General features: G+C 54.1%; 99 protein-coding genes, 3 rRNA genes and 1 pseudogene (2 of these 103 cut by a window edge). 24 read left to right on the plus strand and 79 right to left on the minus strand.

All coding sequences use genetic code 11. The features are described from left to right. The 4 genes from JR346_RS06895 to JR346_RS06910 form a co-directional block, all read right to left on the minus strand. Positions 1-1,098 carry the 5' portion of a prephenate dehydrogenase gene (locus JR346_RS06895; protein WP_205482057.1) on the minus strand. It extends 15 nt beyond the left edge of the window, so only the first 1,098 of its 1,113 coding nucleotides appear in the window; it begins with the start codon at positions 1,096-1,098; its stop codon lies off the left edge, out of view. Beyond that, a complete protein-coding gene (locus JR346_RS06900; protein ID WP_205482058.1) occupies positions 1,098-2,258 on the minus strand; it encodes a pseudouridine synthase in 1,161 nt (386 codons plus the stop codon). The genes JR346_RS06895 and JR346_RS06900 overlap by 1 nt, the downstream gene beginning before the upstream one ends. An 85-nt stretch (positions 2,259-2,343) precedes the next feature. Further along, the gene (locus JR346_RS06905) at positions 2,344-3,198 is read right to left on the minus strand and encodes an SMC-Scp complex subunit ScpB (protein ID WP_205482059.1); all 855 of its coding nucleotides are present in this window, start codon (positions 3,196-3,198) and stop codon (positions 2,344-2,346) included. After that, positions 3,195-4,046 (minus strand): ScpA family protein, encoded by an 852-nt coding sequence (locus JR346_RS06910; RefSeq protein WP_204876469.1) that lies wholly within the window; start codon positions 4,044-4,046, stop codon positions 3,195-3,197. The genes JR346_RS06905 and JR346_RS06910 overlap by 4 nt, the downstream gene beginning before the upstream one ends. A 578-nt stretch (positions 4,047-4,624) precedes the next feature. Here JR346_RS06910 and JR346_RS06915 point away from each other — a divergent pair. Beyond that, complete coding sequence (locus JR346_RS06915) at positions 4,625-4,960, plus strand: Gp19/Gp15/Gp42 family protein (protein ID WP_204876470.1); 336 nt, start codon at positions 4,625-4,627, stop codon at positions 4,958-4,960. 100 nt (positions 4,961-5,060) lie between these two features. On the opposite strand, the gene JR346_RS06920 is transcribed toward JR346_RS06915, so the two are convergent. Continuing rightward, the gene (locus JR346_RS06920; protein ID WP_204876471.1) at positions 5,061-5,939 is read right to left on the minus strand and encodes a ParA family protein; all 879 of its coding nucleotides are present in this window, start codon (positions 5,937-5,939) and stop codon (positions 5,061-5,063) included. 136 nt (positions 5,940-6,075) lie between these two features. Continuing rightward, a complete protein-coding gene (locus tag JR346_RS06925; RefSeq protein WP_205482060.1) occupies positions 6,076-7,983 on the minus strand; it encodes a propionyl-CoA synthetase in 1,908 nt (635 codons plus the stop codon). Positions 7,984-8,203: 220 nt separating this feature from the next. Here JR346_RS06925 and JR346_RS06930 point away from each other — a divergent pair, with 220 nt between their 5' ends. The 4 genes from JR346_RS06930 (at position 8,204) to JR346_RS06945 (ending at position 12,612) form a co-directional block, all read left to right on the plus strand. Beyond that, positions 8,204-8,848, plus strand: coding sequence for a GntR family transcriptional regulator (locus JR346_RS06930; protein ID WP_204876475.1), 645 nt, complete (start codon positions 8,204-8,206; stop codon positions 8,846-8,848). A 36-nt stretch (positions 8,849-8,884) separates the two neighbouring features. After that, complete coding sequence (locus tag JR346_RS06935; protein WP_205482061.1) at positions 8,885-10,402, plus strand: MmgE/PrpD family protein; 1,518 nt, start codon at positions 8,885-8,887, stop codon at positions 10,400-10,402. Next, on the plus strand, positions 10,402-11,316 hold the full coding sequence (gene prpB, locus JR346_RS06940; protein ID WP_205482062.1) for a methylisocitrate lyase: 915 nt from the start codon (positions 10,402-10,404) through the stop codon (positions 11,314-11,316). Before JR346_RS06935 ends, prpB begins: the two co-directional genes overlap by 1 nt. Positions 11,317-11,469: 153 nt before the next feature. After that, entirely contained in the window at positions 11,470-12,612 is a 1,143-nt protein-coding gene (locus tag JR346_RS06945; protein WP_205482063.1) for a bifunctional 2-methylcitrate synthase/citrate synthase, read from the plus strand. Between the two features lie 99 nt (positions 12,613-12,711). Here the strand turns inward: JR346_RS06945 and xerD are convergent, their stop codons facing one another. The 13 genes and pseudogenes from xerD to glf form a co-directional block, all read right to left on the minus strand. Next, positions 12,712-13,737 (minus strand): site-specific tyrosine recombinase XerD, encoded by a 1,026-nt coding sequence (gene xerD, locus JR346_RS06950; protein WP_205482064.1) that lies wholly within the window; start codon positions 13,735-13,737, stop codon positions 12,712-12,714. A 4-nt stretch (positions 13,738-13,741) separates the two neighbouring features. Continuing rightward, entirely contained in the window at positions 13,742-14,470 is a 729-nt protein-coding gene (locus JR346_RS06955) for an NUDIX hydrolase (RefSeq protein ID WP_205482065.1), read from the minus strand. A 103-nt stretch (positions 14,471-14,573) separates the two neighbouring features. Next, entirely contained in the window at positions 14,574-16,025 is a 1,452-nt protein-coding gene (locus JR346_RS06960) for an amidase (RefSeq protein WP_205482066.1), read from the minus strand. A gap of 25 nt (positions 16,026-16,050) precedes the next feature. Beyond that, positions 16,051-17,754, minus strand: coding sequence for a DNA repair protein RecN (gene recN / locus JR346_RS06965; protein ID WP_205482067.1), 1,704 nt, complete (start codon positions 17,752-17,754; stop codon positions 16,051-16,053). Next, positions 17,751-18,689 (minus strand): NAD kinase, encoded by a 939-nt coding sequence (locus JR346_RS06970; protein WP_205482068.1) that lies wholly within the window; start codon positions 18,687-18,689, stop codon positions 17,751-17,753. Before JR346_RS06970 ends, recN begins: the two co-directional genes overlap by 4 nt. 89 nt (positions 18,690-18,778) lie before the next feature. Beyond that, positions 18,779-19,513: a TlyA family RNA methyltransferase gene (locus JR346_RS06975; protein WP_205482069.1), complete on the minus strand. Its 735-nt coding sequence runs from the start codon at positions 19,511-19,513 to the stop codon at positions 18,779-18,781. A gap of 3 nt (positions 19,514-19,516) precedes the next feature. Then, positions 19,517-19,708 carry a hypothetical protein gene (locus JR346_RS06980; RefSeq protein ID WP_204876495.1) on the minus strand — a complete coding sequence of 64 codons (192 nt, stop codon included), beginning with the start codon at positions 19,706-19,708 and terminating at the stop codon, positions 19,517-19,519. Continuing rightward, positions 19,701-20,684: an HAD-IIA family hydrolase gene (locus tag JR346_RS06985; RefSeq protein WP_205482070.1), complete on the minus strand. Its 984-nt coding sequence runs from the start codon at positions 20,682-20,684 to the stop codon at positions 19,701-19,703. Before JR346_RS06985 ends, JR346_RS06980 begins: the two co-directional genes overlap by 8 nt. A gap of 14 nt (positions 20,685-20,698) precedes the next feature. Then, positions 20,699-22,042, minus strand: coding sequence for a hypothetical protein (locus JR346_RS06990; protein WP_205482071.1), 1,344 nt, complete (start codon positions 22,040-22,042; stop codon positions 20,699-20,701). A gap of 515 nt (positions 22,043-22,557) precedes the next feature. Next, positions 22,558-23,319 (minus strand): annotated as a pseudogene (locus JR346_RS06995) (ABC transporter ATP-binding protein); the annotation flags it as partial. Positions 23,320-23,322: 3 nt separating this feature from the next. After that, positions 23,323-24,219, minus strand: a complete 897-nt coding sequence (locus JR346_RS07000) for an ABC transporter permease (protein WP_204876506.1) — start codon at positions 24,217-24,219, stop codon at positions 23,323-23,325. Further along, on the minus strand, positions 24,216-26,234 hold the full coding sequence (locus JR346_RS07005; RefSeq protein WP_205482072.1) for a glycosyltransferase: 2,019 nt from the start codon (positions 26,232-26,234) through the stop codon (positions 24,216-24,218). Before JR346_RS07005 ends, JR346_RS07000 begins: the two co-directional genes overlap by 4 nt. A gap of 21 nt (positions 26,235-26,255) precedes the next feature. Beyond that, positions 26,256-27,446: a UDP-galactopyranose mutase gene (gene glf / locus JR346_RS07010; RefSeq protein WP_204876520.1), complete on the minus strand. Its 1,191-nt coding sequence runs from the start codon at positions 27,444-27,446 to the stop codon at positions 26,256-26,258. 343 nt (positions 27,447-27,789) lie between these two features. On the opposite strand from glf, the gene JR346_RS07015 reads away from it, so the two are divergent. Continuing rightward, positions 27,790-31,533 carry an FtsK/SpoIIIE domain-containing protein gene (locus JR346_RS07015; protein ID WP_205482073.1) on the plus strand — a complete coding sequence of 1,248 codons (3,744 nt, stop codon included), beginning with the start codon at positions 27,790-27,792 and terminating at the stop codon, positions 31,531-31,533. On the opposite strand, the gene JR346_RS07020 is transcribed toward JR346_RS07015, so the two are convergent. Next, positions 31,506-31,901, minus strand: coding sequence for a hypothetical protein (locus JR346_RS07020; protein WP_205482074.1), 396 nt, complete (start codon positions 31,899-31,901; stop codon positions 31,506-31,508). The genes JR346_RS07015 and JR346_RS07020 overlap by 28 nt on opposite strands. A gap of 347 nt (positions 31,902-32,248) precedes the next feature. Here JR346_RS07020 and JR346_RS07025 point away from each other — a divergent pair, with 347 nt between their 5' ends. Continuing rightward, on the plus strand, positions 32,249-32,497 hold the full coding sequence (locus JR346_RS07025) for a WhiB family transcriptional regulator (protein WP_204876526.1): 249 nt from the start codon (positions 32,249-32,251) through the stop codon (positions 32,495-32,497). Between the two features lie 117 nt (positions 32,498-32,614). On the opposite strand, the gene JR346_RS07030 is transcribed toward JR346_RS07025, so the two are convergent. The 3 genes from JR346_RS07030 to JR346_RS07040 all read right to left on the minus strand — a co-directional run bounded on the left by JR346_RS07030 (position 32,615) and on the right by JR346_RS07040 (position 36,255). Further along, a complete protein-coding gene (locus tag JR346_RS07030) occupies positions 32,615-34,156 on the minus strand; it encodes a sensor histidine kinase (RefSeq protein WP_239478552.1) in 1,542 nt (513 codons plus the stop codon). 71 nt (positions 34,157-34,227) lie between these two features. Continuing rightward, positions 34,228-35,589 carry a CpaE family protein gene (locus JR346_RS07035; protein WP_205482075.1) on the minus strand — a complete coding sequence of 454 codons (1,362 nt, stop codon included), beginning with the start codon at positions 35,587-35,589 and terminating at the stop codon, positions 34,228-34,230. 3 nt (positions 35,590-35,592) lie between these two features. Then, entirely contained in the window at positions 35,593-36,255 is a 663-nt protein-coding gene (locus JR346_RS07040; RefSeq protein ID WP_205482076.1) for an SAF domain-containing protein, read from the minus strand. Positions 36,256-36,542: 287 nt separating this feature from the next. Between JR346_RS07040 and JR346_RS07045 the strand changes: the two genes are divergently transcribed. Continuing rightward, positions 36,543-36,776: a helix-turn-helix domain-containing protein gene (locus JR346_RS07045; RefSeq protein WP_204876533.1), complete on the plus strand. Its 234-nt coding sequence runs from the start codon at positions 36,543-36,545 to the stop codon at positions 36,774-36,776. Between the two features lie 5 nt (positions 36,777-36,781). Here JR346_RS07045 and JR346_RS07050 read toward each other — a convergent pair whose 3' ends face one another. Beyond that, entirely contained in the window at positions 36,782-37,309 is a 528-nt protein-coding gene (locus JR346_RS07050) for a histidine kinase (protein WP_205482077.1), read from the minus strand. A gap of 153 nt (positions 37,310-37,462) precedes the next feature. Between JR346_RS07050 and JR346_RS07055 the strand changes: the two genes are divergently transcribed. Together JR346_RS07055 and JR346_RS07060 are read left to right on the plus strand one after the other, a co-directional pair. Then, a complete protein-coding gene (locus tag JR346_RS07055; RefSeq protein ID WP_205482078.1) occupies positions 37,463-38,332 on the plus strand; it encodes a LysM peptidoglycan-binding domain-containing protein in 870 nt (289 codons plus the stop codon). A gap of 29 nt (positions 38,333-38,361) precedes the next feature. After that, positions 38,362-38,865, plus strand: coding sequence for an Rv3235 family protein (locus JR346_RS07060; RefSeq protein WP_204876543.1), 504 nt, complete (start codon positions 38,362-38,364; stop codon positions 38,863-38,865). A 124-nt stretch (positions 38,866-38,989) separates the two neighbouring features. On the opposite strand, the gene secA is transcribed toward JR346_RS07060, so the two are convergent. The 10 genes from secA to JR346_RS07110 form a co-directional block, all read right to left on the minus strand. Next, complete coding sequence (gene secA / locus JR346_RS07065; protein WP_204876548.1) at positions 38,990-41,590, minus strand: preprotein translocase subunit SecA; 2,601 nt, start codon at positions 41,588-41,590, stop codon at positions 38,990-38,992. A 192-nt stretch (positions 41,591-41,782) separates the two neighbouring features. Then, entirely contained in the window at positions 41,783-42,421 is a 639-nt protein-coding gene (gene hpf, locus JR346_RS07070; RefSeq protein ID WP_204876549.1) for a ribosome hibernation-promoting factor, HPF/YfiA family, read from the minus strand. Between the two features lie 402 nt (positions 42,422-42,823). Beyond that, complete coding sequence (locus JR346_RS07075) at positions 42,824-43,591, minus strand: ComF family protein (RefSeq protein ID WP_205482079.1); 768 nt, start codon at positions 43,589-43,591, stop codon at positions 42,824-42,826. A gap of 7 nt (positions 43,592-43,598) precedes the next feature. Then, positions 43,599-45,278 carry an LpqB family beta-propeller domain-containing protein gene (locus JR346_RS07080; protein WP_205482080.1) on the minus strand — a complete coding sequence of 560 codons (1,680 nt, stop codon included), beginning with the start codon at positions 45,276-45,278 and terminating at the stop codon, positions 43,599-43,601. Continuing rightward, positions 45,260-46,981, minus strand: coding sequence for an MtrAB system histidine kinase MtrB (gene mtrB / locus JR346_RS07085; RefSeq protein WP_205482081.1), 1,722 nt, complete (start codon positions 46,979-46,981; stop codon positions 45,260-45,262). The genes JR346_RS07080 and mtrB overlap by 19 nt, the downstream gene beginning before the upstream one ends. A 5-nt stretch (positions 46,982-46,986) precedes the next feature. After that, entirely contained in the window at positions 46,987-47,673 is a 687-nt protein-coding gene (gene mtrA, locus JR346_RS07090) for an MtrAB system response regulator MtrA (RefSeq protein WP_205482082.1), read from the minus strand. Positions 47,674-47,742: 69 nt separating this feature from the next. Then, a complete protein-coding gene (locus JR346_RS07095) occupies positions 47,743-48,861 on the minus strand; it encodes a hypothetical protein (protein ID WP_204876555.1) in 1,119 nt (372 codons plus the stop codon). After that, on the minus strand, positions 48,858-49,229 hold the full coding sequence (locus tag JR346_RS07100; RefSeq protein WP_204876557.1) for a chorismate mutase: 372 nt from the start codon (positions 49,227-49,229) through the stop codon (positions 48,858-48,860). The genes JR346_RS07095 and JR346_RS07100 overlap by 4 nt, the downstream gene beginning before the upstream one ends. A gap of 47 nt (positions 49,230-49,276) precedes the next feature. Then, positions 49,277-50,461, minus strand: coding sequence for a tRNA 2-thiouridine(34) synthase MnmA (gene mnmA / locus JR346_RS07105; RefSeq protein ID WP_204876559.1), 1,185 nt, complete (start codon positions 50,459-50,461; stop codon positions 49,277-49,279). A 99-nt stretch (positions 50,462-50,560) separates the two neighbouring features. Next, positions 50,561-51,793 carry a cysteine desulfurase family protein gene (locus JR346_RS07110; RefSeq protein WP_205482083.1) on the minus strand — a complete coding sequence of 411 codons (1,233 nt, stop codon included), beginning with the start codon at positions 51,791-51,793 and terminating at the stop codon, positions 50,561-50,563. A gap of 173 nt (positions 51,794-51,966) precedes the next feature. Here JR346_RS07110 and JR346_RS07115 point away from each other — a divergent pair, with 173 nt between their 5' ends. Further along, the gene (locus JR346_RS07115; protein ID WP_204876561.1) at positions 51,967-52,434 is read left to right on the plus strand and encodes a tRNA (cytidine(34)-2'-O)-methyltransferase; all 468 of its coding nucleotides are present in this window, start codon (positions 51,967-51,969) and stop codon (positions 52,432-52,434) included. 79 nt (positions 52,435-52,513) lie between these two features. Here JR346_RS07115 and JR346_RS07120 read toward each other — a convergent pair whose 3' ends face one another. The 3 genes from JR346_RS07120 to JR346_RS07130 form a co-directional block, all read right to left on the minus strand. Continuing rightward, a complete protein-coding gene (locus JR346_RS07120) occupies positions 52,514-53,455 on the minus strand; it encodes an electron transfer flavoprotein subunit alpha/FixB family protein (protein WP_204876562.1) in 942 nt (313 codons plus the stop codon). Between the two features lie 14 nt (positions 53,456-53,469). Next, positions 53,470-54,294 carry an electron transfer flavoprotein subunit beta/FixA family protein gene (locus JR346_RS07125; RefSeq protein ID WP_239478554.1) on the minus strand — a complete coding sequence of 275 codons (825 nt, stop codon included), beginning with the start codon at positions 54,292-54,294 and terminating at the stop codon, positions 53,470-53,472. 136 nt (positions 54,295-54,430) lie between these two features. Further along, complete coding sequence (locus tag JR346_RS07130) at positions 54,431-55,741, minus strand: S1C family serine protease (RefSeq protein WP_205482084.1); 1,311 nt, start codon at positions 55,739-55,741, stop codon at positions 54,431-54,433. A gap of 214 nt (positions 55,742-55,955) precedes the next feature. On the opposite strand from JR346_RS07130, the gene JR346_RS07135 reads away from it, so the two are divergent. Together JR346_RS07135 and JR346_RS07140 are read left to right on the plus strand one after the other, a co-directional pair. Next, positions 55,956-57,989, plus strand: coding sequence for a TPM domain-containing protein (locus JR346_RS07135; RefSeq protein WP_205482085.1), 2,034 nt, complete (start codon positions 55,956-55,958; stop codon positions 57,987-57,989). A 149-nt stretch (positions 57,990-58,138) separates the two neighbouring features. Then, complete coding sequence (locus tag JR346_RS07140) at positions 58,139-58,855, plus strand: PspA/IM30 family protein (protein WP_205482086.1); 717 nt, start codon at positions 58,139-58,141, stop codon at positions 58,853-58,855. A 127-nt stretch (positions 58,856-58,982) separates the two neighbouring features. Here JR346_RS07140 and udk read toward each other — a convergent pair whose 3' ends face one another. From udk to JR346_RS07195, 11 genes are all read right to left on the minus strand, one after another. Continuing rightward, positions 58,983-59,612 (minus strand): uridine kinase, encoded by a 630-nt coding sequence (gene udk, locus JR346_RS07145; RefSeq protein ID WP_204876573.1) that lies wholly within the window; start codon positions 59,610-59,612, stop codon positions 58,983-58,985. A gap of 273 nt (positions 59,613-59,885) precedes the next feature. Further along, a 5S ribosomal RNA gene (gene rrf / locus JR346_RS07150) occupies positions 59,886-60,002 on the minus strand. Positions 60,003-60,135: 133 nt separating this feature from the next. Next, positions 60,136-63,244 (minus strand): 23S ribosomal RNA (locus tag JR346_RS07155). 369 nt (positions 63,245-63,613) lie between these two features. After that, positions 63,614-65,147 (minus strand): 16S ribosomal RNA (locus JR346_RS07160). Together the 16S, 23S and 5S rRNA genes form the textbook arrangement of a ribosomal RNA operon. A gap of 784 nt (positions 65,148-65,931) precedes the next feature. After that, complete coding sequence (gene tyrS / locus JR346_RS07165; protein WP_204877229.1) at positions 65,932-67,239, minus strand: tyrosine--tRNA ligase; 1,308 nt, start codon at positions 67,237-67,239, stop codon at positions 65,932-65,934. Positions 67,240-67,388: 149 nt separating this feature from the next. Further along, positions 67,389-69,689, minus strand: coding sequence for an AAA family ATPase (locus JR346_RS07170; RefSeq protein ID WP_205482087.1), 2,301 nt, complete (start codon positions 69,687-69,689; stop codon positions 67,389-67,391). A gap of 204 nt (positions 69,690-69,893) precedes the next feature. Further along, positions 69,894-70,838 (minus strand): neutral zinc metallopeptidase, encoded by a 945-nt coding sequence (locus tag JR346_RS07175; protein ID WP_205482088.1) that lies wholly within the window; start codon positions 70,836-70,838, stop codon positions 69,894-69,896. Positions 70,839-71,057: 219 nt separating this feature from the next. Beyond that, entirely contained in the window at positions 71,058-71,603 is a 546-nt protein-coding gene (locus JR346_RS07180) for an adenine phosphoribosyltransferase (RefSeq protein ID WP_239478800.1), read from the minus strand. 81 nt (positions 71,604-71,684) lie between these two features. Further along, positions 71,685-73,031: a DUF2254 domain-containing protein gene (locus JR346_RS07185; RefSeq protein ID WP_205482089.1), complete on the minus strand. Its 1,347-nt coding sequence runs from the start codon at positions 73,029-73,031 to the stop codon at positions 71,685-71,687. Between the two features lie 89 nt (positions 73,032-73,120). Next, positions 73,121-74,566 (minus strand): argininosuccinate lyase, encoded by a 1,446-nt coding sequence (gene argH / locus JR346_RS07190; protein WP_205482090.1) that lies wholly within the window; start codon positions 74,564-74,566, stop codon positions 73,121-73,123. Positions 74,567-74,682: 116 nt separating this feature from the next. Beyond that, the gene (locus tag JR346_RS07195) at positions 74,683-75,885 is read right to left on the minus strand and encodes an argininosuccinate synthase (RefSeq protein WP_205482091.1); all 1,203 of its coding nucleotides are present in this window, start codon (positions 75,883-75,885) and stop codon (positions 74,683-74,685) included. Positions 75,886-76,038: 153 nt separating this feature from the next. On the opposite strand from JR346_RS07195, the gene JR346_RS07200 reads away from it, so the two are divergent. From JR346_RS07200 to JR346_RS07220, 5 genes are all read left to right on the plus strand, one after another. Then, entirely contained in the window at positions 76,039-76,512 is a 474-nt protein-coding gene (locus JR346_RS07200; RefSeq protein WP_205482092.1) for a hypothetical protein, read from the plus strand. Next, positions 76,481-77,998 (plus strand): histidine kinase dimerization/phospho-acceptor domain-containing protein, encoded by a 1,518-nt coding sequence (locus tag JR346_RS07205; RefSeq protein WP_205482093.1) that lies wholly within the window; start codon positions 76,481-76,483, stop codon positions 77,996-77,998. Before JR346_RS07200 ends, JR346_RS07205 begins: the two co-directional genes overlap by 32 nt. After that, on the plus strand, positions 77,998-78,660 hold the full coding sequence (locus JR346_RS07210; protein WP_204877237.1) for a response regulator transcription factor: 663 nt from the start codon (positions 77,998-78,000) through the stop codon (positions 78,658-78,660). The genes JR346_RS07205 and JR346_RS07210 overlap by 1 nt, the downstream gene beginning before the upstream one ends. Next, complete coding sequence (locus JR346_RS07215; protein WP_204877238.1) at positions 78,657-80,192, plus strand: SLC13 family permease; 1,536 nt, start codon at positions 78,657-78,659, stop codon at positions 80,190-80,192. The genes JR346_RS07210 and JR346_RS07215 overlap by 4 nt, the downstream gene beginning before the upstream one ends. A 161-nt stretch (positions 80,193-80,353) precedes the next feature. After that, positions 80,354-81,607 (plus strand): glycerate kinase, encoded by a 1,254-nt coding sequence (locus JR346_RS07220; protein ID WP_205482094.1) that lies wholly within the window; start codon positions 80,354-80,356, stop codon positions 81,605-81,607. Between the two features lie 92 nt (positions 81,608-81,699). Here JR346_RS07220 and JR346_RS07225 read toward each other — a convergent pair whose 3' ends face one another. Then, positions 81,700-83,241: an AMP-binding protein gene (locus JR346_RS07225; RefSeq protein WP_205482095.1), complete on the minus strand. Its 1,542-nt coding sequence runs from the start codon at positions 83,239-83,241 to the stop codon at positions 81,700-81,702. Positions 83,242-83,401: 160 nt separating this feature from the next. Between JR346_RS07225 and JR346_RS07230 the strand changes: the two genes are divergently transcribed. After that, positions 83,402-83,782 carry an ankyrin repeat domain-containing protein gene (locus JR346_RS07230; protein WP_240333907.1) on the plus strand — a complete coding sequence of 127 codons (381 nt, stop codon included), beginning with the start codon at positions 83,402-83,404 and terminating at the stop codon, positions 83,780-83,782. A 102-nt stretch (positions 83,783-83,884) separates the two neighbouring features. Here JR346_RS07230 and JR346_RS07235 read toward each other — a convergent pair whose 3' ends face one another. The 6 genes from JR346_RS07235 to argC form a co-directional block, all read right to left on the minus strand. Continuing rightward, complete coding sequence (locus tag JR346_RS07235; RefSeq protein ID WP_204877242.1) at positions 83,885-84,364, minus strand: arginine repressor; 480 nt, start codon at positions 84,362-84,364, stop codon at positions 83,885-83,887. Positions 84,365-84,388: 24 nt separating this feature from the next. Next, positions 84,389-85,318 (minus strand): ornithine carbamoyltransferase, encoded by a 930-nt coding sequence (argF, locus tag JR346_RS07240; RefSeq protein ID WP_205482096.1) that lies wholly within the window; start codon positions 85,316-85,318, stop codon positions 84,389-84,391. 94 nt (positions 85,319-85,412) lie between these two features. Next, positions 85,413-86,627, minus strand: coding sequence for an acetylornithine transaminase (locus JR346_RS07245; RefSeq protein ID WP_205482097.1), 1,215 nt, complete (start codon positions 86,625-86,627; stop codon positions 85,413-85,415). A 2-nt stretch (positions 86,628-86,629) separates the two neighbouring features. Next, positions 86,630-87,652, minus strand: coding sequence for an acetylglutamate kinase (gene argB / locus JR346_RS07250; protein ID WP_205482098.1), 1,023 nt, complete (start codon positions 87,650-87,652; stop codon positions 86,630-86,632). Positions 87,653-87,690: 38 nt separating this feature from the next. Continuing rightward, complete coding sequence (gene argJ, locus JR346_RS07255; RefSeq protein ID WP_204877246.1) at positions 87,691-88,887, minus strand: bifunctional glutamate N-acetyltransferase/amino-acid acetyltransferase ArgJ; 1,197 nt, start codon at positions 88,885-88,887, stop codon at positions 87,691-87,693. Beyond that, complete coding sequence (gene argC, locus JR346_RS07260; RefSeq protein WP_205482099.1) at positions 88,884-89,930, minus strand: N-acetyl-gamma-glutamyl-phosphate reductase; 1,047 nt, start codon at positions 89,928-89,930, stop codon at positions 88,884-88,886. Before argC ends, argJ begins: the two co-directional genes overlap by 4 nt. Before the next feature lie 249 nt (positions 89,931-90,179). Here argC and deoD point away from each other — a divergent pair, with 249 nt between their 5' ends. After that, positions 90,180-90,902 (plus strand): purine-nucleoside phosphorylase, encoded by a 723-nt coding sequence (gene deoD, locus JR346_RS07265; RefSeq protein ID WP_205482100.1) that lies wholly within the window; start codon positions 90,180-90,182, stop codon positions 90,900-90,902. A gap of 93 nt (positions 90,903-90,995) precedes the next feature. On the opposite strand, the gene JR346_RS07270 is transcribed toward deoD, so the two are convergent. From JR346_RS07270 to JR346_RS07305, 8 genes are all read right to left on the minus strand, one after another. Beyond that, positions 90,996-91,607 (minus strand): hypothetical protein, encoded by a 612-nt coding sequence (locus JR346_RS07270; protein WP_205482101.1) that lies wholly within the window; start codon positions 91,605-91,607, stop codon positions 90,996-90,998. A 182-nt stretch (positions 91,608-91,789) separates the two neighbouring features. Then, positions 91,790-94,342 carry a phenylalanine--tRNA ligase subunit beta gene (gene pheT / locus JR346_RS07275; RefSeq protein ID WP_205482102.1) on the minus strand — a complete coding sequence of 851 codons (2,553 nt, stop codon included), beginning with the start codon at positions 94,340-94,342 and terminating at the stop codon, positions 91,790-91,792. A 3-nt stretch (positions 94,343-94,345) separates the two neighbouring features. Continuing rightward, the gene (pheS, locus tag JR346_RS07280; protein WP_204877251.1) at positions 94,346-95,482 is read right to left on the minus strand and encodes a phenylalanine--tRNA ligase subunit alpha; all 1,137 of its coding nucleotides are present in this window, start codon (positions 95,480-95,482) and stop codon (positions 94,346-94,348) included. Positions 95,483-95,854: 372 nt separating this feature from the next. Beyond that, the gene (locus JR346_RS07285) at positions 95,855-96,073 is read right to left on the minus strand and encodes a hypothetical protein (RefSeq protein ID WP_205482103.1); all 219 of its coding nucleotides are present in this window, start codon (positions 96,071-96,073) and stop codon (positions 95,855-95,857) included. Positions 96,074-96,177: 104 nt separating this feature from the next. After that, positions 96,178-96,375, minus strand: a complete 198-nt coding sequence (locus JR346_RS07290; protein WP_204877252.1) for a hypothetical protein — start codon at positions 96,373-96,375, stop codon at positions 96,178-96,180. Next, on the minus strand, positions 96,375-96,734 hold the full coding sequence (locus tag JR346_RS07295; protein ID WP_205482104.1) for a hypothetical protein: 360 nt from the start codon (positions 96,732-96,734) through the stop codon (positions 96,375-96,377). Before JR346_RS07295 ends, JR346_RS07290 begins: the two co-directional genes overlap by 1 nt. Before the next feature lie 36 nt (positions 96,735-96,770). Next, a complete protein-coding gene (locus JR346_RS07300; RefSeq protein ID WP_204877254.1) occupies positions 96,771-97,238 on the minus strand; it encodes a (deoxy)nucleoside triphosphate pyrophosphohydrolase in 468 nt (155 codons plus the stop codon). 2 nt (positions 97,239-97,240) lie between these two features. Next, the gene (locus JR346_RS07305; protein WP_205482105.1) at positions 97,241-98,185 is read right to left on the minus strand and encodes an RNA methyltransferase; all 945 of its coding nucleotides are present in this window, start codon (positions 98,183-98,185) and stop codon (positions 97,241-97,243) included. Positions 98,186-98,373: 188 nt separating this feature from the next. Here JR346_RS07305 and JR346_RS07310 point away from each other — a divergent pair, with 188 nt between their 5' ends. Further along, on the plus strand, positions 98,374-99,051 hold the full coding sequence (locus JR346_RS07310; RefSeq protein ID WP_240333908.1) for an NAD(P)H-dependent oxidoreductase: 678 nt from the start codon (positions 98,374-98,376) through the stop codon (positions 99,049-99,051). 83 nt (positions 99,052-99,134) lie between these two features. Here the strand turns inward: JR346_RS07310 and JR346_RS07315 are convergent, their stop codons facing one another. From JR346_RS07315 to infC, 4 genes are all read right to left on the minus strand, one after another. Beyond that, the gene (locus JR346_RS07315) at positions 99,135-99,335 is read right to left on the minus strand and encodes a hypothetical protein (RefSeq protein WP_204877256.1); all 201 of its coding nucleotides are present in this window, start codon (positions 99,333-99,335) and stop codon (positions 99,135-99,137) included. 245 nt (positions 99,336-99,580) lie between these two features. Further along, on the minus strand, positions 99,581-99,964 hold the full coding sequence (rplT, locus tag JR346_RS07320; protein WP_204877257.1) for a 50S ribosomal protein L20: 384 nt from the start codon (positions 99,962-99,964) through the stop codon (positions 99,581-99,583). Between the two features lie 122 nt (positions 99,965-100,086). Then, positions 100,087-100,281 carry a 50S ribosomal protein L35 gene (gene rpmI, locus JR346_RS07325; protein WP_204877258.1) on the minus strand — a complete coding sequence of 65 codons (195 nt, stop codon included), beginning with the start codon at positions 100,279-100,281 and terminating at the stop codon, positions 100,087-100,089. Positions 100,282-100,482: 201 nt separating this feature from the next. Further along, entirely contained in the window at positions 100,483-101,145 is a 663-nt protein-coding gene (gene infC, locus JR346_RS07330) for a translation initiation factor IF-3 (RefSeq protein ID WP_205483928.1), read from the minus strand. A 367-nt stretch (positions 101,146-101,512) separates the two neighbouring features. On the opposite strand from infC, the gene JR346_RS07335 reads away from it, so the two are divergent. Next, positions 101,513-101,941, plus strand: coding sequence for a DUF1844 domain-containing protein (locus JR346_RS07335; RefSeq protein WP_205482106.1), 429 nt, complete (start codon positions 101,513-101,515; stop codon positions 101,939-101,941). Between the two features lie 110 nt (positions 101,942-102,051). Here the strand turns inward: JR346_RS07335 and JR346_RS07340 are convergent, their stop codons facing one another. The 7 genes from JR346_RS07340 to JR346_RS07370 form a co-directional block, all read right to left on the minus strand. Continuing rightward, positions 102,052-102,942 (minus strand): SseB family protein, encoded by an 891-nt coding sequence (locus tag JR346_RS07340; RefSeq protein ID WP_205482107.1) that lies wholly within the window; start codon positions 102,940-102,942, stop codon positions 102,052-102,054. Beyond that, entirely contained in the window at positions 102,942-103,676 is a 735-nt protein-coding gene (priA, locus tag JR346_RS07345; RefSeq protein ID WP_204877261.1) for a bifunctional 1-(5-phosphoribosyl)-5-((5-phosphoribosylamino)methylideneamino)imidazole-4-carboxamide isomerase/phosphoribosylanthranilate isomerase PriA, read from the minus strand. The genes JR346_RS07340 and priA overlap by 1 nt, the downstream gene beginning before the upstream one ends. Before the next feature lie 71 nt (positions 103,677-103,747). Next, complete coding sequence (locus JR346_RS07350; protein WP_204877262.1) at positions 103,748-103,915, minus strand: hypothetical protein; 168 nt, start codon at positions 103,913-103,915, stop codon at positions 103,748-103,750. Beyond that, positions 103,916-104,590, minus strand: coding sequence for an imidazole glycerol phosphate synthase subunit HisH (hisH, locus tag JR346_RS07355; RefSeq protein ID WP_204877263.1), 675 nt, complete (start codon positions 104,588-104,590; stop codon positions 103,916-103,918). A 2-nt stretch (positions 104,591-104,592) separates the two neighbouring features. Beyond that, a complete protein-coding gene (hisB, locus tag JR346_RS07360) occupies positions 104,593-105,216 on the minus strand; it encodes an imidazoleglycerol-phosphate dehydratase HisB (protein ID WP_204877264.1) in 624 nt (207 codons plus the stop codon). A 70-nt stretch (positions 105,217-105,286) separates the two neighbouring features. Further along, positions 105,287-106,417, minus strand: a complete 1,131-nt coding sequence (locus tag JR346_RS07365) for a histidinol-phosphate transaminase (protein ID WP_204877265.1) — start codon at positions 106,415-106,417, stop codon at positions 105,287-105,289. Between the two features lie 29 nt (positions 106,418-106,446). Beyond that, on the minus strand, positions 106,447-106,938 hold the full coding sequence (locus tag JR346_RS07370) for a LysM peptidoglycan-binding domain-containing protein (RefSeq protein ID WP_205482108.1): 492 nt from the start codon (positions 106,936-106,938) through the stop codon (positions 106,447-106,449). Positions 106,939-107,160: 222 nt separating this feature from the next. On the opposite strand from JR346_RS07370, the gene lexA reads away from it, so the two are divergent. Next, complete coding sequence (gene lexA / locus JR346_RS07375; protein ID WP_205482109.1) at positions 107,161-107,871, plus strand: transcriptional repressor LexA; 711 nt, start codon at positions 107,161-107,163, stop codon at positions 107,869-107,871. Positions 107,872-108,051: 180 nt separating this feature from the next. On the opposite strand, the gene JR346_RS07380 is transcribed toward lexA, so the two are convergent. Beyond that, positions 108,052-110,103, minus strand: coding sequence for an ATP-dependent DNA helicase (locus JR346_RS07380; RefSeq protein ID WP_205482110.1), 2,052 nt, complete (start codon positions 110,101-110,103; stop codon positions 108,052-108,054). Next, positions 110,104-111,702 (minus strand): GTPase HflX, encoded by a 1,599-nt coding sequence (gene hflX, locus JR346_RS07385; protein WP_370592574.1) that lies wholly within the window; start codon positions 111,700-111,702, stop codon positions 110,104-110,106. Between the two features lie 146 nt (positions 111,703-111,848). Between hflX and JR346_RS07390 the strand changes: the two genes are divergently transcribed. Then, complete coding sequence (locus JR346_RS07390; RefSeq protein ID WP_204877269.1) at positions 111,849-112,457, plus strand: class I SAM-dependent methyltransferase; 609 nt, start codon at positions 111,849-111,851, stop codon at positions 112,455-112,457. Between the two features lie 94 nt (positions 112,458-112,551). On the opposite strand, the gene dapF is transcribed toward JR346_RS07390, so the two are convergent. The 3 genes from dapF to miaB form a co-directional block, all read right to left on the minus strand. Next, on the minus strand, positions 112,552-113,496 hold the full coding sequence (dapF, locus tag JR346_RS07395; protein ID WP_204877270.1) for a diaminopimelate epimerase: 945 nt from the start codon (positions 113,494-113,496) through the stop codon (positions 112,552-112,554). Positions 113,497-113,682: 186 nt separating this feature from the next. Beyond that, positions 113,683-114,615, minus strand: coding sequence for a tRNA (adenosine(37)-N6)-dimethylallyltransferase MiaA (miaA, locus tag JR346_RS07400; protein ID WP_204877271.1), 933 nt, complete (start codon positions 114,613-114,615; stop codon positions 113,683-113,685). Further along, positions 114,615-115,343, minus strand: partial view of a tRNA (N6-isopentenyl adenosine(37)-C2)-methylthiotransferase MiaB gene (miaB, locus tag JR346_RS07405; RefSeq protein WP_239478803.1) — the 3' end only. The gene runs 780 nt beyond the window's last position; 729 of the gene's 1,509 nt are visible here — the last part of the coding sequence; its start codon lies off the right edge, out of view; it ends in the stop codon at positions 114,615-114,617. Before miaB ends, miaA begins: the two co-directional genes overlap by 1 nt.

Raw genomic sequence — 115,343 nt, forward strand, 5'->3', positions numbered from 1 at the left:
CCAGCCGCGCTCGATGAGATCCTCAACGAGCTTTTCGTGTTCGTTAGGGTTGAACGAAAGCTCCGCTAGACCCACCGGCTGACCGGGTGAGTGTTCGAGCCTGAGATCTTCAAGGTTCACACCAAGTTCGCCGATTTCAGCAAGTAGGCGAGCGATCTGACCGGGGGTATCGTCCACCAGCACCGTCATCTGAGCAAAAGCCGCTGGAGCACTGCCATGTTTACCGGGAATGCGTTTGACACCGTTATTACCCTCGCTCATCAGCTGTGCAAGATTCAAACGAGCGCCCGCTGCCGTTGGTGCTTCAAGGGTGCTGATGAGACGTTCAAGATCTTTGCGTACCCCGTAAAGGGTCTCAACGATTGGCTGGGCGTTAGCTGCAAGAATTTGTACCCACAAACCCGGGTCGCTGCCGGCAATACGCACCGTATCGCGCAGCCCCTGCCCTGCCAACCCGAGGGCGTACAGGGGGGTATCTTGCAAACGCGATGCGAGTAAAGAGCTCATCACCTGCGGCACGTGACTAATCAATGCCACCGTTTGATCGTGTTCGTAGACATCAAGGTGGGTGACCGTCGCACCCAACCCAACGGCGAGATTGACAGCTTTTTTCACCGCGTCAGGACGCACCTGCTCATGCGAGCAAATAACCCACGGCATCGAGGTAAACAGCTCACCGCGGGCGGCAACGGGCCCTGACTTTTCGCGTCCTGCCATCGGGTGAGTACCCACGTAGCGGCTGGCATCAGCAGAGGAAGCCAGCACAGCCTCTAAGATGGGAGCCTTCACCGAAGCAATATCAACCACCAAAGCACCGGGGTAAACATTGAGCGCGTCAATGACGATTTCAGCGGTGATATCAGGCGGAGTTGCCACGACCACCAGAGCAGGCTCTGACACCGGCAGGTTGTTCAAGGATGCATCACGTACTGAAGTGCCTGCACCAATATCTTGGGCAACCGCTTCAGTGGTGGGCGAAGTATCTTGAACATAAACCTCCACCCCAAGGGCACGCAGGGCAATGCCAATGGAGCTTCCCAGCAACCCCGCACCAATAATGCGTACGGGACCTTCAATGGTTGAAAAGCCTTCGTTCATTACATTCCTACAGAGGCGAGTAGCTCACCAATTTCGACCTTGGAAAGGTTGCGAATAGTGCCCTGCTTCTGTGAGCCCAAACGTACCGGGCCCATCTGCACACGGACGAGCTTCTCGACGGGGTGACCCACAGCTTCAAACAGGCGGCGAACAATGCGGTTTTTGCCCGAGTGAATAGTCACCTCAATAAGAATATGACCGGGGGTTGAGTCAATAAGCTTGAAGGAGTCTACTCGTGAAACGCCGTCCTCAAGGCGGATGCCCTTCTTCATCGCCGCGCCGATGCCCTGTTCCATGGGCCCGGGAACCTGCACCAGATAGGTCTTGGGCACTTCATAAGAAGGGTGAGTGAGGCGGTTAGCCAGTTCGCCGTCGTTGGTTAGCAACAGCAGACCTTCGGTTTCAACGTCGAGACGGCCCACGTGGAAGACGCGCTGTGACATTGATTTGCGCAAGAAATTCGAAATATCGGGGCGGCCATCGGGATCTCCCATGGAAGAGACAACGCCGGTGGGCTTGTTCAGAACCATGTAGATCAGTTTGTCGTTAGTCTGAATACGCATGCCATCAACGTGAACCTCTACCTTATCGGCATCGACGCGGACGCCCAGCTCAGTCACAGTTTCACCGTTGACGGTGACGCGACCTTCTTCAATCATCTGCTCACACACGCGGCGTGAAGCAACACCTGCCTGCGCCATCAGCTTCTGCAAGCGCACACCATCGTGATCGTAAAACTCGTAGTGGTCAACCGGCGCATTCTTCGGACGACGCGGGCGATGGGGACCTGCGTAGTTATCGTTGCGCTGGTGTTTGTAATTGGGGCGGTACTCGCCGCGCTCTGAAGCGAACGCCGGACCCGAGCGGAAACCGCGTGAAGCCCCGCTCTTACCGGCGCCACCCTTAGCACCGGGCTTACCACCCTTAGAGCCAAAAGCTTTGCCCGCACCGGGCTTACCGGATTTACCGGGTTTGCCAGGCTTACCGCCACCGAAACCGGTGCCGCTTGAGCCGAAGCCAGCGCCACCGCGCGCGCCGCCTTTACCGCGTCCGCCCGCACCGGGCTTACCGCCGCGGAACTCGTTATTCTTGCCAAAACCACGACCAGCGCCACCGCGTCCGTGATTACCTGAACCGCTACCTGAACGTCCTTGTGCCATGAGAAATAATGTCCTTTATCTTCTAGAATGTGCTGTCATTATCAGCGCAGTAATTTTTCAAAATTGAGAGTGAATAAAAAATTATTTAGGAGCTTGCCACTTCAAGATCGGTCAAATCTGGCAGTAGCGGAGCTAACGGGGGCAGCTGCTCAAGGCTCTCGAACCCTAGCCGTTCAAGCAACGCACCAGTGGTGATGTACTGGCTTGCACCGCTACCCTCTTCGGGTACTGTTTCTTCGATGAAGCCGCGCTGTTTGAGAATCCGAAAAGCAGCATCGACGCTGGTTCCTCGCACCTGCGCCACATAGGCGCGCGTTACCGGCTGCTGATAGGCAATCACTGCCAACGTTTCAAGCTGGGCGCGGGTAAGTTTTTTCGCTTGGGAACCGGTCACAAACCGGGCAACCCAGGGTGAAAAGTCAGCGCGAGCGAACAAACGCCAGCCGCCATTGATGCGTCGCAGCTCAAACCCACGAGGTTCACAGGCGATGCCGCGGACATCTGTTCCCCCGTTGTAATCGATGTAAAGCTCATCGAGGGCTGTCTCTACAGCTCGTTCGCTAACCAAGAGCGCCGCAGCGAATTCCCGCGTGCTCACCGGAGTGGATGCAACCGCCAAAATCGCTTCAACTGCACTTTTCACACCGCCGGGCACCATCTCAACCTTCGCAGTCATATCTGCTGAGGCAGCATGTACGCTTTCTTGATGACGGGCGGATGCGTAAGCATCAGCCTGGTCAGGAGCTGCCCAAGGATTCTCGGGGGCTTCATCTACCACCGGTTCATCAGGTGTCTCTGAAACCCGCGAATGCTCATCAGCTTCTGCCTCTTGCTGAGAGGCAACCTCTGCCGTAGCATCATCGCCATCAGGTGCCCAGTACCCGAGATTCACCAAAGACTCATCATCACGGTTAAATTCTTGACCGGGATAAATACTCATCCTCGAACCTCCTCTACAGCGTCTTGGGGCATCGGCGCCCTGCGTACCAGAATCTCACCCAGCGGTTTATCTTGATCCAGCTCAACCACACGATTGCGGTAGAGCTCAAGCAGAGCAAGAAAACGCACCACTGCGATCTCTAATTCTGAGGACTCTTTCGCGAGTTCTTCAAACGGCAGACTCTGTTGGTTTTCTAAAGCTCGCACGATATTTTCTTCTTCACGAGCAATAGTGGTCAGAGGCTCCCGCAGATGCTCAGTGTCAACTACGGGCTGAGATTCAGCAAGTTCCGCTAAAGGATCATGCGAGGCTAGCGCTCGATGGGCAACGGACGCAAACTCCTGGGGTGTTATATCGAAAACAAGCTCAGGCAAAGCGCGAGCAAAACGTTCTTCTAACACCACATCACGAGCAAAACGCTCAGCTTCAGCACCCATACGCTGATCCAAAATATCGGCAACTTCTTTATACGCGCGATACTGAAGCAGACGAGCAAACAGCAAATCTCGAGCTTCTAAAGCAGCAAATTCGCTGGCAGTTTCAGGTTCTTTAGAAGGCAACAAACGCGCTACCTTGATATCAAGCAAGGTAGCAGCAGTAACAGTAAACTGGCTAGCTATATCAAGAGCTTGAGTACTAACGGTGGTGTAGAGAGGCTGAATAAAAGTCAGAAATTCATCAGTCACCTGCGATAGAGCAACATCAGTAACATCAAGTTTACGACGTGAGATAAGGTGCAACAAAAGATCAAAAGGACCCTCAAAATTGCCCAAGTGTAAGGTGAATTCCACACCCGATTCACCGGTTGCCTGCGGTGCCATCACGGCAGCGTCTAAATGTGCGCTCATGCGTAGTACGCGCGTCCTTCTATCTTCAAAATCTCACGACTTGCTGTATATGATTGTGCCCTGCAAAGTTTTCTTTTTCAAGGCATGGGGTTCATTAGCTGCGCCACGTACCCCGCGTACGCTCTCACACAGCGTGGAAAAAGAACGTTTTCACGGCATCCTAGCCCAGCAGTTTCGATTCCCAGCACCACTTGCACATGCCAGCGTCAAAAAATAAGCCTTGCTATATTCTACACAAACGTGTACAGTTGAGACTTCGTTCAAGGCATGCACTTAGCACGGCGCCATGATTCGAACCGTAAACACTTACCACTTTGTATCTACCGCTACCTGCACGGTTTATCAGCAGGTCACCAGCCTCTTGCAAAACACGATAAAAGTTCGTGTTTTTCTGGCAACCGAGTATCCAAACATTCCTTTCGCATTAACCGCGGTTTTCATTGGTGCTCATATGCGCTCGCTACTGTGAACAGTACGAGCTTCACTTGATACACGCACTGCGTAGTGCGTATCTATACATACCCCCGAGAACCTCATCGACGAAGCGTGCCTCGGGAAAATATTTGAGGAGACTTATTTTGACTACTACCACTTTTGAAACTTTAGAACACAGCGTTCAGGCGAACACCGCTAACCTGCGGCAACTGGTTAACCACGCTGAAAACATGATTCGCACCGCTGTGCCCATGCTCGATAACGTATGCGATGCTGATGCCGATTTCGCTCAGCGTGTGCTCGATGTTGAAACGTCCATGGTGTTGCGTGCCCTTGAAACCGGCAAGATCACCCTGATCGAAAACGAACGCGCTCAGTTACGTCAGAACATCTACGTGCGTCCTGCTATCTCGCAGTTCTCACCCGCTGAATTTACTCTCAGCTTCGAGAACTCACTCTCGGCACGTAGCGCCATCTAAAACAAGCACTTTTCGGCTCTCAAAGAGCAAAAACCAGCGGGGCAATCTTCTGTGTGAAGATTGCCCCGCTGGTTTTAGTGGACTGCTTGATACCTAGAAGTTAGGGCGCTCCACCACGAGAAATCAGCTCACGCGCCAACTGGCGGTAAGCCTCAGCGCCGGGATGGTTTGAAGCGTAAGAAAGAATAGGCTCAGCAGAAACAGAGGCATCGGGGAACTTCACGGTTCGCTTGATAACTGTGTCAAACACCTTATCGCCGAAAGCATCGATAATGCGCGCCAGCACCTCTTTAGAGTGCAGGGTGCGTGAATCAAACATCGTCGCCAGAACACCATCAATCTGCAGCTTGGGGTTGAGGCGGTCTTGTACCTTTTCAATGGAGTCAACCAACAGAGCCACTGCGCGCAGAGCAAAGAACTCACAAATCAAGGGGATAATAACGCCGTGGCTAGCGGTGAGCGCGTTGACGGTCAGCAGACCCAAAGAAGGCTGGCAGTCAATGAGAATAACATCGTATTCGCTCTCTACCTTGCGTAGAGCCGATGCCAGTACCTGCTCGCGAGCCACTTCATTCACGAGCTGAACTTCAGCAGCTGAGAGGTCAATATTGGCAGGTAACAGGTCAATATTCGGGGTTTCAGTAGGCTGAATGACCTCGTGAATATCAACTTTGCGGTCCATCATCACGTTGTAGACCGTCAAATCAAGTTCATGAGGGTTGGCACCAAAACCAGCTGAAAGAGCGCCCTGCGGGTCAAAATCTACCAGCAGCACCTTTCGTCCTGCCTCTGCCAGTGCCGCACCCAAGTTAATGGTGGAGGTCGTCTTACCGACGCCGCCTTTTTGGTTCACCATAGAGATGATGCGCGCAGGACCGTGCGACTGCAACGGAGCGGGATCAGGGTAAACACGCACAGGGCGACCGGTGGGACCTAGCTCTTCAGCGCTCACACTATCAGTCACAATTTTCACCTTCATTTTCAGATCGGGCAGTAATCACTGAATACCAGTTTATATGCACAAAGACTAATAGTGAGAACGTGAAGGCTCCCAGCACAAAAAGCGCCAGAACGTTTTGCGTTGAGAGCCCTCACAACCACTGCGCCAAAAAGGCTTATCGCGAGCGCATGGTCGCAAGCAGTCCCTCCAGCACAGAAGAATCTTCGATGGTCGAGGGTATCTTGTAATCGAGTCCGTCTGCCATTTCGCGCATGGTTTTGCGTAGAATCTTCCCCGAACGTGTTTTGGGTAGAGCCTCAACGATGCAGACTTCCTTGAAATCTGCGACGGCGCCCAGTTCGTGGCGCACCTTGGCAATGAGCTCCCGGGTGAGGGTCTCTGCATCAATGCTCGCCCCTGTTTTCAGTACCACGTACCCGCTAGGACGTTGCCCCTTGAGGGAATCGGCAACACCAATCACAGCGCATTCAGCGATAGCAGGATGCGACGCGAGGATTTGCTCCATCTGACCAGTTGATAAACGGTGCCCCGAAACATTGATTACGTCGTCGGTTCTACCCATCACGTAAACGTAACCGTCATCGTCAATATAGCCTGAGTCTCCCGTTGCGTAGTAACCGTCGAATGTCTCCAAGTAAGAAGAACGGTAGCGTTCATCGTTCCTCCATAAAGTGGGCAGGGTACCCGGCGGCAGAGGTAGCTTCAGGGCGAGATTGCCTTCTTCATTGCTTCCCACTGGTTCACCCAAAGGATCAAGTACCTGCAGGTTATAGCCGGGCACCGCAACAGAGGGAGATCCCGCTTTGACGTCCATGGGTTCAAGACCGCGAAGATTAGCGCAAATTGCCCAACCAGTCTCGGTCTGCCACCAGTGATCAATCACGGGCTTGTTGAGCTTTTCGTGAGCCCAATGATAGGTTTCGGGATCCAGACGTTCGCCTGCAACAAAGAGTGTTTCTAAAGTATCAAGGTCGTACTTCTTGAGCAGCTCAGCCTCAGGATCAGCCTTACGAATAGCGCGCAAAGCGGTGGGAGCGGTGAAGAGAGCCTTGACCCCGGCTTCCTGAGCAACCCTCCAAAAAGCACCTGCGTCCGGAGTACCCACGGGTTTACCTTCATACATCACAGAGGTAACCCCCGCTAACAGAGGCCCGTACACAATATAGGAGTGACCCACTACCCAGCCAATGTCAGAGGCTGTCCACATCACGTCCCCGGCATCGAGGTTGTAAATGTTCTTCATCGACCAGTGCAGGGCAACGGCGTGGCCACCGTTATCACGAACAACGCCTTTGGGTGTCCCTGTAGTACCTGAGGTGTACAGAATGTAAAGCGGATCAGTGGCCTTAACAGTGACAGGCTCTACCGCAGATGCGTTCTGTATTTCCTGTTCCCATGAAAGCCACGCGGTTCCGTTTGTTTGAGCGCGGGCGTTCTCAATCGTATATTCAAAACCTGCGCGCTCGTAAACCACCACGGTAGAGGGTTTTACGCTGCTACTTTCAATCGCGCTTTGCACTGCGGGAATATACTCGATTGAGCGCTTGGGCTCAAGACCACCCGATGTGGTTACCACTACCTTCGGTTGGCAGTCGTCAATGCGCACCGCCAGCTCATTAGGGGCAAAGCCACCAAAAACAACAGAATGCACCGCGCCCAATCGCGCCACTGCCAGCATGGCGGTGTACGCCTGAGGAATCATGGGCATGTAAATCAGTACCCGATCACCTTTTTCAACCCCTTGGGCACGCAGTACACCTGCAAAACGTGAAACCTGATCCAGAAGTTCTGCGTAGGTAATTTCCTGGCGCAGCTTCTGCATTGCGGAGTCATAAATAATTGCGGTCTGCTCACCACGACCATTCAGCACGTGCCTATCGACCGCATTGAAACACGTGTTGAGTTCTCCGTCGGGGAACCAACGGTACAGCGGTGCAGTACTCTCATCCAGAGCCTGCTTGGGTTCTTTCACCCAGCTAATTCCCTGGGCAGCTTCCAACCAAAATTCCTCGGGTTGTGCAATGCTACGCTCATGCTCCTGAGCGTACCGTGTAGCGACCATCTTCAATCTCCTTTGAACGAAGGTAGGGGGTGAAACCAAAAGTAGTGCTACAGGTCACCATACGCAAGAGTTTTGTATACAATTTTTCTAAAAATACCGAAAATTACAGTTAGAAGTGCCTAACCGCACCAATTTTTCAATTTTTTGTATACAAAAGCGATAGATGTGGTTACAGTAGTCACAGTTAGTCTCACATCTATAGTTTTGGCAAGGAGGTGCTATGAACGCCAGCGAAAAAGCGTATACAACCCTCAAAGAAGACATACTCAGCACAGCTCTCGAACCAGGCACTGTGATTGGAGAGGTTGAACAATCTGAGCGCCTTGGCGTCTCACGCACTCCCCTCCGCGCAGCACTAGAACGTCTCAAAGCAGAAGGACTCGTTGTTTCTGGTGAAACCAGAGGAAACGTAGTTGCCCCCGTCTCTTGGGAAAAAGTCGACCAGCTCTACGAGTTACGGTCAGCTTTAGACCCCTTAGCGGCATCACTGGCTGCCCTACGAGGCGATTCATCCCACTTCATGGATCTTCACGAGAGGTTCCTGCTGGCCGCGCAGACAGTGGGTTCAGATTCAACAGACCTCACCTCCTACTACACACTTGTCGAAGAGTTAGATCGCTCCATCGACGAAGCAGCCAACAACGACTATCTCACCCAAGCACAAGCGTCCTTACGGGTTCAGCTCATCAGAGTCCGCAAACTTTCCAAAACAAATAGAGAAAGACTCGAACAAGCAGCCCACGAACACGCTTTGATTGCCAGAAGCATTGCCCATAAAGATTCACAGCTTGCCCAAGCAATCACAACAGTTCACCTCAAAAATTCACTCGAAAACATTAAACAAACGATTGCACCTCACCGTTGAGTCAGAGCAATCAAATACTAAGAAAGAGGCACGCCCATGACAGTTAACCACTCAGTACGGGTTTACCGCAGTGAAGAGAACCTGCCCCGTGAAGAACAGCTCGCCCACAAAATTGCCACGGTGGCAACAGACCCCGTAGAGGTTCTGCCCGAGGTTGAAGAGATGGTGATTAACCGTATTATCGATAACGCATCGGTTGCCCTTGCATCTTTGAACCGCGACCCCATCATCTCAGCTCGCGACCAGGCACTCACTCACTCCCCCAGCTCAAACGGACGCGGTGCCACCCTCTTTGGTGTGGACGCGGCAACCAAGGTTTCCCCCGAATGGGCAGCTTGGGCAAACGGAGTAGCTGTCCGAGAACTCGACTATCACGACACTTTCCTCGCCGCTGAATACTCGCACCCCGGCGACAACATTCCACCCATTCTCGCGGTAGCTCAGCACACCGGCAGAAGCGGACTCGACCTCATTCGAGGTCTAGCAACCGGCTACGAGATTCAGGTTGATTTGGTCAAAGCGATCTGCCTGCACAAACACAAGATTGACCACGTTGCTCACCTCGCTCCCTCAGCCGCTGCCGGCATCGGTACGCTTTTGAATCTAGAGACAGAAACCATCTTCCAAGCTGTCGGTCAGGCCTTGCACACCACCACCGCTACCCGCCAATCACGTAAGGGAGAAATCTCTACTTGGAAGGCACACGCACCCGCTTTTGCCGGCAAAATGGCTGTCGAAGCTGTCGATAGGGCAATGCGCGGTCAGACATCACCTGTTCCCATTTACGAAGGCGAAGACGGTGTTATCGCTTGGCTCCTTGATGGTCCCGGCGCCCGCTACGAAGTGCCCTTGCCCGCAGCAGGTGAAGCAAAACGGGGCATCCTTGATACATACACCAAGGAACATTCCGCGGAGTACCAGGCACAGGCATGGATCGATCTAGCGCGCAAGCTCAACCACGAACGTCCTGAACTTGCGAACCCCGAAAACATCCAGTCGATTGTTCTACACACCTCCCACCACACCCACTACGTTATTGGGTCAGGCGCCAACGACCCCCAGAAATACGATCCCACCGCAACACGCGAGACGCTGGATCACTCCATTCCCTATATCTTCACCGTCATGCTGCAAGACGGTGTATGGGATCACGTTGGACCCTACGCGCCCGAACGTGCCCAGCGCCCCGACACCGTAGCTTTGTGGAACAAGGTCACAACGGCTGAAGATCCCGAGTGGACCCGCCGTTACCACTCCACTGACATCAGCGAAAAAGCTTTCGGTGGCAGGGCTGAAATTACCTTGGCTGACGGAACCGTTATCAGCGAGGAAATCGCTGTTGCCGATGCCCACCCGCTCGGTGCGCGTCCCTTCGGACGCGCCGAATACATCGATAAGCTCCGTACCCTTGCCGAGGGCATCGTGGCAGAAGATGAACTCAACCGCTTTATCGATGCTGCAGAGAACCTCTCTTCCCTTGGTGCAGGCGAGCTTGATGCTCTCAACATCACCGCAGCACGCACACTTTCAACCGGTCAAGGAGGTATCTTCTAATGCTGTATGCTCACAAAACTCCGGCAGAAAAGCGACTTGATTTACGTCAAAAGCTATCAAGCTCCACCATTCAAAGGTTCCCCGGCACCTTCACACCTCTTTCGTCTAGGCTGATTGAAGAAAAGGGATTTGAAGGCATTTACATCTCGGGTGCGGTACTTGCCAATGAACTAGGGTTCCCTGATGTTGGGCTGACGGCTCTCTCAGAGGTAGCCCAACGCGCAGGTCAGATTTCCCGCATCACGAACCTTCCTGCAATCGTCGATGCTGATACCGGATTTGGCGAGCCGATGAACGTTGCCAGAACTATTCAAGAATTCGAAGAGTACGGTCTGGCAGGGTGCCATATTGAGGATCAATTCAACCCCAAACGGTGCGGTCACCTCGATAACAAGAATATGGTTGACCTTGAAACAGCCACCAAACGCATCAAAGCTGCCGCTGAAGCTAGACGCGATCCTAACTTCTTAATTATGGCGCGTACCGACCTACGCGGTGTTGAATCCTTAGAAGCAACCGTTGACCGTATTCAGGCGCTTGTCGATGCAGGGGCAGACGCTATTTTCCCCGAGGCTCTCAAAGACCTCAGCGAATTTGAGACAGTATGCTCCGCCGTTGATGTGCCGGTCTTGGCGAACATGACCGAATTCGGTAAAAGCAAGCTGTATACCCTTAAAGAACTCGAAAATGCAGGAGTCAGCCTGGTTATTTACCCTGTCACCCTGCTGCGTTCATCCTTTGGGGCTATGGAGCGCGTTCTTGAAACCATCGAACGAGATGGCACCCAGGAGGCAGCCGTTGATGAGATGTTCACCAGGGCAAGACTCTACGACCTGGTGGATTACGAAGCTTACAACCGCTTCGATACCGGCATTTTCAACTTTGAAGTACCCGGTAAATTCACTAAAGCTTAGCTCCTGTATCTGGTGTGCCTGCTTCTGCTTCACGGCAGCGCAGACACACCTCATCTGCCGGTTCGCCCACACTGTAAAGCGATTCCAGCGCACCACGCTCTTCTTAAGGAGCTACCACTATCATTCTTAGACCCGATTCAAAGGAGAATCATCATGGTCGCTGATACCGATATCAAAAAGGGGCTGGCGGGAGTAGTTGCAGATTACACCGCAGTCTCAAAAGTAAATGCAGAAACAAACTCACTGCTCTACCGCGGGTACCCCGTTCAAGAATTGGCTTCAACCTGTAAGTTTGAAGAAGTTGCTTTGTTGCTGTGGGACGGTGAACTACCTACTGCTGAACGCAAAGCTGAACATATAGCTTACGGTCGTGCCCACCGCAGTCTAGGTGCTGAGTTGAAGGCAGTCATTGATGCTTTACCGTTGGATTGCCATCCCATGGATGTTTGCCGTACAGCAGTTTCCTTTCTCGGTGCGTGCGACCCTAAAAGCGAGGATTCTTCGGCTGAAACAGAGTTGAAGAAAGCCTGGGAGCTCTTTGCGGTACTGCCTTCTATCGTGTGTTACGACCAGCGTAGACGCCACGGTCTTGAGCTCATTGAGCCACGAGATGACCTTGACTATAGCCAGAATTTTCTGTGGATGGCGTTTGGGAAGGTTCCTTCAGACGAGGTACGAGACGCTTTCAATACCTCCATGGTGCTCTACGCCGAGCATTCTTTCAACGCATCAACTTTCACAGCGAGGGCGATTACTTCTACCCTTTCTGATCTTCATTCAGCGGTAGCAGGCGCTATTGGCGCTCTCAAAGGCTCATTGCACGGTGGTGCGAACGAAGCTGTTATGCACACTTTCAATGAGATTGGCATTCGTTCTGGAGAGTCTGAAGAAGATGCTAAAGCTCGCGCTAAGGAGTGGATGGATCAAGCCCTAGCTGAAAAGAAGAAGATAATGGGCTTTGGACATCGCGTTTACAAGAACGGTGATTCCCGAGTACCTACCATGCAGGACGCGTTCTTCCGCATGGTTGAGCACTACAATCGAAACGACATGATTGGTTTGTATAAGGGTCTTGCACAGTCAATGGACGAGGCCAAGGGCATTAAGCCTAATCTGGATTATCCGGCTGGTCCTACCTATCACCTCATGGGATTTGACACCCCCACTTTCACTCCCATTTTTGTGTGTGCCCGTATCGCTGGGTGGACCGCACACATTTTGGAGCAGCGCGCGAGTAATTCTCTCATTCGCCCGCTCTCTGCTTATAACGGTCATAACGAACGTCATGTCAGCTAGCTAAAACCCATATGAGACTGTGCAGTGGGGCTGAGTGTTTAGAGCTATCTGTTAATGGGAAAAGCTCTAGGCGGGTAGCCCTGCTAATAGTTTGGTGCGCTACCGCGCTCTAGGGTGGGCTGCTGCGAAGACCTCGCGCAGGGTATGGGCGGTGACTTTGGTGTAAATCTGGGTGGTGTTCACCGAAGCATGCCCTAATAATTCTTGGACCACGCGTATATCTGCGCCGCCCTCTAATAAGTGGGTGGCGTAGGAATGGCGCAGGGTGTGAGGTGATATTTCCTCGGCAAGCTGTGCCCTATCGCAGGCTTTTTTGAGAATCAGCCAAGCTCCCTGGCGGGTGAGCCTGCTCCCACGAGCGTTCACGAAGAGGGCGGGGGTTCCCTTCCCTTTAGCTGCTAGTTCTGGGCGGGCACGTACGAGATAGTCATCGATTGCTTTCAGCGCGTAAGAGCCAACAGGCACAATGCGTTCTTTATTTCCTTTACCGAACAAACGAACTACAGCGGGTACCTGGGTAGCCAGAGGTTCGGTGGCTTCCGCATCTTGCGAGCTATTGGCGGTAGCGCGAGTGCGCGAGAGGTCGTCAAGGTCGACGTTAGTGACCTCACTAATACGTGCGCCTGTGGAATAGAGAAACTCTAAAATCGCTCGATCACGCAGACCAGTAGCGGTCGAGGAATCAGGAGCTTCTAAAAGTTTTTGGACGCGCTCAAGAGAGATCGCTTTGGGCAGACGTTGGGCGGGGGTTGGGGGTGCAACGGTAGCAGCCGCGTCCGTTGTCGTTATGCCCTCGATCAACCAAAATTTGTGAGCACCGCGAACCGCCACCAAAACACGGGCGATACTGCGGGTGCTCAGGGGTTTAACCTCAACGTTCCCGGTTGCCAGGGAGACCGCAAAATCGCGAATATGTTTGGTGGTGATACGGTGGGCATCAATGACACCCTGCTCAGCCAGGTAGTGCTCATAACGGTTCAAATCGCGGGTGTAGGAATCAACGGTATTGGTTGCCAGACCCCGCTCAATCACTAGGTGGCTGAGATACTTCTGCACACTTCGCCCCAGTGGGGTCAGTGGTTTTTCCTCTGCTTGGGTCAGGGCGGACGCGGTGGGGCGGCTCATGGGGTTAGCTCAATGAGCCGCGGTAGTTGCCATCTCGCAGGTAGGGGTGAGCGGGCCAGGGCGCGTCCACAGGTTTTGCACCAACAATCCCGCCTTGTAGGGCGGCGTAGGTAGCGAGGATTGCCTGGTTGGCGCTGGGGCTGTGCAAACGAGCGTTGAGTACAGCGCCCACGGCTTCTTCAAGGTCGAACCAGCGCATGATGATTTCAGCTTCTTCGCCTTCACGCTGGGTTTTTTCGGTAGCTGAGATTTCGCTGATTCCACGCGCTAAGTACATTCGGTTTGCTTCAGCAGAACAACCTGGGCTGTTGTGATATTCCATGAGAAGATCCCACTGTTCAGCCTGTAAATCCGTTTCTTCGGCGAGCTCCCGCTTGGCTGCGGTGAGAGGGTCTTCGCCCTCAACATCGAGCATTCCAGCAGGAATCTCCCACAGGTTCATGCCCACCGGCTGACGGTACTGGTTGATGAGCAGAATCTGGTTTTTATCATTGAGCACGGAGATACAGACCGCACCGGGGTGAGTAATGAAGTCGCGTCCTAGTGCTTCACCGTCTTCGGTGAGGGAAAAATCCTCTCGCACCACGTCCCAGATGTATCCTTCAAACTTTGTTTCGTGCGAGCGCACAAACCGCGGGTTCACAACATCAGCGAGCTGGGTTTGGTTTATCACCTCTGCACGGGCGTCGATGCGCGGGGCGGTGCCTGTATCGGCGTGGAGCTTTTGTTGCATGGGAGATTTTCCTTGTGTGGAGCTAGTCGATTAGTAGCTTAACCCTACCGCTTAGTGGGCATTTGATTTCAAATATAGGTAGCAGCTTGTTACGGGAAAAGACTCAGCTGGTGGAGATAAGGCGCTCTAGCTGACCGGCGATGTTCATTGCTAACACATCCGCGTCCGGTTGGGTGAGGACGGTGAGCCCTACGGGTAACCCGTTGACTTTCCCGATGGGCACGGTGATACTCGGTGAGCCGCCGTGGGAACTTAACCCGGCGGCGGCTGTGCCAGCCCAATCGTGTGAGGCAGTTTCAGGACTGGTAGCGTAGATGATCGCGTCAAGGCTGTTGGCTCGCATATATTCCAGCCATGCTCGCCGTTGCTCTGCCCCGCGCATCAGCGATTCAGCCAAGGCTTCCGGGTGGGTGCGAGCATACTTTAGCCAACGTTCGATCGTTGCAGAATCGATCAGGGCAGTTTTTAGCGCATGCGCTACCAGTTCGTGGGTAGAGTCTACATCATCTGAGCACGCGCCTGAGGCAACGAACTCCTCAAGAGCAAGGGCAATCTCAGTGTATTGGCTACCCGGTAATAGCTGGTGGGCTTCTTGGGCAGAAAGCGTACACTCAACTTCCTGCATTCCCTCACGTTGCATCAAGAGGGAGGCACTCGATCGCACCTTCTCAGCTACTGCAGAGCGAATCTTTTGACGCTGGCTCCCGGTAAGACTCGGTGCCCCCGGTGCCTGAAGCGGCCACTCAAGGTAACTAATGCGAAGATGACGCGCCACTCCCCTGGCGGTTTCCCCAGAAGAAACTTCTGCCTGGGTCAGGTTCAAGGTCCCTGCAACCAGTTGTATATCAGCAACGCTGCGGGCAATAATGCCGGGCGTATCTTGTGCCGGTGCCAGCGGAACGATACCCTCGGTTGGTAGCGTTCCAAAGGTCGGACGCCAACCCACCAAACCCGCGTGAGCTGCCGGACCCACCACAGACCCGCAGGTATCAGTGCCCACAGCTATCGGGGTGATTCCCAGCGCTACCGCAACAGCGCTAGCCCCGCTAGAACCGGATGCGCTCAAGGACTCATCATAGGCGTTAGTCGTAGTGCCACCTAGGCTAGAAGCGGTGATGGTACCGTGCCAAGCGAATTCAGAGGTGTTCACCGTCGCTAGCACAATCGCACCGGCGTTCCTCAAGGTGGCAACCGCCGGAGCGTCCTGCTCAGCAACGAACTGACCAAAGACAGGGTTACCGGCGCTCAGTGCCAAGCCCCGTACCGCGATGTTGCCTTTCACCACCACGGGGATTCCCGCTAGCGCGCCCTCTGCTCGCTGAGCGATGTCCCCTTCAGCGTGACAAAAAGCGATAGCCTCATCAACCTGCTGCGCTTCGTGTTCAGCCTGCCGGTTAAGTTCAAGGACAATACGGTGAGCGGCATTGTAAGTGTTCAAACGCTTCAGTGATTCTCGTACCAGCTGAGCTGCACTTCGTTCACCGCTTATTACCTGATCCCGCAGTTCGGCAAGACTTATGCCCCACCAGCTAGGGTGATCGGTATGAGCGTTCACTGAGGCGTCCTTTCTTGACTACGTTTTAGAGTTGACCGGCATCTTTAAGCAGCTCGCGCGCGTGTTCTTGGGCGGATGCTGATTGGTCATGGCCCGAGAGCATGCGGGCAAGTTCTACCACGCGCTGCTCGGTATCAAGCACCTCAACCTTAGACTGGGAGGCGTCATCGTTTTTGAGCACCAAAACGTGATGATCTGCAAAGGCTGCTACCTGGGGCAGGTGGGTAACCACCAGTACCTGCACGTGTTGAGCAAGCATCGCGAGGCGTCGCCCAATCTCAATAGCTGCCTTACCGCCCACCCCTGAATCAACTTCATCGAAAATAAAGGTGGGTACGGGGTCAACCTCAGCGAGTACCACTTCAAGTGCCAGCATCACGCGCGAAAGCTCACCGCCTGATGCGCCTTTACCCAGGGGCCTAGGCACAGCATTTTTATGGGGTGCCAGCATAAAAGTCACGGTGTCTTTGCCGTGAGCACCGAATTTCTCGGTCTGTTCAACGCTGACTACCAAGGATGCGTTGGGCATAGCAAGAGCCGTCAGTTCCTCTGAAACAGCAGCGGCAAGTTTCTTAGCTGCCTTAGTGCGTGCTTCAAAAAGGCTCTGGGCAAGAGTGCTGAGGGTATCGCGCAACTCGCGCAACTCGCTCTCCAGCTCATCGTTGCGTGCCGGGTCGTCGCTGAGTTGAGATAGACGGGTACGAGACTGGTCTGCCCACTCCAACACTTCAGCGATATCAGCACCGTATTTGCGGGTCAGGGTTTTGAGCTGGGCGCGGCGGGTTTCCACCTCAGCAAGGCGCTCTGGTCCCTCACTATCTAGGGTCGCGCTGTAACCCGAAATATCATCAACGATATCGGTGATATTGATGAGTGCCTCGTTGAGCCGCTGGGCGATGGCGCGCAGATCTTCATCGGCATCTGCCTCGTTCAGCACAGCCGCACGAGCGGTATCGAGCAGCCCCAGCGCGTTGGCTTCAGTACCGTCCCCGTAATCACTACCGGCGAGAGCCGCCGATGCTGTTGTTGCAGCTATGCGCAGCGCCTCAACGTTGGCAAGTTTTTGGCTTTCTGTCCGCAACGCTTCGTCTTCGCCCTCTTGCGGGTTGATACCGTCAATCTCAGCCAGAGCCCCCTGCAAGGTTTGCGCTTCAAGAGCACGGGCGCGCGAATTTTCCCTCACCTCTTTAAGCTCAGCGGCAGCTTCACGGTAGCGGTCGTAGGCTGTTTTGTATTTCTTATGCAAACGCTCAACAGAACTACCTGCGTAGGAGTCAAGTGCGTGACGCTGTTCAGCTGATGATTTCAGGCGCAATTGGTCAGACTGACCGTGAACAGCAACGAGGGTGTGCCCTATCTCAGCCAGGGTACCAATAGGTGCGGACGCGCCGCCCACGTGGGCACGCGAACGTCCGGTGGAGTTTACGGTACGAGCTAGTAGTAGCTCTGCCCCGTCGTCGTACTCCTCAACCAATCCGCCTGCGTCCTCGGCAAGTTGCACGGCACGGTGGTTTTTGGGCAGCCGCACCACGGCTTCTGCGAGAGCAGATTTGGCACCGTTGCGCACGCTTGAGGCATCAGAGCGAGCACCCAGGAGCATACCTAGTGCGGTCACCACCATGGTTTTACCCGCACCGGTTTCACCGGTGAGCACCGAAAAACCCGGTTCTAGGGGTAGACGGGCGTCATTGATAACGCCCAAATCTCGCAGGTGAATTTCTTCAATCACTTGTTGACGACCTCAATCATTCCGGTTGCCGGGGCGGTGCTGGGACCTCGCCAGCCAGCAATGGGCAGTTCAAATTTTCTAACCAGACGCTCGGAGAACGGTGCTGGTTTCATGCGAGCTAGACGCACCGGTTTACGCGAGCGTACAACCTCGATGCGGGTGCCGGGGTTAAGATCGCGGGTTCGTCGCCCGTCGCACCAGAGTACTCCTCCGCCGCGGTTTTGGGGCAGAATCTCTACCGCCATCATGGAGCTGGGGGCGGTAACCAGCGGGCGCGAGAAAAGAGCGTGGGCGCTCAGCGGCACCAGGAGCATGGCGTCCACGGTGGGCCACACGACGGGACCACCGCCAGAGAATGCGTAGGCGGTTGAACCGGTGGGGGTCGCTAACACTACCCCATCACAGCCGAAGGTTGAGAGGGGACGCTTATCGACCTCAATCACAACCTCCAACATTTTTTCACGGTTGCCTTTTTCAACGCTGGCTTCGTTCAGCGCCCAATCGGTCAGGATTTTTCGACCACCCTCCCACACATGCACATCAATAGCCATACGTTCTTCAACGGTGTAGCGGTTGTGCACGATGTTATCAACGGTCTCGTGCAGATCGTACTCTTCAGCTTCAGCCAAGAAACCTACGTGCCCCAGGTTCACTCCCACTAGCGGAATGGTGGTGTGTCGAATACGTTCAGCGGCGCGAAGGATTGACCCGTCGCCGCCCAGCACCATGCCCAGCTCAATGTCAACGAGAGCCACAGTTTCGCTCACCACCTCAACCGGCACTGATTCCTGCCAGCCGTGGGTCAGAATATCGAGGTCCTCGCGTTCCATCACAGGGGTAAGACCGGCTTCAAAGAGCTGACGGCAGGCAGCGCGAGCTGCATCGCGCGCGTCCTCACGGCCGGTATGAGCAAAAACAAGAATTTTTCGGGTCACGGTAGCTCCTGTTACCCCTTGAAACTGTCGATGGGTGAGCGTCAAAGATGCTCGCACCCCACTGTACGCCGGTGGGCGGCGTCAAGCATTTATGACGCGGGTTGAGATAGCCATAGAAAGTATTCGAGGTTGCCGTCTTGACCTGGCAATTTAGATTCGCTGATACCACGCACGGTCAGCCCGCACTCTTCAGCACAGCGTTTGACGTTCTCTACAGCCTCTAAGCGTGCGGCGGGGTCAGTTACTACCCCACCTCGTCCTATCAAGTGAGGTTTGACCTCAAACTGGGGTTTGACCATGAGTACCAAATCTCCCCCGGGGGCGGTTGCTGCCGCCAAAGATTCCATGACTAGGGTGAGAGAGATAAAGGAAAGATCAGAAACGGTCAGTTCCACCTGCCCACCGATATCATCGGGCTTCATGTAGCGAGCATTCATGCCCTCGAAGACCGAGACGCTCGCGGTGTGGCGCAGACTCTCGTCCAACTGGTCATGACCAACGTCCACCGCCATCACGCTCTTGGCACCGAGCTCCAACAGAACCTGGGTAAATCCCCCGGTTGAGGCACCAGCATCCAAACAGCGCTTGCCCGCAACCGAGATGTCAGTGAAGGTATCGAGGGCACCGGCTAGTTTGTGCCCGGCACGCGAGACATAGTGGGTCAGGGCGCTCTCGCGCACCGTCACAGAATCCTGGGGCTGAATCTTGTAGGACTTGTTCGCTGCAACCCCGTTCACTAGCACACTGCCCTCTTCGATCAGCTTAACCGCGATGGTACGTGAGCGCGCAAGACCAGTATCAGCCAAGTACTTATCAAGACGCACGCGTTACTCTCTTTCGGTTACTTCAGCACCGGTAGCAACCGGAGTGTCGGAGTTCATCGAGGCGCGCAGGTCTTCGGCGGTTTGCTCAAGACGAGAAAGACGCTCCACAGGGTCAAGAGCTAAAACAGCCTCAAGCTGACGTTCGAACGATGCCAGTTCAGTGTCAGATTGCTGATGGTGAGCAGGCTTAGACATAGTCAATGTTCTCCGGGGCAAGGGGCGCGTCAGTTGCCGGATGCGCCGCCCACCAAGCAGCGCAGGCAGCGCGTTGGGCGTCGATGTCGCATCCGCTCATGCGCACAGTGTTACCCTCGACTTCGGCAAAAGATGAACCTGCAGATGCACGCACGCCGTCAGCAGTTTGGCTAACGTCAACGCTGGGGTATTCCTCAAAGAAACCATTCAGGGTTTCAATCAGGTAGGTGGGGCGCTCCTCGGGTACAGCAGCAAGCACCGATTCAAAAGTTTCGACGCCGGTAAATACCAGTGCTGTTGCCATCTGAGCACGGTTACCACCCAAAATATCGGTATCTAAGCGGTCACCCACCACTACCGGGGCACTACTGTTCAGAGCCTTAGCCGCCGTGTAAAAAATAGGTGATTCGGGTTTACCAGCCACTAACGGGGTACGTCGGGTAGCGGTAGCAACCGCGTTTACCAGCGTCCCATTACCCGGTGCGATGCCCCGCTCCTTGGGAATCGTAAAGTCAGTGTTTGAAGCTACCCACAGCACTGACTCGTCAGCTAAAGTGTAGGCAGCCTCAGCTAAATCCTCCCACACAATCTTGGGGTTGAACCCCTGCGCTACCGCCACGGGGTGCTCACTCTGCGAGCGCACGGGGGTTAGCCCCGCCGCGCTCACACAGTCAGCTAATGCCTGCGCACCGGTAATGAGGACGCGAGAGCCCACTTCCAAACGCTGCGCCAGAAGCTCCGCCGCAGCCTGAGCTGAACTAACCACGTGTTCGGCATCAGTGTTAACGCCCAACTCCACTAAGTGCTCAGCGACCTGCTCAACACTGCGCGAAGCGTTATTGGTGACGAAAGCTACGGGCACGCCCAGCTTCTGCGCCTTATTCAGTGCCTCGGGGGCACCATCAATAGCGAAAGGGCCGGCGTACACCACACCGTCAAGGTCAGACAAAATAGCATCGTGGGCGTTCAGCAGCATACGGGTTCTCTTTCTTAGTTCTCGTCAGAAGTTTCTGAGTCTTCAACATTCTGCTCAGTATCAACCACGCTCAGGTGATCCTCGGCAGCATTTTCATCATTGTAGGTTGCAGACTCTTCTTCGACGGTAGCTACTTCTTCAGGAGCAAGCTGCTCGGATGATTCTGTTGCAGACGCCTCGGTCAAGTTTTCTTCGTTCTCTTCGGTAATCTCTGATTCTTCTTCAGCATCGTCTGTTGCCTCAGCGGTCAAATCAACGGAAGGCTCTTCAGGTTCTAGCAAATCCTGCTCTGAGAAAATATCAAAGATCTCGGGTTCAACGAATGCGCCCTGCCCCAAAGCTGCCTCAGTCATTACTGCCAGGCGCATCCATCCCTTAGCCTCTTTGGTGCGACCTGCCTCAGACAACAACTCAGAGTAAGCACTAAAGAGACGGGGGCTGTACTCAAAACCGCGCTTCTTATTCAGCTCGGGAATCTCAAGCGCCTTGAGAGCACCCCCCAGGTCACCTGCATCGTGCTTAATACCAGAAACCACCAGAGCAACCTCAACGCGGGTTACTGGGGCGAGGTCCTCATTCATGACCTCAGCAGCTAGCTCCAGTGCTTTCTCGGTCTTACCCAACGCACGCTCGTTATCAACAAGCAACGCAACGTGCTCGTTAGAACCGGTAATACGGCGGTGGGTACGCAACTCGCGCAAGGACAGTTCAAAATCCTCAGCAACGTAGGCTGCAATACCAGTTGCCTCTCGCACCACAGCGATACGACCAGCACGGCGGGTAGCGTACTTAGCATGCTCAAGAGCAAACGCGGGGTCAATCTCAAGGTAACGACCAGCCATCACCAAGTGCTGGGCTACAGTCTCAGCATTCTGAGCTTCAAGAGCGCGCAACTGACGCAGGGTGCTACCATCTAGCTCTTTACCGGTAACGTCAGTATCGATCTCGGGTCCGGCTACCTTCGCCGGAGGGGTGTAACCGCCCTCGTCATTACTACGGCGGGCGTTATTACCTTCGCCACCGCGACGGCGTCCGCCAAAACGCTTATCTTCATTGTGATTAGTGCGTTCATTATTAAAACGGCGTCCCTTGACACCATCATTGCCGAAAGAACGCTCGCCACCGCGACGGTCATCATCGCGACGGTTGCCGCCAAAGGAGCGACCACCCTCACGGCGGTTGTCTCCGAACTTACGGTCATTACCACGACGTTCACCGCCAAAAGAGCGACCACCCTCACGGCGGTTATCAGAGGAGCTGCGATCGCCTGAGAAGTTACGGTCGCCGCGGTTCTTGAAGCCATCGCGGCGGTTATCTGATCGGCGGTCATTTGAGTCTCGGCGTGAGAATTCAGACAAAGGAGCTCCTCTATTGGGCGTGCCCCTATCGTTCAAGGGCACAAAAAATTTTTAGGTAGTTAGACCCATTCTATACAGTCGACCAAGCTGGCTAACACCCCAACTGCCTGAATAAGGGTGCGGTTTTAGGCACATAAAAGCCGGTGGATGAGTCCGTGCTGTGTAACGCGCGGACGCTCCCACCGGCTCAGGGGCTACTAGGGCTAGCTCTGTGCGGCAGCTAGTGGCTACTGCATGTACTTAGCGAGTTCTCCTTGCAACCGTGCCCTCTTTTTGGTCAGGCGGTCGATTTCAGAATTGACGATATCAAGTTTTTGGTGGTTGCCCAGAGCATCGAGCTCAGCCTGGGTCTCCTCGGCGATACCGATGAGAGCTACCAGCACAGGTTCTTGAGAGCCTGAGGCAATAGTCTGCTCAAGATCGCGTTTATTGTGTACCAGGGTCTCCAGCTTTTGCTGCGCCACCAGAATATCGCCCTCGTAGCGGTGCTTCTTGGTGGTGCCCAGGGGCTGGTCGCGCATGACGTCCACTGCCTCCATCGCGTCCCCATCAAAACGTACGTTACCCTTTTCAAGCACAATGCCGCGGTCGCAAATCTGCGAAACCAGATCAAGGTCGTGGCTAACAACCACCAAGGTTTTACCGGTAGCGCACAGCTCTTTAATCTTTTGCAGACACTTCTTTTGGAAGGGTTCATCGCCCACCGCCAGAATCTCGTCCACCAAGAAAATCTCGGGATCGGTATGAATCGCTACTGCAAAGGCAAGACGCAGGTACATACCTGAAGAATAGAACTTGACCTCGGTATCAATAAAGTCACCGATTTCAGAAAAAGCGACAATTTCATCGAAGAGAGCATCAGTTTGTTCTTTGCTCATGCCCAAAATGGCGGCATTCAGGTAGACGTTGTCGCGTCCGGTCAGATCGGGGTGAAAGCCTGCGCCCACCTCAATCAAACCGGCGATACGACCGCGGGTGAGGACGCTACCCTGGTCGGGTTGCATGACGCCCGAGATGAGCTTGAGCATGGTTGATTTGCCGGAGCCGTTATAGCCCAGCAATGCAACACGCTCACCCTCGCGGATCTTCATGGACACTCCGTTGAGAGCGCTGAAACGTTCGCTCAAATCGCCCTTGCGACCCTTAATCAGCCAAATAAAGGCTTCTTTCATGGAGCGGGTATGGCGCAGTACGAATCGCTTCACCAGTCCGTCCACACGAATCACATCGGGCGCATCGGGAGCCACCGGAGGCAAATCAAAAATATCGAGTTTCATCTTTTACAGCTCCTGCGCGAAGTTGCCCTCGAAGGTACGGAACAGCCAGTTACCCAGCAAGAGCAACACCAGGGAAATACCGAAAGCGATAGGTACCCATACGGTCAGCAAGTTCGGGAACATGTACCAGTTACCGGCAGCCAGCAGTAACTGCTGTTGCTCACCGCTGAGAGTTGGCTGCCAGAAAGCATAGTGGAAGAGTTCCACCGCCACCGTCAGCGGGTTCGACATATAAAGATACTCGATGTTAGGAACCTGTACCTCACGCGCCACCATGGTCCAGGAGTACATGACCGGCGATAGCCAGGTTGCCATCATCAGGAACATATCTACCAGGTTCTCTGAGTCTCTGAAGAACACATTTGCCACGCCAAAGACCATACCGGCAGCCAGCCCAAAGACCATCACCAGCAGAACACCCACGATAATGGCACCAATTTGCTTAAGATCAGGCGTCCACCCCACAAACAAACAGGCGACAATAAGCACCAAAATCTGCGGAAGGAAGTGAATCACACCCACCCAGATGGTAGACAGCGAAAAGAGCTGGCGAGGCAGGTAAATCTTTTTAATCAAAGCACCGTTCACCACGAAAGCGCGGGCGCCGTTGCTAAAACATTCCGAGAAGAAGTTAATAACGATAATGCCCGAGAACAGATACACCGAGTAGTTCTGCAAGCCCTTTTCAAGACCCAAGAAAATACCCAGTGCCAGATAGAACACGAGGAACTGAATAGCCGGCTTGATGTAAGACCAGACGATACCGAGAACTGACCCTCGGTAACGTACCTGAATCTCTTTATCAACGAGCAGCTTCAGTAGATACTTGTTGTGGAGAGCGTCTTTCAACCCCCGGCCTTTGCCGGGGGCTGAAAACTCTCGAGTTGCTAGATCACTCATCGAGTAAGTTCTGACTCCGTATGCTTATCGAAGGTCTTCTTCCATGCCTCGTAAGAGGCTACGTCAGCTGCCGCATCGCGGTATTGCTGACGCAAAGAAGCCCAGTTCTTGAAGAGCTTGGCGTGCAAGGACGCTGCTTTAGCGAGCTTGGAACGTAGTTGCTCGGGGTCGCGCTTGTACCAGAAAACACCCGTACCTTCAGCGTTAGTGACCAGCAGCGAATCAAAGCGAGAGACGGTCCACCAACGGTTCTCCTGGTAAGAGAGCTGAATCTGGGGGTTTTCCTGAGCCATCTTGTCTACGGGAACAAAAGCCTGACGTCCCACAGCCTTTACTGCCCAGGGCAGCAGATTCTTGTAGGTGGGCGGCGCGAAGTTGCGGCGGCCTTTGAAAGGAGGCTTTTTAGTCTTAGGCTGCGGGTATGCATCAATGTCGCTCTTAAGCTGAGCGTCGATGTAGTTGGCAGCTTTACCGCGAATAACCGGCAGTCGTTCGCTCAGCGAGTCGTGCAGGTGCTCGGGGCCTGAAAGCAAATCTTCAAGTGCCATCAAGCGTCCTTCTTCGGTGTAGTACTGCATGCTCAAGGCATGCTTAACATCGAGGAAGAGTGATTCGCGCATCACTGCACCCCCCTTTTCGAAGGGTGAGTGAATCAATGCGGTAATGAGGCGGTTACGTTCGTGGAAGTAAGCCTGCCACCCCACGGAATCGTCTTTATCGACCCACGAAACGTGCCACAAACCTGCGCCGGGGAACGAAACGGTAGCGATACCGGCTTCTTTCGCGCGCAGACCGTACTCAGCATCATCCCATTTAAGGAAGAGCGGTAGTGAAAGACCGATTTCTTTAATGACTTCAGTAGGAATGAGGCACATCCACCAGCCGTTGTAGTCAACATCCACGCGGCGGTGTAGCCAGTGGGTGTTACGCAGGTTGTGACGGCCCAAGTCATGGCCCAAGGTCATGTCTTTATGCGGACGGTCGTAGAAGGTGCGCCAGGGGTTCACGACTTCGCCAAAAGCGTGCAGAACGGTGCGGTCATACATATCGAACATGTGACCGCCCACGATGGTGGGGTTCTTGCAGTAGTCAGCGAAGGTGACCAATCGAAGGATCGATTCGGGTTCAACCACCACGTCATCATCAAGCAGCAGGACGTAGTCGCTACCGTTGTTCACTGATTCGTACATGCCGCGGGCAAAACCGCCTGAGCCGCCCAGGTTGGACTGGTTGATGATGCGGAACTTACCGGCTAACGGCGCCACGACCTTTTCAAAATCAGGATGATCCTGCACCTTATCGGTGCCCTGATCAACAATCAGCAGTTCCTTGATGGAATCAAAAATATCGATGTTCTCACCCAGTGAACGGATGTTGTTGATGCAGTATTCAACCTTGTTCATGGTGGTAATCTGCACGGTTGCTTGACCGCCGTTTTCACCGGTGCGAGGGGTCGCATCGCCCAGCCAGTTAGCTTCTACCAGGGTGAAACCCTGTTGCTGGGCATCGAGGTCAAACCAGTACCAGCCACCGTCACTAAAGGGGTTCAGTGACAGCTTAAAAACTGCCTCGTTCTCACCGGAGACAACAGCAGCGTCCACACGCTGAATAACACCGCGCGCATTGGACTTGTAGACAATAATCATGCCCTCACCTTGGGTCTTGACGCTCAGGGTCACGAAGCGCAAGCTCGTCCATCGACGCCAGTAAGAGGCAGGGAAAGCATTGAAGTAGGTACCAAAGGACAGGGACTTACCCTTAGCAATCTGGGTGGAACGGCGTCCGAGCAGATCGCTAGCATCAGCGCGTGAGCTATCGGCGGTTTTCTCCTGATCGGAGGTTGCCTGCACAAAAGTTCTATGCGCGTCCCCGTCTTCGCGGGTGGGTAGCTGCACACCCGATGCCATGCCAGCATCAACGTAGAGAGGAATAACGTCGGTCTGTACCGCTTCGGGCAAAATGACGCGCTGCAGGGTACGCAGTGATGACGTATCGATGGTGGTAGTAGATGACATAAAAGGTATAGCTCCTAGTACTTAGGCTTCGTCAATGCCGCCGGAAACGATTTTCTCGCCACCGGTGAAGTGAGGCTTAATTTTGTTATCAAACATCGAAAGTGCAGCACCGATAGCCATGTGCATATCGAAGTACTTGTAGTTGCCCAGACGTCCGCCGAAGAGGACCTGGGGTTCAGCAGCAGCCAGCTCGCGGTACTTGAGAACCTTTTCGCGGTCAGCGGCGGTGTTGATGGGGTAGTAGGGCTCATCGCCGTGCTCGGCAAAACGTGAGTACTCACGGTGAATAACGGTTGCATCCTTGGTGTAAGTACGCTCGGGGTGGAAGTGACGGAACTCGTGAATACGGGTGTAGGGTACGTTCTCATCCGCGTAGTTCATCACTGAGGTGCCCTGGAAGTCTTCAATGGGCAGAATCTCTTCTTCGAGATCGATGGTGCGCCATGACAGGTCACCTTCGGCGTAATCGAAGTAGCGGTCGATGGGACCGGTGTAGATGATCGGCACCTGACCGCGTACCTTGGAGCGGGAGAATTCGTGACCGTCTTCAAAGAAATCGGTGTTGAGGTGAACCTCAATGTTGGGATGTACTGCCATGCGCTCTAGCCATGCTGCGTAACCGTCAACGGGCAGACCTTCGTACTTGTCGTTGAAGTAGCGGTTGTCGTAGGTGTAGCGAACAGGTAGACGCGAAATGATGGACGCGGGCAGTTCCGAGGGGTCGGTCTGCCACTGTTTTGCGGTGTAGTGCTTGATGAAAGCCTCGTAGAGGGGGCGGCCGATAAGCGAGATGCCCTTGTCATTGAGGTTCTTGGGGTTGGTGCCTGCCAGCTCGCCAGCCTGTTCCTGGATCAGGGCTTTAGCTTCCTGCGGTGAGTAAGCTGCGTTGAAGAACTGGTTGATAGTGCCCAGGTTGATGGGCATGGGGTACACGATGTCGTTATGACGGGTGTAGACACGGTGTACATAGTTAGTGAATTCAGTGAACTGATTGACGTACTCCCACACACGCTCGTTGGAGGTGTGGAAGAGGTGCGCACCGTACTGGTGAACCTCTATGCCGGTGTTCTCTTCGAACTTGCTGTAAGCGTTGCCACCGACGTGGTCGCGACGGTCAATGATGGCTACTTTAAGGCCCAGTTCGTTAGCTGCTCGTTCAGCGATGGTAAGACCAAACAGTCCCGAACCAACAATGACTAAATCTGCGTTCACAAGATACTCCTGCACTTTAGGTAGGGGACGCTCTTTGCCCCTTTAACCGGTTTACCGCGATAGCTACTCACCGCGGTGCTGTTTTGTGCGCCCCGGTATAGGGTGAGCGCAAAACATAGTTATACGTACATATAACCTACCGGAATTTTACCTCTCTACCGCATCGCTGAGTAAGTTTTAGCTGTTATTCTTGGGGAATTCACCAACTCGATGTGTTAGGTGTCACCTTCTTTTGTATGACATGATTGTGACGCTCAGAGGTACTGCACACGGACTCATTGTGGACACAGCTACCGGTTATTAGTCTCACAGAGGAGGTTATCCACAGGTGGCGGGCGCTGCGGTGGCTACAGGAAATTTTTCTGCCCACAATAGGGTCATGGAGCTTCTACTACTGCTTGAAATTGATACGCACCGCCCGCTGCGTCCGGTGCGTGTAGAGACCACCGGTGGGCAAATCGGTGCAGATACACTCAGCCAGTATTTGCGCGGGTTCTTGGGGTTTGACTGCCAATGGTGGGTGGGTCAGCAGAGTCTAGAATCGTGTGTTCTGGGTGTGCAGCCTCTGGTTACGGGGGCGATCTTACGCCGCTCTCCTCAGGCGATAAGCCAGCAAAAGATGCTTAGTTTTGTAACGGTTCATGGTCCCGAGAGCGGACGCTTCTGGCAGCTACAGCGGGGCTCATACAGCCTTGGTAAGTTCAACACTGATATCTGCATCAGCGATCCCGCCTTAGAGCCGGTTCACGGTGTACTAACAGTCGCCGAAGAAGGCATCAGTTTGCACGCCGATAACGCAGTCTTTGACTTAGCAGTGGGTGAAACTTTCATACTGGGTAGCTCACGCTGCCTGATGGTTGATTCTCCGCTGCCATTGCCATCACAACCGGCGGCTCTTGGCTCTCAAACTGTGGAGCTTGATCCACCCCGCAGCGTCGTACAGCTCATTTTAATGACGATTTTACCTATAGTCTTGGGAGTAGTCATTGCTCTGGTCACCGGCATGTGGCTGTTCTTGCTCATGTCGATGGCATCAAGCCTGGTGATGGGTTCTCATCTGTTTCTGCATCAAGGCTCAAGCGCAGCAACCCGGCGAAAACTGCGGGAGGCTGCTGAGCGCGATATGGCGAGCGCGTCCGTCTACCCTCATGTCGCTCACCTCGTGGAATCTGGCAGTCTTCTGCCAGCGGCGGCGCTTGTATCACCGGGTATTTTTGGGCGCTCAGCGTCTCTTAGCGGGCGGTACATCGAGAAGTATCGCGTTCCTTTTGTGGATGAGGTGCCGCTGTTGCTTCCGGTGGAACCGGGGGTGAGTATTCGGTGTGAGGTCGAGCCCCGGCTCCTGAATCTCCTGGTGCTTCAGCTTCTGAGGGTGGCGCAGGTTTCCGTGGTGCTGACGCAGGGCGTCCTCCGGTTAAACCCGCAGTGGAGGTTGCTGACGGTCTTGCCAACGGTGGTTGTGGTGGATTCATCAGAGGGTGGCGAACAGTATTTTTCTTCTCACGCGGCTGTAGTGGCTACAGAACCCGAGATAGTTGGGTGCGACCTGACGGGCGTTACAACTTTTATTGTGGGCAGCTGTGAAGCTGATGCGGATGTCGTATTACAAACCTGCGGACGCTCGGGTCAGCTCTTAGCGTCGGTATCGTCTTCGTCGTGTCTGCAGGTGCCGGGGCTCAGTACACTCCCCTGCACCGTTGCTGCAGATGGTGTGGATGATTCCACTTTCATTCAGGCGGTAGGTAACCTCTTACAGCAGATGCACTCCCCCACATCTGTAGCGAGTCAAAGTGCAGATGCAGTTCATCAATTCAGCGGGCGGTTTTCGGAGCTTACTGAGTTCGGGGTAGAAGATGTGCCCCTGCGCTGGTCCCAACACCTGTATGCACCTGATCTGATGATTATGGTGGGTAAGGGTCTGCCAAGGCTCTCCGTCACAGAGCATGGCCCTCATTTTTTGGTGGGAGGCACCACCGGTTCTGGTAAATCTCAGTTTTTACGGTCAATGGTGCTGAGTTTGGCGGCGGTTTATTCTCCTGCGCGTTGTAGCTTTCTTTTTATCGATTTCAAGGGTGGGGCAGGGCTTGGTCCGCTCCATCAGCTGCCCCATTCTTTGGGGTTGCTCAGCGATTTAGATACTGCTTCGGTGCGCAGGGCGCTTGCTTTCTTGAAGGCTGATTTGAGTGCGCGCGAACGGCTCTTTCAGCAGCTAGAAGTCAATTCCTACAGGGACTATTTGCGGGTGTGCGAAAAAGCTAGTGAGCAGCCGGGTTTTAGCGAGATTTTTATTGTGGTGGACGAGTTCAAAATGCTGGTTGAGTCAATGCCAGAGGCTATGAACGATTTGATGAAGGTGGCAACTATTGGCAGGTCCTTGGGCGTTCATCTTATTCTTGCTACCCAGCGTCCTCAAGGCGCTGTGTCTGCTGATATCAAAGCTAATATATCTACCGTATTTGCCCTGAGGGTGGCATCTTCGCAGGATTCTCACAATCTGCTGGGTAGTGATGACGCAGCAGATATTTCGCCTTCCTGCCCTGGAGCAGGCTGGGCGCGGCTTTCTGACGGACAACTGGCACCTTTCAGAGCGCCACGTTTGGATGCAGCCCCATACACTTATTCTCTCAAATTGAGAGTACATGATCTTTACAGTGGCTTGCAGTACCCGCAGAGAGGGGAATCAGCTGATACTGAGGATGCCCTCTTTGCCGCCATCGTCGGTGCCTACACCCCGGCGTTAGAACCGGCGGCTTATGTTCCTATTGCTCCCGCCTTGACTTGCGGTACACCCACCCCACACAAAGATGCCTACTACTTAGGACGTCACGAAAACGCTGTCTGCGGTAAGCAGGATGAGCTGTTGTGGTCGTCCGCTTCGCAGGGTTCTCTTGCGTTAGTGGGTTCCGCTGCAGAACGCCACCGGGTCATTTTTTCGTTGCTGAGTCAGGCAGCTCAACGAGGAATCCCCCGCATTGTTTTTACCGCTGAACCTACCCTTTACCGGACGCTATCGCACGATGATTTCAGGGGCGCCGCAGACTGCGTTTTAGGCATTCAGGATATAGCCTTTCTGCAGGCGGTGTGCGAAGAAATCACGCAGGTACCCCGCCCCGTCTTACTAGTGGTCGACGGTATTGATATCTTGCTCGAGCATACGCTACGCAAGCCCCAGCTTGAACTCACCCTTTTACAGCTAGTCCAAGACGGTCACCGTACCGGAATCGAGGTCATCGTGAGCGCTTCCACAAAAATTCGGGGCAAGTTTTCAACGGCAGCGCACTCCACTGTGGTCACCGCAGAAACGATGCGCAATGATCTCGCCACCACCGTTCTACGCTCCGAAATACCCCCTGGCACCGGGCAGTGGCGCTGCGAAGGTACACTCACCCACAGCATAAGCGCAGAAACGGCGACCGTTGCCGCCTTACTCGGCAGTAGTCAGCCACTGTGCATGCCCCTTACCGATGACTTCCGTCAGCTACCGGAACAGATAGATGCCGCCCAGTTGCCCCAGCAGGTATCAGAAGCCCCCAAACAGGGCTTGCTTGTAGGTTTCTCTCGGCGCCAACGCCCCGTTACCCTAACCTCCGGCAACCGCAAGATTCTTTGCATTGCCGGCACCAAAGGCAGCGGTAAAACAACCCTGCTTCAGCAGCTACCGGGACTGAACCCCAACGAGTCTTTTACTCTAATTGAAGGCAGGCAAGTACCCGGAGTTTCTGCTCTAACCTCTTACCTCGATGCTCTGAGCGACCCTGCCCAGCGCATCCTTCTCATCGACGATTTACACAGTCTAGATGCCGCGTCCCAGGAGGCTCTACGCGCCCGTTGCTCCCACTACCGTCTAGTCGTTCTCGCTTTCACACCGTGGAAGAGATGGCATGCATCCCCGCTACTCTCACAGCTTGCCGGCACCACCTACGGTATTGTTCTACAACCTCGTACTGCCGTTGACGGTGAATTTTTTGGACTGGAATCCTTACCGCTTGACACCCTCACCCGAGGTGTATGCCCACCCGGCAGGGCGTTGCTCATTGACGGGCTCGAAGCCACCGCTTTTCAAGTACCGGGTAGCTCACGCTCATAGTGCTTACGCAGGTATTTGATAACACGAGGCGAGAACATCAAAATCATCACAACCCCGCAGACGAGAGCCGTCACGCTCCCCGGTACAAACTGACCAGAAACAGCGATCTGTGTGCCGATAATAACGCCCATAATCTGCCACACCACGATAAGGGCACGAGCATACAATCGCCCCTCATACAAACCTTTAGCGCCCCACGCCAAAGCACCGGCAATTAATACAAAAGCGAAAACTAATACAGCGGTTGCCGATGAGATACCCTCACCCGGAGCGTAAATCACCGACAACACCGCTAATGCCATAACGGCAATAATTTCAATTCCGACCAGTCCCACAATCACAAGAACAGCGGGCGGACGTACAGGCAATACACCCCTCGCACTTTCAGGCTTCACTGTGATCCCCTTCTCTCTGCCCCACTCGATATCTTCTCTCGCTTTTAGTCTATACACCCTGCACCACCGGTGCCCCTACAGCAACCAGTACCCCACCCAGTGTGGTGCTTTTAACACCACAACAATAGCTGTGATTGATAACTCACGCCCAGCAGAGTTTTTATTCAAGAAACCTCTTGTTTACTTTCAACCGACATGCGAAAGTTATGTAGGTCGACTTGGCTCCTAGCTTATTCAGGGGCCCGGTTTTTTGTTAGGCTGAGTTTTTTATTTTTTATCAAGCGCAGCCTCAGTGTACATATTTGAAGGAGAGCGTGCCCATGGATTGGCGTAGCCGTGCTGCTTGCCTAGAAAAAGACCCAGAATTATTTTTCCCTGTGGGAAACACTGGTCCGGCGCTACTTCAAATTGAAGAGGCAAAAGCCGTATGCCGCAACTGCACCGTCATGGATACATGCTTGCAGTGGGCAATTGAGACCGGTCAAGATTCCGGTGTCTGGGGCGGAATGAGCGAAGAAGAACGCCGAGCGATGAAACGCCGTGCTGCTCGCGCTCGCCGCGCGTCCTAAGACTCTTTTCAAAAGGCGGTGGACAGAATCTTTACGATTCTGTCCACCGCCTTTTGTTGTGCTCGCGTCTTTACAGCGGGTTGTCAGAAAAATGCCGATTGACCGGTTGGTGAAAGACTATCGGGACTCACCTAACACCGCTTCGATTTCAACAGTTGTTCCCCGAGGCGACCGATTCTTCCATGTAATGGATCCGTTGAGTTCACTAGCCACCAGGGTTTTCACAATTTGGGTTCCCAACCCATCTCGGGTTTTGGGTTCAGTTGCAGTCTCGTTCATACCTCGACCGTCATCGCTAATACTCACGGTTAGAGTATGCTGTGCCCTTTCATCGTACGCGCGCTGTGCATCCATTGTGACTGTTCCCGTCTCACCGGCAAGACCGTGTTCCACCGCATTGGCAACGATTTCGTTGATAACAAGGGCAAGAGGAGTTGCAAATTTACTCGGCAAAGACCCAAACGATCCCGTAAGTTCGGTGCGGACGTCCTGCCCCGGCGAAGCGAGTTCGGCAGCCAGATGAAACTGACGCCCAATCAAATCATCAAAATCAACGTTCTGGGCTAGTCCCTGTGATAGCGCCTCATGCACGGTAGCAATGGTCGCCACCCGTCGCATCGCTTGTTCTAATCCCTGCCGCGCTTCATCACTTTCCATTCGACGAGCTTGCAAGCGCAAAAGCGCAGAGACGGTCTGCAAGTTATTCTTCACTCGGTGGTGAATCTCCCGAATGGTTGCATCTTTGGTCATCAACTCAAGCTCGCGCCGGCGCAATTCGGTCACGTCACGGCACAGAATAATGGCGCCAAAGCGTTCTTCCCCCAAGGGGGTAAAACGGCGCAGAGGTATGGCACGGTAAGTGATGCTGGCAAAGTGCGCTTTAATTTCAGCGCGCCAGGGCATTTTCCCCGCTAAGACCAGTGGCAGGGTCTCATCTACTTGCTCTCCCTGAGGTAACAGAGCTCGGGTGATATGAGCAAGAGACTGTCCCTCTAGTTCAGCAGAGAATCCCAGCTTCTTATAAATAGAGGTCGCGTTGGGCGAGGTAAAGGTAATCACGCCCTCGGCGTCCAACACCATCAAGCCATCGCTCACTCGTGGGGCGCCGCGAGTTGTCCCCACAGGAGCAGAAAACTCAGGCCAGATTCCTCGGCTCGTCATTTTCAATAGTTCCTCGGATAGCTCTCTGTAGACCAGTTCAACGTGGGTTCGCTGACGCGGAGTGTAAGTCTCAGAGTGGACGCTAAGTAGCCCTAAGGTCCTGCCGTTTCTGGTGAGCGGAACAAGGGTAGTTTGAATATCTAGCCCAGCTACCGTTTCTGAATCCACGTACTTTTCACTGCACTGGTTTTTCCACACGCCCAGGGCTTTTAACCGCATCTCTTTTTTCATGCGGTGATCGATAAGGTCTGTATAAAAAAGTGTGTGTACGGTTGACGGACGCATATGAGCGCAGGCAATAAAACCGCTCTCTTGACCGGGCTCTGTGGGATAGCGTCCGCCCGCCAAAATATCGGAATTGAAATCGGTGGGTAACCACAGCACCAAATCACCGTGAGCGGTGTCAGCGATAATTTGCCAGTCACCAATGAGCAGGTGCAGCCATTCCATATCGCCCGGTCCGTACTCTGCGTTCTGGAGGAAAGGGTCAATGTGCATGGTTACCACACCTATCATTTTTCATGTTCTGCTGGCCTACTCTACGGCAATTTTAGACCCTGACTGAGGGGTTATCCACGGCGGGCCCCCCGAGAGGGTTGCAAACGGTGACGAACCCTAGCTAACACGGACTTCTTAGTCACAACGGTGGCATTGGAGTGCCCGGCTGCAATAGCGCCCATGAGCGAGCGTGCCAGTTCAGTGAAAGTATCGGTGAGACTCTGCGCGTCTTTGATCTCTACGATGGTTTTACCGGTGAGCAAGGCTTTATCGAGAATACTCGGTTCATGGGGTATAAACCCGGTAATGGGAGTTGCCGGGCCGAACCTACTCCACGCGCGCTCCACCTCACCTCGACCGCGTGATCCGGTAGTTTCCGAGCGCATTTTATTAATCCATACATGTTTTCGGTGATCAGTTGCTAACTGCAGATGACTCTGGTTGAGTTCCTCGAATGCTCGTACCAGGCGGGGGAAGCCCACCACATCTGCTGAACCAACCACTACAATGTCGCTTGCCTGTTCTACTGCGGTGATTGCGGCAGCATTGCGTCTGGGTGCTAAACCGTCGAAGGTAATTTCTTCGTCGGCTTCAAGGCTAAAAGCAGTATCAATAACAACTGCCTGATAGCGCGAGCGCAGGTAGTCAAGGACGCTGGTGAAAGACTTTTCTCTGACCTCTGGCCATCTGTCGGCGCGGGTGATACCCGTGATGATGTCGAGGGTTTTACCCGCAAGGTCAATGGAACTCACGTACTCTCGGTATTTTTCGTCGGTGAGCATATTGCGGTCGGCGTAGTGGCAGATTTGTGAGATTCCGGAGTACTCATCGAGTAGCCCGAGTGTGATGCCGAGAGCGGGGCCGTAGGTGTCGGCATCAACGAGCACAGTGGAGTAGCCTTGAGCGGTTAAGGTTGCGGCGAGATGGGTGGCTACCGTGGTACGTCCGGGGGCGCCGGTAGAGCCCCACACGGTGATGACGCGTCCTTTCTCAGATGAAGTCAGTGAAAGAGCTTCAGCAGCTTCGACAGTGACAGTAGTTGATAAGGCAGCAGTATCTGCCGCAGGTGCCCGGTCGAAGGTCAGCGTGTGCAAGTTGGCTACCGCTGTTTCGATGCTTTCAATAACCGTCGGGGTATCGGCAAGCGCGTCAATGACGGCAACCCCGTGAATCTCAAGGTCGATACCGGGGTCAGTAACTGCGACCACTGCGACCCCCACCTCATGTAGCTGGGCTACCATCGACTGCGTGAGGTAGTCAGTGTAGTCGGCTACAAGCAGGGCAGCGCGCACAATGCCGGTTTGACCCAGACCAAAGACCTCCGACATGTCGTGAACGTGACGGGCAACAGTGACGTTTCCTCGCTGAGCTTCGATACCCGCGATGAAACGTCCGGAGTGATCAGAAAAAACGACGATGGGAATGCTAGCCATAATCTACCCCTGTTTTTTGTAGTCAGAGGGCACGAGGTTGATTTTGTCCTCGTTGTTGATAGCTTTGAGGATCGCGCTGAGTGATTCTTCGGCTACCAGAAGCTGCACGGCTGACTTACCGGTGCCACCGATGAGGCTTTCTTCGTTGCTAATAGTGGAGACCTCTGCGGCTTCCATCACCACCTCGGGATCGTTGTAAGTGGTCGTTGTTCCCTGAGCTTTTGTGGCAATCCAGATATCAACGTGCTTACCCGGGGTCAGAGTTGAGGCATAGGCAGAGTCGATAGTGATGCTAGCAGTACGTCGACCGTCGGTGAGTTCTTGAGCAAGAGCTGTTGCGGGCACCAATTGACCGCTGGTGATACGCGAAGTCACGACGCTACCCTCCGCGATAGTTTTTTCTTGAGGAATATAGTGCTGCCCAGCTTCAGCTAAGCGCACATCAGCTAGAGCAAAGTCGCTGGCTTTCACCTCTTCGCCCACCGCCATATCACGGGTAGCTACGTAGAAGGGTTCGGTTTTATTACCGAGACTTACAACACTCACCACCGCCACGATGGAGAGGGCGATGAGGAGCAGTCCCATGAGAAGACGGGGGTCTTTGAGACCGGGGCGCTGAAATCGAGGGGAAAGCCCCTCGCTGCTTTCGGGTACGGCTGTGGGCACGGTGTTGTCTTTCGGTTCTGTGCGGTTATTGGTTCTTATGTGGTTCGTTCAGTGGTTGTGAACAGCGGTTCTTGTGGTTGACATACGGAGCCTGCGGTGTGACTCGTCATCCTATATTGTGTTCCAAGTGTTTGTTCTCTTCAACTTCATCGCTGGGTCCACTGCCAGTTGTCACCATAAGTGGAGTGCTTCTGGACCCCCCTAAGATAATCAAACGATATCAAATGAAATCAAAAAATATTAGTTTACAATTGAAATAACATAAACTTATGAGACGAGGAGACCCAGTGGCAGAGCAACGCTTTTACACCCTGACCGAAGTATCAGAAATTCTGAACATTAGCCTCTCCCAGACCAGGATTCTTGTAACCTCTGGGCAGCTCGAAGGGATTCAGATTGGCGGACGGGGTCAGTGGCGCGTCGAAAACTCCAAACTTGAGGAATACATTAGCCGCGCTTACGCTCAGACTAAAGAGGCACTCGCAAAAGGCACAGCCGAAAGTCTCACCAGCGCATCCTAACAACGTTAGGCGGTACCTACTGCAACAATGGAGTGCAATGGCACCACCCTGGTTTTATGAATTGAGCTTCCTCTGGTGGAAAGCTCGACAAAGTCAGCCCCCACCCGTTCTAAAACGCCCTCACTCGTCAATCGTCCAGCATGGTAGAGGCGAACAGTTTCACGCGCCTTCACCAGAGCCCTCAGGGCAAAAGCAAACGACAGCTTACGCTGCACTGCCTGAGCATCAACTGTTGAAAACGGCGTCCCGCCTTCCCAGAACACGATGCGGGCGGTCGGCATGACGAGGCTTTCAGCTGATGTACGTAGCTGAAGCCAGCCTAACCCCACGTTTTCAAGTACACCATCCCATTTCTGGGCGTCATCAGTAAAGGCCTGCACCTGAAAACCTATTTGTGCTGCTAACCGATCCCCCATCATCACCTTGGCAAACTCTGCCCTACGCACTTCTTGCGCATCCAGCTCAATGGTTCTGGTACGGGCGGTGCTCAGCTGCACTTCGTAGTCTCTAAAAATTCGATCCAGATTCGTCATGTCCTCAACCCTATCGGTCGGCAATGTCTACCACCCTGCACGCTAACCAAAATCGAAAACATTTAAGTTTTTTTGCACACAGGGCTTTACAAACGCCACGCAAGCTAAGATACTCTAAGTGTTATCAAATAGCATCAAATGATAGGTTTAGAGATGAAGATGAACCACCAAGCACCTTCTGCCTCCTCGGCAGACAAGGTGCTCTGTTTAGCTATACCGCTCATCTCCCTAGTGGTCGCCGGATGCTGCTTCTGGACCATCGGCGCCAGTGAGCTCAAGACAGCAGAGATGCTACTTATGGGCGCTAGTGCCCTGATCGCCTTCGGTGTTGGTCTGTGGTATATTTTCGCTGCCCTTTACCTACTGCTGACACGCTCCACCCGAAGCGCAGCACAGTCTTTGCCCCGATGGGTGCCGAGGATGATGCGTAACGTAGCTATCGGAACTCTAGGTATTAGCGTGTATGCGGCTCCCGCCACGGCTGCTCCCTTGACCAGCGCATCTTCGCCCTCGATCGCCACCGTACACGAAACCCACCCATCCTCTCTTGAGCAGTTCTACGGTCACGCAGATGACCTATCAGACTCTCAAAAAGATTCCCTCTCCAGTTTTTTCACCAGTCATCACGCAACTGCTGACCACGGTTCTGCCACACCGGCAACAACACGCTGGCAGGGTCAATCCGATCAGCAGTTCGAGAACCTCAATACTCCGCCCCAGCAGTGGCTTGAAGTTGACCCGCAGACCTTCAAACACGCATCCGCCCACCAAACGCCCAGCATCAATCCTTTCTTCACCGCATCATCGCGTGAAGATCTCAGCGAACGTTCAGTAGGGATGCTTCACACCGTGCGCAGCGGTGAAACTCTGTGGAGTATTGCCACGAACTACCTACCATCAGGAAGCCCGGATGCAGAAATTATGGAATACGTATCGGCTATCTACGCAGCTAACTCGCACCAGCTACCGGTAGACGCCAACCTTATTTACGCAGGACAACAACTCATCCTCCCCTTTCAGTAAAGATTTTCAGCATAGAAAAGAGACGAACCATGAACCAGCAATCAGCTCGCAAAGAAACCTTCGCTGTCTCTGAGGCAGAATACAAGGCAATGCTCGAAATCATCAAGGAAACAGAACGCCCCATCGTAGCGCGAAAGCAGGGAATTCCCTTGAAAACCTCCTCAGAACTCTGCCAGTCAGTAGAAACGATGTGCAGCGGTCTCTCCATTGCCGTCCTCGAAATTTTCGCGGGACGCCGCGCCTGCAGCCAGGTTGCCAAATGGTTTACCGCTGAATGCCTCACTAAGATCAAACGTCGTGCCGATCTGACCCGACGCATCCTTGCCAGCAAACAGGGCGAAGACCACCTGCGCAGTCCTTTCGCTCTTAGCGCTCCCCTACCCACTGTGCGCCGTGCCCACGCCCAACAAATCAATGAAACAACCGTTGAAGCGTGCGTCATTGTTGAAGACAGCCAGCGCGTACGAGCGTTAGCTTTCAAGGTGCAAAGAATCCACCGGGTCTGGAAGGTCGTAGAAATAGAAATCGCGTAAAAACGCCACTATAAAATATGCGCGGGCGCTTCACCTGTTTGAAGTGAAGTGCCCGCGCATTCTTATCTCTTGACTGAGCCTCTATTCTAGGACTCAGAAAAAACAAAAGCCGTGTAGAAAAAACCTAGTTCTTTTTAACCTGGACTTCGGCGCTGCCGTCCTCACTCGGAGCCGAGTACTTGAGGAACTTAGGCTGCGGTGGCAGGTTCATCTTGATAGAAGATGAAGTCGTACGCTGCTTGGAAAGATCCAGGTTGTAGAGGAACCCCACGGTCTCTTCACGGATCGCGCCGAGCATGGACTGGTACATGGCGTAGCCTTCGCGCTGGTACTCAATCAGCGGATCGCGCTGTGCCATTGCGCGCAGACCAATACCTTCTTTGAGATAGTCCATCTCATACAGGTGTTCGGGCCAGCGACGTCCAATCACAGACAGCAACACACGGCGTTCAATCTCACGCATTGCTTCTGAGCCGACCTTTTCTTCGCGCTCTTGATAGATGAATTTCGCATCCGTCAGGATCTCGGTAATCAGCATTTCCTGGGTAATCTTGGTGCGTCCGCCCGCCTGCTCTTCCAGATCCTCAATAGTTACGGAGATGGGGAAGATCGGCTTGAGCAGGTCCCACAGTTTTTCAAGATCCCAGTCTTCAGCGTGACCCGATGTATGGGTCACGATGGTTGATGAGATCACTTCATCAATGAACTTCTGAATCTGTTCCTCAATGTCTGCGCCTTCGAGGATTTCAGCACGATCTGCGTACATTGATTCGCGCTGACGGTTGAGCACATCATCGTACTTGAGGATGTTCTTACGTTGTTCGGCGTTACGCGATTCAACTTGCCCCTGGGCGGACGCGATGACGCGAGAAACGAGCTTGTTTTCAAGAGCGGTGTCATCGGGTGCGCCTGCCATGAGTCGGGCGGCTGCCTGACCGTTGAATAAACGCATGAGGTCATCGGCGAGTGAAAGGTAGAAGCGGGATTCGCCGGGATCACCCTGACGGCCGGAGCGTCCACGTAGCTGGTTGTCGATGCGTCGTGATTCGTGACGTTCGGTACCCAGTACGTAGAGACCGCCCAGTTCAATGACTTCCTCATGTTCAGCTTTCACAGCTTCTTCGCATTCAGCGAGGACGCCGGGCCATTGCTGCTCGTATTGTTCGGGGGTACGGTTGGGGTCAAGACCCAGCTGTTCCATTTTTTCGACAGCGTTGAACTCGGCGTTACCACCGAGCATGATATCGGTGCCTCGACCTGCCATGTTGGTTGCAACGGTGACAGCGCCCTTGCGTCCTGCCTGGGCAACGATGGCAGCCTCACGCTCATTGTTTTTAGCGTTTAGCACCTCATGGCGAATGCCCTCTTTGACGAGGAGCTTAGACAGGTACTCGCTCTTTTCAACGCTGGTTGTACCCACCAGAACAGGCTGCCCCTTAGCGTGGCGTTCTTTAATGTCTTCAACGACTGCCTGGAACTTGGCAATTTCGTTTTTGTAGACCTTATCTGCCTGGTCTTTACGGTGGATGCCCTTGTTAGTGGGAATAGGCACGACGCCCAGTTCGTAGGTGTTCATGAACTCGGCAGCTTCGGTTTCTGCTGTACCAGTCATTCCCGAGAGCTTGTCGTACATGCGGAAGTAGTTCTGCAACGTCACAGACGCCATGGTCTGGTTCTCGGGCTTAACTTCAACGCCTTCTTTAGCTTCAATAGCCTGGTGAATGCCCTCGTTGTAGCGGCGGCCGGGCAAAATACGACCGGTGTGCTCGTCAACGATGTGTACTTCACCATTGACTACCACGTAGTCTTTATTGTTTTTGAATAGCTCTTTTGCCTTGATGGAGTTGTTCAAAAAGCCAATGAGTGGGGTGTTGACAGATTCGTAGAGGTTGCGAATACCCAAGTGGTCTTCAACCTTGTCAATACCCGTTTCGAGTACGCCGACGGTGCGTTTCTTTTCATCGATTTCGTAGTCAATATCGACTTTGAGGTCGCGAGCGATACGCGCGAATTCTGTGTACCAGCGGTTGGCTTCGCCCGAGGCTGGGCCGGAAATAATTAGGGGGGTTCGCGCTTCATCGATCAGAATAGAATCGACCTCATCGACAATTGCAAAGTTGTGACCGCGCTGGACCTTCTCATCGAGCGTCCACGCCATGTTATCGCGCAAGTAGTCAAAACCGAACTCGTTGTTCGTGCCGTAGGTAATGTCAGCTTCGTACTGTTTACGGCGCACGTCAGGGCTCTGGTTACCCAAGATGACGCCTGATTCCAGACCCAAAAAGCGGTAAACACGACCCATGAGGTTAGCCTGATATTCAGCTAGGTAATCATTCACGGTGACCACGTGTACGCCCTGACCCGAGAGCGCATTGAGGTAGGCGGGAGCTGTTGCAACCAGTGTCTTACCCTCACCGGTTTTCATTTCCGCGATATTGCCCAGGTGCAGAGCTGCACCGCCCATGAGCTGCACGTCGTAGTGACGCTTACCCAAGGTTCGTTTAGACGCCTCACGCACTACCGCGAACGCTTCGGGCAACAGAACATCGAGGGATTCCCCCTCATCGATGCGTGTACGGAACTTATCAGTCTCAGCTCGAAGTTCAGCATCGGTTAAAGCAACAATGCTTTCTTCAAGAGAGTTAATCGCGTCTGCATAGGCACGAAGCTGTTTGAGGACTTTCTTGTCTCCGGCGCGGAGTAGTTTTTCCAAGAAAGATGCCACGAGTGTGCTCCTTGAGGTTTCGATGATAATGAAATGTCCAACCGATATTTGTAAAGGCTAACAACCCATTGTAAAACACCATCAAACGTTTTACTGCGGTGGCGTTCACCGCCGAGCAATGAATTATGCCAAAGACGCAAAACTGCCCCTGCAAAGTGCGGGGGCAGCTGTTGGTTGTATTAGCGGATTCTCTTACTGATCGCTCAGTGAAATCACACCGTAGCTCCAGCCTTTACGGCGGTAGACCGCGCTGGGGGTGTTAGTATCTGCATCCACGAAGAGGTAAAAATCGTGCCCTACCAGCTCCATGCGATCAACTGCTTCTTCGGCGGTCAGCTTCTCTGCGGGGAAGCTCTTACGGCGGATTTCGAGAGGTGATTGCACATCATCAGTCAGTGCGTACTCGTTATCGAATGCCGCTTCTTCAACAGGAATGTCTTCAGCGTGGATTTCAGTGACTGCGGTCTGATCGGTAACGATGGGCAGTGAACCGGTTGCCTCAGAAACCGAGAGCGGTGAGCGTCCACCGTGCTTCTGCGCCTTACGGCGGTCGCGGGCTCGACGCAAACGTTCCAGGAGTTTGCCATAAGTGTCATCAAAAACCGCGAACTTATCTGAGCCCGATGCCTCAGCACGCAGGATGGGACCGCGTCCCACCACGGTTATTTCAACACGAATGGTGTTGGGACCAATATGCCCGTCCTTGCTGAACTTAACTTCGATGTCGGTAACGTGATCGCCAAGCTGCTCAAACTTTTTAGCTTTGCTCTCTACATGCTCCTGCAGTCGTTCAGTCACTTTGACGTTGCGTCCGTAGACCTTAAGCTCCACGATTGCCTCCAAAATATTTAGGCGAGAAGTCGCTTATTTTCTCTCGTACAAGAAACCTTCGAGAAGGTATATTTCTTGTTGCTTCCAGCCTAGTTCCAGTTCTCTAGAAATTCATGTGTTACGTTATATCATTCGATGTTGGAAGGCTCTACTGGTCTGATTCAGTGGTGGTGCAGTCTTGTTTCTTGCTCGCTGAGACTGAGATTTTTTACCGTACATCGCCCTCTTTCAGTCGCTGACTCCCCGATTATTTTCGCTATGGCTGAAAACCTACTCCCCCTCAAAATAAATTATGAGCGAGATGTGTGTGACGGGGCATTGTTCACGCACAAAAAACTAACTTGACCGCCCCCTGCACGCAGGTGCATACTGATACTGTGTGCTTGGTTACCTGATGAAAGGTCAGTCGCTCTCCGCGCTCTTCCGACGGGCAACCGCGGCTACGCTGGCAAAGCCCAGCACCCGAGCGCCTTCATCCTCCAGCACTCTAGCAGTTTCAAGCATCGATGCGCCGGTAGTCACCACATCATCGCAAATGATGCACTCGGCACCTTCAAGAGTGGTTTCGAATCCTAGCAGCTCCCCCGGATTCCAACGTTTTCTCATCGCCCCGTGCAACCGCGCATACCGTTGGTGTACTCCCAACTCTTTTTGACCGCTAGACCCCGAACGGGTGCGACTCACCTCTAGAACATCAGCACACACAGTCTCGATTCCCTCCAGCGCGAGCTGCCGACGAGCCGCGGACGCCAGTTCAAGGGCAGGCGAGAAACCGCGACGCCTCGTGTTACGGGCAGAAGAAGGTACAGGTACCAGCATTGCCTGCTGCTTACCGTAGCTATCAACAATCGCCTGGATAGCACGGGCAAGACCCGTTGCTAACAAAGTTCTCTGATCGTAACGCCCCTCATTTTTGAATGCCAAAATACAACGAGCAAGCTCATGCTCATAAACGCCGGCAGCCACAGCGTTCTCTAGCTCATAGCGCAGAAACGGCAGGTGCAGGTTAAGCAGGCTTTGCCGCACCAAAAAATCACAGCGCTGGCATCGCCCCTCATAGCGAGCATCCGGTTTCTGGCAACTTGCACACGGGGTCGGCAACACAACATCGCGTAGCCGGTAGGCACTTTCGCGGGCAGTTGCGATGAGAGGGTCAAACCGATGGTTCACCGTGCACTTACCCCGAGAAGTTCAAATCGTGCAGGGTGTTCTCCAAACGAACCCACCCCGATGAGCTCAAGCGGTAGAGAGTAGAATCCTGGGTCTGAGCAATGACGTTTTCCTCCCCCGTGCCCACAGAAATCTTCGCTAAACCGGTGAGGATTTCGGGCGAACGGCGTACACCCGAAATAGAAATAATTTCAGTGGCGCCAGTGTTGTAATCAGCAATAATAACTTCGTTATCAGAGAGAAAGTCAGCGAAGGTCGGGGAAATACCCGTGCCCAAACGCACGGGGGTCTGCAGGCGTTGCGGAGCACCCTCACCATCGCGAATAACCCCCGCCACCCAGGTATAGGAGTAGGTGTCATCGTGGGCAGCTATAACCGCGCGGGTTCCGTCGCGCGAGATGTTCAGTGAAGTGACGGTATAGCCCTCCAACCAATCTGCCGCGACCTCTTGTGGCTGATTACCATCAGAAGTCGAAAGACTTACCATCACTTGCGAGCCATTTTGCACAGCCCAGACCCAGTGCAGGTAGTCAAAACTAGGCACAGTAATGTCAGAGGCGGCAAGCAGCTGCCGCGCTTCTCCGTTGCGTACCAACCACAGCTCTTTTTCGTTGTTTGCCAGGTAAGCGTAGACGCCTCGCGAAATTGCCATAGCGGGCGAGGTAACTGTTTGCTGCTGAGGTGCCAGCACGGTGTTCTGGCTAGCAGCATCGCTCAAAGAGCTTCGGGTAATCAGGGTATTTTCTTCAACGCCAACAACGCCCCCCGATACCGGCGGGTTAATCAGGGGTAGAGAGTTAGCCCGCGCGTCATCCTCTTGAATAGTTTGCCCTGCCACTTTAAGCTCCACGGAACTTACGGTTGATAGGGTCGAGAGGGTTTGGGTGAGCTGAGTTTTAATGCGCTGAGATTCAAGCTGGGTCAGTTCCTTTTGCACCCCTGCCCCCGAGAGGTCTACCGAGGCGACGCTTGATTCAACAGGAACGGAGCTGCGCGTCAGCGTAGTACCTGTGGGAATGGCTGTCTGCACCGCCCCCTGCAAATAGGGTGCTGGTCCCTCCAATAGAACGCGCACTACAGAGGTTGCCACAGTGTCACGATCTGCAAACCACCGCACATCGGGCACCGCGTATGAAAAGGTGGGGTCGTAGAAGTAGAGGGTGAAAGGGTTGTATGCAATATTGAACTGACGCTGATCCAGAATAATAGAGTTGGGTGCGCTGGTGATACGCCACTGCCCGCCGATGTTTTCAAGCTGAAAAGAGAGATTCTCCCCATCGGCGGTATCGGATGAGGTGGCGATACCTCGCGCATCGATCTTGGCGGTGAGCTCAACAGCTAGGGTGTAGTCACCCTTGTCAGTTGCGCTGATGCTGGGGGTGTTGGTGTAGACCAGGGTTTGTTCCTGCGGTGACCACTGCTGCGCATAATCGGGGGCCAGGAACTGGCGGGCCACCGCGTAATTATCGTTAACGCCCACCCCCGCACTGATGAATCCCCTAATGATTTCATCAGGGGTAGCGTTGGTGGCTGGTCCTTCAATCTCTGAGCTTTGTCTGGAGGCGGACGCGGTCGATCGGGGGTCAGCGTAATGGTTGACCGCACCGCTGGTGGGGATTCCACCGCATGCGGTGAGCGTCAGAATACCGGTGGCGGCTAGGCATCCTGTTAATCGGTACGCTGCCATGATGCGTTCTCCTTCGATGCTTGTTCAGTACTTTCTTTTTCAGCTATTTCTGCGGGTTGTTGGGGAATAGAGCCGGTGAAGGCGGTCAGCTCAAGCAGCTCGGATTCCCCGCTTAAGAGCACCGGTGAGTTACCCATCTCTACGCCCTGTTTGAGGGGTATAGTGATACGGAAGCAGGCGCCCTCCCCCGGTTTGCCCCAGACTTCTAGCGCACCTCCGTGCAAACGCACGTCCTCGGCAGAAATAGCCAGACCTAAACCTGTACCGCCAAGGGTACGTTTGCGGGAAGGGTCTGCGCGCCAGAAACGGTTGAATACCTGCGACAGTTGCTCTTCGGTAAGTCCCACTCCGTGATCTCGCACTGCAATGCCCAGCGCGGTACTAGAGGCGGCAATGTAAATATCAATCGGTTTGCCTTCGCTGTACTCGATAGCGTTGAAGATGAGGTTACGCAGGACGCGCTCGATGCGGCGGTGATCCATCTCTACCGTTTGTTCTGTCAAATCTGTGTGAACGGTCAGCTCTACCCCCACCCTCGCAAGGTGGGGTTGGGCGACCTCAACGGTTTCGCGTACTACTGTGAGCGCGTCCACGGGTACCAGATCGAGGGTGGCTGAACCAGCGTCGAAGCGAGAGATTTCTAGCAAGTCTGCGAGTAGGTTATCAAAACGATCCACCTGGTTGTACAGTAGCTCTGAGGAACGCCGTTGCAGGGGGTCAAGCCCCTCTCTGGCGTTGTAAAGCATTTCTGCGGCCATGCGCACGGTCGTTAGGGGGGTGCGCAATTCATGAGAAACGTCAGAGACAAACCGCTGCTGCATCGTCGAGAGAGTCTCCAGACGAGAAATCTGATCTTGTAGGCTGTCTGCCATTTTGTTGAAGGAGTGGCCCAGACGAGCAGCCTCGTTTTTACCCGTGACCTGCATACGCTGATCGAGGTTACCAGCTGCTAGCTTCTCAGCCGAAATCGCGGTAGAACTAATCGGTTTGATAGCTGCGCGCGTCACTGCCCACACAATCGATACCACCACAATCAACATGATGCCGAAGCCCAGCCCCATGACCATGTTGATATAGGTCGCTGTTTCTTGGGAGTTCGAGAAATCGTAGATGAGATACAGCCCGTACTCTGGACTCTGCGGAATAGAAATGCGTGTTCCCACCACCACAACCGGCACCGGCTGCTGGTTTTCCATCACCTGCATCTGCGCTGACTGCCAGTAGATACCGTCGGCGGTAGTCACCATCTGCTGCAAATCAGCGGGTATATTCGCCGGATCCATCCAGATATTCTGGGCTTGGGCGGGAATAAAATTCTGCGTCGAATCGCTCTGGGTGGGTAGCAACACCCACTCCCGCTGAGCATCGCTACTACCGGTTTCTAGCACCGTCAGAAAGCGTCTAACCTCCGCCTCAATCTCATTGCGGTCAACGGCGTCCGACGAATCCAACACGCTCTGCACATTGGCAAAACCTGCTGACGATTCCTCAAGGGCTTGGTCTAGGCGTCCGCGAAAAAGCGAGTTGGCGATCTGATTCGCCAAAAAGGCGCCGACCACCAAAAAGGTAATCATCAGCAAAATAATGGCTATGGAGACAGCGCGAAACTGCAAGGACTGCTGCCACCGACGACTGAAGTCAAAGAGGGGGTTAGAAAACCTGCGGGAGGGTGCGAGACGGTCGTCGATGACAGAAGCAGACATGGGTACTATCGAACTTTCTGGGCTGAGGCTTTGTAGCCAACGCCGCGTACAGTCACGATGATTTCGGGGGTTTCTGGATCCTGTTCAATTTTGGCGCGCAGACGCTGCACGTGAACGTTCACCAGGCGGGAGTCAACGGTTTTACCGTAGCCCCAGATGCTATCGAGTAAGGCTTCGCGGGAGAACACCTGACCGGGCTGGCGCGCCATAGTCACCAGCAAGTCGTATTCGAGGGGGGTGAGCGATAGGGTCTCATCATCGCGAGTAACGCTGTGACCCGAGAGGTCTATGGTGAGCCCGCCAATGGAGATTATTTCGCTGTTGTTTTCTTCGCGCGGACGCAGGCGGGCACGAATACGCGCCAGTAGCTCTGCGGGTTTGAAAGGTTTGGCGATGTAGTCATCGGCTCCGGCTTCAAGCCCCTTCACCACGTCTTCAGTGTCTGATTTAGCGGTGAGCATGATGATGGGTACATCGGTGTGCTGACGCAGCTGAGCGCAGACTTCAATACCGTCCATACCGGGCAGCATAAAATCAAGAAGTACCAGGTCGGGGCGGTGGGTGAGATAGGCATCTAGTGCCTGGTCACCCGTGGCACACACCTCTGTTTCGTACCCTTCCTGAGCAAGCACGATGCCTACCATTTCTGCCAGGGCCTCATCATCATCTACCACCAGAATACGAGAGTTCATACGCGCTCCTTCGATACACTTTTTTGATTCGATGTTTTATTTTACGCGGTTTATAGGCGTAGCGCGGTGTTAGTCTGCGTCTTGGGCAAATTCGGCGAGCGCGGTGGCGGTTTCTGTCAGGTGCGCCAGGAGGTCTGTGGCGGTGCCTGGGCTAAGTGCAGTGAGGTCGCCATTTTCGGTGAGGACGAGTTGGTTGAGGCGCTGGGCAGGCAGCCCAATGCTGCGCCAGGGTCGGTAAATGCTCTCAAGGGTAGGAATGATGGAGGGTTTGTTCAGGGTGCTGATAGCCGCTAGCCAGATCTCTTGGTTGTGTTCAATTCTGGGTGCTAGGTGCTCCCAAGCGCGCGCGTCCGCGGCGGGTTGAACGCTGGCTACGGCGTCGAAGAAGGTCAGGTAGCGTTCTTCGATAGTTTGAGCATCAAGGTTCAGGGCAGTTTTGACTCCGTACGCGCTGAGCTGCTGGGTTACGATGGAAAAGGTTTCCATGACTTCGTGGGAATCTAATGGCTGGTAGGTTCGGTAGCCGCTTGAGGTGGGGATGCTGCCGCGCAGAATGTCGGTGAGTGAGGGTTCGTCGAGCTGAACGTATAGCTGGGCTGCGGGTATCGCCTGTTTGATCTGGTGCAGCCGGTGTTCCATGCCCGCTAACCAGGAGTCACGGATGTCTCTGCGGGCGCCCCTGTCGGCGAGGCTGCGTTCACCGTTGTGAAGGTGCAGAGCAGCTGTGAGACTGAGCGGACCGGTGAATTGCAGTTTGAAGGTGTCCTGAGGTTTTGTAGCTCCGGCGATAACATCAGCGAGGGCATTAATGTCTGAATCGAGGGTAGCCCGTGCGGTGTCTTGCTCGGCAGAGTACCCATCATGCAAACGCCAGCCGAAGGATGCCCCATCTACCCCGAGTTCTTCAAAGGTGGCAATGGTGCGTGCTAGGGTGCTTGCGGCGTATCCTCGGTCTTCGAGGGCTGGTAGGTAGCTGTAGTGGGGAGCGCCCAGTTCTCCGCGGACGCGGTGAATAGCGTCCACGTTCTGAGTTCCGGGCCAGGGGCCCAGCCCGGTAGCACGAACCGCGTACTTCTGTTCAAACGAAGGCTCTGAGACAGCCCTCTGGGCGCGTTCGTCTAGTAGACGTGCGCGCTCATCAACGGTGTGCTCTCGATAACCAACGAGAGACTTTTTCCCCTGTTTCATACGTCGCTATCTCGGGTAGCTTCAGCGATGCGCTCGTGGTGGCGAATGACCTCAGAAATAATGAAGTTGAGAATTTTTTCGGCGAACTCAGGGTCAAGGTGGGCTATCTCTGCCAAAGACCTGAGACGCTCGATTTGAGCCGCTTCGCGGTCAGGGTCCCCCGAGGGCAGGTTGTATTCTGCCTTGAGGTAGCCAACGCGCTTGGTTACCCTGAATCGTTCGGCAAGAATGTGAACCAGTGAAGCATCGAGGTTATCAATGGTTTGACGAATCTCAAATAGTTCTTCGAGCACAGCGGGGTCTACGCTACCGTGTAGAGCGCTGGCGCGCGCATCGAAGCTGCTGTGAGGTTCGTGCAGATTACTCATGAGAGGAGCTCTCTTTCAGTGTCGAGTGTGTCTGGTATAAGGGAGGGCTAAATATCTGCGCGGTCCAGAGAGTAGGCGCGGTTAATAGTTGCCTGTCCCAGAACCCGAGTGCCCTGGTACATAACAAGGGTTTGACCGGGAGCGACCCCGCGCAGCCCTTCTTTCAGTCGCACAACAACTTCCAAGCGCAGGGCGTTCTCTTGTGCAGATTCGTCGTCGTTCACCCATTCGAGATAAGCCTCAGAAAGTACCGGATCGGCGTGGGCACGCACCTGTGCGGTGATATCGATCGACGTGCTGGCGGCCCCGATCTGAGCTGGCTGCGCCAAGAACTGGGCGAAAGCGTCCACCGGCTCGCCAGCCCAGGTGCATCTAATACCGCGGATTTCCTCCACCGCAAGAAGTTCTTTAGAACCAACGATAACTTCGTTGGTCTTGGGGCGAATTTCGAGCACGAAACGGGGCTTGCCGTCGGGGGCAGGACGCCCAATCTTAAGCCCCTTACGTTGCCCCACAGTAAATGCCTGGGAACCATCGTGCTGACCCAAAACAGTGCCCTCGGTATCTTTGATATCGCCTGCGGTCATCTCAATATGGTCAGCGAGCCAGTCGCGAGTATCGCCCTCAGGAATAAAGCAAATATCGTAGGAGTCAGGCTTCTTCGCTACTGAGAAACCCCGACGCTCCGCTTCAGCACGCACCTCAGCCTTAGAGGGGGTTTCAGCCAGCGGAAACCAGGCATGCTTGAGCTGCTCGTGGGTGAGCACGCCCAGCACGTATGACTGGTCTTTTGCCCAGTCAGCAGCACGGTGAAGCTCGCGGTTGCCCTCTTCGTTGGTAATGACCTTGGCGTAGTGACCGGTTACTACCGCATCAAAGCCAAGAGCAACGGCCTTCTCAAGCAGAGCCGCGAACTTAATCTTTTCGTTGCACCGCATGCAGGGATTGGGGGTGCGACCGTGCTCGTATTCAGAGATGAAATCATCAACAACGTCTTCTTTGAAACGCTCCGAAAAGTCCCACACGTAGAAAGGAATCCCCAGCTGGTCGCAGACACGACGCGCGTCCATCGAATCCTCGATGGTGCAGCATCCGCGGCTACCGGTACGCAAGGTGCCGGGCATGCGGGAGAGGGCAAGGTGTACACCCACCACGTCGTGGCCGGCCTCTACAGCGCGGGCAGCGGCCACAGCCGAGTCAACACCGCCACTCATTGCAGCTAGAATCTTCATCTTTTAATCCTTATATTTCAACGTTTGAAAAATTGTACAGAGCTACAACCGCAATTCCGCGGTCTTTATTTCGTACTCGGTGTGTAGTTCATCCAGTAGTTAGTGCCAGAGCGAAGCGTCCGGGGTGTGCGCTGCTAATCCAGCTTTTTGAGCTTGGGCGAAGGCGGCAGGTAGCGCAGCAAGCAAACCGTCAACATCAGCATCTGTACTGCTATGCCCCAGGGTAAACCGCTGGGCACCACGAGCCGTCACTTCATCAAGGCCCATAGCCAAAAGCACGTGTGAGGGACGCGGTACTCCGGCGTTGCAGGCAGAGCCGGTGGAGCTTTCGATACCCGCCATATCAAGCAAGAAGAGGAGGGAGTCACCCTCACACCCGGCAAAGGTGAAGTGAGCGTTACCGGGTAGACGACGCCATACCCCGGCGGTCATCTCATCGGCGGTTTCGGGGGTCGCGCCGCGAAGGGTCGCATCGGGCACCAGTTCTTGAACGCCCTCAATCAACCGATTGCGCAGAGTGGCAAGACGGTTCGCTTCTTCATGAAGGTTCTCCCCCGCGGCACGGGCCGCTGCCGCGAATCCCGCAATGGACGCAGCGTCAATAGTGCCCGATCGAACCGACCGTTCCTGACCGCCGCCGTGAAGTACGGGTTCCAAAGCAGCAGCACGAGTAGCGATCAGCGCACCGACGCCCATCGGAGCTCCAATTTTATGCCCAGAAATTGCCATAGTGGTAGCATCCGATGCCCGAAAGTCTACCGGCACAGTACCAAAAGCCTGCACCGCATCCGTATGCATCGGGACTCCATACTCGCTGGCAATAGCGGCAATCTCAGCGACCGGCTGAATCGTACCGACCTCGTTGTTCGCCCACATCACTGTCACTAGGGCAACAGCCTCGGGGTCTTGGGCAATCTCAGCTCGCACGGTGTCCGGGTCAACGCGCCCGGTAGCGTCAACGGATAGCCAAATGGCCACCGCGTCCTCGTTCTTCTCCAGCCATTCCACCGCTTCGCTCACCGCGTGGTGCTCCACCGAAGAAACCAGAATCTTACGGGCACGAGGGTTAGATGCCTGACGCTTCCAAAACAGTCCTTTGACTGCTAGATTATCTGCCTCTGTGCCCCCGGAGGTAAAAATGACTTCTGCGCTATCGCAGTGGGCAAGACGCGCGATATCTTCGCGTGCCGCTTCAACCGTCGCGCGAGCGCGGCGTCCGGCAGAGTGGAGGGAGGAAGGATTGCCTCCCACCCGCATTTGTTCCATGACAGCGTCCATTGCAACGGGGAGGGTGCTGGTGGTGGCGGCGTGATCAAGGTAAATGCGTTCCATGAAATCATTTCTGTGTCGGCAGGTAGGCAAGGTGCAAAAGACCATTCTACGCCGGTCGCAGGATGCGATACACATGAGATGTAACACCGCGCAACTGGGCGATAAAGCCCGTGTCTTGCAGAGTGCGCAAGGGCAAGCTCACCCAGGATTTTACGGCGCGGTAGACTAGGGACGTGTTCAAAATTCTTTTCTATACTCCTGAGATTCCGGGCAACACGGGTAACGCAATTCGCCTGGCAGCTATTACCGGCGTGGAGCTTCATCTGGTTGAGCCTCTTGGCTTCAATTTTGAGTCAGCGCATCTGCGCCGGGCTGGTCTTGACTACCACGATTTGGCGGTAATGACCGTCCATAAGACCCTTGAGGACGCGTGGGAAGTCTTAGACCCCCGGCGCGTTTTTGCCTTCACCACAACGGCAACTACCAACTTCGCTGATGTTTCCTATCAGGAAGGGGACGTACTCATGTTCGGTCCTGAATCTGTGGGGCTACCTCTTGAGGTTCAGAGTGACCCGCATATCACTGAACGTGTCAAAATCCCCATGATTGAAGGCAGACGGTCTCTCAACCTTGCGAACTGCGCTTCGATTGCTGTTTTTGAGGCGTGGCGTCAGCACGGTTTCGCTGGCGGAACTCTGTAACGTTGACAAAAAATAATCTCACCCCAGTGACTTGCAGAAAGTCTCTAGGGTGAGATTTTTTTATGCACTGTTTTAGTGCCTAGGCGCGGCGCTTCTCGATTTCTTCGATGGCCTGCGGAATAACGGTGAAGAGGTCGCCCACGATACCGAAGTCAGCAATTTCAAAGACAGGTGCGTCTGCATCCTTATTGATTGCAACGATGGTCTTTGAGGCGTGCATACCTGTCTTTTGCTGCAGAGCACCCGAGATACCCACTGAGACATAGAGCTGGGGAGCTACAGTTTTACCGGTCTGCCCAACCTGAGTCTCATGGGGCAGCCAACCGGCATCGGTAACCGCGCGGGTTGAGCCGATAGCTGCATTGAGTGTGTCAGCCAGCGCCTCGATGGGGGTGATGTCGCCGTTGATTCCTCGACCGGCTGCTACAACGATAGCTGCTTCTTCCAGGCGCGGACGCTCGGTGCGTGCCCCGTGAGCCGTGGCGGTCATGCTCACGTCCTGGACGGTAGGAGCTTCCAGTTCAACGATTTCAGCTGCTCCTGGCTGGGCAGCAGTGATTTCAACCGAGTTGGGCTTAAGGGAGACCAGCGCGCGGTCGGTGCTCACGCGCACGGTGGTGTTGTAGGCACCGCCTAAAACATTCTTTGTAGCTACGGGGCCGGGTGCTACTGCAATTGCGTCGGTAATAACACCGGCTTCAAGACGAATACCTAACCGAGCCAGAACTTCGGTGCTTTCAATATCATTACTGGAGAGCACAATGTCAGCTGAGAAATCCTCTACCGCTGCCTGCGCTAGAGCAAGCCGTGATGAAGCGTCACGGCAAGGATCGCCAGAGCCTACATAAACTTTTTCAGCGCCTTCGGGGCGGTACGTGTCAGCGGCATTTTCTGCAGTCTGGTTGAAAGCCAGTACTGCAAAGTCGCCCAGAGAACGTGCCGCGGCAAACAGTTCGCGTTCGCTGGAGCTCAAACTGTCATTATTTGCTTCGTGAGTGCTAAGCACCAAAACATTAGTCATGTGAGTCAAAATCCTTAGATCAGGTTGCGAGAAGCCAGGAAGTCAGCAAGCTGAACACCGGCATCGCCATCGTCAGTAATAATTTCTCCTGCAGTGCGTTCTGCGCGTTCTTTAGCATCTTCTACGAGCACCCATGAACCCGCGCGACCGATGGTTGAGGGGTCAAGGTCGAGATCATCTAGAGTGAAGGTGATGATGGGCTTTTTCTTTGCCGCCATAATCGCCTTGAAATTCGGGTAACGAGGAGTATTAATCTGGTCAGTCACCGAAGCGATGAAGGGAACTGGGGCGTGTAGCTCCTGCGAGATATCATCAAGGTCGCGGCGTGCGCTGACTTCTTGCTCACTCAGCTCAAGGCTGGCAACGTTGGTTAGCAGGGGCAGTTCTAACAACTCTGCAAGCTGCGCGGGCACCAGCGATGTCTCACCGTCAGTGGATGCCATGCCGGTCAGTACCATATCGAAAGTGGCAGCATTAGTTTTTTGCCAGTGTTTGACGCCAGCTGCCAGCGCACGCGCGGTAGCTGCCGCGTCCGAACCCGCTAAAGCTTCATCTGATAGCAGCACCCCCTCGTCGGCTCCCAGCTGTAGTGCGCGGCGCAAGCCTTTGGATGCACTTGCAGGTCCCATAGCAAAAGCGACAACCTTGTGCTCCCCTTGGTGCTTTTCGGTGATCTGCAAGGCAGCTTCTACAGCGTACTCATCGAGTTCGCTCATGACCGATTCTTCGCGGTTGACAGTCAGTTCTTCAGCGTCAATGGTCTGATCAAATTGGGTGTCGGGTACGTACTTCACCAGTACCGCGATGGTGAGGTGATCCAGCGAAAGCTCAGCGCTCAATGGGGGTGTCCTTTTATCGTCAAGAGGTGATGGCCGCGGGTGTTAGTGCGCGGCTAGTAAGAAGCGTACAGGTATGCCCGGTGCGGGCATACCTGTACATTCTATCGTGCTATATCGACTTTAGGCAGGTTGGGTTTTACGATGCATCGGCTGAATTGCCGAGTGTTATTTCAACTTTTTCAACCGTATTACCGCGCAAAATACCGGCGGTTACGGTCTGCCCCGCGGCGGCTTGGCGGACGCTTGCTGTCAGCTCGGTTGCTTCGGTGATGGGTCGCCCGTCAAAGCTGACGATAATATCGCCTTCACGCAAACCCGACTTTTCGGCGGCTTGCCCCGGTACGACAGCCTGAATGTAGGCACCGTCACCGAAGTTCTCGCTGGAGTCATTGTTGGCGGGTGAGGTTGATACTGAAGCTCCCAGGTAACCGTGGGTGGCTGCGCCGTTATCGATGATTTCTTGGGCTACGCGCTTGGCGTAGTTGATGGGTATGGCAAAGCCCACCCCGATATTGCCCGATGTAACGGTAGAGCTCTTATCGGCCGAGGCAATGGCAACGTTTACACCGATGACTTCACCGTTAGAGTTCACCAGAGCGCCACCGGAGTTGCCGGGGTTAACGGCAGCATCGGTTTGTAGCACGTTGAGCGAGATGATGCTGGTGGGGCGCTGCGACTGGGATTGTCCAGGCAGTTCGAATTGGAAAGGTGAAGCTTGGTTGGGCAGGGAGTTGCTAGTATCGCCCTCCGGTGCTTCGCTCGATGCTACTTCGATAGTGCGAGTGAGGGTCGAGATGATGCCGTCCGTTACCGTGTTTTCCAGACCCAGCGGAGCGCCAATAGCTACCGAGGTGTCACCAACGTTCAGTTCATCAGAGTTACCGATGGACGCCGGTGTGAGGTTTACCCCTGCCGGATCAATTTTAATAACGGCAAGGTCGCTGGTGGGGTCTGTTCCCACAATGGTTGCGCTTTTGACGGTTCCATCAGACAGCTTGACTTCAATGGTGGGTTTGGCGGCTTTACCGCCGAGGGTGACGACGTGGGTGTTAGTGAGAATATGGCCCCGGTCATCGAGTATGATTCCTGAACCTGAACCTGACTCGCTGGGGGTGGTGACACCCAGGGTCACCACTGAGGGCGTCGCTTTTTCAGCGGCTGCGGTCACGGTCGTGACGGAGTCCGTATTGTTGACAATTCGGGTGCTGCCTGAGGTTAAGGACGCTACGGGTGAGGTTTCCGAGGTGGCAAAAGTTGCGACTCCCCCGCCCACTCCGGCCCCGATCAAAGCCGCCAGGGCAGCGGTGCCAAGCACCACAGGGAGGTTGCTCTTGCGGCGCGCTGGCTCAGGCTGAAAACTTGCAGGTTGCTGGTGAGCTGGTTGTCCGTAGTGGGGGTTCCCCTGGTTCTGAGGGGTGGGACTCTGGTTCCAGTGATTGTCAGTCATAGCGTTCTTCCGCCTTCTTCTTCAAAAAATTTTCACCTTTTACTATCCTGCACTCTGCTGAAGCTACCATGAAATCTTTCTGAATATTAGCTGTGTACTGCGTACCGGTTCATTGTGCCCAATGCGAACTGTGTGTTGCTAAGGTTCTACATCGACGTGAGCACGCATACAATGGGGAACCAACAGCGTACTTTCTAGCACAAGCGAGGAACCTATGACACACACACCGGCTAACCGTAAGCTTTGGGCTGCATTGGGCACCTTGGGCCTAGTCATGATTCCTACCCCGGCTTTTGCTGAAGCCCCCATGAACCTCGACGCCGGTGTGCGCGTCCTTGATACTACTCAGGCGCTCGGTAACACCACCTCACTGGATGCTGATATTGAGCAGCTCGCTACCGAGCACAAGGTCAATCTGTTTGTGGTGACTATTGATGCTTTTGAAAGTCCGTCTAATTCTCAGAGCTGGGTTCAGCAGTTTGGGCAGCTTAATAACTTGGGCACTAACGACGCGGTGCTGGTCGTAGCTACTAAAGACCGCCAAGCCTACTTCACGGCCGGTAGCACTTCGGTCTTGTCTAAGGCCCAGCAGGAGCGTATCTACTCTGACTATATTTTCCCGCGTCTCAAGCAGTCAGATTATGCGGGTGCGGCTCAGGCTGCTGCCGCCGGTATTGATGAGACTCTTTCTGGCGGTGGTGCCGCTAGCTCTTCGTCAGAGGGTTCTTCGTCGGATGGTTTATTGTTGCCCCTGCTGGGTTTGGGTGCTGCAGCTGTGGGCGGTGCGGCGTTGATGAGCCGTTCGTATCGCGCGCAGAAGGGGTCGTCTCAGCCCGATGGGGCTACCGCTCAACAACCGCACCCCGGTGGCGCGCCGCTACCCCCTATCGAGCAACTACGTCAGCAAGCCGGCGCTCTCCTGATTCAGACGGACGACGCAATTGCTCACTCCAAGCAGGAAATCGAATTCGCTCGTGCCCAGTACGGAGAGCAGCAGGTAGCACTCTTCGTTGCTGCTATTGCTGATGCTAAAGCCCATATGCAGCGTTCCTTCCAGTTGCAGAAACAACTCGACGACGATATTCCTGATACTGAGCAGGAACAGCGCGCATGGTTAGGCGAAATCATCACGCGCTCCCAGGACGCCCAGAAGGTTCTTAATGAGCAGATCGAGAGCTTCTCGGCGCTACGCAAGCTCGAAGACAATGCTCCCGCCGCTATCGAGCATGCCCGTAAGACCATCGAGCAGGTCGAAGCGTCCTTCCCCGAGGCTGAGCAGACACTGGCGCAGTTGCGGGCAGATTACGCCCCCAGCGCCAGTGAAAAAGTCTCAGATAATATCTCCGAGGCACGCCACCGTCTTGACTTCGCCCGCAATTCACTGAGTGAAGCTAGCGCCCAGGTTGATACCAATCGCTCTGAGGCAATCGTTAAACTGCGAGCAGCTGAGGAAGCCGAGGACCAGGCGCAGGGTTTGCTCAGCGCTATCCGTCATCTGCGGGTAGAGCTTTCCCAAGCGCAGGAGTCTTTGAACCAGGCTCTGCTGATTGCTGCCCGAGATGTTGCCCAGGCTCAGGAGTACTCCCGTCACGGCGGTAACTCCGCTGAACTAGCGTCAGCTGCTGCCGGCGTTAACGCCGTACTCGATGAAATCCGCGCGGCCAGCGCTAACGGTAAGTCAGATCCTCTGGCTTTAAGTGAGCGTTTGCAGGCTGTACGCAGCGATCTTGATAAGGCGCTGAACTCCGTACGTGCGGTCAATGATCAGCAGCGCGCTGCTCGAGAAAATCTGCACCATGCTCTCGTTTCTGCCCAGGCTCAGGTATCTACCGCCAGCGAGTATGTGTGGGCACGTCGAGGTGGTGTCCGTCAGGACGCACGCACCCGTCTTCGCGAGGCAGAACGCCACTTGCAAAGTGCTCAGGCTCTTCAGCAGTCAGACCCTATAGCTGCTCTCGCTCATGCTAATGATGCCATCCGTCTTGCAGGTGAAGCCCAGCGTATTGCCCAGCACGATGTTGATGACTTCAATTCCCGCGGTGGTTACGGTCGTGGACGCAACTCAGACTTCAATTCTGCGGTGCTCGGTGGTATCCTTCTCGGTTCGCTCTTCGGCAACGGAGGCGGCGGTGGCTTCGGTGGTGGAGGGTCCTTTGGGGGTGGCACCTTTGGTGGTGGCTTCGGTGGAGGTGGTTCCTTCGGCGGAGGCGGCTGGGGTTCTGGTGGCGGTGCCGGCGGTAATTTCTAATACTCACTCCACCTAATGATTCCGCGCAGAGCGCACACGAAATCTAAGTTTTAGGCTTTCTATTCAGAGACTACGACCACAAATAATGAGAAAATAAGTAAGACCCCAGTGAGAAGCACCAGCTCCTCACCTTTCCCCTAAGGAGAAAAATGGTTAAGCAGTCAATCTTCGGTCGTATCGCGCAGCTGACCCGCGCGAACATCAATGCTTTGTTGGACTCGGCAGAGGATCCTCAGAAGATGCTGGATCAGATGATACGCGATTACACCAACAACATTGCTGAAGCTGAGCAGGCTGTTGCTCAGACCATTGGTAACCTTCGTATGCTTGAAGATGATCACGCTGAGGATTTGCGTGAGGCTCAGGAGTGGGGCTCAAAGGCACTGGCTGCATCCAACAAGGCAGATGAATTCCGTTCTTCAGGCGACACCGCTAACGCTGACAAGTTTGATAACCTTGCTAAGATTGCGCTGGGTCGTCAGATGCAGGCTGAGAATGAGGCGAAGGCTGTAGAGCCACAGATTGCCTCTCAAACTGAGGTCGTTGAGAAACTCAAGGACGGTCTCAACAAGATGCGTAGCAAGTTGGACGAGCTTTCCTCAAAGCGCGACGAGCTCAATGCTCGCCAGAAGTCAGCCTCAGCACAGCTGAAGGTCAATGACGCACTCAAGGCGTTCGATGTTATGGATCCCACCAGCGAAGTTTCACGTTTCGAGGAGAAGGTTCGCCGCGAAGAGGCACGTGTACGCGGTCAGCAGGAGCTGGCAGCATCCTCACTCGATGCCCAGTTCAATGACCTTGAAGAGCTCGGTAAACAGTCAGAGCTGGACGCACGTTTGGCAGCTCTCAAGGCAAAGAAAGCCTAGTACAAGTACCTCAGAGGTAAACCCGCAACACTTACAATACGCGAATATAAAAGAAGGGGCGTTCACCGTGTGAACGCCCCTTTTGTATGCTGTTTACAGCTTATGAGTAAGAGAGCTTCCCAGTTTTCTAACCGGTGGGCTGTTGCCCTAACTCCAACTGACGATGGATGCGATGAATCAGCATGTCGAGCGCCACCATGTTTTTGCCTTCAGGAATGATAATATCTGCGAGCCGTTTAGAGGGTTCGACGTGAAGCTCATGCATAGGCTTGACGGTTGTCAGGTACTGGCTCTGCACTGACTCAATAGTGCGTTCACGTTCAAGAACGTCACGACGCATACGGCGCAAAATGCGGACGTCCGCATCAGTATCAACAAAAATCTTGATGTCGCAGCGCTCCCGGATTTCAGGCTCAGCAAAAATAAGAATTCCCTCAACGATGATGATGGGCCGCGGTTCAACGGTGATCGTCTCATCTGAGCGGTTATGTACCGTGTAATCGTAGACGGGTGTTTCGATGGCAGCCCCTGCGATGAGAGCATCTAATTGCTCGGTCATGAGCTCATTATCGAAGGCCTCGGGCGCATCGTAGTTGAGCAGTTCTCGTTCTTCGTAGGTAAGCCCGTCATTTCGTTTGTAGTAGTTATCGTGGTAGACAACAGCTACGTGCCCTTCAAATGATTCTACGATTGCTTGGGTGAGCGTGGTCTTTCCTGACCCCGTTCCACCAGCGATTCCCATGACAAGCGGCTTCATAGCCCCTACCCTTCGCGGATTCCATTATTGCAAGATTCTATTGTGCCACGGGCTGCGACGCCTCTGCACCTCTATAGGAAGCTCACACCAAACAACCCCCTAACTATTCAAGCCCCATAAAAAGAAACCCACACACCCAAAAACCCTTAAACAAGAAAAGCCCCACCACCCAAACAACGAAACATAATTATCCAGTTTACCGGGAAACTTACAACCCAACATTAAACGAAAAAGGAGCCCGAGCCACAGCCCAAACTCCTCCATCAAACAAAAAACCCGCGGTGACCTACTCTCCCACACCCTAACAAGTGCAGTACCATCAGCGCAAAAAGCCTTAACTACTGGGTTCGGAATGGAACCAGGTATTTTACTCTCGCCAAAACCACGGAAAACCAAACAACACACACCCCACCAACAAACAAGAGGCGGGGCACACGCCGGGGTTATTACCCAAAAACCATACAGTGGACACGTCAACAACAAAAACAATACTCACATACTCATGCCACCACAAAAAGTGATAAACAGTAAGCCTTCGACCTATTAGTACCAGTCAACTCCACACCTCTTCAGTCGGCGCTTCCATACCTGGCCTATCAACCCCATCATCTATAGGGAGTCTCACACACAAAAAGTGCAAGGAAATCTCATCTCAAAACAGGCTTCCCACTTAGATGCTTTCAGCGGTTATCCCTCCCGAACGTAGCCAATCAGCCATGCACCTGGCGGTACAACTGACATACCAGAGGTTCGTCCGTCCCGGTCCTCTCGTACTAAGGACAGCCTTTCTCAAATTTCCAACGCACGCAGCGGATAGGGACCGAACTGTCTCACGACGTTCTGAACCCAGCTCGCGTACCGCTTTAATGGGCGAACAGCCCAACCCTTGGGACCAACTCCAGCCCCAGGATGCGACGAGCCGACATCGAGGTGCCAAACCATGCCGTCGATATGGACTCTTGGGCAAGATCAGCCTGTTATCCCCGAGGTACCTTTTATCCGTTGAGCGACGGCCATTCCACAATGAACCGCCGGATCACTAGTCCCGACTTTCGTCCCTGCTCGACCTGCCAGTCTCACAGTCAAGCTCCCTTGTGCACTTACACTCAACACCTGATTGCCAACCAGGCTGAGGGAACCTTTGGGCGCCTCCGTTACTCTTTAGGAGGCAACCGCCCCAGTTAAACTACCCATCAGGCACTGTCCCTGAACCAGATCATGGCCCGAAGTTAGATATCCAGAATGACCAGAGTGGTATTTCAACAACGACTCCACACAAACTAGCGTCCATGCTTCACAGTCTCCCACCTATCCTACACAAGCCACACCAAACACCAATACCAAACTATAGTAAAGGTCACGGGGTCTTTCCGTCCTGCTGCGCGTAACGAGCATCTTTACTCGTACTGCAATTTCGCCGAGTTCATGGTTGAGACAGTAGGGAAGTCGTTACTCCATTCGTGCAGGTCGGAACTTACCCGACAAGGAATTTCGCTACCTTAGGATGGTTATAGTTACCACCGCCGTTTACTGGGGCTTAAATTCTCAGCTTCGACCACAAAGATCTAACCAATCCTCTTAACCTTCCAGCACCGGGCAGGAGTCAGTCCGTATACATCGTCTTACGACTTCGCACGGACCTGTGTTTTTGATAAACAGTCGCTTCCCCCTGGTCTCTGCGACCCATACACGCTCCCCACCGCAAGGGCAGTTCACGCTCAAGGTCCCCCTTCTCCCGAAGTTACGGGGGCATTTTGCCGAGTTCCTTAACCATGATTCTCTCGATCGCCTTAGTATTCTCTACCTGATCACCTGTGTCGGTTTAGGGTACGGGCAACTAGAACCTCACGCCGATGCTTTTCTCGACAGCATAGGATCACCAAATCCCCCACAAACGGGGTCCCATCACACCTCAGGCAAACACGGCCGCATTTAACAAACCGATACCCTACATGCTTAGACCACGACAACCATCGCGTGGCTTGGCTACCTTCCTGCGTCACACCTGTTAATACGCTTACCGCCACTGCTCGGATCCTACAACCCGCAGTAAGCTCCACACCAATCATAAAACCAGTGCAGTTACAAACCACATCGCATAGTTAGCATCACAGTCTTAGTATGGACGGTCCTTCGTCGGTACGGGAATATCAACCCGTTATCCATCGACTACGCCTGTCGGCCTCGCCTTAGGCCCCGACTAACCCAGGGCAGATTAGCTTGACCCTGGAACCCTTGATCATCCGGCGCACGGGTTTCCCACCCGTGATTCGCTACTCATGCCTGCATTCTCACTCGCATACCCTCCACCACTAGTTCACACCGCAGCTTCACTGGATACACGACGCTCCCCTACCCAACACACTCCACAAATGAAGCACATTGCCATAACTTCGGTGGTGTACTTGAGCCCCGCTACATTATCGGCGCGGAATCACTTGACCAGTGAGCTATTACGCACTCTTTCAAGGATGGCTGCTTCTAAGCCAACCTCCTGGTTGTCTAAGCAACTCCACATCCTTTCCCACTTAGCACACGCTTAGGGACCTTAGTTGATGGTCTGGGCTGTTTCCCTCTCGACAATGAAGCTTATCCCCCACTGTCTCACTGCTACACTCTCACTTACCGGCATTCGGAGTTTGGCTGACGTCAGTAACCCTGTGGGGCCCATCGGCCATCCAGTAGCTCTACCTCCGGCAAGAAACATGTAACGCTGCACCTAAATGCATTTCGGGGAGAACCAGCTATCACAGAGTTTGATTGGCCTTTCACCCCTATCCACAGCTCATCCCCTCCATTTTCAACTGAAGTGGGTTCGGTCCTCCACCACGTCTTACCGTAGCTTCAACCTGGCCATGGATAGATCACTCCGCTTCGGGTCTAGATCCTGCCACTCAAACGCCCTATTCAGACTCGCTTTCGCTACGGCTACCCCACACGGGTTAACCTCGCGACAGAACACTAACTCGCAGGCTCATTCTTCAAAAGGCACGCTGTCACCCCAAAAGGCTCCAACGGCTTGTAAGCACACGGTTTCAGGTACTATTTCACTCCCCTCCCGGGGTACTTTTCACCATTCCCTCACGGTACTTATCCGCTATCGGTCATCAGGAAGTATTTAGACTTACCAGGTGGTCCTGGCAGATTCACACGAGATTCCACGAGCCCCGTGCTACTCGGGTGGTCACACAAGCGGCGTGTCACATTTCAGGTACAGGACTCTCACCCTCTCCGGCCGTCCATTCCAAGACGTTCCCCTACACAACACAACATCACTACACTAGCCAGTTAGAACTAGAACGGTAACTCCCACAACCCCCATGATGCAACGCCTAACCGCTATCACACACCACAGGTTTAGTCTCATCCGCTTTCGCTCGCCACTACTCACAGAATCATTAGTTATTTTCTCTTCCAGCAGGTACTGAGATGTTTCACTTCCCCGCGTTCCCCCCAACCAGCCTATACATTCAACTGGCGGTAACTCACATCACTGCAAGCCGGGTTTCCCCATTCGGAAATCCTGGAATCAACGCCCTGTTATCGGCTCCCCCAGGCTTATCGCAGATTCACACGTCCTTCATCGGCTCCTGATGCCAAGGCATCCACCGTGTGCCCTTAATAACTTACAAAACACACAAATAATCAAAGAATAAAATCTAAGTTGTTACAAAATCATGAAAACAATAACAGAACAAACAAACACCCAAAAGCGCCCATTCGCTCACAGTTTCCAGAAGATGCTCGCGTCCACTATACAGTTCTCAAACAACAACCCACACACACAACAAACACACCAAAACAGCATATCCACCATGCGCCAGGCACAACAACAGAGACAACAAACCAAAGCTTGCTACCTCAAAACCCAACAGTATACCTTGAAAACACCACAACCAAGCAATGCCAAAAACAATGACGATATTCCACCCATGAGCAAACCCAGTGTCCAACACTCGCGGACAAACCAGGCTCAACCAATAAATGTTGAAGCTCCTTAGAAAGGAGGTGATCCAGCCGCACCTTCCGGTACGGCTACCTTGTTACGACTTAGTCCCAATCGCCAGTCCCACCTTCGACGACTCCCCCCACAAAAAGCGGTTAGGCCATCGGCTTCGGGTGTTACCAACTTTCGTGACTTGACGGGCGGTGTGTACAAGGCCCGGGAACGTATTCACCGCAGCGTTGCTGATCTGCGATTACTAGCGACTCCGACTTCATGGGGTCGAGTTGCAGACCCCAATCCGAACTGAGACCGGCTTTTTGGGATTAGCTCAACCTCACAGTATCGCAACCCATTGTACCGGCCATTGTAGCATGCGTGAAGCCCAAGACATAAGGGGCATGATGATTTGACGTCATCCCCACCTTCCTCCGAGTTGACCCCGGCAGTCTCCTATGAGTCCCCACCATCACGTGCTGGCAACATAGAACGAGGGTTGCGCTCGTTGCGGGACTTAACCCAACATCTCACGACACGAGCTGACGACAACCATGCACCACCTGTACACCAGCCCAAAAAGGGAAACCCTATCTCTAGAGCGATCCAGCGTATGTCAAGCCTTGGTAAGGTTCTTCGCGTTGCATCGAATTAATCCGCATGCTCCGCCGCTTGTGCGGGCCCCCGTCAATTTCTTTGAGTTTTAGCCTTGCGACCGTACTCCCCAGGCGGGGCACTTAATGCGTTAGCTACGGCGCGGAAAACGTGGAATGTCCCCCACACCTAGTGCCCAACGTTTACGGCATGGACTACCAGGGTATCTAATCCTGTTCGCTCCCCATGCTTTCGCTTCTCAGCGTCAGTTACAGCCCAGAGACCTGCCTTCGCCATCGGTGTTCCTCCTGATATCTGCGCATTCCACCGCTACACCAGGAATTCCAGTCTCCCCTACTGCACTCTAGTTAGCCCGTACCCACTGCACACCCGGAGTTAAGCCCCGGGCTTTCACAGCAGACGCGACAAACCGCCTACAAGCTCTTTACGCCCAATAATTCCGGACAACGCTCGCGCCCTACGTATTACCGCGGCTGCTGGCACGTAGTTAGCCGGCGCTTCTTCTGCAGGTACCGTCACTTTCGCTTCTCCCCTGCTGAAAGAGGTTTACAACCCGAAGGCCGTCATCCCTCACGCGGCGTCGCTGCATCAGGCTTGCGCCCATTGTGCAATATTCCCCACTGCTGCCTCCCGTAGGAGTCTGGGCCGTGTCTCAGTCCCAGTGTGGCCGGTCACCCTCTCAGGCCGGCTACCCGTCGTCGCCTTGGTGAGCCATTACCCCACCAACAAGCTGATAGGCCGTGAGCCCATCTAAAACCAGTACAAACCCTTTCCACCAAAAACCATGCGGTTCCCAGTCATATCCGGTATTAGACCCAGTTTCCCAGGCTTATCCCAGAGTCAAAGGCAGGTTACTCACGTATTACTCACCCGTTCGCCACTAATCAACCCGGTGCAAGCACCAAGCATCATCGTTCGACTTGCATGTGTTAAGCACGCCGCCAGCGTTCGTCCTGAGCCAGAATCAAACTCTCCGTTAAAAAACAAAAAAGAATGATAACTGTTATAGCTCAAAAATAAACAAAACCATCCCATACTCCACAAAACGGAAGCACCCGCCGTGCTTAATGACGGAACAAACACCACAAACATAGTGCTCGAGAGATGATCATAACTGTCATATTGAAAACCAAAAGTTATCAAAATAATAAATAAATTGGTATCAATCAAAGTTTTTATAAATCAAAGCACACTATTGAGTTCTCAAGCAACAAACCACCCCAACACTCACCCCACACCAACCGGCGCAAGAAGCTCGCATTGAGCAGTCAATTCTCTTATTTCAGCCACCCACCGCAGCAGGCAACCATTCAAGCTTACCAGAAGCATTTCCACGCCGCAACACGAAACAACATGTTCCACATCACAACCACGCATGAGCACATCCCAGCAACCACCACAACAGGCAACCACACAAAACCAAGCACACACGCACCAGAAACACCCTATAAAACTCTCAAAACCACCGCCCGACTAGGCACTTCATACAGCACCCCGCCACGACGACTCAAACAACTATACGCACCCAAAACACACCCCCGCAAGCCAAAACCTGTAGACTTGCATCACTTTTTTATCATTTTTTAGTATTTAGCCTAGTCAGAGCAGTATTATCTGTTCATAAATTCTTCATTTTTACTTGTCTAGGCTTTAATCCTCACCTCTAGATCCTCTCAAGCTCCTCAGATCTATCTCTCCCGTAGATAAAAATGAGGGTACGATTCTTGAAAAGAACCGCGCCCTCAGTAGGTCGCAGATAATGGGCTAGTTGGCTAGTTCAACGACAGCCATATTTTTCTTGCCGCGACGAACAACCGCATACTTACCCAGCAAAAGCTGATTAGAAGAAATAGCGGCGTCCTCACCCTGTACCTTCACGTTGTTGATAGCCGCACCGCCCTCTTTCAGAGTGCGACGGGCTTCAGACTTGGAGGCAGAGAGTCCTGTTTCAGTCAGAACCGAAATCATATCGAGCTGGTCAGTAGACAGGACAGCGTGAGGAAGTTCAGCAGTTGCTGCTTTCAACGTTGCCTCATCCAGTGCGTCAAAATCGCCCTTACCGAATAGAGCCTCAGAAGCGGCAATAACCTTCTCGGTTGCGTCCTTGCCGTGAACCAAAGTGGTTACCTCGTAGGCAAGAGTTTTCTGAGCAAGGCGCTTAAAGGGTTCTTCCTCAACGCTCTTTTGCAGCTGCTCGATTTCTTCACGTGTTTTGAAGGTAAAGACCTTCAAACGATCAGCAACATCAGCATCAGCTGTATTCAACCAGAACTGGTAGAAAGCATACGGCGAGCACATCTCAGGATTCAGCCAAATAGCGTTACCCTCGGACTTACCAAACTTGGTGCCATCTGAGTTAGTAATCAAGGGGGTACCGATAGCGTGGACGCTCTTGCCCTCAGTCTTACGGATAAACTCGGTGCCTGAAGTGAGGTTACCCCACTGATCCGAACCACCGGTTTGCAGGGTGCAACCGTAACGACGGTTCAGCTCCCGGAAATCCATCGCCTGCAGGATCTGATAGGAGAACTCCGTGTACGAAATACCTTCGTCAGAATTCAGACGCTTAGCCACAATCTCTTTTTTAATCATGGTGCCCACACGGAAGTTCTTACCGACTTCGCGCAAGAACTCAATAGCGCTCATCTGCCCCGCCCAGTCAAGGTTGTTTACCATGCGGGCTGCGTTCTCACCCTCAAATTCGAGGAAACATTCAATCTGCTCACGCAACTTCTCAACCCAACCTGAGACAACCTCAGGTGAGTTCAGCACGCGCTCTGAGGTTTGACGGGGATCACCAATCTGACCGGTAAAACCACCCACCAACCCTAAAGGCTTGTGACCTGCAAGCTGCAAACGACGCATCAACAACAGCTGTACCAGATGCCCCAGATGCAAAGAAGCAGCCGTGGGATCATACCCGGTGTAGAACGTAATGGACTCTTCAGCCAGTGCCTTTTCGAGGGCAGCCTCATCGGTTGAGACGTGGATCAGACCACGCCATTGCAGTTCTTGCCAGATGTTCTCGAAAGAATCATCATTGTGCTGAAGCGCCAGGTGCGATGCAGTCACGGATTACTCCATTTCATCTAAACGTTCGGTTTTACACCGAGATTACAAGTAAAACTATCAGAAAAAGCTGGTGCCTGCCCCGATTCTGCTCCCCTCAGGCAGGTGTTACCTCTTCAATCGGGATGCGGTTATCAGGGCAAGCGCAGGATTTAGGCTTCAATCCCCGCGGGGATTTCACCTGCAGCAACGATGTGCAGACGTTGAGTGGGGCGCGTCATGGAGACATAGAGATCGCCTACTGATCCGTTCGCAGCCTTAACGATGTCTGCAGGCTCCACAATCACTACAACATCGAACTCTAGACCCTTGGCGTCCCAGGGGGTGAGCACCAGAATCTGATGTTCGAGAGCGCTTTTGCTGGTACCGGTCTTGCCTCGGTGAGCTTGAGCTACTGCCCTGGTGGTCTCAGCTAAACGTTCGGGGGCAACGATGACGCCAATAAGACCGCCACCGCTACGCTTGACCTCGTCCGTGACGATATCAACAGCGCGAGCAGACAAATTCTCCTCGACGGTCTTCACGATGATCGGACCAGATTCTCCCTCGCGTACAGCACGCGGTGCCGAAACTTCCAAGCCGGCAGCGCGAGCCACGGCAACAGCCGCGTCCGAAATCTGTGCAGGGGTACGGTAATTGACGGTCAGCTCATCCAGGTGGAAACGCTCGCCCACAAAGGGTTCTAGCGCCTGCGCCCACGACTTCGCTGCCGCAGCAGATGAAGCCTGAGCAATATCGCCCACGATTGTAAAAGATTTCATGGGGCAACGACGCATCAGCAAACGCCACTGCATGGGAGAAAGTTCCTGCGCCTCATCAACAACAACATGCCCGTAGGCCCAAGTGCGATCAGCGTGCGCAGCAGTAGCAGCGGTCATGCGCGAGGCATGCTCTTCGTTGAGGTTAGTAATCTGCTCGGCAGTAATGATGCCATCAACGCCCACATCCTCAAGGGCATAGTGCATATTCTCCAGTGCCTTGGTAGCGTTCTCTAGGTTCGCTTTGTGCTCAGCAGCAGCTCGAGCCGCCACAGCTACACCAGTGACCTTTGAGAAATCGCCCAAGAGCTCAGCAGCCTCATCAAGTAGCGGCACATCAGACTCCGTAAAAGGAGCGCTAGCAGCACGCAGCAGTTTAGCGCGGGCAGCATCACTCAGATGAGGAGTAGCCGATTTGAGGTAGTGCTGCTTTGAAAAAAGCGAGCGCACCAAGGTCTCTGCTGACAGCGGCATCCACAGCAGGTTAAGGGCTCGGCGCACATCGAGGGATTCACGTACATCGTCCTGCAGGTAGGGGCGATCGACAGCGCGACCGGCTGACTCATCGAGTTTTTCGTTCAGCTGCTGGGTCAGTTCTTTGAGCAAAACTTTTACGAAAGTTTCGCGTGCCTCATTGTGCGGCTTACCCGTTGAACGGGCAGTTGACCGTGCCGCTTTAACCATCTTGGGAGTGAGCTGAAGATCCATTGAATCTACATAAAGTTTCTGGGTTTTCTCGGGCAGCTTCTGACGGTCTGCAACAGCGCGCTTGATGACTTCAGCCATCTGCAGGCTGCCTTTGAGACGGGCAACTTCGGGGTCGCTTTCTGGCACCGCGCGCAGCCCAGGGTAAAGGGTTGCCAACGATGACATAACAACACCGGTTTCGCCCAGTGACGGGAGCACTCGCTCGATATACCACATGAAGGACGCGCTGGGACCGACCACCAGAACACCCGCATTGTTCAGGCGTTCGCGGTAGGAATAGAGGAGGTAGGCAGCGCGGTGGAGAGCAACAGCAGTTTTACCGGTACCCGGCCCGCCTTGAACTACACGCACCCCCTGCAAATCGGCACGGATAATTTTGTCCTGCTCTGCCTGAATGGTTGCTACGATATCGCCCATACGACCGGTACGCTTGCGATTCAAAGCAGCTAAGAGAGCGCCCTCACCGTGCAGGGCATCGGTATCGTTGAGAGCTGATGAATCCAATACATCGTCTTCAATACCCACCACCGTGCGCTTCTCAAGCATGAGATGGCGACGGCGACGCACGCCCTGACGGTCGAACACTGTTGCTTGATAGAAAGTGCCCGCTTCTGGAGCACGCCAGTCAATCATGAGCCGTTCATGCTCTGGGGTTGCCAAACCGATACGCCCGATATAACGGGTCGAAGAATCGTCCATATCGAGCTTACCGAACGCCAAACGGTGGTCCACAGCATTCAGCTGTGCTAGACGATCCTCATAGTGCTGGGCATAAGCATCGCGCTCTGAACGGTTCTGGTGACCGCCCACCGACTGGTTAGCGCGGGTGCGTTTGAGCTTGCCCTCGGTCTCCTCGCGCATCTCGTCCAAACGATCATAGAGCTTACCCACATAAGCGCGCTCGGTCTCAAGAGCCTGCGCGTAGGCACGATCAGAAGCATCCGGGCTAGAAGAATCAAGGTGGTTACTAGAGAGATTATCGGTCATCTGCTGTGCCCTTCCGTGGGTGAAAATAGAAGACGTTCAATTCTACGTGATGAACAGGGCAAAAACGAGTTCCACCGCCTGACTCACCAGCTACCGCTACCCACCGGTAGCGGGTAAAGAAAACACCCCGCTCTCCTCTCTCACGAAAGTTCACAAGAACCGGTGACATCAAGAAAACGGGGTGTAGGTAAAACCTATAAAAATTTAGGAATTGAACGGTTGAGCGCATGCTTCTAGAGTGCCCTGTTCGTAACCCTTGGTAAACCAAGAAACACGCTGTTCAGAAGAACCGTGGGTCCACGCGTCCGGGTTGACCTCTTGACCAGCCGAGCGCTGAATCGCGTCATCGCCAATAGCGCGAGCGGTATCAATAGCCTGCTGGATCTGCTCTTCGCTCAGAGGATCCAGCAAAGCGTTCTCCCCCTTATCGGCGTGAGCCGCCCACACACCGGCGTAGCAGTCAGCTTGAACCTCAACCTGCACTGCGCCCGAGTCAGCACCGGGATCATTGTAATCCGAGTATTTCAAAGTACCCATAGTATGCTGCAGGTGATGCGCGAACTCGTGGGCGGTTACGTACATCATGGCGAAGTTACCGTCAGAACCGCCCATTTCCTTGAGTCGGTCAAAGAAAGGCACCGACATGTACACAGTCTCATCGCCCGGGCAGTAGAAGGGACCGGTCTGGGAGATGTTAGCCCGACCGCACCCGGTTGATACCTGCCCTTCAGCAACCACAAGATCGGGTGCTCGGTAGGCAACTCCTGCCTCAGCCGGCAGTTTGTCTTCCCACACCGAATCAAGGCTCACCGCTGTTGCAAGAATATTACAGTCATCGTAACGATTGGCATCTTCATAGGTCTGGCAATGGTCGAAGTTACCTTGACTGCTCACCTGTGCCTGTTGTTCCTGGCTGCCGTAGACCGATGAGGAAGGGTCGCCGGTTAGATTACCCAGACCTCCCGAGGCAAAGAAGAAGATACCCGATACGATAATGACACCCGGAATACCAAAGCGACGCCCGATAGTACCCAAAAGCATAGCAAAGAGTGGGTTCACACCACCAGAACCACCGCGACCGGAGCCGCCGCTACCCTGGGACGAACCGCGCGAAGAATAATTTGAGTTAAGGTTTTCGTTAAAGCTCACTTTAGAAGCATACTTGCCAAGCAACCGTGTGGCGTTACCGCCAAGCCGCAAGAGCTAAAACAAGAGCAAAAATAGCACCAGAGCAATCGCTCTTTTAGCGCCTCACGGGCAGGACGCCGCGACCCGAATAGGCAGCGTCCACAATAAAAATACCCCCTGACTTGCTGTTGTACCGTTACTCGCACGGCGCACAGCAGGTCAGGGGTGCAGGTCGAAAACTTACTCAGAGACTAAAGCCAAAGCCTCAACGCGGTGGCCCCCCATCTTCGCGCGTCCGCCCAAACCATCAAGTTCCAGCAAGAAACCAATGCCAGTGACATCAAGAGAGGCCTGTTCCATCAAAGAAACCGCTGCTTCAACGGTACCTCCGGTTGCCAAAATATCATCAAGAATAAGTACGCGGGTGCCAGCAGGAACATCTTCTTTATGAATCTCAATAGCGGCAGTACCGTACTCTAGAGTGTACTCCGCCTGAAAGGTATCACGAGGTAACTTACCTGCCTTACGCACGGTCATCACGCCCGTTCCCGTCTTATAGGCAAGAGCAGCCGCCATCAAAAAACCGCGCGCCTCAACACCGGCAACGATGTCAAACGTTCCTTCAAAGCACTCCGCCAGCGCATCAATACTACGAGCAAAAACAACAGGATTCGCAAACAAGGTGGTGACGTCATAAAAAAGAATGCCCTCATGCGGAAAGTCCTGAATCTGCGCGCAGGCAGCAGGAACCATCTCTTCGATGGGCAATGAAGCAAAATCAGGCATCAACAAATCCTTGGAGTAAGCGGTAAATAAAACACAAACGAGTAGAAATTATACTCTTTGGGTAGCAAGTTGAGAGGCTGCCTAGCCTTCAAAACGAGTGCTTGCTACCTCATCATCTGCAAAGTAACGCTGATAGAGCTCACGCACGCGCTGCTCATCATAGCGTTCAGGAGTATTGTTCAGATATGCCTCCAGCACAATAGCTGCGTGCCACCGCGCTCTGGCCACAGCATGAGGTTCACCGCCAAGAGCTACGAGTCGACCAGCCATTTCGATGAGATCCATAATGGCAGAAGTTTCTAAAACAGCATAAGGACGAATACCGTCAAAGGCGGCGTCAATTAATTGGGCGGCGGTCACAGGTTGCCACTGGATACGGGGTTCTCCACCCACAAAAAGAGTGTTCGCAGGTTCTTTACCCTGCAAGGCTCGCGCCAACACAACGGTCAGCTCGTGCACCGCGTTGGTCAAGGTATAAGGATCATTCGAGCCAGAGGACAATGAACGCACGCCCAGCTCAACAATTTGTTCTTGAGCATAAAGTACATCGTTATAGTCAGTGCGGACGCGACCCCACGAACACGCCGACAGCACAGCTTTTTCGGTCTTAAGGCGCGCGTCCTCAGACCACTGCCCGATGCTACTCACCACTGCCAGCGGTTCGCCCTCCACCACATGATTGCCAATAGCGGGCAAAAAACTCACAGAAATGCTGTCATCAATAGTTTTAGCGACATCGCGATATTCAATGTCAATAATGTACCCGCTGGTTTCGGCGACAATGGTGAAACTGTTATCTGCCACGATTTCAGCGTCGTAGGGTGCTTCAAAGATCTCTCCAGTAGCCCTTTCGCTGTGGTAGAGCGACTCGACCATCTTGGCATAACGCGATTGGACGTTAGTAGCAAGCGTCGATACTTGAATGCCATTGGCAATGTGGTTAATAAAGTAAATCAGCACACCCACGCACGCTACCGCCAAAGCAACGGCAACGTTGACCGCTAGGTGGGGAATAAAAGCCTCCCCCGACGTAGCAAATTCGGCACCCTGCACCTTGCGCAACACCAAAATGCAGTACAAGAAGGTTGACGTGAAAACGCCCAGCACAATTTGGTTGCCGCGATCAGACATAAAGTTACGTACCAAGCGCGGGCCATAGGCGCTAGAGGCACTGCTCATCACCGAAATGGTAATTGAAAAAGCCATCGTGGCAACAGAAAGCACCGTTGAGGCAATCGCAGAAAGAATACCGCGAGCGCCCTCTGTTCCCACCGCGAAAAAGAGTGACGACCCTGAGACGGGAAGCCCGCCGAAATACTGATCGGTGGCGACCATGACCTCAGCCAGCACGATTCCGCCGGCGATGAAGAGGGCAGGAACCATCACAAAAGAGTCTCTAAAATCGCGGAGACGGTCAATAAGATGCACAGATTTTCCTTAGGACGCAGTCTTTTATGCAAAAGGGTGTAGCGGTACCGGTGAAGGTACCGCTACACCCATTGTAAGAGATGAAGTTTTTAGCTGATGACGGTAGCGCGCGCCGCGAAGGTGCGCTGCGATTCAAGTTCAGTTTTCAGCTGGGTGAGCTGGGCAGCCACAGCATCGGGTGCTGTACCGCCCTGAGCACTGCGGGAGTTCAAAGAACCTTCTACGGTGAGAACCTCACGCACAGCGGGCGTAAGTTCCGGTGAGATAGCCGCGAAATCCTCATCGGCGAGATCCCAGAGTTCTACACCCTTTTCTTCGCACACTCGCACAGCGTCTCCAGCAACCTCGTGGGCAACACGGAAGGGAACGCCCTGACGCACCAACCACTCGGCAACATCGGTAGCAAGCGCGAATCCCTGGGGAGCCAGTTCTGCCAGGCGCTCGGTATTGAAAGTGAGGGTTTCTACCATGCCTGAGACAGCGGGCAGCAAAACTTCCAGCTGGTCAATAGCATCGAAAACAGGCTCTTTGTCTTCCTGCAAGTCTCGGTTGTAGGCAAGCGGCAGCGCCTTGAGCGTTGCCAGCAGACCGGTCAAATCACCAATCAGACGCCCCGCCTTACCGCGCGCCAACTCAGCGATATCGGGATTCTTCTTCTGCGGCATAATCGATGAACCGGTAGAGAAAGAATCGTGCAGGGTGACAAAAGAGAATTCCTTGGTTGCCCACAGAATGACCTCTTCGCTCAATCGCGAAAGATCTACAGAAATCATCGCGGCAATCCACGCGAATTCGGCGTACACATCGCGGCTCGCGGTACCATCAATGGAGTTCCAGGTGGCTGAGTTGAAGCCCAAATCAGCTGCCACAGCCTCAGGGTCAAGCCCCAAGGACGAACCGGCAAGAGCACCCGAACCATAGGGGGAAACCGCAGCACGCGCGTCCCAATCCACCAAACGATCCAGGTCACGACTCAACGCCCAGCCATGTGCCAGCAAGTGATGCGAGAGCAAAACCGGCTGAGCATGCTGAAGGTGGGTGCGCCCGGGCATGGGCGCATAAGGGTGTTGCTCGGACTGCGCAATCAGCGCATCAATAACCGCCAGAACACCGCTAGCAATGATTGAGGCGTGGTCGCGCAGGTACATGCGACCTAAGGTTGCAATCTGATCATTACGCGAACGTCCCGCACGCAGCTTGCCCCCTAGCTCGACTCCGGCACGTTCAATCAGACCCTTTTCCAAAGAACCGTGAACGTCCTCATCTGACTCTGCAGGCAGGTAGACGCCAGAACGGACATCCGCCTCTAGCAGGTCAAGAGCGGCAACCATACTGGTGAGTTCTTCTTCGGTCAGCAAACCGGCTTTGTTCAGGACGCGTGCGTGAGCGCGTGAACCTGCGATATCGTAAGGAGCCAAACGCCAGTCGAACTGGGTGGACTTAGACAGCGCCGCTAGAGCCTGTGACGGACCGCCAGAAAACCTACCACCCCACAAAGCGCCATCATTGGTGCCGTGCTTTTCGTGTGAAGACATGAAATCAAAACCTTAGCTAAAAATAAAGTATGTGAATAATATACGCAGGGCACTTCAGCCACCGTATGAAATAAGTGTATGAAGTGCCCCGAGAGATATACCAGTCAGTACCTGGTTTACAGACCCAGACGCTGATCGCGAGCTGATGCTACCTTCGATGACATGCCGAAGAGCTCAATAAAGCCGCGAGCCTGTGACTGGTCGAAAGTATCGCCCTCGTCGTAGGTTGCCAGGTTGAAGTCGTACAGTGAGGTTTCTGAACGGCGACCGGTCACAGTAGCGCGACCACCGTGCATTTCAAGGCGAATTTCGCCGTTAACCATCTTCTGAGTGTCAAGAATGAAAGCGTCCAGTGATTTCTTCAGCGGCGAGAACCACTGGCCGTCGTACACCAGCTCGGTCCAGCGCTGACCAACGGTCTTCTTGAAACGAGCCTGCTCACGCTCAATGGTGACATTTTCGAGTTCCTGGTGAGCGATGATGAGAGCCATCGCGCCGGGAGCCTCGTAGATTTCACGGGACTTGATACCAACCAGACGGTCCTCAACAATATCGATACGACCAACGCCCTGGGAGCCAGCACGACGATTCATAATCTGAATTGCCTCAAGCGGGGTCACAGCCTGACCATCAATAGCTACCGGGATACCCTCTTTGAAGGTTATGATTGCGGTGTCGGGTGCCGGTGAGAAGGTCGGATCATCAGTATAGTCGTAAACGTCCTTAGTTGGGGCATTCCAAATATCTTCCAGGTAACCGGTCTCCACCGCGCGACCCCACACGTTCTGGTCAATGGAGTAGGGGTTCTTCTTGGTGGTAGCAATCGGCAAATTATTCTTCTCTGCATAGTCAATTGCCTTTTCGCGGGTAAGCGCCAGGTCGCGAACGGGGGCGATGCACTTGAGATCAGGTCCCAGAGTCTGAATGCCAACTTCAAAGCGAACCTGGTCATTGCCCTTACCAGTACAACCGTGAGCCACTGTGGTTGCGCCAAACTTTTTAGCAGCGGTTACCAGGTGCTTGGTAATGACAGGACGCGAGACAGCAGACACCAGCGGGTAGGCGTTCATGTACAGCGCGTTTGCCTGAAGCGCGGGCATGCAGTACTCAGCAGCGAACTCATCACGCGCGTCCGCAACATAGGCTTCAACCGCACCGCAGTCGAGGGCACGCTGGCGGATGGTCTCTAGATCCTCACCGCCCTGCCCCACGTCTACGGCAACAGCAATCACTTCTGCACCGGTTGCCTCACCGATCCAGCCAATGGCAACGGAGGTGTCAAGACCACCGGAGTATGCAAGTACTACGCGCTCAGTCATCGTAGGTTCCTTTCAAGAATTCAACGTTATCAACAACTACACATAATTATGCACCACTATACATATTCATGCAAGTAGGGTGTGACGCAAAAATGAAGAAACCTTAATGCGCGACTCATCTTTCCTTCAAAGACATACTCCACAATGGAATACATGCTGAAGAAATATCTGTTTACCGTACTTGTCATCACAGCACTCACCTGCCTCGGAATTTTGACCTACAGCCTCACAGCACGCACTCAAGCTCCCGATGTAGATGGGCCCCCGATCGTGATCGACCAGTCATCAACAGAAGATCCCACTTCAGTCTCGCCCAGCAGCCCTCCTAGCTCAGCAGACGAGGACACAGACGCTGATAAGGACTCTCCGGGAAAAGATGAGAACACCCAGAAAGAGACATCTAAAGAACCAGCACCTCCCGTTGTTCAAGAAATTCCCGCAGAAGAGCCCCCCACAGCACCCGCTCCCGAGCAGCAGGCTCCTGCGGCACCGGCACCTGCCCCCGTACCAGCAGCACCTGCTCCCGTCCAACAAGTGCCCATAGCACCAGCACCTGCTGCACCAGCCCCAGTCGATAACGATGACTGGGACGATAATGACTTCGACAACGACGGTGATGATGATTAAGAACCGCCTGAACCGACTACGGTTCATCTCATCATCGCGATGGCGCATCATCGCGTGGATGATGCTTGCCACCAGCTTCGCAATTCTTGGTCTCATCTTCAGCGTCCGAGAAATCCTACTCTCCGACCTAGACCGCGAAGCAAATGACCAAATAATCCGTGAAATTAGTGAGTTCCGAGAGTTTTCGCAAGAAAGCACAGACCCAACTGCTCCCCTTCCCTACAACAACCTGGAGGACATGATGCAGACCTACATTTCACGTCAGTTCTTCGGCACCTCAGGACAGCTAATCGGCGTCACCGACTCTCAGGTTCTCTACCTGAAAGAACAAGACAATCAGGCATCCGCTACCGGTTACCGTGTTCATCAAGATACGGATTTGCTGGATACAATCACACGTTCTGAATCAGCATCGGGGGTTGAAAATACTCCCGATGGGCCAGTGCATTGGGGCAAGACCTCTATCAGCATTACCACTAATGATGGCAAGGACGAGGGGCAGCTCATCGTTGTTCAGTACATTCAGCCACAGCTTGATGACATCCGTTTCATTATCAACACTATGGTGGGTGTAGGTTTTGCGGGGTTGCTACTGACCTCAGTGTTCTCATGGTTTATTGCGGGTCAGATTCTCAAACCAATCAGAACCCTGCGCACCGTCGCAGAGGATATTACCGACAAAAACATTTCAGCCAGGGTGCCGGTACAGGGTGACGACGACATCTCGGCGATGTCTATGACCTTCAACCAGATGCTCGATAGGCTTGAGGCATCTTCGACCATGCAACGGCAGTTTCTCGACGACGTCAGCCACGAACTGCGCACCCCCATTACCATTGTGCGCGGTCACTTAGAGCTGATGGAACGTACCACCCAAGACCAGCAGGCAACCCTTGACTTGGTGGATGACGAGCTAGAACGTATGGGTCGCATCGTGGGAGATCTGCTCCTGCTGGCAAAATCAGAACGCCCAGACTTCGTGCGTCCGCAACGCACTGATGTTGCTGATTTGATTATCTCGTTGGAGTCAAAGGTTCAGGCAGTGGGCAAGCACCGCTGGGTTATCAGCGATATCGCTGAGGGTGAGGTTAATCTGGACGCGCAGCGAGTGACGCAAGCGATGATTCAGCTAGCTGCCAACGCTGCTCAGTACTCCCCCGAAAACAGCGTCATTAGCTTAGGCACCGCCTACGTTGATCGCGAGGGCAGAAAGCATCTGAACCTCTGGGTGCAAGACCAAGGCCCCGGCGTTGATCCCAACGATGCGCCCCATCTCTTTGACCGTTATCGACGAGAGAGTTCGCGCAACCCCAACGCCATTGAAAAACACGCCCTGGGAGCTGGCATCGGCCTGGCTATTGTTCAAGCAATTGCAGAATCCCACGACGGCAGCGTATGGGTTGCCACCCCCGATTCAGAGATTGGGTCAGTCTTTGGCCTCTCGATCCCCACAGACCTGAGTTTAGATATGAAAGTGAGCGCCTGATGAGCCACATTCTGATTGTTGAAGACGATGCCCGCATCTCTTCATTCATTATTAAGGGCCTCAAATCCTCCGGTTACACCGCAACCCTCGTAGAGGACGGCAAAATCGCCTACGGCATGGCGAAAGTCGCTGAATTCGACCTCATCATTCTCGATGTTGGACTACCGGGCATGGATGGCTTCAGCCTCATGAAAGCCCTGCGTGCTGAGGGCATTCGTACCCCGATTATCATGCTGACCGCCCGCGATTCGATTACCGACACAGTGCAGGGACTAGAAAACGGCGCAAACGACTACATGACCAAGCCCTTCCAGTTCGCTGAGCTGCTAGCACGCGTCCGCCTACGCCTACTCGATGTAAACCGCGAGGAGACAACCGCGTCAATGCTCACCCACCGCGATCTTGTACTTGATATGCGTTCGCGTCAGGTAACCGTTGATGGATGCAGCGCTGATCTCACCAGCAGAGAATTCGCCCTGCTGGAGAACTTCATGCGCAACAAGAACCAGGTGCTCTCACGTGAGCAGCTACTGGGCATGGTCTGGGGCATGGACTTCGACCCGAGCTCCAACATTGTTGATGTGTATGTACGAGCGCTACGCAAAAAAATTGGTGAGTCTTATGTCAGTACTGTTCGTGGAGTGGGGTATCGATTCGAATGAAAAATATTGTTTATACTTCTTCTCACGAGGTGCAGCATTCTCGCCCGATTACGGCTGAACTTCCGCTGACCTTGGATCGCACGAAGGCTTCATCGATCAGTACCAAGATGCTTGTATCTTTTGCTGCCGCGGTTGCTTTAATGCTGTATGTGAGCTTTAGCGGATTGACAGGGGCATCAACCCTAGACAAAGATTCGGCGCTGACACTCAGCATCTTCATCATTGCCATCTGGGCATGGGTGTTCTCACCCATGTCAGATACCTTTGTATCGCTAGCAGCGGTCTTGATTCTAGTACTCACAGGCATCCTTTCCTCAGAGGAAATGACTGATTCACTGGGCACCTCCAGCGTGTGGTTGCTGGTGGCTGCCTTTGTGATGGCGCAGGCCATTACGGCATCGGGTTTGACCCAGCGTTTTGCCGCGACCCTGGTAGTTCGGGCGAAAGCACCGCGCTCGCTGATGCACCTGATTAATATCAGCTTGTACGCAACAGCGTTTCTGGTGCCCGCTACGAGCGGACGTGCTGCCTTGGCTCTACCGATTTTTGTAGCGATTTCTACGAGCTTGCGCAATCGCAAGAAACTCATTAAGGCTCTTTCGCTGTTGATGCCAGCGACCGTGCTGCTCTCGGCAGTTTCGTCCTACATCGGCGCCGGGGCTCACCTGATTACCGATGAAATTTTGATCGCTACCGGCTTTGAACCCTTCGGGTTTCTGCGCTGGTTGCTACTGGGCGCCGCTCTCGGCTTTGTCTCATCGGTGATCTGTACCGAGTTGGTCTACTGGCTCTTTGTACCGCGTGCTGAGCGCAAGACCAGCATCAACCTCACACTGGATGACTTACAGGAGGCATCGGACACCCCGGTTAGCGGTTCTTTAACGGCTGTAGAGAAGCGGGTTCTGGCGATTATGGTGGCAGTGGTTGCCCTGTGGTCTACCGAGTCACTGCATGGACTGGATGCGGTTACAGTCGCTTTACTGGGTGCCTTGGCGGTTACGGCCCCCAAAATTGGCAACATCAAACTAGCAGACGGTATCAAGAAAGCGCCCTGGCCCCTGCTCATGTTTATGGCAGCAACCCTGGCGATGGGTACGGCGCTGACCAAAACCGAAACCGCCTCGTGGCTCGCCGAGAGTATGTTCGCCCCCGCGTCCGCCCTGGGTGAGAGCGCTGGAGTTGGCTTTGTCGTTCTGGTGGTCGTGATTTCAACGGCAGCTCACTTGGTCATTCAATCGAGAAGCGCACGCAGCGCGATCTTGATTCCTCTGGTAGTTACCGCCGCGGTACCGCTGGGGGTCAATCCCGCTGCCGTAGCTTTTATGTCAACCGCAGCGGCAGGTTTCTGCCACACCATGACATCCAGTGCGAAGCCAGTTGCCCTGTTCTCAGATGTCAAGGGCATTGAAACCTACAAGCCTAAGGACCTTCTCAAGCTCTCCTGCTGGTTAGCGCCTGTACACGTAGCACTGATTCTACTCTTTGCTTTCATCGTATGGCCGGCGCAGGGAATGCCCCTCTTCACCCTGTAAACCCCTCTTAGATTTTCATTTCACAACTTCATCGTTTCTTTGCCCGCAGTTTTGCTGGCGGGTACAGCTACCGGTGTCTCAAAATTACAACCCTATCGCTGAAGACAGCCTCCCACCCGATTTTAGGGAGCTACTTCACCTTGTTTAGAAAAGAGAAAATAATGAACATGATCGTACCCCAGCGCATTCTGATTGCCCCCTCAGGTTTCAAAGGCTCACTCGAAGCAGATGCAGTAGCTGACGCTATCGCAGCAGGCATCCGCCGCGTCATTCCCGGCGTTTCAACCGTTACCATTCCCATTCCCGACGGCGGCGAAGGCACCGCTAAACTGCTGGCGCAGGCAACCGACGGTTCACTGGTCAAGGCAAAGGTTAAGGGCCCCGTGGGTAAGAAGGTTCGCTCCCACTACGCCCTGCTCGGAGGCAAACAGAAGGGCGTCGCTGTTGTTGAAATGGCAGCAGCAGCCGGTCTTTCGCTGGTTCCCTCAGACTTGCGCAACCCCGGTCAAACAACCACCTACGGCGTCGGTGAACTTATCAAGCACGCCCTAGACAATGAGGACGTCCACACCATTCTGATAGGCTGCGGCGATTCCGGCACCTCAGACGGTGGCGCAGGCGCCCTCTCTGCCCTGGGCGCGAAGATTCTCGATGCATCAGGCAAAGAAATCAAGCTCGGCGGCGAAAACCTCACCCAGGCTGCGAAAATCGATACTGACGGTCTGCATCCCCGCCTCGCTCAGGTTCGCCTGGTGCTAGCACTTAACCAGCACAACGTACTGACCGGTAAGCGCGGTGTAGCTCGCGTGTTCGGTCCGCAAAAGGGCGCTACCGAAGAGCAGGTAGAACACTTGGATGCAGCGCTGACCCACTGGGCTGATCTGTTGGAAGAAACCCACAACAAGATTCACGGCGGTCAGTCAACCGTTGACTTCCACACCGGCAACGGCACCGGCGCGTCCGGCGGTTTGGGTGCAGGCATGGCGCTGCTCGATGCAGAGCTCACCCCCCGCTTTGAGGCTCTCATTGATTCCGGTCTAGCAGGTATCAACATCGAAGACGAGGTTATTCACTCCGATTTGGTAGTCACCGCTGAAGGCGCTATTGACTTCCAGACCCCGCGAGGTAAGGTACCCGCCGAAATCGCTGCACGCGCCCAGAACGCAGGCATCCCGGTGCTCTGCCTAGCTGGCTCCATTGGGCGCAAGGCTTACCGCGTCCACGACGCCGGTATTGATGCATTCGCTTCCATCATTCCCCTGCCCATGGATCTTGAGGAGGCGCTGGAGAACGGTGAAGAACTGCTTACTGACTCAGCTGAGCGCGCCTTCCGCATGATTCTGCTGGGTGCGGCCATGAGCTCATCCATGGCAAAGCGCCGTTCAGCTGGTAGAAGCGATGTAACAGCCGCATAATCCTTACCGGCTGTTACATATAAAGCCGGTGGCTAGATGGTTTTATTTACCACTAGCCACTGGCTTTGCTATACCCAGATTCTCTTGAACGTTTAGAAACGCTCCACCATCACTTTGCGCAACTCAGTCTTGAGAATTTTTCCGGTGGGCCCTAGAGGGAATTCACGGATAATCTCGTACGCCTTGGGGTACTTGTAGGACGCGAGTTCCTCCCGGCATAAATCTTCAACTTCACGCAATAACTCGGCTTCAGCGGTGTCGTCCATATCTTCAACCGGCTTAATAAAGACCTGGATTTCTTCATCGACCTTAGGGTGAGGGTAACCAACTACAGCGCACTGCTGGACGCCAGGATGCGTGTAGATAACATCTTCGATATCGCGGGGGTAAATGCTGTACCCGTTACGCAGTACCATGTCTTTGATGCGGTCGACAATGTAAATATTGCCCTTATCGTCAAGACGCACCACATCACCGGTTGCAAACCATTCGCCATCCATAACGGCGTCGGTAGCTTCAGGGTTGTTCCAGTAGCCAACCATCACGTTGTCGCCGCGAACCCACAGCTCACCGGTATCACCAAGGGCTACAGGCTGACGGTTATCATCACGTACCTCAACCTCAACGCCGGGGATCACAGGACCCACTGAGCCGATGAGCACACCGGTATTCGGGCGGTTAAAAGAAACCACCGGCGAGGTCTCGCTCAAACCGTAGCCCTCATAAATTGGCACATCCAGCAGACGCCTAAACTGTTCGTGAACCGGCGCAGGCAGAGCCGAACCGCCCGAGATTGTTGAGTGCAAAGTACCCCGGTAAGCTGAGACGTCCATCTTCTCCAAAGCTGCGCCCATAGCTGCAAGCATGCTCGGCACCGCCGCCATGTTGGTAATCCCGCGTTCTCGGATCAGTTCAAGGGCTCCCTTCGGGGTGAATCTCGGCAGCATTGCTACCGACGCACCAGCAGCGAAAACAGCGTTCATTGCTACCGTCTGACCGAAAGCGTGGAAAAGAGGCAACCCACCAAAAATGACATCTTTTTCTTGGTAACCAAACAGCTCTGAGGTGACCACCGCATTCGACACCATGTTTTTGTGAGTCAGGGTTGCGCCCTTGGGGTTGCCGGTAGTACCCGAGGTGTAGAGAATAACGGCAGCACTCTCTTCAGCCACAGCCAGCGGCTCCCACTTGGGGTTGCTAACAGCGGGCAGGGTGTAGGACGCATCCAGCTCCTCCACGCTCACGCCCAGCTCGGCGGGCAGTTCGTGGGCGCTGTGCGCCACACGCGTACCGTCCCAGCTCACCAAGGCAACCGCATCCGACTGCTCCAACTGAAACTGCAACTCGTGGGCGCTCAGTAGAGGGTTCAGGGGCACGCACACTGCTCCCAAAGAAAGAGCTGCGTAGTAGTAAACGGGCATCCACGGTACATTGGGCAGAGACACAGCAACGCGGTCACCGGGCTGAACTCCCTGCTCAACCAGAACAAAACGGGCAGCACCCACCATCGCGTACACCTGACGGTACGAAAGGGAACGGTCAGCCCAGCTCACCGCAACTGCATCGCTCTCACGGTGGGTATACAACAAATTCGCCAAGTTGTACTGGGCTGAAACAGAAGATAGGGTGTGCACAGGTTATTCCTTACAACGCTTTAAACTAAAAGTTGTTCAGTTATCGGAACTAACCTACCAGTATTTTGGGTAGCTCATTACTGTGAAACGTTAGAATCGAACAGATGGTTCACGCCAACGGTAGTGAACGTGCAGTAAAATCCGTGGCGAAAGGAAAACCGTGTCTTTATCTGAGCAAGAAATTGAGTTCCTCAACTCAGTCTTCGACCTTGCCCGCGGCAATAAGCCCGTAGCACTTAAGTCTCTCTTGGAGCAGGGAGTGCCTGTTGATCTCACCAATGCAAAAGGCGATACCCTCCTCATTTTGGCTGCCTACCACGAAAATATTGAGACGGTTCAGCTTCTCATTGAAGAAGGAGCCGACTTGGATCGTATGAATGATCGCGGGCAAACTGCTCTGGTCTGCGCGGTATTCCGTAATAATCTGCCACTAGCGAAGCTACTGATGGATAACGGTGCTAATACCGGTTTGGGTTCGCAAACTCCAGCGCAGGTCGCTGAGTTCTTCGAGCTTGAACAAATGAAGGAACTCTTCGCCTAGCTCACCCTTTCTCTAACACGACGCTGGGGCACTTTTTGTTTCTTTGAGGTTTTCTCTCAGAAACAAAAATGCCCCATTTCGTTTAAACGCTGAAAGGTGTCTTTACTCAGACCAGGCGAGGAACTGCTCAGCGAGCGCATTGCCGCCAGCCGAATCGCGAGAAATCACCATGACGGTGTCATCGCCTGCGATGGTGCCCAGAATATCTTTGAGCCCCGACTGATCGATCGATGATGCAAGGAATTGGGCTGCTCCCGGCGGGGTTCGCAGAATCACAATGTTGGCTGATGCTTCTGCCGTCACCAGTAGTTCTTTGAATAGACCGACCATGCGAGTATCGGGTGCATCTTCTGCGCTGCGACGTACCGGGTGGTTGGGCACAGCATAAATGAGACCGGCTTTGAGATCGCGCACCCGCTCCGCACCAATCTCAACGAGGTCACGAGAAAGTGTCGCCTGAGTGACTTTGACGCCGTCGTCAGTGAGTAGCTGGGCAAGTTCAGCCTGCGAGCGCACGCGGTTGGTTTGCAGAATATTGATGATGCGCGCCTGTCGGGCTGTTTTGGTGGCTGGAATTGCCATCGGAAGTTTTCCTTTCTACACAGGCTATGCTGTTGATTCGGTAAGCAAGAAGTTCATCAGTGCTTTTTGGGCGTGTAGGCGGTTTTCTGCCTCGTCCCAAACGTAGGATTGGTCACCGTCGATGATGTCCGCGGTGACTTCGTAGCCGCGGTAGGCAGGCAGGCAGTGCAAGAAGATGGCGTGATTTGCTGCTAGCTTCATTGCCTCGGCATTGACTTGGTAGGGGGTGAAGATTTTTTGGCGGGCTTCTTTTTCATCTTCTTGCCCCATCGACACCCAGGTGTCGGTAATAACGACGTCAGCATCTTCTAGGGCAGCGCACGCGTCCGTGGTGATGGTGATAGTGCCACCTGTTTCGTTCGCGCGGACGCGGGCTTCTTCGACAATATCTGGGCGCGGCAGGTAGCCCTCTGGTCCTGAAATGCGAATGTGCATACCTGCAGTTGCTCCACCGAGAAGGTAGGAGTGCGCCATGTTGTTGGCGGCGTCTCCCAGATACACCAGGGTTTTACCGGTAAGCTCGCCCAACTGTTCGCGGGCGGTTTGCAGGTCGGCAAGAATCTGGCAGGGGTGGTAGTCGTCGGAGAGCGCGTTAATTACCGGAACGGTGGAGTTCTGTGCCATCTCTTCTAGACCTGCGTGGTCGAAGGTGCGCCATACGATTGCAGAGACCATGCGCGAGAGTACCTTGGCGGTGTCTGTAACGCTTTCTTTGTGCCCCAGCTGCGATTCACCTGCTCCAATGATGAGAGGGCTACCGCCGAGATCAGCAATTCCGGTAGCAAAAGATACCCTGGTGCGAGTTGAGGTCTTATCAAAGAAGACGGCAACAGTTTGCGGACCTGCCAGCGGTTTGTGGGCGTAAGGGTCTTCTTTCATACGCTGCGCCGCGTCGAGCACGCGGGTTTGTTCTTCGGGGGTAAGATCAGTGTCTTTGAGAAAATGACGCACCATGTGGGTTTCTCTTTTCTTTGGGTAAAGTGCACTGGCTTAGCAAGTATAGTGCATACATTAATTATAAATATACAAAGATTATTCGAGGCTGTCTCTAAGCGTGAGCATCAGCGACAAGCTGCGGTAATGCGTCAATGAAAGTATTTAGCTCTGCCTCGGTAATGATTAGCGGAGGTGCTAGCCGCAGGGTACTCGCGCCGGTGGCATTGATAATGAACCCTTGTTCTCTGGCGGTATTCACTACGGCTGGCCCCAGTGGCTGCCCCTGACCGGTCTGGCCTTGCGCCAATTCAATACCGATCAGCAAGCCTTGACCTCGCGTAGAGGCAACGCAGTCCAGAGTGTCTAGCCGGGCGCGGACGCGCTCCCCCAGCTCGGCAGCGTGTTCCATGAGGTTCTCTGCGTCGATGGTCTCTACGGTGGCAAGGGCAGCAGCCGTTGCCAGTGGGTTGCCGCCGTAGGTAGTACCGTGCATACCCGGTTGTAGCAGGGTACTGGTGTATTCGCCGACCATAATCACTGCGCCGATGGGGAAACCACCGCCTAAGCCTTTGGCGAGGGTGATGACATCGGGTAGCTTGTCATCGGTGAGTTCTCGGGAACTTTCAAACCAGCGTCCGGTGCGTCCCATGCCTGTTTGTACCTCGTCAACCAGCAGTAGAGCACCGTGAGCGCGGGTTAGTGCGCGGGCTTTTGTCAGATAGCCGACGGGTAGAGGTTTGACCCCAGCTTCGCCTTGGATAGGTTCAAGGATGAGAGCCGCGACAGAATCATCCAGGTGCTCCTCCAATGCTTCAGGGGTTGCCGGTATGTGTTTGATACCGCTGAGCAGCGGTTCAAAAGGCTCACGGTAGGCAGGTTTGTGAGTCATCGCAAGAGCACCGGCTGTACGCCCGTGAAAAGCATGTTCTAAAGCCAGAATAGTTTTCTTGCCCGTTTCGTTACCGTGGCGGCGGGCAATTTTGAAGGCAGCCTCGTTGGCTTCTGTGCCCGAGTTGCAGAAGAAGATGCGCGCGTCGTGAGTTCCCAACCGCGTGAGTAGGGCATCTGCCAGCGCTAACTGCTGCGGTGAGGTGAAAAAGTTCGATATATGCGCGAGTTGCCCTGCTTGCTGCCGCACCGCCTTCACCCAAGCGGGGTGAGAGTGCCCCAAAGAATTGACAGCAATACCCGCTAACAAATCAAGGTAGGTTTTACCGTTGGCATCGGTTACCGCGCACCCTTTGCCCTCGACCAAGGACAGTGAGGGAGTTCCAAAGACGCCCAGCATCTGCTGACCGTACTGCGCGAGCTGACCTTTATTGTTCATCTCTACAGACCGCCTTTCGAGGCGCTTGCGGGGCTAACCACCTGAAAATCAGGCGGGGGCACCTTCCAGCCCTCGTAATCGTCAGGGGTGACCTGAGTTCCAATACCGGTATCGGTAAAGATTTCGAGCAGCGGCGAATGAGCCAGACGACCATCAACGATCGAAGCGGTCGGTACGCCCTGTTCCACAGCCATAAGACACGCCTGCATTTTGGGAATCATGCCAGACGCTAAGGTGGGTAGTATCTGGCGCAGCTCACCCACCGAGAGAGAAGAAATGAGTGAGGACGCATCGGGCCAGTTACTGTAGAGCCCCTCAACGTCCGTGAGCATCACCAGTTTTTCAGCGCCAAGAGCAGCGGCAACGGCGCTAGCTGCGGTATCAGCATTGACGTTAAGAATCTCACCGGTGAGACCTGCGGTACCGTGGTCGTGATCGGGGTATTTTTCGGGGTCGCTCATCTCGGGAGCTATGGATGAGATAACCGGGATTTTACCGGCATCAATCATCGAGGTGATGGCGGTGGTATTTACGCCCACTACCTCACCGACCAGACCGAGGTCTATTTCTTTACCGTCGACTACGGTGGTGATGCGGCGGGCGCGCAGTAAACCGCCGTCCTCACCGCTCATTGCAACGGCGTAGGGACCGTGCTGGTTGATATGGCTGACTAGTTCGCGGGCAACCTGTCCGGTCAGCACCATGCGCACCACTTCTATAGCCTCGGGAGTAGTGTAGCGCAGCCCACCGCGGAATTCGCTGGGAATCTGCAGTTTTTCAAGCATGGCTGAAATCTGTGGGCCGCCGCCGTGAACGACCACTGGCTTGATGCCCACAGAACGCAGGAAAACCATGTCTTGGGCAAAAGCCGCACGAAGCTCTTCAGAGATCATGGCGTTGCCACCGTATTTGAAGACCATGACTTTGCCTGCAAAACGCTGAATCCAGGGCAGGGCTTCAACGAGGGTTCCGGCTTTTTCTTGGGCGACGCCAAAGTGACTCATCGCATCGTTTGTTGCTATCATTGCGCGTTTTCTCTCTGGTGAGGTGGTTCTATCAACCGTTAGCTGGAGTAGGCGGAGTTCTCATGAACGTAGTCGTGGGTGAGATCGTTGGTGATGATGGTTGCCTCATGATTTCCTGCGCCCAAATCGATATCGACGGTTACCAAACGGGTACCTTCCATAGTGACTTTTTCGCGAGGTTCGCCGATGCCACCGCCAGTACATACCTGCACCTTGTTGATACTCACGTTCACGTTTTCGGGTTCGAAGGTGGCGCTGGTGGTGCCCACTTCAGAAAGGACGCGCCCCCAGTTGGGGTCATTGCCGAACATAGCGGTTTTAAAGAGGTTAGAACGGGCAACAGCGCGTGAGACTTCTTCTGCTTGTTCTTCAGTTTCAGCGTTGAAGGTTCGCACGTGAATATCGTGGCTGGCTCCTTCTGCATCGCCAATAAGCTGTTGGGCGAGGTCCTGACAGACAAGGGTCAGGGCTCGAGCGAACTCTTCAGTATCGGGGGTGGTCTGCGAAGCGCCCGATGCCATGAGTAGCACCGTATCGTTAGTTGACATACAGCCATCGGAATCAGCGCGGTTGAAGCTCAAACGCACAGCTTCGCGCAGGGCGCTATCGAGGGCGGATGAATCCAGCTCGGCATCGGTAGTAATTATCACGAGCATAGTGGCAAGACCGGGAGCGAGCATGCCCGCCCCCTTCGCCATACCACCAATGGTTACCCCGTTCGCCAAGGTAATGCCCGCCTGTTTAGAGACGGTATCGGTGGTCATAATTGCCCCAGCGGCATCAGCATCGGTTGATTTTCCGGTAGCCAACTGCTGGTGGACGGTGTGAATACCCTCCGCCACGCGATCCATGGGTAGGCGCTCACCGATCAGACCGGTAGAGCATACTGCCACATCCCCGGCTGAAATACCTAACAGCTCAGCTACCAGTTCAGCGCTGACGTGGGTATCTTGGAAACCCTGATGCCCGGTGCAGGCGTTGGCGCCACCGGAGTTCAGCAGAACTGCGTCCACGTGTCCGTCAGTTAGTACCTGCTGGCTCCACAGCACGGGTGCCGCCGCAAAGCGATTGGTGGTGAATACCGCGGCAGCAGCTTTTGACGGTCCTTCATTGACCACCAGAGCAAGGTCTTTCTTACCGGGTTTGACGCTGATGCCCGCCGCGGTTCCCGCAGCTTTAAAGCCGGCAGGTGAGGTAACACCGAGGGTTTCAACAGATGATACGTAGTGGCTCACGGTGCCAGACCTTCCTGTAACAGCCCCAAGTTCTCGGGCAGGTTAAGTGCGATATTCATGGATTGGATTGCCCCACCTGCTGTTCCCTTGGTGAGGTTATCAATCACACAGGTAACGATGACTCGATGGGCGTGGGCATCGTAAGCAAGCTGCATCACTGCGTGATTAGAGCCCTGCACCATCTTGGTGCTGGGCCACTGACCGGCAGGGAGTAGATGCACAAAATCTTCTGCGCTATAGGCTTTTTCCCAGATGGTGCGCAGCTCTTCTTCACTTACTGGCGCGGTCACCTTGGCGGTCGCTGTTACCAGAATGCCCCTAGGCATGGGTGCCAGAGTCGGGGTAAAAGAAATCTGCACAGGCTTCCCCGCTGCCAGCGAGTAGCCCTGTTCAATTTCGGGGGTGTGACGGTGCATACCACCCACGCCGTAGGGGCTCATACCGCCCATAACCTCCGCACCAATCAGGTGGGTTTTAGCTGATTTACCTGCCCCGGAAGTGCCCGATGCAGCAACAATCACCACGTCGCGAGAGTCCAAAACTCCCGCTTGAAAACCGGGGGTCAGCGCCAGCAGGGACGCCGTGGGGTAACACCCCGGAACAGCGACACGCTTGGTACCCCCCAGTTTCTCGCGCTGCTTCTTTCCTGTCTGATCGATCAACTCGGGCAGCCCGTAGGGCCAGGTGCCAGCGTGCTCACTCTGGTAAAACTTCTCCCAGTCCTCAGCGCTGTTCAAGCGGTGGTCAGCGCCTGCATCAATGACGAGGGTGTTTACAGGTAGCTGGGCGGCGATCTGGGCGGACGCGCCGTGCGGCAGCATCATAAAAACAACATCGTGACCGCTCAGGGTTTCGGGGCTAGTCTCAGAAATCATCATCTCTGCATATTTACGCAGGTGGGGCGCCACATCTCCCAGACGTTGCCCCGCATTTGAATGCGCGGTGACAGTTTTAACCTCAACCTCGGGGTGGGTGGCAAGCAGGCGTAAGACCTCTCCGCCAGCATAGCCGGTGGCTCCCGTGACAGCTACTGAAATACTCATAGGACAACAATACGATAATTTATGCACTCTATGCAATATTTATACATTATAACTAAACGTCGAGAGGTCACTGCTACCCACGAGGTAGACTTAACCTATAACTACCGTCGCAGCACTGCCACAGCGCAACATCCGCTATCAGCCCCCAAACTTTCAGCCTAAGTCGCGCGTCAGCCATCTATAGCCCAGTATGTGGCACCAGCTATTATTTCGTATAGATACCTACCCCTGATAGAAAGGTTTACTACCGTGTCATCTGCCCCCTTAACCCCGCACATTGACCCCAAAGGCGCTCCCATCGCCCAGACCGTCCTCCTACCCGGCGATCCCCTACGTGCCCAGTTCATCGCAGAAAACTACCTCACCAACGTCGTTCAGATTAACTCCGTCCGCAATATGTTCGGTTACACCGGCGACTTCAACGGCAAGCAGATCACCGTCATGGGCTCAGGCATGGGTGTACCCTCAGCCAGCCTCTACACCTGGGAACTCATCAACGTTTTCGGCGTCAAACGCATTATCCGCATCGGCTCCTGCGGCGGCATGGACGACGCCCTCGATACCTACGACATCGTAGTAGCAGCCTCATCCTCCACCGACTCCAACTTCATGAGCCAGTACAAGCTACCCGGCACCTTCGCACCCACAGCCTCCTGGTCACTTCTGAGCGCGATTGCCGAAGAAGCCAAAAAACAGAATGTACCCCTCCACGTCGGCAACGTTCTCACCTCAGACGTCTTCTACCGCCACGACCCCAGCGACACCAAAAAGTGGGCTGACATGGGCGTCCTCGCCGTCGAAATGGAATCAGCAGGCATCTACGCCACAGCTGCAGCCGCCGGTGCCGAAGCGCTCGCAGTCTTCACCGTCTCAGACCACATCTTCAAGGGCACCGAAACAACCGCCAAAGAACGCCAGAACGCCTTCACCACCATGATGGAACTCGTTCTACCCGTAGCCGCAGAAGCCTAAGCCCGCGCGTCCGCCCAAAAACAAAAGCCGGTGGCGGTTCTTTCTCTTCAAGAGAAAGAACCGCCACCGGCTTTTACTGATAAAAACTAAGACTTAGGCAGCTTTGCGGAAGAAGAAAATACTACCCAGCACCCCAGCAATCATCACCAACAGAGCTCCGGCAACCATCACCCAGCCCATGATCCGCTGCGTAGTAACCGTCGATGAAGTCACCTCCTGCAAAGAACCGGGTTTACCCGTGCGAACCACCTGCAAGGTGCCGTTCTCGTGTTCAGCCAAAAGCGCATCCACCTTCTCGAGAAAATCAGCGCGCACACTACCCGCCTGAGAACCGCGGAATTCAATACGCTCGCCGACCGCCTGAACCTGGGTATCATCGCCCAAGTCTGACTTGTAGGTCATGCCCACCAAGCGAGTATCAGCAGGAAGATTACCGGCGTAGGTTGCCACATTAGATTTGGTCTGCAAGTCCGGGGTCAGATCAAGATATTCACCGCTAATCACCCAGGTGCGGTCTTCATACCCCTCATTGGCGTCCGCTTCGTTCACCGAACGAACCCCAAAGAGGGCAAGCCCCAAGGTGATGATAACCGCTAAAAGCATCGTGCCGACGGCAACCCATCGGTATTTGTTATCGTGAGGCTCCTCATCATATGAGTCATCATCGAACTCAAAAAAGTCTGTTTCTTGGTAATCCTGACTCACGCTTGTGCTCCCGACGTTATCGCCCGTTATCGAGCGAGTGCAAAGGCCTGTTATAAAAATCTAACTCTACCGCAGATTAGAGGGGATGCTTCACTGTTATAAACGCCGAGAGCACACTTTAAGACCGTTTTTAAGCTAAAACATGTCTTAAAGTACACTCTCGGCGATCTATGAGCGAGTACTTATGCTCGCTGAGTAGCCCCGTGACGCTCGGTGACCAGAGCAACCGCTGCTTCGCGGGCAGCAGTTGCCTCATCAGCGGTCAGGGTGCGATCGGTAGCACGGAAGCGCAAGGTGAAGGCAACAGACTTCTTGCCCTCTTCAATACCGGTACCGCGGTAGTCGTCAAAGACTCGGATGTCTTCGAGCAGCTCTCCGGCGCCCTCAGCAAGGGTTGCTTTGAGGTCGGCAGCGGGAATCTGCGCATCCACAATCAACGCAACATCTTGGTTGGTTGCTGGGTAGCCGAAGATACCGGTTGCTTCTACAACACCGGTTTTCGCCGCAACAAGTGCAGTGAAATCCAGTTCGTAGGCAGCAGAGCGTTCGGGCATGTCCAGGCTTGCCAGCAGCTTGGGATGCAGTTCGCCTGCGTACCCCAAGTGAGTACCATCTGCCAGTGAGAGGGCAGCGGTGCGACCGGGATGGAATGCCTGGTGGGCACCCTGAGAAATCACAATCTCAACACCTGCAACGGCAGAGATGAGGCGGACGGCGTCCACCGCGTCCTGCCAATCGTAGGCGCGCGGTGTCACACCGGGGGTAGCCTCAGCGTCAGCGCCAGCAAACACGCCAGCAATGAAACGGGGCTGGTGAGGCAGACCGTCATTGATAGATGTCAAAACATCATCAGAGGGCTTTTCGCCCAAACCGGGAATAGTGTCTGCGCCCATCTGGCCCTTGGGAATAAAGACGTGCCCGGTTTCAAAGATCGCCAAGTTGCGGAAGCCACGGGAGACATTGCGCTTGAGCACCGTGGTCAGACCGGGTAGCAAAGAACGACGCAGCCAACCGGTGTTCTCAGCAATCGGGTTTGCCAGCTTAATTGAGTCTACGGTCTCTGCGGCAGAAGCTGATGCCCAACGGTTATTATCGTCTGCTGAGACGAAGGGATAGGCAAAGACCTCGGTGCCACCTGCTGCTGCCAGTGCGTTGAGGACGCGACGGCGCACGGTCTGTTCAAGGCTGTAACCGCGGCCGGGAGGGGCAACGGGCAGGGTAGATGGAATCTGGTCGTAACCCACCAGACGCGCAACCTCTTCGGTCAGGTCTTCTTTGTCGGTGATATCAGGACGCCATGAGGGTACAGTCACAGTGTAGGAACTGGTGCCGGTTTCAACCTGGGCACCGATTTCGGTCAGCGCACCGGTGATCTGCTCGGGGGTGAAGTTAATACCGACGCGCGATGAGGTGTAGGCGTTGGGCAGTTCAACCACGGTGGGTTCAAAAGTATCGCCGTAGTCGGTAACGCCCTCTTCGATTTGAGCACCACCGAGTTCAACCAGCAGTTCCACGGCACGCTGAGCTGCGGCAGCCTGAATCTGCGGATCCACACCGCGTTCGAAACGCTTGGACGCCTCTGAGGTAAGCTTGTGACGGCGGGCAGTGCGAGCAACAGAAACCTCGTCAAAACGGGCAGATTCCACCAGAATTGAAGTGGTCGATTCGCTCACTTCGGTAGAAGCTCCACCCATGACACCGGCAAGACCAATGGGGCCCGACTCATCGGTAATCAGCAGATCTTCTGCGTGAAGCTGGCGCTTTTTCTCGTCCAGGGTAGTGAGTGTTTCACCAGCGGACGCGCGACGCACGGTGATGCTACCGCTGAGTTTTTCAGCGTCGTAGAAATGCAGGGGCTGACCGGTCTCAAGCATGACGTAGTTAGAGATATCGACAGCCAGTGAGATGGAACGTACACCGGCGAGGCGCAGGCGTGATGACATCCAGGTGGGTACCGGGGCGGATGCATCAAAGCCGGTGACCTTGCGGGTCACGAAGCGGGTGCAACCGGGCTTACCGTGGATGGGTGCTGCGTCCTCAACAGCAACGGGGAACCCAGCAACGTTAGCTGCCGGCGCTTTCGCTGCCAGTTCCAGCACGAAATCGTCAAAGGTGTTACCGGTAGCGTGGCAGTACTCGCGGGCGATACCGCGAATGGAGAAACCGTAGCCACGGTCGGGGGTGACGTTCACTTCTGCTGCCTGATCGTACAGACCCAGCAGCTCCATCGCGTCCGTACCTACCTCGGGGTCAAGACCGAGGGTTGAGAGCACCAAAATACCACCATGATCGTCACCAATACCGAGCTCTTTGACAGAAGCAATCATGCCAGCCGACTTGTGACCGTAGGTCTTACGAGCGGTGATGGCGAAGCCACCGGGCAGAACAGCACCGGGAAGGGTCACAACCACCTTGTCGCCGGGTACGAAGTTGTGGGCGCCGCAGATAATGCCCTGCACACCTGAATCTTCGATGCCCTTACCGGTCAAGGTTTGGGTCTGTCCCTCAGGCACCACACGCACCTGGCACCAGTTCACGGTTTTGCCGTTGGAGTGGGTTTCAGGCTCCATAGAGAGCACCTGACCTACCACGATGGGGCCGCTCAACTCGTCAGTGGGGCGATGCACATCTTCTTCTTCAAGACCGACCTTCACCAGGTCAGCCATTACATCTTCTGCAGTAGCATCTGCAGGAACAGGCGCGTATTCACGCAGCCATGACAAAGGAATTCGCATTATTTAGATCTCCATCCCAAACTGCTGTGAAAAACGAATATCGCCTTCAATCATGTCGTGCATATCGGCTACGCCGTTGCGGAACATAAGAGTGCGCTCAATCCCCATACCGAAAGCAAAACCTGAGTAAACTTCGGGGTCGATGCCAGCAGCGCGCAGAACGTTAGGGTGTACCATACCGCAGCCACCCCACTCGATCCAGGCGGGCCCGCCTTTGGCGTCCGGGTGCCAGATATCAAGCTCAGCAGAGGGCTCAGTAAAGGGGAAGTAGTTGGGACGCAGACGAATCTTCGCCTCCGAACCGAACATGGCGCGTGCCATGTGCTCCAGGGTGCCCTTGAGATCTGCCATGGTCAGACCCTTATCAACTGCCAAGCCCTCGATCTGGTGGAAGACCGGGGTGTGGGTGGCATCCAGCTCATCGGTGCGGTAGACCTGACCGGGGCAGACAATGTACAGCGGGCGCTCCTGACTCACACCGCGTGAAAGCAGCGAGCGCATCTGAACCGGTGAGGTGTGGGTGCGTAGCATCAGGTGCTTCTCAACGGGGTCAACGAAGAAGGTGTCCTGCAGCTCGCGGGCGGGGTGGTCAGGTTTGAAGTTCAGGGAGTCAAAGTTGTACCACTCTGATTCTAATTCAGGGCCGTCTGCGACTTCCCAGCCCATGCCGACGAAGATATCGGTTAGGTTTTCCTGCAAAACGTTAATGGGGTGGCGAGCGCCTGCGTGACGGCGACCAGAGGTAGCGGTAACGTCCACTGCTTCTTCAACCAGGATGCGTGCTTCGCGTTCCTCTTCAAGCTGGGAAGTACGGGCGTCTAAAACCTTAGCCAGGCGTCCGCGGGCTTGCCCCATCAGTTTGCCGACTTCAGCTTTGTGCTCTTTGGAGAGGTTGCGCATCTGCTTATTAGCAAGAGTAAAAGCGCCCTTATCGCCGGTGAAGGCAAGTCGGATTCGTTTGAGTTCATCAAAGTCAGTAGCGTTTTCGGTGATCTCGTGGGCAGCGCGTTCGTATTCGGCGGTGAAAGCCTCGCGCACTGTTTCAAGACCGTTGGGGTCGTTCTCAAGAACCTGGGTGAGGTTAGCTAGAACCTCATAGGAACGAGGGTTCTGAGTTTCCTCAGGCAAAGAATCAGTCATCAAACTCATCTTCTTATTGGCGAATAGGTACCTTACCCTTTTGCAAAGGGCATTTGGTTAACAGTTTAGTACAGGTGATGAAGATGGTCTTGTTCTTGGCTATCGCGCAAGGTCAACCTTAGTCAGCCTCGGGGGGGGCAAAGCATTGTTTTATATCCCTTCGGCTGTCAAAAAAAGAACCAGGCAGATCCGAGCGCCAGGTTAAAGATAGCAGAGGCGACAGTCCAGGTATTGCCCCAGTTGACAACCAATCCGATACCTCCGACGATGACGAACATGATGGCAATCAGAAAACCTATCATGCGAGCTGTACCGTTACGCCGCCCCAAACCTCGCACTACCCAATAGGTTAGGAATGCATAGATGACGAGGCTAAAGAGAGCAGGTATCCACCCTTGCTGCCCCCGGTAGCACGAAGTTGCTGATAACGGTATAGACGGCTCCAATCACCGCTACGGTTTGCAAACCCCGCACGGCTAAAGGAGTGGCGCTCAGGTCTTTGTCGATAAAGTACTGCGTGGTCTTTTCGCCGAAGGACGTGCGTCCTGCCCTTGTTTGAGTATTCTGTTCGTGCTTTCGTGATGACTTCATGCCAGCCAGCTCCTTATGAACCAGATTACTATTTCTTAGAACGTGATGATACGCAAAAAGCAAGAACCCCTTATGGGGTCTCTCGCCTTTTGTATATAGAGAGTTTAGCGCAGTGCCGCGCTAACCTCTCGTGATGAAACCAGAACAATCCAGATGATCGCGCAAACAATCCATCCCAGCAAGAAAATCAGGTTGAGCGGCTCAATGAGCAAAGCTCCAAAACTCTGCATCAGTGCGCTGGCAAAGCTCAACCCTGCAAAGATGTAACCGATAGACCGACCAGATTTTTTGCGTTTAGCCATCAGCCCAAACACCTGACCAAAAAGCTAAGACCAATGACAACGCTGACCAAGGCACCTACCAAAGTCGGAACATAACTACCGCCTTCACCGCGAACAAACGTCCATCCGTTATACAGGTCGTACAGCTTGGCTACAGTAAAAAATGCTGCGGTTGCTAGCAGAACAATCTGCGAACGCTTAATTTTTTCTGTTACCTGCGGAGTCTCGAAAACCTGCGGCATAGGCTGACCGTACTGATTATACTGTTGCGGCATCTGACCGTAGCCGGGGTAATTGTAGGCTGAGGCGTTCTGCGCGCTGCCAGGATTCTGGTAAGCGTCGTTGTAGGGGTTGTTGTTATGATTCGGTGGGTAAACCATGGGCTATTTTCCTCGTGTAGGTATTACTCAGTGCTACTATCCACCGTAGCTAAGGCTACAGGTAATGCTGATGCGGGACGCTGAAAGCTGAGCCAACAGCTGCTCTACGATGGGAAAATCAGCCGGAATCCACTCGATATTCAGCAGAGACTGATCGAGCGAGCACCAGCGTAATTCGTGGTGGTCTTGCAGGGGCTGGGGTTCACCGCTTGAAATTTCAGCAAACCATACACGCATGGCATGGCGGTCAGTGAGTTGCCATCCCTGAGCGTGAGGCCCGGCAATTTCGCGTCCTAAAGTAGCTGTAACACCGAGTTCTTCTGTCAGCTCGCGCAGTAATGCCTGTTGGCAGCTCTCACCGGCATCGACCTTTCCACCGGGAAACTCCCACAACCCCGCTACTTTCTCAGGAGCGCTACGCTGACCAACCAGAATTTTAGTGGGGTGCTCCAGCGAATCAACGATTGCTGCGCCCACTACCTGAACTTCGAACGTTTCTACCAAGATTAGCTCGCTACCGTTCCGGTGGCGTTCTGAGCACGAGCCGAAGCGTACAGACACACAGCAGAAGCAATACCAACGTTCAGGGATTCTGCCTGACCGTGTACGGGAACCGCTACGCGAAGGGTCGCAGCGCGTTTCTCTTCAGCGTTCAGCCCCTGGGCTTCGTTGCCAAAGAGCCACATGGTTTTCTGCGATAGGTCATACTTAGTTTTCTTCTCTAGTTCAACGCCGAAACGCTGAGCAGCAGCGGCATCTTCGAGATCATAGATATTGACACGACCGTAGCCATCGGCTGCCAGTACGCCGATGCCCTGAGCCTTCGCGTCCTCAGCAAACTCTTCAAGATCCACACCGGAGATCACCGGCACGTGAAAGATTGAGCCCGCAGTAGAACGCACCGCCTTGGGGTTATACAAATCGACGGTGCCCTTGGTACACACAATCAAATCAGCACCGGCAGCATCGGCTGCGCGGAAGATGGTGCCCGCATTACCAGGGTCTTGTACACGTGCCAGCACAGCAACCAGTCGGGGGTTGATACCCTCAGCACCCCAAATGTCAGCAGGAGTCACATCGAACATGAAGCTCACAGCAATGATGCCCTGCGGTGAAACGGATTCAGCCATCGCATCCAGCACCTCGTCGGTCACCATACGCATGAAGACCTTACGCCCCTGCTCGGGGGTGGGTGTGCCATGTACTTCTTCCATCAGCTCAACAATGTCATCGTGACGGTCAAAGGCTGATTCAGTAATGTACACTGCGTCAAGCACCGGACGCTGCTGGTGAGCTTTGAGAGCCTCCCGCACCGCCTGTGGTCCCTCCACCAAAAACTGGTTCTTTTTATTGCGCCCCGTACGGGTAGCAAGTTTCGCGATATCTTTCACGCGATCAGCGTGAGGGTTTTCCATAATAACGGGAGTGCAAAGGCGTTCTCTAAAATCCATAGTTTCTATTCTCTCACGCCTCAGCTCACCATTGAGGGGGTATGTGGGCAAGGACGCTCTCGTAAATTCAACCCCGAAACTGTGGCGGCGCTGACCCGCGAGAGGGAATATTCACTCCCTGTACAGTGTTATGCGAAACTACCTATGACAATTACGGGCAGCGTAGAAATAATACAAGGAGCTACTCCGTGCAGAACAAAGAGATCAAAAACCTAGTTCTTGAAGCCAGCGAACGTCGAAGCGCCATCAAATTTTTTGACCCCGAGAAAAAAATCACCCGCGAAGACATGGATTACATCCTGGAAGTCGCCCGTCTCTCCCCCAGCTCTGTGGGCGGACAAGGCTGGCGTTTCGTAGTCTTGGAAAACCCCGAGGTCAAAGAAGCGCTCAAGCCCTTTAGCTGGGGCGCAGCCCGACAGCTGGATAGCGCCAGCCACTTTGTTCTTCTACTCGCAAAGCGCAATATGCACTACAATGGTCCGCACATGCAAGCTTCCCTAGAAAGCCGCAACCTCTCACCTGAAGATTACGCCAAGGCTATTGAGACCTACAAAAACTTTCAGGTCGATGACATGCAACTAGACACTGATCGCGCGCTCTTTGACTGGGCAGCGAAACAGACCTACATTGCCTTAGGCAATATGATGACCGCAGCAGCTCTAATCAATATTGACTCCTGCCCCATTGAAGGCTTCAACGTACAAAAAGCTAACAACCTGCTAGCTGAACACAAAATTCTAGACCCCGAAGAAGAAGGCATCGTCACCATGCTCGCGCTGGGCTACCGCCAGCAAGATCTGCCCTGGCCCAAAAACCGTAAGCCAGCCGAGGAAGTCATTACCTGGGCACAATCGTTAACCCCGTAGCCTACCGATGTAAACCGTAAAGAAAGATGCGGTATCCACCCCGTGCTGGAGCGGAGACCGCATCTTTTTTCGCAAAAACAACTCTAACTATTTCTGTCACAATCTTCTCGGTACTGACGAATAGCAACAACAGTCAGCACGAGGGTCACCGCAAAATAGGGCACTACCAAAGTCAAAATAGACCCCAGCGGCCAACCCCATATGGTGTACAAGAAACCAAAGAGGGGTAAAAATACCCACAAAGCACTTACATAGCCCGGATTGATTTTCTTCTGCTGACGCATTATCTCTACTCCTTAAAAAGATGAGGTTTTGTCATTGAGATATACCGTCACAAGGTCGGTGTACACACGTCCATCCGTTATGTCTCTCTACAACAGTCATTACCCTATCCACCGTCCAGTGGACCACGGACGCTTAGAGCGGATCACACAACCCAGAAAACAAAAAGAACGCTGCGTCTTTCCTGTAACAGGAAAGACGCTGCGTCCCCTTTTTTTCAGCTTATTCAAGCTGTGAAATCAAATGCTTAGGCAACCTTGGGTGCTGAAGTGTCTTCAGGCAGGTTGTCCTTAGCGATCTGAACCAGAGCTGAGAAAGCCTCTGCATCGTTTACAGCCAGCTCAGCCAGCATACGACGGTCAACCTCAACCTCAGCAGCTTTCAGACCTTGGATGAAACGGTTGTAAGTCAGACCTTCAGCGCGAGCTGCAGCGTTGATACGCTGAATCCACAGGCGACGGAAGTCACCCTTCTTTTTACGACGGTGGTCGTAGCTGTACACCAGCGAGTGAATGACCTGCTCTTTTGCCTTACGGTAAAGGCGTGATCGCTGACCACGGTAACCTGATGCGCGTTCCAGAATGACGCGACGCTTCTTATGCGCGTTAACCGCGCGCTTCACACGTGCCACGTGTGTTCTCCTTCGTCTTATGTCCCCTACCGGCTAGAGAAAAATGCCAGTAGCAGGAGCGAGTTTGAAAAATGTTAGGTGCGAAAAAACTTTACTTTCGCAACAACGAGATGCAAAAGGGTTTACTTACCCAGCATCTTCTTGATGACTTTAGCCTGACCACCGGTTACAATCTGGTCTGATGCCAGACGACGGGTCACGCGTGATGACTTGTGCTCCAGGTAGTGGCGACGGTTTGCCTGCTGGCGCTTTACCTTGCCAGTACCGGTGAGCTTGAAGCGCTTTTTAGCACCAGAGTGGGTCTTCTGCTTCGGCATATCTGCCGTTCTCCTTACGTATAGCCTGCATCTTCATTTCAAAGCGCAGGAAACTTGGTTTGTGACGCTTTCACCCGCAAGGGGCAAAAGTGCCACCTCGAAAGGTTGGCTTATCGATCGCTTCTTCATTAGAAGTATCTAGCAGCCAAGCACTCAACCGGGCATGGGTAAACGCCCGATTATTGAAGTGCGTACCGACTGTCAGTTCTGTTTCTCTGCTGACGCCTGAGCCTTCAACTCTTCGGGCATTGCATCTGCCAGAGAGTTAGACACGGGAGTAGCAGTGGTGGTGTCAATGCGTTCGCGACCCTTGCGCCCGCCTGATGCCTTGGCTACATTCTGGCGTGATTCTGCCTTGCCGCGAAGCGGGGCAAGAACCATCACCATGTTGCGACCATCGACGCGGGGGTTAGACTCAACGGTGCTAACCCCTGCCAGGTCGGTAGCCATACGCCTAAGCAGGCGCACACCCATCTCGGGGCGTTGCTGTTCACGACCACGGAACTGAATCATAGCCTTGACTTTGTCACCACCGGTGAGAAAACGACGTGCGTGACCCACCTTGGTTTCATAGTCATGGGTGTCAATCTTAAGACGGAAACGGATTTCCTTCAAAGCAGAATTGACCTGCTTCTTGCGGGATTCACGCGCCTTGACAGCAGCCTCGTACTTGAACTTGCCGAAGTCCATCAGCTTGCACACCGGAGGCTTAGCGTTCGGCGCGACTTCAACCAAGTCAAGATCAGATTCGCGCGCCAGACGCAGAGCATCTTCAACGCGAACGATGCCTACCTGCTCGCCGCCCGGACCGACAAGACGGACCTCGGGAACGCGGATTCTTTCATTGATACGTGGATCGCTAATGGCACAGCTCCTGTACTAGGGTGGGGCGCGAACCCCTTTTAACATTTCATTCTTGAACTGCCACACGAAAAAAGCCTTCCCTGCGACAGCGCAAGCGAAGGCTCAAAACTTAAGCAAAACCCGGTCTTACAGTTAGGTACGAGGCTCTACTGTAAGCGGCATGTTTTACCACTGTACCCGTCAACCGTGAGGTTGAAGCAGGTGGAAAGCTCTAGTCTTTCGCTTGCAAACTTCTCAATATTTTACACAGGTTAAAGGGATTTCACAAGGTCTGCTACCCCACACCATGATTTAAGTTACGCACCCCACTTTTATACGGTGTGACCTTAATTTTTGAGCCACCCGCGCTCTGTGAGATTCTTAGAGCATGACTAACGAAAATCAGAATGCTTTCCGCTTCGAGGATTCAGCCCCCGAAACTAAGCAAACCTCAAGCTACGAACCCACTGCCGAAGAAATCGACGCTGTGAACGCGCAGATGCGCGATATCGCCGAAGTTCCCGCAGTCGAAATCATTACCACCGCAGCTGTTCACCTCATGAGCGCCGCAGCCGTCAAGTGCGGTTTGGCTGCTGATGAAAACGCAGAAGAACTCAAAGACCTGGACGAAGCCCGCAAGCTCATTACCGCTCTTGCAGGGTTCCTCACCGCAGCGTCCCCTGAGATTGGCTCCCAGCACGCAGCTCCCCTGCGCGATGGTCTGCGCACTCTACAGCTGGCTTTCAAAGAAGCATCCACTATTCCCGATGCTCCCGGAGCCGGCCCCGGCGAAAAGTTCACCGGACCCGTTTTCTAAACATGCTTAGATAGGCACCAACCTACGCAAACAGTAATGACACCGCACTTACTCATACTGCCGGGGCTACTTGATATATCAAGTAGCCCCGGCAGTTTTACTGTATGCGCTCAATGCTCCTGCGCAGAGATAAGAGCCATCTGCACAGAATCGACCTTGTCAGAAATAACCTGAGAGGTCGCCAACTTTTGCTGGTAGGCTCCAACCACAGTGTTCAAGCCTTCACGGTCTAAGCCGGGAGCAAGCACCAGCGTAATCTTCAGCTCAGGGCCAGAGCCGCCACCGTCAAGAACTTTCCCCGAGCGGTGAGCCGTGTTGGATCCCTCGCCCCTCGATACACGCACCTGCACAATGCTGCCGATACCCTGCGCCAAGGCGGTCAGCTCACGGCTAATCTCCGGGTCACAATAGGAAGGAACCCATGACTCGTCCTTAGCCAGCGCCCACAGAGCCGGGCGTCTCACCACGAACGTCACATCATCACCAGGGTTAATCACCAATAATTGATTGCCATCGTCCACAGCACTCAACGCGGTCTTTCGAATATCCGCAGCAACAGGACGCGCCTGCTCATGCCAGCTCGTCAGCCCCTCAGTGCTGGTGAACAGGGGTAACGCCTTACGACCGTCCGGAGCCTGAATGCTCACCAGTGCCATATCTGACTCTTTATCAGAGACCAGCCCCTCATCAGTCACATGCGCCTGAGTCAGCTGAGCCACCACAGCAGCAAACACACGAGTATCACGAAGGGCAGCAACCACCTCAGCCTCACCCGCGCGTCCATCAGCAAAAGCCTCAAGAACTAACTGCAAACGAGCATCCGCAGCACCTGAATCATCGGGAAACTGATGAGTATGCGATGTACCCTCACCCAGATTACGCCCAGCCCACGGCTGACCACCGGTATCGGTTTCACGACCAGCACTAGCAAGCTGAGCAGCAATATGAGCAGGTAGCTGGCGCGGGGATGAAGAACGCTGAGTTGCAAACTCTTCAGCCATTACTCGGGGTGCCCCGCAACATCAAGGGCTTCTTCCAAAGTGAACTTACCGGCGTACAACGCCTTACCCATAATGGCACCTTCTACCCCGTATTCTACGAGCTCACGCAAAGCGCGAATATCCTCAAGGTTAGAGATACCGCCGGAGGCAACAACCGGCTTATCCGTACGTTCAGCAACCTGCTTCAGAAGCTCAAGGTTGGGCCCCTGCAAGGTACCGTCCTTGGTCACGTCCGTCACCACATAGCGAGCACAGCCATCAGCTTCAAGGCGATCAAGCACGTCCCACAAATCGCCGCCCTCCTTCGTCCAACCACGGGCAGCAAGGGTGGTTCCACGAACATCCAGGCCCACAGCAATCACATCACCATGTTCAGCAATGACGCGACGGGTCCACTCAGGATTCTCAAGGGCTGCAGTACCCAAGTTAATACGGGCAGGCTTGAGGCTCAGCGCACGTTCCAAAGACTCATCATCACGAATACCACCTGACATCTCAATCTTAATATCAAGGGCAGCTGCAACTCGCTGGAGAACATCGAGATTATCTCCCCTACCAAATGCCGCATCAAGATCAACGAGGTGAAGCCACTCAGCACCAGCATTCTGCCATGCCAGAGCCGCTTCAACAGGATCGCCATAACCTGTTTCTGAGCCAGCTTCACCCTGAACCAGGCGCACAGCCTGACCATCAGCTACATCCACTGCCGGCAGCAGTTCGAGTCTTTTATTCATGTTTAACTCCTTAGCGAGAAAACTATTCATAGATACCCACCCCACTCGCGGGAGCACTGGGTACCCATCTACTAATAATTAAAAAGAACGTACCCGCCGTAGACGAGAACAACCAAACCTAAGAGGGCAACAACAGCAGTAGCTACGATAGGTAGCTTCTGCTGATAAAAAGAAAAAGCTCCGCCCAAAAGGAAAAAACCAAAAACCATCAAAACCAGTGCTGAAACTGTGGGACTCACCTAGATGCCCTCCTTCAATCTGCCGGTACGCGGAAGGGAGCCAACCCAATTACGCAAAAGGGCGATACCTGCATCCCCCGATTTTTCGGGGTGAAACTGGGTTGCGCTCAGCGGCCCGTTCTCAACAGCAGCGATGAAAGGAGCACCGTGGTGTGACCAGGTCACTTGAGGGGGCACCATCGACTCATTGTTCTGGTCAAACTCCCACCGTTGCACACCGTACGAATGCACAAAATAGAAACGCTCACTCTCAATGCCCCTGAACAGGGTTGAGCCTTCAGGCACCTCAACGGTGTTCCACCCCATGTGAGGTACAACCTCAGCCTTGAGTTTCTCGACAGTGCCGGGCCACTCACCCATACCCTCAGACTCAATACCGTGCTCAACACCGCGCTCAAAAAGCACCTGCAAACCCACGCATATACCAAGCACCGGACGTCCGCCCGCCACCCTGCGACCAATCATACGCAGGGCATCAGCCTGTTTGAGACCTGTCATAACAGCGTCGAAAGCACCAACACCGGGCACCACTAGACCATCAGCACCCAAAACATCAGCCTCAGCGCGTGAAAGACGAACAATAGCCCCGGCTTCTTCTAAGGCGCGAACGGCGGAGCGAATATTACCGGCACCGTAATCAAGCACGGTTACCGTTGGCTTATCATCAACAGTCATCGTTAGAGAGCGCCCTTCGTAGAAGGAATGTCCTTATGACGCGGGTCAGGCTCAACAGCCTGGCGCAGTGCTCGCGCTAGCGCTTTAAACTCAGCCTCGGCAATATGGTGGGGGTCGCGTCCACCCAAAACATTGATGTGCAGGCAAATGCCGGCGTGGTAAGCGAAAGCCTCGAAGAGGTGGCGCACCATAGAACCGGTAAAGTGACCGCCAATCAGATGAAATTCAAAACCATCTGGCTCGCCGCTATGCACGAGATAAGGTCTACCCGAAATGTCCACGACCGCCGAGGCGATAGCTTCATCAAGGGGAACTATTGCCTGACCAAAACGGCGGATTCCCGCCTTATCTCCCAACGCTTGTTTGAGCACCTCGCCCAGCACAATAGCGGTATCCTCCACCGTATGATGCACATCGATATGAGTATCACCGGTTGCTTTGATATTCATATCAATCAATGAGTGCTTCGAGAGGGCGGTGAGCATGTGATCGTAGAAAGGCACCGAAGTATCGATGGTAGAAACGCCGGTACCATCGAGGTTAATCTCAACACTAATAGAAGACTCGCTGGTAGTGCGCTGCATCGATGCGGTGCGTGGGCCAATGCCTGTGGAGGTCTGAGCCATGATTAGTCCTTCTTTCGATTTTAAGCGGTTCTATAACACGCTCAAGAATCCATCAATAGTGGTCGGCGGGTTAGTGATCTGATGCGCGCGTGTAAGCACCCGTTTCAACCAGGTAATCTTCAAGCGCCTGCAAAAATTGAGTAGTTTCTTCTTGCGTTCCAGCGGTGACCCGCAGGTGACCGGGAATACCGTTATCTCGCACCAGGATCCCTCTGTCTAGCAGATACTGCCAGGCGGCTTTTTCATCCTGTAAGCCCGAGAAAAAGACGAAGTTAGAATCAGATGCTGCAGGTGACAGTCCCAACTCAGTGAGTCTTTGGACGATGCGATCGCGGGCGACCTTAATATCTTCAACGTTGGCAAGTAGTTGAGTGCGATGACGCAAAGCGGCAATAGCAGTTGCCTGAGTGACGCTTGAGAGATGGTAGGGTAGCCGTACCAAACGGACGGCGTCCGCGATGGCAGGATCAGCGGCAAAATAGCCCAAACGCACCCCCGCAAAGGCAAATGCCTTGCTCATGGTTCGGGTAACAACAAGGTTAGGGCGGGATGGCAGCAGAGTAAGGGCAGTCTGCTCGGGGTCTTGGGCGAACTCAGCGTAGGCTTCATCGACAATCAATATGCCGTTATACTCGCTCAGTGACTCATACACCTTTTTGATAACCTCAAGCCCCAGACCGGTGCCGGTGGGGTTGTTAGGGGAACACAGCACAACGATGGTTGGCTGATGCTCTCGCACCTGCTCAACGGCAGAAATCGCAGAAAGTGAAAAATCCTCGGCACGAGATCCGGCGATGAAGCTAGTATTGGTGCCATCAGCAAGCAAGGGATACATGGAGTAAGTGGGCACGAAGCTCATGACGCTTCTGCCCGGTCCGCCAAATACCTGAAACAACTGCTGCAAAATTTCATTAGAGCCATTGGCAGCCCAAACTTGTTCGGGGCTGATGCCGTGACCTAAGAATGAGGCAAGCTCCTCGCGCAGGGTCACGAACTCACGGTCAGGGTAACGGTTAAGCGCAGAGGCTACTTGAGTAACCTCTCGACCAATAGCATCAATGACCTCTTGCGGCATGGGATGCGTATTTTCATTGACGTTGAGGGTAACCGGAACGTCAATCATGGGGGCGCCGTAGGGTGAACGACCCCGCAGGTCTTCACGAATCGGCAACTTATTCATAGCGTCTAATGCATCACTCACGCTGATAGTCTACCGGTGTATCAAAGCAATTAATGATTTGTGACAGGGATTTCCAAATCTTGGCCAGCTGAGAGAGCGGTGTCTGTCAGCCCGTTGATTTTCATAATCTCTGACATCACATCGCGAGTATCGCGCTCGGGCTCCACCTGCTGAGCAATTTCCCATAGAGACTGCCCGTGCTTCACAGTGAGGGTGTATGAAACCTCAGATACCCGAAGACTCTCCCCCGCCTGGGCATCACGAGGGACAATGAATGCTAAAGCACCCAAAGCCACCAGTGCCGCCAGAGTCATCAGCGCAAGACGGCGCATACCAAAACGCGGACGGGGTCGTTCCACGTGGGGCATTATAGGCTGCTCAGCTCGTGGAGTCCTCTGAGCAGGCAGGGCACGCGCGGGCTTGATGACCTTAAGCTGAACCGGGCTCTGCGGCGCGGACGCGCGGGGGCGTTCGAAAACTGCATGGGCACGAGAAAATGCGGTACCTGGGCGCACCGGACGCTGAATCACTACGCTGCTCATGATCTACTCCTCAACACTTAATATTCGAACTTTTGTTCGAAGTTCGCATATATGTTCTATCAGAAAATTCGAATATAGTCGAGGAAAATTAGAACAAATGTTTGGTTTTCGAATAAAAGTAGCATAGGCTAAGACCAAGGTACATAGCACCTGATTCCTGTCAGAACAGGGTAAAGACAGCAACCTCTATGCCAGATAAGACCAACAGAAACGAGGTAGACCGTGAGCAACACTGCAGATTTTCCGCACGGCCAGCCCGCCGACCGCAGACGCCCGCTGACCACCCGTCAACACCGAATCTTGACGGCAATCACCACCTCGATTAATGAGCAGGGCTACCCGCCGTCCATGCGTGAAATTGGCGATATCGTTGGTCTAGCTTCTCTTTCATCTGTTACTCATCAGCTGGCACGACTTGAAAAGATGGGCTACATCAGGCGTGACCCCAAGCGTCCGCGCGCTATCGAGGTCTTAGACTATGAGCCAGGTACAACTACCGAACAGACCGCAGAAGTTATTACTCTGCCCCAGCTCCCCACTTTTGAATCAGCTGATGAATCCCTCGCGCGAGTGCCACTGATGGGTCGCATTGCAGCGGGTGCCCCTATCACCGCTGAACAAAATGTTGAAGATGTGCTTTCCCTCCCCCGCCAGTTGGTCGGCAATGGCGAGCTCTTCATGCTTAAAGTACGAGGCGACTCAATGATTGACGCCGCTATTATGGATGGTGACTGGGTGGTAGTGCGTTCACAGAGCACCGCCAATAACGGTGATATCGTAGCCGCGCTCCTCGATGATGAGGCAACCGTGAAAACCTTCCGCCAGCGCGACGGTCATACCTGGCTTCTTCCCCAAAACACCCAGTACGAGCCTATTCTCGGCGACCAAGCAACTATTATGGGCAAAGTCGTTTCGGTACTGCGTAGCCTGTAAAAACATTTCACGCAACAAACCCCGCTCTGGCTCATCTGCAACATCAGATAAGCCTGAGCGGGGTTTTGTTGTGTGAACCTATCGGCGTTGTAAGGAGCACCCGTACCTGCGGGTAGGTTCAAGCGGTAACGCCTCTTATTTATGAGGGAACACCAGAGTTACTCTGGCGTAGGGTACCGCCTAAGAGGGTTCAATGGTCGCCGCTAACCGCTGCAAAGCACCCACCGTTTGGTCCTTGTTTTGGGTCGTCCAAAAAGGTGGTAGCGCTTTGACTAAGTAGGAACCATAACGTTGAGTAGCAATACGCGAGTCGAGCACCGCCACAACCCCACGGTCATTCACCGAGCGCACTAAACGTCCAGCTCCCTGCGCCATACGAATCGCTGCGTGATAGGCAGAGACTGCCATGAACCCATTACCGCCAGCCTGCGCCACAGACCGTGAACGCGCCGCTGATAGGGGGTCATCGGGGCGTGGAAACGGAATACGATCCATCATGACCAAACGGCACGCATCACCCGGAACATCAACGCCCTGCCACAAACTCATGGTGCCGAACAGACACGAGTCTGTGTCCTCAGCGAACTCTTTAACAAGGGCACGCAAAGAAGATTCACCCTGTACCAGAATATTGAGGTCAGTTCTCTTTCGAACGTATTCGGCAGCTAACTCAGCTCCTCGCTTCGAGGAGAAAAGCCCGAGCGCGCCACCGCGCGAAGCTTGAATCAGTTCAAGGACGCGTTCAAGCTGCTCCTCCGATACACCGCGCCCAGGTTTAGGCAGGTCAGAAGCCAGGTAAAGAACACCCTGCTTGGGGTAGTCAAAAGGAGAGCCAACGTCCACGGCCTCCCAACGAGGCGCACCAGCGCCCTGCAGTCCCAGAGCACCGGCAACAGAATCAAAAGACTCACCAACCGTCAGCGTTGCCGAAGTAAGTACCACCGTGCGGTCTTCGAACAGACCTTCTCTCAGGCGTCCGGCGACAGACAACGGCGCTACGTGAAGTGTTGCAGGGTCAGTATCTGAAGCAGCGACGTAACCGCGCCCAGGTTCCCAGGACCCCACACGAGATACCCAAATAACTTCGTATTTCTCGTCAGCGTTGAGCATCCGCTCAGAGAGCTCCATGACTTCGGTGAGACGCGCTCTGGCAAGCTGACGACCAGCATCAGAATCTTTTGCATCGCTCTTAGTCTCTGACAAAGCGGTGCGCGCAGCATCCATCACCTGGCTCATTGCATGAGCGATACGTTCGGGTAACCCTCGGGGCAGTAGTTCTGCGGGCACGCCCAATAACGCTGTTTCGAGGTTACGAGCTGCCGTTTCAAGGGGCGCAGATTCTGCTTTGGTGTTCTTCTTAAGGCTGCGGGCGGCAGCTTGCACCATAACCGGCGAGAGAAGACCAGTCACTGCCCCGGTCACGCGGTCGGCAAGCTCGTGTGCCTCATCGATGATGACGGTGTCATGCTCGGGTAAAACCCCAATACCCTCAAAGGAATTAATCGCTAAGAGGGCATGGTTGGTAATGACAATATCAGACTCATTAGCGCGCGTCTTCGCCATCTCAGCAAAACACGATTCAAACAAGGGGCATTTGCGCCCCAAGCATTCAGCTGAACTAACTGAAACCTGACGCCAAGCTTTATCGCTCACACCGGGAATCAGCTCATCACGGTCACCGGTATCAGTGGTTTCAGCCCAGGCGCGCAAGCGCATGACTTCTTCGCCCAGTCTGCCGGTGGTTCCGCCAGGATCGACGCTAAAGAGTGCGTCCTGCTCGTCCTCTGGGTAACCGCCCTCAAGTTTATTGACACAGACATAGTTATTGCGCCCTTTGAGAATGGCAACCTGAGTTTCAGCCTCGGGAGTGTCACCAAAGGACTCCAACAAGCGAGGAATATCTCGGTTAACAATCTGCGATTGTAGAGCCAAGGTCGCCGTGGCAACAATAATGGGCTTATCACTCTGCTGGGCAAAGTGAACAGCGGGCACCAGGTACGCTAAAGACTTACCCGTGCCGGTACCAGCCTGAACCAACAAATGCCGGTCAAGTTCTAGAGACTGGGCAACATGAGCCGCCATGAGGCGCTGCCCGTCACGACGCTGACCGCCTGATGCCTCTACTACCGTATCGAGAAGATCCAGAACGTCAGCGGCACCGGGCAGAGTTTCAATTTCATTACCCGTGAGTGGGGTACGCACGGGGCTATCGGCATCTCTCAGACCTGACATTTAGCGCACCGTTTCGGTTGCGCCGGTGACCTCTGCCTCTTCAATTTCGGGTTGCAGAACTTCCAGCAGGTCATCATCAAGCACGTATTCAGCCAAGTCGGACGCGACTTCTTCGCGGACGAGTGCCTGAACGTAAGTGCCATCTGAGACAAAGGCGGTACGCAGAATTTCAGCGTCCCACTCATGCAAACGTGAGACGATTTCTCCGTGGTTGTAGGGCACCAGCAGATGCACCTCAATTGAGGGGCGGGGAATCATATCGGCAATCAGCTGCTTGAGCTCTTCAATACCTTCACCGGTGCGTGCCGAAACCACCACGGTGTTTTCTTCACGCTGACGCAAACGCTCAATCACAAAGGGGTCAGCGGCATCCGCCTTATTGAGTACAACAATCTCGGGGATATTTTGTGCCTCAACCTCGGTGAAAACCTCACGCACCGCGTGAATCTGCCCCTCGGGGTCAGGGTGCGAAACGTCTACCACATGCACAATCAAATCAGCGTCAGCTACCTCTTCAAGGGTGGAGCGGAAAGCCTCCACCAGCTGGGTAGGCAAGGAACGTACAAAGCCCACAGTATCGGAGAGAGTGTAACCTACTCCGTCAGGGGTCTGAGCCTTACGGACGGTGGGGTCTAGGGTTGCGAACAGAGCGTTTTCAACCAACACACCGGCATCGGTCAGGCGGTTGAGCAACGAAGACTTACCCGCGTTCGTGTACCCTGCGATAGCAACAGAGGGCACACGGTTACGTTTGCGGTTAAGACGCTTAGTCTCGCGTGCAGGAGCCATCTGAGCAATTTCGCGGCGCAATTTCGCCATGCGCGAGCGCAGACGGCGGCGGTCAAGTTCAATTTTGGTTTCACCGGGACCACGCGAGCCAATACCTTCACCACTGGCGGCGCGTCCACCTGCCTGACGAGAGAGGGATTCACCCCAACCGCGCAGACGAGGAAGCATGTATTCCAGCTGGGCGAGCTCCACCTGAGCTTTACCTTCGCGTGATTTCGCGTGCTGGGCGAAGATATCAAGAATCAGGGCGGTGCGGTCAATGACTTTTACCTTCACCACGTCTTCAAGGGCGCGGCGCTGGGAGGGGGCGAGTTCGGCATCAACAATCACGGTATCGGCACCGTGCATCTCCACAATTTCTTGGAGCTCTAGGGCTTTGCCTGAGCCCAAGAAGGTACCGGGATCTGGTTTGAGGCGACGCTGCACCAAACCGTCCAGCACTTCAGAACCCGCGGTTTCAGCAAGCGCTGCCAGCTCACGCAGGGAGTTTTCAGCGTCCTGGACGGTGCCTTCGGTCCACAACCCGGCAAGTACAACGCGCTCAAGGCGCAACTGGCGGTATTCAACTTCGGTCACGTCTTCGAGCTCGGTGGAGAGACCGGCTACACGGCGCAACGCACGGCGCTCTGCGAGGTCCTGCTGGTCACCATCGTAGGACGAGTGTTCACGGGTAAGGTTAGAGAGCTCACGAGCTCGAGTATCAAGCACCCGAGTGTTCTCCGGTGATTCTGCTCTGCCCAACACTCGATCGACAGTTGCTCGCAACTGCTCGTCACTGGGCAGTTTTTCGGTGTTGGAGGTATCGCTCACGCGCACATGTTCCTTTCGAGGCAAGAATAGTTGTTCCAGTCTATCGAACACACCTACGAATAACCATAGTCTGTGCCTTGTTTCATCTCAGGGCTAAGTTGGTCCTCTTTTCCCTTTATCTCAGCCAACCACGTAGAATCGTGGTTATGGTCAACCAGCACTATTTTTCATCAAATCCCGATACCGACTTCGTTCCCAAACACCTTAAAGTGCGTCTAGCGGGTGCCGAGCACACCGTGGTCACGGCACCGGGTATTTTCTCCCCCGGCGGTATCGACAAAGGAACAGCCGTGCTGTTAGCAGAAGTACCCCCAGCAACCGGTAAGAACCTGCTGGATATCGGTTGCGGTTGGGGGCCTATCGCGCTCACGATGGCGTTAGAATCTACCGAATCTCAGGTCTACGCCGTTGATGTAAATACACGCTCCCTGCAACTCACCGCAACTAACGCCGAGCGGCTGGGGGCAACCAACCTACACGCATCCGCCCCCGAAGATGTTGATGCTACCCTAGAATTTGACCTTATCTGGTCAAACCCGCCCATTCGCGTCGGCAAAGATGTGCTGCACGATATTATGCGCACCTGGTTGCCCCGCTTGACAGTCGGCGGCGAGGCCTACCTAGTGGTTCAGAAGAACCTCGGTGCAGATACTTTGCAAAAGTGGCTGTTTAATGAACTCGGCAATCAGTTTATTGTGGAGCGCCATACCACGTCTAAAGGCTTCAGAATTTTGCGTGTTGAACGTACAGCCTAAGTCATAGTGCTTACACCAACTGTGCAAAAGATCCCGATGCGCCGTTACGATGCACCGGGATCTTTACAAACAGCGATCTAGCCGTTATGGGTATCTAGCCCAGGGTAACCTTGCCGGTCATTTCTGCCGGCCCTGCCAGCACTACATGCTCTAGATTATCGGGACCCAGCACGAAGGTCACTGCCAGGGTACCACCGGGCACATGAACCAGCCACTCGTCCGGAGCTTCATCTCCACCCCAGAAGCGGACGGCAGCGGCAGCGGCACACGCACCGGTACCGCATGAGAGAGTCTCCCCCACGCCGCGTTCGTACACTCGCATGCGAATCGCACCCACATTAGCTTCACCGGTTTCAGCCTCTGTTTCTTCAATTTCTTCGGGCACCACAAACTCAACGTTAGTGCCCTCCGGTGGAACAGGGGTCACCTTCGGCGCGGTCTCCAACCCCAAGCCTTCTAGTTTGCCCTCAGTACCCAGAGCAACCACAGTGTGGGGGTTGCCCATCGAAATAGAGACAGCAGGACGCGGGGTCTTAAGCCCTCGGGCGGTCACCATCGCGTCGTGCCCATTATCGCGGGCAGAATCACCGTCAATAAAGCTCCAAGGGCCCATATCTACGGCATACCCGTTATCAATCCGCGCCACCGTCTTGATGCCGGCGCGAGTGCCAATGCGAACATGCTCGCCTTCTTCAAGAATGAGTAATTTCTGGGTGATCAGGTACTCGATGAAAGCGCGCACCCCGTTGCCGCACATCTCCGAGATAGAACCGTCGGCATTGCGGTAGTCCATGAACCACTCGGCATCTTCAGCTTCATCGAGCAGATACTTGCCCTCAGCGAGCTCTGAGGTTTTGATAGCACGAATGAAACCGTCAGCGCCAATACCAAAGTGGCGGTCGCATACACGTGCCACCAATTCAGGATCCAACGACAGCGCACCATGCTCATCGGTTACAAACACAAAATCATTACCGGTACCCTGCCCCTTGGTCAGGGGAATACCGGAAAGTTCACCCCAGCGTTCTTGTTCAGTCATGATGATCCTTTTATCTCGTGCGACCAGCAAATGTTCTTCTACCTATTGAACCATGAAGCCCCGGTTCACAGCCGAGAGAGCGCCAGCTGCCGTAACAACCCACGCTTATTTTTATGGTATTTCAGCCCTTATAGAGTTCTTCCGCGATACCACGGCGCTACTTGTCCAAGGTTCAGAAGATTCTTTCTACTGTTCGCTTTTATGCACACGCGCCAGCGCCTGAGCACGGAGGTCAGCATCAGCCCAGTCTAACCAGTTCACCCGGTCATCAGCGTTGAACCAGGTAATCTGGCGGCGGGCAAACTGGCGTGTAGCGGTCACGGTGTCTTCGATAGCTTGCTCGCGGGTATAACCGGTTGCTTCAGGAACACCGCGTTGGGCGTCCAGCAGACGCAAGTACTCCCGGTAGCCGATGGCACGCGAGGCTGTTTTGCCTTCACGCAACCCGCGTTTTTCGAGGGAGCTCACCTCATCGAGCAGACCGAGCGCGTCCATGAGCTCAACGCGACGGTGCAAACGCTCGTGCAGCTGCGCTCTGTCGCCGTTAAGCCCAATCTGCACGGTCTCGGTGACGTACTCACGACGAGGCATAAACGAGGTAAAGGTTCGCCCCGTCACCTCATACACCTCAAGGGCACGCACTAAACGGCGATCATCCTTAACTCGCGAAGCTGACTCCGGATCAACCTCAGCCAACCGGGCAAGCAAAACGCCGCGTCCGCTCGTCGCAAGTTCCTCTTCAAGGCGGACGCGCACCGCCGGGTCAGTCTCGGGGAACTCCAGCACATCAAGAACAGCACGAACATACAAACCTGAACCACCCACCAGAATCGGGTAATGCCCGCGAGCGCGCACCTCCTCGCAGAGGGCACGCGCCTGAGCTTGGAAGGTGGCAACGGAGGCTTCATCGCGTACATCCATAATGTCAAGTAGGTGATGGGGTACGCCCTTCATCTGCTTACTGGTGACTTTGGCTGTACCGATATCCATGCCTCTGTAAAACTGCATCGAATCGGCGTTGATACATTCGCCGCCAAGCTCCAGTGCCAGTTCAATGGCAAGATCTGATTTGCCGGACCCCGTAGGCCCCACCACAGAGATGACCGGTAGCGTGTTCATTACTTACGTAAGGTGGGGAAGCCCAGTGATACTGGCGCGCCGGGTACCTGAGTGATACCGGTACCGCAAGAATCTGCCTGGGCGCGGTCCCACGCATCGCCCGCGCGGGAACGACGCACAGCATACTGCTCAGCGGTGGGGTCAGAAATCAGGTGGAAGGAACCGGCTTCGGTGATGGGTAGAGTCACCAAATCTCCGGGGCGCGGAGTCTCGCAACCTGCCGGAATGGAGAAGTGAACCAGACGCATATCCTGAGTACGACCCGAAAGACGGTGGGTCTGCTCTGCCTTACGACCAGATTCTGCTACCACCATCAGCTCAACCGTTTTACCCATCTGCTTACGGTTTTCTTCAGCTGCAATGCGATCCTGCAAAACGGTCAGACGCTCGAAGCGTTCCTGCACAACTTCTTTGGGAACCTGGTTCTCAAACTCAGCGGCAGGAGTGCCGGGGCGAATGGAGTATTGGAAGGTGAAAGCGGTTGAAAAGCGGGCTTCTTCAACCACGCGCATGGTTTCTTGGAAATCCTCTTCGGTCTCACCGGGGAAGCCCACAATAATATCGGTGGTGATAGCCGCGTCCGGCATTTTCTCGCGCACCTTTTCGAGGATACCCAAGAATTTCTTGGAACGGTAGGAACGGCGCATATCTTTAAGCACCTTGTCAGAACCCGATTGCAGGGGCATGTGCAGCACCGGCATCACGTTGGGAGTCTCAGCCATCGCATC

It is taken from the genome of Rothia sp. ZJ932 (genome assembly GCF_016924835.1).
Classification (GTDB): domain Bacteria; phylum Actinomycetota; class Actinomycetes; order Actinomycetales; family Micrococcaceae; genus Rothia.

What these genes read in the sequence shown, in the direction of transcription:
- JR346_RS07245 (WP_205482097.1), bottom strand. Translation starts at nt 86,627, where the DNA reads ATGAACAATAAAGGTCAGCTCGCGCAGTACGGTCAGCAGATGCTGGGC.
- JR346_RS07315 (WP_204877256.1), bottom strand. Translation starts at nt 99,335, where the DNA reads ATGCGTCAGCAGAAGAAAATCAATCCGGGCTATGTAAGTGCTTTGTGG.
- JR346_RS06900 (WP_205482058.1), bottom strand. Translation starts at nt 2,258, where the DNA reads ATGGCACAAGGACGTTCAGGTAGCGGTTCAGGTAATCACGGACGCGGT.
- JR346_RS06905 (WP_205482059.1), bottom strand. Translation starts at nt 3,198, where the DNA reads ATGAGTATTTATCCCGGTCAAGAATTTAACCGTGATGATGAGTCTTTG.
- JR346_RS07290 (WP_204877252.1), bottom strand. Translation starts at nt 96,375, where the DNA reads ATGGCTAAACGCAAAAAATCTGGTCGGTCTATCGGTTACATCTTTGCA.
- argF (WP_205482096.1), bottom strand. Translation starts at nt 85,318, where the DNA reads ATGGTGCGTCATTTTCTCAAAGACACTGATCTTACCCCCGAAGAACAA.
- JR346_RS07170 (WP_205482087.1), bottom strand. Translation starts at nt 69,689, where the DNA reads ATGACCGATAATCTCTCTAGTAACCACCTTGATTCTTCTAGCCCGGAT.
- JR346_RS07380 (WP_205482110.1), bottom strand. Translation starts at nt 110,103, where the DNA reads ATGTCAGGTCTGAGAGATGCCGATAGCCCCGTGCGTACCCCACTCACG.
- JR346_RS07285 (WP_205482103.1), bottom strand. Translation starts at nt 96,073, where the DNA reads ATGAAGTCATCACGAAAGCACGAACAGAATACTCAAACAAGGGCAGGA.
- JR346_RS07095 (WP_204876555.1), bottom strand. Translation starts at nt 48,861, where the DNA reads ATGAAACAGGGGAAAAAGTCTCTCGTTGGTTATCGAGAGCACACCGTT.
- JR346_RS06910 (WP_204876469.1), bottom strand. Translation starts at nt 4,046, where the DNA reads ATGAGCGCACATTTAGACGCTGCCGTGATGGCACCGCAGGCAACCGGT.
- JR346_RS06955 (WP_205482065.1), bottom strand. Translation starts at nt 14,470, where the DNA reads ATGCAACAAAAGCTCCACGCCGATACAGGCACCGCCCCGCGCATCGAC.
- JR346_RS07200 (WP_205482092.1), top strand. Translation starts at nt 76,039, where the DNA reads ATGCTGAAGAAATATCTGTTTACCGTACTTGTCATCACAGCACTCACC.
- miaA (WP_204877271.1), bottom strand. Translation starts at nt 114,615, where the DNA reads ATGAACACGCTACCGGTCATCTCTGTGGTGGGGCCTACGGGGTCCGGC.
- hisB (WP_204877264.1), bottom strand. Translation starts at nt 105,216, where the DNA reads ATGGCTCAGACCTCCACAGGCATTGGCCCACGCACCGCATCGATGCAG.
- mnmA (WP_204876559.1), bottom strand. Translation starts at nt 50,461, where the DNA reads ATGAAGATTCTAGCTGCAATGAGTGGCGGTGTTGACTCGGCTGTGGCC.
- JR346_RS06935 (WP_205482061.1), top strand. Translation starts at nt 8,885, where the DNA reads ATGACAGTTAACCACTCAGTACGGGTTTACCGCAGTGAAGAGAACCTG.
- pheS (WP_204877251.1), bottom strand. Translation starts at nt 95,482, where the DNA reads ATGACTGATTCTTTGCCTGAGGAAACTCAGAACCCTCGTTCCTATGAG.
- JR346_RS07060 (WP_204876543.1), top strand. Translation starts at nt 38,362, where the DNA reads ATGAACCAGCAATCAGCTCGCAAAGAAACCTTCGCTGTCTCTGAGGCA.
- JR346_RS07135 (WP_205482085.1), top strand. Translation starts at nt 55,956, where the DNA reads ATGACACACACACCGGCTAACCGTAAGCTTTGGGCTGCATTGGGCACC.
- rpmI (WP_204877258.1), bottom strand. Translation starts at nt 100,281, where the DNA reads ATGCCGAAGCAGAAGACCCACTCTGGTGCTAAAAAGCGCTTCAAGCTC.
- hisH (WP_204877263.1), bottom strand. Translation starts at nt 104,590, where the DNA reads ATGACTGTTGATGATAAGCCAACGGTAACCGTGCTTGATTACGGTGCC.
- prpB (WP_205482062.1), top strand. Translation starts at nt 10,402, where the DNA reads ATGCTGTATGCTCACAAAACTCCGGCAGAAAAGCGACTTGATTTACGT.
- JR346_RS07180 (WP_239478800.1), bottom strand. Translation starts at nt 71,603, where the DNA reads ATGCCTGATTTTGCTTCATTGCCCATCGAAGAGATGGTTCCTGCTGCC.
- JR346_RS06925 (WP_205482060.1), bottom strand. Translation starts at nt 7,983, where the DNA reads ATGGTCGCTACACGGTACGCTCAGGAGCATGAGCGTAGCATTGCACAA.
- JR346_RS06920 (WP_204876471.1), bottom strand. Translation starts at nt 5,939, where the DNA reads ATGAAGGTGAAAATTGTGACTGATAGTGTGAGCGCTGAAGAGCTAGGT.
- JR346_RS07340 (WP_205482107.1), bottom strand. Translation starts at nt 102,942, where the DNA reads ATGGCTGAAGAGTTTGCAACTCAGCGTTCTTCATCCCCGCGCCAGCTA.
- JR346_RS07390 (WP_204877269.1), top strand. Translation starts at nt 111,849, where the DNA reads ATGGTCAACCAGCACTATTTTTCATCAAATCCCGATACCGACTTCGTT.
- JR346_RS07000 (WP_204876506.1), bottom strand. Translation starts at nt 24,219, where the DNA reads ATGAGTGATCTAGCAACTCGAGAGTTTTCAGCCCCCGGCAAAGGCCGG.
- argH (WP_205482090.1), bottom strand. Translation starts at nt 74,566, where the DNA reads ATGTCTTCACACGAAAAGCACGGCACCAATGATGGCGCTTTGTGGGGT.
- JR346_RS07305 (WP_205482105.1), bottom strand. Translation starts at nt 98,185, where the DNA reads ATGGATTTTAGAGAACGCCTTTGCACTCCCGTTATTATGGAAAACCCT.
- argC (WP_205482099.1), bottom strand. Translation starts at nt 89,930, where the DNA reads ATGAGTATTTCAGTAGCTGTCACGGGAGCCACCGGCTATGCTGGCGGA.
- JR346_RS07130 (WP_205482084.1), bottom strand. Translation starts at nt 55,741, where the DNA reads ATGACTGACAATCACTGGAACCAGAGTCCCACCCCTCAGAACCAGGGG.
- xerD (WP_205482064.1), bottom strand. Translation starts at nt 13,737, where the DNA reads ATGAGCCGCCCCACCGCGTCCGCCCTGACCCAAGCAGAGGAAAAACCA.
- JR346_RS07235 (WP_204877242.1), bottom strand. Translation starts at nt 84,364, where the DNA reads ATGGCAATTCCAGCCACCAAAACAGCCCGACAGGCGCGCATCATCAAT.
- JR346_RS07055 (WP_205482078.1), top strand. Translation starts at nt 37,463, where the DNA reads ATGAAGATGAACCACCAAGCACCTTCTGCCTCCTCGGCAGACAAGGTG.
- pheT (WP_205482102.1), bottom strand. Translation starts at nt 94,342, where the DNA reads ATGCGAATTCCTTTGTCATGGCTGCGTGAATACGCGCCTGTTCCTGCA.
- JR346_RS07120 (WP_204876562.1), bottom strand. Translation starts at nt 53,455, where the DNA reads ATGACTAATGTTTTGGTGCTTAGCACTCACGAAGCAAATAATGACAGT.
- JR346_RS07080 (WP_205482080.1), bottom strand. Translation starts at nt 45,278, where the DNA reads ATGGCAGCGTACCGATTAACAGGATGCCTAGCCGCCACCGGTATTCTG.
- argB (WP_205482098.1), bottom strand. Translation starts at nt 87,652, where the DNA reads ATGATAGCAACAAACGATGCGATGAGTCACTTTGGCGTCGCCCAAGAA.
- mtrB (WP_205482081.1), bottom strand. Translation starts at nt 46,981, where the DNA reads ATGTCTGCTTCTGTCATCGACGACCGTCTCGCACCCTCCCGCAGGTTT.
- JR346_RS07100 (WP_204876557.1), bottom strand. Translation starts at nt 49,229, where the DNA reads ATGAGTAATCTGCACGAACCTCACAGCAGCTTCGATGCGCGCGCCAGC.
- JR346_RS07110 (WP_205482083.1), bottom strand. Translation starts at nt 51,793, where the DNA reads ATGGAACGCATTTACCTTGATCACGCCGCCACCACCAGCACCCTCCCC.
- JR346_RS07210 (WP_204877237.1), top strand. Translation starts at nt 77,998, where the DNA reads ATGAGCCACATTCTGATTGTTGAAGACGATGCCCGCATCTCTTCATTC.
- priA (WP_204877261.1), bottom strand. Translation starts at nt 103,676, where the DNA reads ATGAATAAAAGACTCGAACTGCTGCCGGCAGTGGATGTAGCTGATGGT.
- JR346_RS07030 (WP_239478552.1), bottom strand. Translation starts at nt 34,156, where the DNA reads ATGCACATTGACCCTTTCCTCCAGAACGCAGAGTACGGACCGGGCGAT.
- JR346_RS07005 (WP_205482072.1), bottom strand. Translation starts at nt 26,234, where the DNA reads ATGTCATCTACTACCACCATCGATACGTCATCACTGCGTACCCTGCAG.
- JR346_RS06985 (WP_205482070.1), bottom strand. Translation starts at nt 20,684, where the DNA reads ATGCTGCTGAACGCCCACGATGCTATTTTGTCTGACCTTGACGGTGTG.
- mtrA (WP_205482082.1), bottom strand. Translation starts at nt 47,673, where the DNA reads ATGAACTCTCGTATTCTGGTGGTAGATGATGATGAGGCCCTGGCAGAA.
- JR346_RS07195 (WP_205482091.1), bottom strand. Translation starts at nt 75,885, where the DNA reads ATGACTGAGCGCGTAGTACTTGCATACTCCGGTGGTCTTGACACCTCC.
- JR346_RS07140 (WP_205482086.1), top strand. Translation starts at nt 58,139, where the DNA reads ATGGTTAAGCAGTCAATCTTCGGTCGTATCGCGCAGCTGACCCGCGCG.
- JR346_RS07035 (WP_205482075.1), bottom strand. Translation starts at nt 35,589, where the DNA reads ATGGCTAGCATTCCCATCGTCGTTTTTTCTGATCACTCCGGACGTTTC.
- dapF (WP_204877270.1), bottom strand. Translation starts at nt 113,496, where the DNA reads ATGACTGAACAAGAACGCTGGGGTGAACTTTCCGGTATTCCCCTGACC.
- JR346_RS06980 (WP_204876495.1), bottom strand. Translation starts at nt 19,708, where the DNA reads ATGTCTAAGCCTGCTCACCATCAGCAATCTGACACTGAACTGGCATCG.
- JR346_RS06930 (WP_204876475.1), top strand. Translation starts at nt 8,204, where the DNA reads ATGAACGCCAGCGAAAAAGCGTATACAACCCTCAAAGAAGACATACTC.
- JR346_RS07370 (WP_205482108.1), bottom strand. Translation starts at nt 106,938, where the DNA reads ATGAGCAGCGTAGTGATTCAGCGTCCGGTGCGCCCAGGTACCGCATTT.
- JR346_RS07050 (WP_205482077.1), bottom strand. Translation starts at nt 37,309, where the DNA reads ATGACGAATCTGGATCGAATTTTTAGAGACTACGAAGTGCAGCTGAGC.
- JR346_RS07205 (WP_205482093.1), top strand. Translation starts at nt 76,481, where the DNA reads ATGACTTCGACAACGACGGTGATGATGATTAAGAACCGCCTGAACCGA.
- JR346_RS07295 (WP_205482104.1), bottom strand. Translation starts at nt 96,734, where the DNA reads ATGGTTTACCCACCGAATCATAACAACAACCCCTACAACGACGCTTAC.
- JR346_RS06945 (WP_205482063.1), top strand. Translation starts at nt 11,470, where the DNA reads ATGGTCGCTGATACCGATATCAAAAAGGGGCTGGCGGGAGTAGTTGCA.
- JR346_RS07215 (WP_204877238.1), top strand. Translation starts at nt 78,657, where the DNA reads ATGAAAAATATTGTTTATACTTCTTCTCACGAGGTGCAGCATTCTCGC.
- JR346_RS07335 (WP_205482106.1), top strand. Translation starts at nt 101,513, where the DNA reads ATGACTAACGAAAATCAGAATGCTTTCCGCTTCGAGGATTCAGCCCCC.
- udk (WP_204876573.1), bottom strand. Translation starts at nt 59,612, where the DNA reads ATGAAGCCGCTTGTCATGGGAATCGCTGGTGGAACGGGGTCAGGAAAG.
- JR346_RS07220 (WP_205482094.1), top strand. Translation starts at nt 80,354, where the DNA reads ATGAACATGATCGTACCCCAGCGCATTCTGATTGCCCCCTCAGGTTTC.
- JR346_RS07025 (WP_204876526.1), top strand. Translation starts at nt 32,249, where the DNA reads ATGGATTGGCGTAGCCGTGCTGCTTGCCTAGAAAAAGACCCAGAATTA.